Source organism: Gordonia sp. KTR9 (assembly GCF_000143885.2).
In the GTDB taxonomy this organism is placed as follows: domain Bacteria; phylum Actinomycetota; class Actinomycetes; order Mycobacteriales; family Mycobacteriaceae; genus Gordonia.
The window spans coordinates 1,666,356-1,781,698 of the sequence record NC_018581.1 but is presented as its reverse complement, the minus strand read 5'-3'; the positions used below and the strand labels follow the sequence as shown (position 1 = coordinate 1,781,698).

The 115,343-nt window shown below is 64.7% G+C and carries 102 protein-coding genes and 1 pseudogene (2 of these 103 cut by a window edge); 43 read left to right on the top strand and 60 right to left on the bottom strand.

Annotated elements, in window-relative coordinates; genetic code table 11:
* A protein-coding gene (locus KTR9_RS08910; protein ID WP_014926123.1) for an MFS transporter crosses the window boundary here: on the bottom strand, nucleotides 1–339 show its 5' portion. The gene continues 1,134 nt to the left of window position 1, outside the view; the window shows 339 of its 1,473 coding nt (coding positions 1–339); it begins with the start codon at nucleotides 337–339; its stop codon lies beyond the left edge, outside the window.
* Nucleotides 340–458: 119 nt separating this feature from the next.
* Between KTR9_RS08910 and KTR9_RS08905 the strand changes: the two genes are divergently transcribed.
* Nucleotides 459–1,472 (top strand): LacI family DNA-binding transcriptional regulator, encoded by a 1,014-nt coding sequence (locus KTR9_RS08905; RefSeq protein ID WP_014926122.1) that lies wholly within the window; start codon nucleotides 459–461, stop codon nucleotides 1,470–1,472.
* A gap of 797 nt (nucleotides 1,473–2,269) precedes the next feature.
* Nucleotides 2,270–3,133, top strand: a complete 864-nt coding sequence (locus KTR9_RS08900) for an alpha/beta fold hydrolase (RefSeq protein ID WP_014926121.1) — start codon at nucleotides 2,270–2,272, stop codon at nucleotides 3,131–3,133.
* 272 nt (nucleotides 3,134–3,405) lie between these two features.
* Here the strand turns inward: KTR9_RS08900 and KTR9_RS26880 are convergent, their stop codons facing one another.
* Nucleotides 3,406–4,044 carry a TetR/AcrR family transcriptional regulator gene (locus KTR9_RS26880; protein ID WP_014926120.1) on the bottom strand — a complete coding sequence of 213 codons (639 nt, stop codon included), beginning with the start codon at nucleotides 4,042–4,044 and terminating at the stop codon, nucleotides 3,406–3,408.
* Nucleotides 4,045–4,552: 508 nt separating this feature from the next.
* On the opposite strand from KTR9_RS26880, the gene KTR9_RS08890 reads away from it, so the two are divergent.
* The 5 genes and pseudogenes from KTR9_RS08890 (at nucleotide 4,553) to KTR9_RS08865 (ending at nucleotide 10,262) form a co-directional block, all read left to right on the top strand.
* Nucleotides 4,553–5,548, top strand: a complete 996-nt coding sequence (locus KTR9_RS08890; RefSeq protein WP_044506321.1) for an IS481 family transposase — start codon at nucleotides 4,553–4,555, stop codon at nucleotides 5,546–5,548.
* Nucleotides 5,549–5,673: 125 nt separating this feature from the next.
* On the top strand, nucleotides 5,674–6,825 hold the full coding sequence (locus KTR9_RS08885) for an LLM class flavin-dependent oxidoreductase (RefSeq protein ID WP_014926118.1): 1,152 nt from the start codon (nucleotides 5,674–5,676) through the stop codon (nucleotides 6,823–6,825).
* Between the two features lie 507 nt (nucleotides 6,826–7,332).
* A complete protein-coding gene (locus tag KTR9_RS08880) occupies nucleotides 7,333–7,728 on the top strand; it encodes a hypothetical protein (protein ID WP_044506319.1) in 396 nt (131 codons plus the stop codon).
* A 429-nt stretch (nucleotides 7,729–8,157) separates the two neighbouring features.
* A pseudogene (locus tag KTR9_RS08870) lies at nucleotides 8,158–9,547 on the top strand (IS256 family transposase).
* Between the two features lie 52 nt (nucleotides 9,548–9,599).
* The gene (locus KTR9_RS08865) at nucleotides 9,600–10,262 is read left to right on the top strand and encodes a DDE-type integrase/transposase/recombinase (RefSeq protein WP_014926113.1); all 663 of its coding nucleotides are present in this window, start codon (nucleotides 9,600–9,602) and stop codon (nucleotides 10,260–10,262) included.
* Nucleotides 10,263–10,725: 463 nt separating this feature from the next.
* Here KTR9_RS08865 and KTR9_RS08855 read toward each other — a convergent pair whose 3' ends face one another.
* From KTR9_RS08855 to KTR9_RS08845, 3 genes are all read right to left on the bottom strand, one after another.
* Nucleotides 10,726–11,436 (bottom strand): tyrosine-protein phosphatase, encoded by a 711-nt coding sequence (locus KTR9_RS08855; RefSeq protein ID WP_014926112.1) that lies wholly within the window; start codon nucleotides 11,434–11,436, stop codon nucleotides 10,726–10,728.
* Nucleotides 11,437–11,656: 220 nt separating this feature from the next.
* Nucleotides 11,657–12,541: a DUF7065 domain-containing protein gene (locus KTR9_RS08850; protein WP_014926110.1), complete on the bottom strand. Its 885-nt coding sequence runs from the start codon at nucleotides 12,539–12,541 to the stop codon at nucleotides 11,657–11,659.
* Nucleotides 12,542–12,603: 62 nt separating this feature from the next.
* The gene (locus KTR9_RS08845; protein WP_014926109.1) at nucleotides 12,604–15,243 is read right to left on the bottom strand and encodes a PEP/pyruvate-binding domain-containing protein; all 2,640 of its coding nucleotides are present in this window, start codon (nucleotides 15,241–15,243) and stop codon (nucleotides 12,604–12,606) included.
* A gap of 749 nt (nucleotides 15,244–15,992) precedes the next feature.
* Here KTR9_RS08845 and KTR9_RS08840 point away from each other — a divergent pair.
* The 4 genes from KTR9_RS08840 to KTR9_RS08825 all read left to right on the top strand — a co-directional run bounded on the left by KTR9_RS08840 (nucleotide 15,993) and on the right by KTR9_RS08825 (nucleotide 20,948).
* On the top strand, nucleotides 15,993–16,868 hold the full coding sequence (locus KTR9_RS08840; RefSeq protein WP_014926108.1) for an enoyl-CoA hydratase-related protein: 876 nt from the start codon (nucleotides 15,993–15,995) through the stop codon (nucleotides 16,866–16,868).
* Complete coding sequence (locus KTR9_RS08835) at nucleotides 16,865–18,505, top strand: class I adenylate-forming enzyme family protein (protein WP_014926107.1); 1,641 nt, start codon at nucleotides 16,865–16,867, stop codon at nucleotides 18,503–18,505. The genes KTR9_RS08840 and KTR9_RS08835 overlap by 4 nt, the downstream gene beginning before the upstream one ends.
* A gap of 28 nt (nucleotides 18,506–18,533) precedes the next feature.
* Complete coding sequence (locus KTR9_RS08830; RefSeq protein ID WP_044507809.1) at nucleotides 18,534–19,688, top strand: acyl-CoA dehydrogenase family protein; 1,155 nt, start codon at nucleotides 18,534–18,536, stop codon at nucleotides 19,686–19,688.
* Nucleotides 19,689–19,922: 234 nt separating this feature from the next.
* Entirely contained in the window at nucleotides 19,923–20,948 is a 1,026-nt protein-coding gene (locus tag KTR9_RS08825; protein ID WP_014926105.1) for an ABC transporter ATP-binding protein, read from the top strand.
* Nucleotides 20,949–21,451: 503 nt separating this feature from the next.
* Here KTR9_RS08825 and KTR9_RS08820 read toward each other — a convergent pair.
* From KTR9_RS08820 to KTR9_RS08810, 3 genes are read right to left on the bottom strand one after another with little or no spacing between them, the layout of a single operon-like run.
* Nucleotides 21,452–22,195: a PaaI family thioesterase gene (locus KTR9_RS08820; protein ID WP_014926103.1), complete on the bottom strand. Its 744-nt coding sequence runs from the start codon at nucleotides 22,193–22,195 to the stop codon at nucleotides 21,452–21,454.
* Nucleotides 22,182–23,045 carry an enoyl-CoA hydratase/isomerase family protein gene (locus KTR9_RS08815; protein ID WP_014926102.1) on the bottom strand — a complete coding sequence of 288 codons (864 nt, stop codon included), beginning with the start codon at nucleotides 23,043–23,045 and terminating at the stop codon, nucleotides 22,182–22,184. Before KTR9_RS08815 ends, KTR9_RS08820 begins: the two co-directional genes overlap by 14 nt.
* 11 nt (nucleotides 23,046–23,056) lie before the next feature.
* Complete coding sequence (locus tag KTR9_RS08810) at nucleotides 23,057–24,586, bottom strand: carotenoid oxygenase family protein (RefSeq protein WP_014926101.1); 1,530 nt, start codon at nucleotides 24,584–24,586, stop codon at nucleotides 23,057–23,059.
* Nucleotides 24,587–24,939: 353 nt separating this feature from the next.
* Between KTR9_RS08810 and KTR9_RS08805 the strand changes: the two genes are divergently transcribed.
* Entirely contained in the window at nucleotides 24,940–25,563 is a 624-nt protein-coding gene (locus KTR9_RS08805) for a TetR/AcrR family transcriptional regulator (protein ID WP_014926100.1), read from the top strand.
* Nucleotides 25,564–25,970: 407 nt separating this feature from the next.
* On the opposite strand, the gene KTR9_RS08800 is transcribed toward KTR9_RS08805, so the two are convergent.
* From KTR9_RS08800 to fabG, 5 genes are read right to left on the bottom strand one after another with little or no spacing between them, the layout of a single operon-like run.
* On the bottom strand, nucleotides 25,971–27,140 hold the full coding sequence (locus tag KTR9_RS08800; RefSeq protein ID WP_014926099.1) for an acyl-CoA dehydrogenase family protein: 1,170 nt from the start codon (nucleotides 27,138–27,140) through the stop codon (nucleotides 25,971–25,973).
* A gap of 54 nt (nucleotides 27,141–27,194) precedes the next feature.
* Nucleotides 27,195–27,953, bottom strand: a complete 759-nt coding sequence (locus KTR9_RS08795; protein WP_014926098.1) for an SDR family NAD(P)-dependent oxidoreductase — start codon at nucleotides 27,951–27,953, stop codon at nucleotides 27,195–27,197.
* Entirely contained in the window at nucleotides 27,950–29,113 is a 1,164-nt protein-coding gene (locus KTR9_RS08790) for a thiolase family protein (protein WP_014926097.1), read from the bottom strand. Before KTR9_RS08790 ends, KTR9_RS08795 begins: the two co-directional genes overlap by 4 nt.
* 46 nt (nucleotides 29,114–29,159) lie before the next feature.
* Nucleotides 29,160–30,329, bottom strand: coding sequence for an acyl-CoA dehydrogenase family protein (locus KTR9_RS08785; protein WP_014926096.1), 1,170 nt, complete (start codon nucleotides 30,327–30,329; stop codon nucleotides 29,160–29,162).
* 23 nt (nucleotides 30,330–30,352) lie between these two features.
* Entirely contained in the window at nucleotides 30,353–31,108 is a 756-nt protein-coding gene (gene fabG / locus KTR9_RS08780; RefSeq protein ID WP_014926095.1) for a 3-oxoacyl-ACP reductase FabG, read from the bottom strand.
* 492 nt (nucleotides 31,109–31,600) lie between these two features.
* Here fabG and KTR9_RS08775 point away from each other — a divergent pair, with 492 nt between their 5' ends.
* From KTR9_RS08775 to KTR9_RS08750, 6 genes are all read left to right on the top strand, one after another.
* Nucleotides 31,601–32,359, top strand: a complete 759-nt coding sequence (locus KTR9_RS08775; RefSeq protein ID WP_044506308.1) for an SDR family oxidoreductase — start codon at nucleotides 31,601–31,603, stop codon at nucleotides 32,357–32,359.
* Nucleotides 32,360–32,386: 27 nt separating this feature from the next.
* On the top strand, nucleotides 32,387–33,544 hold the full coding sequence (locus KTR9_RS08770; RefSeq protein WP_014926093.1) for an acyl-CoA dehydrogenase family protein: 1,158 nt from the start codon (nucleotides 32,387–32,389) through the stop codon (nucleotides 33,542–33,544).
* Nucleotides 33,541–34,326, top strand: coding sequence for a crotonase/enoyl-CoA hydratase family protein (locus tag KTR9_RS08765; RefSeq protein ID WP_044506307.1), 786 nt, complete (start codon nucleotides 33,541–33,543; stop codon nucleotides 34,324–34,326). Before KTR9_RS08770 ends, KTR9_RS08765 begins: the two co-directional genes overlap by 4 nt.
* 48 nt (nucleotides 34,327–34,374) lie before the next feature.
* The gene (locus KTR9_RS08760) at nucleotides 34,375–34,830 is read left to right on the top strand and encodes a MaoC family dehydratase (protein WP_014926091.1); all 456 of its coding nucleotides are present in this window, start codon (nucleotides 34,375–34,377) and stop codon (nucleotides 34,828–34,830) included.
* Between the two features lie 43 nt (nucleotides 34,831–34,873).
* A complete protein-coding gene (locus tag KTR9_RS08755) occupies nucleotides 34,874–36,079 on the top strand; it encodes an acetyl-CoA C-acetyltransferase (RefSeq protein ID WP_014926090.1) in 1,206 nt (401 codons plus the stop codon).
* A gap of 96 nt (nucleotides 36,080–36,175) precedes the next feature.
* A complete protein-coding gene (locus KTR9_RS08750) occupies nucleotides 36,176–37,369 on the top strand; it encodes an NAD(P)/FAD-dependent oxidoreductase (protein WP_044506304.1) in 1,194 nt (397 codons plus the stop codon).
* A 729-nt stretch (nucleotides 37,370–38,098) separates the two neighbouring features.
* On the opposite strand, the gene KTR9_RS26875 is transcribed toward KTR9_RS08750, so the two are convergent.
* The 16 genes from KTR9_RS26875 to KTR9_RS08675 form a co-directional block, all read right to left on the bottom strand.
* Nucleotides 38,099–38,593: a hypothetical protein gene (locus KTR9_RS26875; protein ID WP_238554076.1), complete on the bottom strand. Its 495-nt coding sequence runs from the start codon at nucleotides 38,591–38,593 to the stop codon at nucleotides 38,099–38,101.
* 393 nt (nucleotides 38,594–38,986) lie between these two features.
* Entirely contained in the window at nucleotides 38,987–39,952 is a 966-nt protein-coding gene (locus KTR9_RS08745; protein ID WP_014926087.1) for an MlaD family protein, read from the bottom strand.
* On the bottom strand, nucleotides 39,949–40,968 hold the full coding sequence (locus KTR9_RS08740) for an MlaD family protein (protein WP_014926086.1): 1,020 nt from the start codon (nucleotides 40,966–40,968) through the stop codon (nucleotides 39,949–39,951). Before KTR9_RS08740 ends, KTR9_RS08745 begins: the two co-directional genes overlap by 4 nt.
* Entirely contained in the window at nucleotides 40,968–41,921 is a 954-nt protein-coding gene (locus KTR9_RS08735; RefSeq protein WP_238554075.1) for an MlaD family protein, read from the bottom strand. The genes KTR9_RS08740 and KTR9_RS08735 overlap by 1 nt, the downstream gene beginning before the upstream one ends.
* Before the next feature lie 50 nt (nucleotides 41,922–41,971).
* Nucleotides 41,972–42,952: an MlaD family protein gene (locus KTR9_RS08730; protein WP_044506302.1), complete on the bottom strand. Its 981-nt coding sequence runs from the start codon at nucleotides 42,950–42,952 to the stop codon at nucleotides 41,972–41,974.
* Nucleotides 42,949–43,971 (bottom strand): MlaD family protein, encoded by a 1,023-nt coding sequence (locus KTR9_RS08725; RefSeq protein WP_014926083.1) that lies wholly within the window; start codon nucleotides 43,969–43,971, stop codon nucleotides 42,949–42,951. Before KTR9_RS08725 ends, KTR9_RS08730 begins: the two co-directional genes overlap by 4 nt.
* Nucleotides 43,968–44,990: an MlaD family protein gene (locus KTR9_RS08720; protein WP_148281171.1), complete on the bottom strand. Its 1,023-nt coding sequence runs from the start codon at nucleotides 44,988–44,990 to the stop codon at nucleotides 43,968–43,970. Before KTR9_RS08720 ends, KTR9_RS08725 begins: the two co-directional genes overlap by 4 nt.
* A 64-nt stretch (nucleotides 44,991–45,054) precedes the next feature.
* Nucleotides 45,055–45,930, bottom strand: coding sequence for an MlaE family ABC transporter permease (locus KTR9_RS08715; protein ID WP_014926081.1), 876 nt, complete (start codon nucleotides 45,928–45,930; stop codon nucleotides 45,055–45,057).
* A 5-nt stretch (nucleotides 45,931–45,935) separates the two neighbouring features.
* Nucleotides 45,936–46,835 (bottom strand): MlaE family ABC transporter permease, encoded by a 900-nt coding sequence (locus KTR9_RS08710; RefSeq protein WP_014926080.1) that lies wholly within the window; start codon nucleotides 46,833–46,835, stop codon nucleotides 45,936–45,938.
* Nucleotides 46,836–47,236: 401 nt separating this feature from the next.
* Entirely contained in the window at nucleotides 47,237–47,431 is a 195-nt protein-coding gene (locus KTR9_RS08705) for a ferredoxin (protein WP_044506299.1), read from the bottom strand.
* Between the two features lie 106 nt (nucleotides 47,432–47,537).
* A complete protein-coding gene (locus KTR9_RS08700; protein ID WP_014926077.1) occupies nucleotides 47,538–48,395 on the bottom strand; it encodes a mycofactocin-coupled SDR family oxidoreductase in 858 nt (285 codons plus the stop codon).
* 64 nt (nucleotides 48,396–48,459) lie between these two features.
* The gene (locus tag KTR9_RS08695) at nucleotides 48,460–48,867 is read right to left on the bottom strand and encodes a hypothetical protein (protein WP_014926076.1); all 408 of its coding nucleotides are present in this window, start codon (nucleotides 48,865–48,867) and stop codon (nucleotides 48,460–48,462) included.
* A 78-nt stretch (nucleotides 48,868–48,945) separates the two neighbouring features.
* The gene (locus KTR9_RS08690) at nucleotides 48,946–50,364 is read right to left on the bottom strand and encodes an aldehyde dehydrogenase family protein (protein WP_014926075.1); all 1,419 of its coding nucleotides are present in this window, start codon (nucleotides 50,362–50,364) and stop codon (nucleotides 48,946–48,948) included.
* Between the two features lie 64 nt (nucleotides 50,365–50,428).
* On the bottom strand, nucleotides 50,429–52,231 hold the full coding sequence (locus KTR9_RS08685; protein ID WP_148281170.1) for an AMP-binding protein: 1,803 nt from the start codon (nucleotides 52,229–52,231) through the stop codon (nucleotides 50,429–50,431).
* Nucleotides 52,113–53,315, bottom strand: a complete 1,203-nt coding sequence (locus KTR9_RS08680) for a cytochrome P450 (protein WP_238554072.1) — start codon at nucleotides 53,313–53,315, stop codon at nucleotides 52,113–52,115. The genes KTR9_RS08685 and KTR9_RS08680 overlap by 119 nt, the downstream gene beginning before the upstream one ends.
* 72 nt (nucleotides 53,316–53,387) lie before the next feature.
* Nucleotides 53,388–55,079: an FAD-dependent oxidoreductase gene (locus tag KTR9_RS08675; RefSeq protein ID WP_014926072.1), complete on the bottom strand. Its 1,692-nt coding sequence runs from the start codon at nucleotides 55,077–55,079 to the stop codon at nucleotides 53,388–53,390.
* A gap of 320 nt (nucleotides 55,080–55,399) precedes the next feature.
* Between KTR9_RS08675 and KTR9_RS08670 the strand changes: the two genes are divergently transcribed.
* Together KTR9_RS08670 and KTR9_RS08665 are read left to right on the top strand one after the other, a co-directional pair.
* Nucleotides 55,400–55,594 (top strand): hypothetical protein, encoded by a 195-nt coding sequence (locus KTR9_RS08670; RefSeq protein WP_044506297.1) that lies wholly within the window; start codon nucleotides 55,400–55,402, stop codon nucleotides 55,592–55,594.
* Between the two features lie 7 nt (nucleotides 55,595–55,601).
* On the top strand, nucleotides 55,602–56,273 hold the full coding sequence (locus KTR9_RS08665; protein WP_049942625.1) for a TetR/AcrR family transcriptional regulator: 672 nt from the start codon (nucleotides 55,602–55,604) through the stop codon (nucleotides 56,271–56,273).
* Between the two features lie 504 nt (nucleotides 56,274–56,777).
* Here the strand turns inward: KTR9_RS08665 and KTR9_RS08660 are convergent.
* Entirely contained in the window at nucleotides 56,778–57,410 is a 633-nt protein-coding gene (locus tag KTR9_RS08660) for a TetR family transcriptional regulator (protein ID WP_014926070.1), read from the bottom strand.
* A 93-nt stretch (nucleotides 57,411–57,503) separates the two neighbouring features.
* Between KTR9_RS08660 and KTR9_RS08655 the strand changes: the two genes are divergently transcribed.
* The 3 genes from KTR9_RS08655 (at nucleotide 57,504) to KTR9_RS08645 (ending at nucleotide 61,741) form a co-directional block, all read left to right on the top strand.
* Complete coding sequence (locus KTR9_RS08655; protein ID WP_014926069.1) at nucleotides 57,504–58,466, top strand: aldo/keto reductase; 963 nt, start codon at nucleotides 57,504–57,506, stop codon at nucleotides 58,464–58,466.
* Between the two features lie 238 nt (nucleotides 58,467–58,704).
* Nucleotides 58,705–59,373, top strand: a complete 669-nt coding sequence (locus tag KTR9_RS08650) for a TetR/AcrR family transcriptional regulator (protein WP_014926068.1) — start codon at nucleotides 58,705–58,707, stop codon at nucleotides 59,371–59,373.
* A 1-nt stretch (nucleotide 59,374) separates the two neighbouring features.
* Complete coding sequence (locus KTR9_RS08645; RefSeq protein ID WP_014926067.1) at nucleotides 59,375–61,741, top strand: MMPL family transporter; 2,367 nt, start codon at nucleotides 59,375–59,377, stop codon at nucleotides 61,739–61,741.
* A gap of 6 nt (nucleotides 61,742–61,747) precedes the next feature.
* Here KTR9_RS08645 and KTR9_RS08640 read toward each other — a convergent pair whose 3' ends face one another.
* On the bottom strand, nucleotides 61,748–62,068 hold the full coding sequence (locus KTR9_RS08640; RefSeq protein ID WP_014926066.1) for a putative quinol monooxygenase: 321 nt from the start codon (nucleotides 62,066–62,068) through the stop codon (nucleotides 61,748–61,750).
* 183 nt (nucleotides 62,069–62,251) lie between these two features.
* On the opposite strand from KTR9_RS08640, the gene KTR9_RS08635 reads away from it, so the two are divergent.
* The 5 genes from KTR9_RS08635 to KTR9_RS08615 all read left to right on the top strand — a co-directional run bounded on the left by KTR9_RS08635 (nucleotide 62,252) and on the right by KTR9_RS08615 (nucleotide 67,909).
* Nucleotides 62,252–63,676 (top strand): aldehyde dehydrogenase family protein, encoded by a 1,425-nt coding sequence (locus tag KTR9_RS08635; protein ID WP_014926065.1) that lies wholly within the window; start codon nucleotides 62,252–62,254, stop codon nucleotides 63,674–63,676.
* A gap of 254 nt (nucleotides 63,677–63,930) precedes the next feature.
* Nucleotides 63,931–64,920, top strand: coding sequence for an alpha/beta hydrolase (locus KTR9_RS08630; protein WP_014926064.1), 990 nt, complete (start codon nucleotides 63,931–63,933; stop codon nucleotides 64,918–64,920).
* Nucleotides 64,921–64,972: 52 nt separating this feature from the next.
* Complete coding sequence (locus KTR9_RS08625) at nucleotides 64,973–65,785, top strand: alpha/beta fold hydrolase (RefSeq protein ID WP_014926063.1); 813 nt, start codon at nucleotides 64,973–64,975, stop codon at nucleotides 65,783–65,785.
* 75 nt (nucleotides 65,786–65,860) lie between these two features.
* A complete protein-coding gene (locus tag KTR9_RS08620) occupies nucleotides 65,861–67,348 on the top strand; it encodes an alpha/beta hydrolase (protein WP_014926062.1) in 1,488 nt (495 codons plus the stop codon).
* A 111-nt stretch (nucleotides 67,349–67,459) separates the two neighbouring features.
* Nucleotides 67,460–67,909, top strand: a complete 450-nt coding sequence (locus tag KTR9_RS08615) for a hypothetical protein (RefSeq protein ID WP_010841763.1) — start codon at nucleotides 67,460–67,462, stop codon at nucleotides 67,907–67,909.
* Nucleotides 67,910–67,924: 15 nt separating this feature from the next.
* Here KTR9_RS08615 and KTR9_RS08610 read toward each other — a convergent pair whose 3' ends face one another.
* From KTR9_RS08610 to KTR9_RS08600, 3 genes are all read right to left on the bottom strand, one after another.
* Nucleotides 67,925–68,761, bottom strand: coding sequence for an alpha/beta hydrolase (locus KTR9_RS08610; RefSeq protein ID WP_014926061.1), 837 nt, complete (start codon nucleotides 68,759–68,761; stop codon nucleotides 67,925–67,927).
* Between the two features lie 21 nt (nucleotides 68,762–68,782).
* Nucleotides 68,783–69,172: a hypothetical protein gene (locus tag KTR9_RS08605; protein WP_010841761.1), complete on the bottom strand. Its 390-nt coding sequence runs from the start codon at nucleotides 69,170–69,172 to the stop codon at nucleotides 68,783–68,785.
* Between the two features lie 140 nt (nucleotides 69,173–69,312).
* Nucleotides 69,313–70,242 carry an LLM class F420-dependent oxidoreductase gene (locus KTR9_RS08600; RefSeq protein WP_014926059.1) on the bottom strand — a complete coding sequence of 310 codons (930 nt, stop codon included), beginning with the start codon at nucleotides 70,240–70,242 and terminating at the stop codon, nucleotides 69,313–69,315.
* A 128-nt stretch (nucleotides 70,243–70,370) separates the two neighbouring features.
* Between KTR9_RS08600 and KTR9_RS08595 the strand changes: the two genes are divergently transcribed.
* Nucleotides 70,371–70,784, top strand: a complete 414-nt coding sequence (locus KTR9_RS08595; RefSeq protein WP_010841759.1) for a hypothetical protein — start codon at nucleotides 70,371–70,373, stop codon at nucleotides 70,782–70,784.
* Between the two features lie 189 nt (nucleotides 70,785–70,973).
* Here KTR9_RS08595 and KTR9_RS08590 read toward each other — a convergent pair whose 3' ends face one another.
* Nucleotides 70,974–71,477 carry a mycothiol transferase gene (locus KTR9_RS08590; RefSeq protein ID WP_014926057.1) on the bottom strand — a complete coding sequence of 168 codons (504 nt, stop codon included), beginning with the start codon at nucleotides 71,475–71,477 and terminating at the stop codon, nucleotides 70,974–70,976.
* A gap of 69 nt (nucleotides 71,478–71,546) precedes the next feature.
* On the opposite strand from KTR9_RS08590, the gene KTR9_RS08585 reads away from it, so the two are divergent.
* The 5 genes from KTR9_RS08585 (at nucleotide 71,547) to KTR9_RS08565 (ending at nucleotide 77,324) form a co-directional block, all read left to right on the top strand.
* Entirely contained in the window at nucleotides 71,547–73,097 is a 1,551-nt protein-coding gene (locus tag KTR9_RS08585; protein ID WP_148281169.1) for an LLM class flavin-dependent oxidoreductase, read from the top strand.
* On the top strand, nucleotides 73,094–74,173 hold the full coding sequence (locus KTR9_RS08580) for a methionine ABC transporter ATP-binding protein (protein WP_014926055.1): 1,080 nt from the start codon (nucleotides 73,094–73,096) through the stop codon (nucleotides 74,171–74,173). The genes KTR9_RS08585 and KTR9_RS08580 overlap by 4 nt, the downstream gene beginning before the upstream one ends.
* Nucleotides 74,170–74,877, top strand: a complete 708-nt coding sequence (locus KTR9_RS08575; protein ID WP_010841755.1) for a methionine ABC transporter permease — start codon at nucleotides 74,170–74,172, stop codon at nucleotides 74,875–74,877. The genes KTR9_RS08580 and KTR9_RS08575 overlap by 4 nt, the downstream gene beginning before the upstream one ends.
* A 90-nt stretch (nucleotides 74,878–74,967) precedes the next feature.
* Nucleotides 74,968–75,903, top strand: coding sequence for a MetQ/NlpA family ABC transporter substrate-binding protein (locus KTR9_RS08570; protein WP_014926054.1), 936 nt, complete (start codon nucleotides 74,968–74,970; stop codon nucleotides 75,901–75,903).
* An 83-nt stretch (nucleotides 75,904–75,986) separates the two neighbouring features.
* A complete protein-coding gene (locus KTR9_RS08565) occupies nucleotides 75,987–77,324 on the top strand; it encodes a YibE/F family protein (RefSeq protein WP_044506293.1) in 1,338 nt (445 codons plus the stop codon).
* Nucleotides 77,325–77,327: 3 nt separating this feature from the next.
* Here the strand turns inward: KTR9_RS08565 and KTR9_RS08560 are convergent, their stop codons facing one another.
* Complete coding sequence (locus KTR9_RS08560; RefSeq protein ID WP_193363259.1) at nucleotides 77,328–78,173, bottom strand: hypothetical protein; 846 nt, start codon at nucleotides 78,171–78,173, stop codon at nucleotides 77,328–77,330.
* Nucleotides 78,174–78,619: 446 nt separating this feature from the next.
* Between KTR9_RS08560 and KTR9_RS08555 the strand changes: the two genes are divergently transcribed.
* On the top strand, nucleotides 78,620–79,846 hold the full coding sequence (locus tag KTR9_RS08555) for a TerD family protein (protein ID WP_014926051.1): 1,227 nt from the start codon (nucleotides 78,620–78,622) through the stop codon (nucleotides 79,844–79,846).
* Nucleotides 79,847–79,856: 10 nt separating this feature from the next.
* Here KTR9_RS08555 and KTR9_RS08550 read toward each other — a convergent pair whose 3' ends face one another.
* The 4 genes from KTR9_RS08550 to KTR9_RS08535 all read right to left on the bottom strand — a co-directional run bounded on the left by KTR9_RS08550 (nucleotide 79,857) and on the right by KTR9_RS08535 (nucleotide 84,337).
* Nucleotides 79,857–81,125 carry an SfnB family sulfur acquisition oxidoreductase gene (locus KTR9_RS08550; RefSeq protein ID WP_014926050.1) on the bottom strand — a complete coding sequence of 423 codons (1,269 nt, stop codon included), beginning with the start codon at nucleotides 81,123–81,125 and terminating at the stop codon, nucleotides 79,857–79,859.
* Nucleotides 81,122–82,249 carry a dimethylsulfone monooxygenase SfnG gene (sfnG, locus tag KTR9_RS08545; RefSeq protein WP_010841749.1) on the bottom strand — a complete coding sequence of 376 codons (1,128 nt, stop codon included), beginning with the start codon at nucleotides 82,247–82,249 and terminating at the stop codon, nucleotides 81,122–81,124. The genes KTR9_RS08550 and sfnG overlap by 4 nt, the downstream gene beginning before the upstream one ends.
* Nucleotides 82,250–82,302: 53 nt before the next feature.
* Nucleotides 82,303–83,481, bottom strand: coding sequence for an LLM class flavin-dependent oxidoreductase (locus tag KTR9_RS08540; RefSeq protein WP_014926049.1), 1,179 nt, complete (start codon nucleotides 83,479–83,481; stop codon nucleotides 82,303–82,305).
* A gap of 193 nt (nucleotides 83,482–83,674) precedes the next feature.
* Entirely contained in the window at nucleotides 83,675–84,337 is a 663-nt protein-coding gene (locus tag KTR9_RS08535; RefSeq protein ID WP_014926048.1) for a TetR family transcriptional regulator, read from the bottom strand.
* Between the two features lie 160 nt (nucleotides 84,338–84,497).
* Between KTR9_RS08535 and KTR9_RS08530 the strand changes: the two genes are divergently transcribed.
* From KTR9_RS08530 to KTR9_RS08515, 4 genes are all read left to right on the top strand, one after another.
* On the top strand, nucleotides 84,498–85,619 hold the full coding sequence (locus KTR9_RS08530) for a ferredoxin reductase (protein WP_014926047.1): 1,122 nt from the start codon (nucleotides 84,498–84,500) through the stop codon (nucleotides 85,617–85,619).
* Between the two features lie 67 nt (nucleotides 85,620–85,686).
* Nucleotides 85,687–86,898 carry a fatty acid desaturase family protein gene (locus tag KTR9_RS08525; RefSeq protein WP_014926046.1) on the top strand — a complete coding sequence of 404 codons (1,212 nt, stop codon included), beginning with the start codon at nucleotides 85,687–85,689 and terminating at the stop codon, nucleotides 86,896–86,898.
* A 104-nt stretch (nucleotides 86,899–87,002) separates the two neighbouring features.
* On the top strand, nucleotides 87,003–87,491 hold the full coding sequence (locus tag KTR9_RS08520; RefSeq protein WP_044507776.1) for a hypothetical protein: 489 nt from the start codon (nucleotides 87,003–87,005) through the stop codon (nucleotides 87,489–87,491).
* A 115-nt stretch (nucleotides 87,492–87,606) separates the two neighbouring features.
* Nucleotides 87,607–88,104, top strand: coding sequence for a DUF4395 domain-containing protein (locus KTR9_RS08515; RefSeq protein ID WP_014926044.1), 498 nt, complete (start codon nucleotides 87,607–87,609; stop codon nucleotides 88,102–88,104).
* Between the two features lie 81 nt (nucleotides 88,105–88,185).
* Here the strand turns inward: KTR9_RS08515 and KTR9_RS27715 are convergent, their stop codons facing one another.
* The 15 genes from KTR9_RS27715 to KTR9_RS08445 all read right to left on the bottom strand — a co-directional run bounded on the left by KTR9_RS27715 (nucleotide 88,186) and on the right by KTR9_RS08445 (nucleotide 102,981).
* Nucleotides 88,186–88,362 (bottom strand): hypothetical protein, encoded by a 177-nt coding sequence (locus tag KTR9_RS27715; protein ID WP_010841742.1) that lies wholly within the window; start codon nucleotides 88,360–88,362, stop codon nucleotides 88,186–88,188.
* Nucleotides 88,363–88,392: 30 nt separating this feature from the next.
* The gene (locus tag KTR9_RS08510; protein ID WP_014926042.1) at nucleotides 88,393–89,340 is read right to left on the bottom strand and encodes a Ppx/GppA phosphatase family protein; all 948 of its coding nucleotides are present in this window, start codon (nucleotides 89,338–89,340) and stop codon (nucleotides 88,393–88,395) included.
* On the bottom strand, nucleotides 89,337–89,882 hold the full coding sequence (locus tag KTR9_RS08505) for a DUF501 domain-containing protein (protein WP_014926041.1): 546 nt from the start codon (nucleotides 89,880–89,882) through the stop codon (nucleotides 89,337–89,339). Before KTR9_RS08505 ends, KTR9_RS08510 begins: the two co-directional genes overlap by 4 nt.
* Nucleotides 89,883–89,892: 10 nt before the next feature.
* Nucleotides 89,893–90,573, bottom strand: a complete 681-nt coding sequence (locus KTR9_RS08500; RefSeq protein ID WP_044506289.1) for a septum formation initiator family protein — start codon at nucleotides 90,571–90,573, stop codon at nucleotides 89,893–89,895.
* A 12-nt stretch (nucleotides 90,574–90,585) separates the two neighbouring features.
* Entirely contained in the window at nucleotides 90,586–91,869 is a 1,284-nt protein-coding gene (gene eno / locus KTR9_RS08495; protein WP_010841738.1) for a phosphopyruvate hydratase, read from the bottom strand.
* A gap of 185 nt (nucleotides 91,870–92,054) precedes the next feature.
* Entirely contained in the window at nucleotides 92,055–92,843 is a 789-nt protein-coding gene (locus tag KTR9_RS08490) for a lytic transglycosylase domain-containing protein (RefSeq protein ID WP_014926039.1), read from the bottom strand.
* A gap of 268 nt (nucleotides 92,844–93,111) precedes the next feature.
* Nucleotides 93,112–94,044 (bottom strand): SUMF1/EgtB/PvdO family nonheme iron enzyme, encoded by a 933-nt coding sequence (locus KTR9_RS08485; protein ID WP_083888945.1) that lies wholly within the window; start codon nucleotides 94,042–94,044, stop codon nucleotides 93,112–93,114.
* Nucleotides 94,041–95,978, bottom strand: a complete 1,938-nt coding sequence (gene cysC / locus KTR9_RS08480; protein ID WP_014926037.1) for an adenylyl-sulfate kinase — start codon at nucleotides 95,976–95,978, stop codon at nucleotides 94,041–94,043. The genes KTR9_RS08485 and cysC overlap by 4 nt, the downstream gene beginning before the upstream one ends.
* Nucleotides 95,978–96,964 (bottom strand): sulfate adenylyltransferase subunit CysD, encoded by a 987-nt coding sequence (gene cysD, locus KTR9_RS08475; RefSeq protein ID WP_014926036.1) that lies wholly within the window; start codon nucleotides 96,962–96,964, stop codon nucleotides 95,978–95,980. Before cysD ends, cysC begins: the two co-directional genes overlap by 1 nt.
* A complete protein-coding gene (gene stf0, locus KTR9_RS08470) occupies nucleotides 96,961–97,770 on the bottom strand; it encodes a trehalose 2-sulfotransferase (RefSeq protein ID WP_014926035.1) in 810 nt (269 codons plus the stop codon). Before stf0 ends, cysD begins: the two co-directional genes overlap by 4 nt.
* 142 nt (nucleotides 97,771–97,912) lie before the next feature.
* A complete protein-coding gene (locus KTR9_RS08465) occupies nucleotides 97,913–99,319 on the bottom strand; it encodes a sulfatase family protein (protein ID WP_014926034.1) in 1,407 nt (468 codons plus the stop codon).
* A 190-nt stretch (nucleotides 99,320–99,509) separates the two neighbouring features.
* On the bottom strand, nucleotides 99,510–100,160 hold the full coding sequence (locus KTR9_RS08460; RefSeq protein ID WP_010841731.1) for a GntR family transcriptional regulator: 651 nt from the start codon (nucleotides 100,158–100,160) through the stop codon (nucleotides 99,510–99,512).
* Between the two features lie 52 nt (nucleotides 100,161–100,212).
* Entirely contained in the window at nucleotides 100,213–101,244 is a 1,032-nt protein-coding gene (locus tag KTR9_RS08455) for an isopenicillin N synthase family dioxygenase (RefSeq protein ID WP_014926033.1), read from the bottom strand.
* A gap of 76 nt (nucleotides 101,245–101,320) precedes the next feature.
* Nucleotides 101,321–102,205, bottom strand: a complete 885-nt coding sequence (locus KTR9_RS08450) for an ABC transporter permease (RefSeq protein ID WP_014926032.1) — start codon at nucleotides 102,203–102,205, stop codon at nucleotides 101,321–101,323.
* Nucleotides 102,202–102,981 carry an ABC transporter ATP-binding protein gene (locus KTR9_RS08445; protein ID WP_010841728.1) on the bottom strand — a complete coding sequence of 260 codons (780 nt, stop codon included), beginning with the start codon at nucleotides 102,979–102,981 and terminating at the stop codon, nucleotides 102,202–102,204. The genes KTR9_RS08450 and KTR9_RS08445 overlap by 4 nt, the downstream gene beginning before the upstream one ends.
* Nucleotides 102,982–103,283: 302 nt before the next feature.
* On the opposite strand from KTR9_RS08445, the gene KTR9_RS08440 reads away from it, so the two are divergent.
* The 3 genes from KTR9_RS08440 to KTR9_RS08430 are packed head-to-tail and all read left to right on the top strand — an operon-like array spanning nucleotide 103,284 to nucleotide 106,860.
* A complete protein-coding gene (locus KTR9_RS08440; RefSeq protein WP_014926031.1) occupies nucleotides 103,284–104,465 on the top strand; it encodes a hypothetical protein in 1,182 nt (393 codons plus the stop codon).
* 41 nt (nucleotides 104,466–104,506) lie between these two features.
* Complete coding sequence (locus KTR9_RS08435) at nucleotides 104,507–105,529, top strand: isopenicillin N synthase family dioxygenase (protein ID WP_044507763.1); 1,023 nt, start codon at nucleotides 104,507–104,509, stop codon at nucleotides 105,527–105,529.
* Nucleotides 105,529–106,860, top strand: a complete 1,332-nt coding sequence (locus tag KTR9_RS08430) for an amidohydrolase family protein (protein ID WP_014926029.1) — start codon at nucleotides 105,529–105,531, stop codon at nucleotides 106,858–106,860. Before KTR9_RS08435 ends, KTR9_RS08430 begins: the two co-directional genes overlap by 1 nt.
* Before the next feature lie 6 nt (nucleotides 106,861–106,866).
* On the opposite strand, the gene KTR9_RS08425 is transcribed toward KTR9_RS08430, so the two are convergent.
* On the bottom strand, nucleotides 106,867–107,775 hold the full coding sequence (locus KTR9_RS08425) for a MazG family protein (RefSeq protein ID WP_014926028.1): 909 nt from the start codon (nucleotides 107,773–107,775) through the stop codon (nucleotides 106,867–106,869).
* 201 nt (nucleotides 107,776–107,976) lie between these two features.
* Nucleotides 107,977–111,567, bottom strand: coding sequence for a transcription-repair coupling factor (gene mfd, locus KTR9_RS08420; protein WP_014926027.1), 3,591 nt, complete (start codon nucleotides 111,565–111,567; stop codon nucleotides 107,977–107,979).
* Nucleotides 111,568–111,657: 90 nt separating this feature from the next.
* On the opposite strand from mfd, the gene KTR9_RS08415 reads away from it, so the two are divergent.
* Nucleotides 111,658–112,221 (top strand): GNAT family N-acetyltransferase, encoded by a 564-nt coding sequence (locus KTR9_RS08415; RefSeq protein WP_014926026.1) that lies wholly within the window; start codon nucleotides 111,658–111,660, stop codon nucleotides 112,219–112,221.
* Nucleotides 112,222–112,246: 25 nt separating this feature from the next.
* Here KTR9_RS08415 and KTR9_RS08410 read toward each other — a convergent pair whose 3' ends face one another.
* The 3 genes from KTR9_RS08410 to KTR9_RS08400 form a co-directional block, all read right to left on the bottom strand.
* A complete protein-coding gene (locus KTR9_RS08410) occupies nucleotides 112,247–113,830 on the bottom strand; it encodes a cation:proton antiporter family protein (protein ID WP_014926025.1) in 1,584 nt (527 codons plus the stop codon).
* A 181-nt stretch (nucleotides 113,831–114,011) separates the two neighbouring features.
* Entirely contained in the window at nucleotides 114,012–114,713 is a 702-nt protein-coding gene (locus tag KTR9_RS08405; protein WP_035718099.1) for a TetR/AcrR family transcriptional regulator, read from the bottom strand.
* 54 nt (nucleotides 114,714–114,767) lie between these two features.
* A protein-coding gene (locus KTR9_RS08400) for a vitamin K epoxide reductase family protein (RefSeq protein ID WP_014926023.1) crosses the window boundary here: on the bottom strand, nucleotides 114,768–115,343 show its 3' portion. 75 nt of this gene lie beyond the right edge of the window; only the last 576 of its 651 coding nucleotides appear in the window; the start codon falls outside the window, past its right edge — the gene reads right to left on this strand; its stop codon occupies nucleotides 114,768–114,770.

The following is a 115,343-nucleotide window of genomic DNA, read 5'->3' as shown; positions in this document are numbered from 1 at the left end:
CACGACGAGTTGCGTCGGCCCCTGGGCGATGCCGCACGCCGCGGAGGAGAGCACGAACAGGGTCAACCCCACGAGGAAGGTCACCTTGCGGCCCCGGGCATCACCGACCCGGCCCGCAGGCACCAGAACGAGGCCGAAGGCCAGGGCGTACCCGGAGACCACCCACGAGAGATCGGCGGAGTCGGCTCCGAGACCGGATTCGATGGAGGGCAGCGCGACATTGACGATCGAGACGTCGAGAAGCGTCATGAATCCCACGACCAGGCAGACCGCGAGTGCCTTCCACCGTCGTGGGTCTGGCTGGTAGTCCGCGGAGAACGGGCTGGCCGGAGTCGACATCGAGCCGCCTTTCATACAGGGGATACCGCGCTGTTCGTAGTCAATCAGCCCCCGAGATGGGCGACCCTCCCGACTCTGCGTACCGCGTGTGGCGGTGCGGCGTCTGGTGAGATGAACACATGGGTGTGAGCATGCGAGACGTCGCGGCAGCGGCCTCGGTGTCGGTCGGAACGGTCTCGAACGTGCTCAACTCGCCCGGGAAGGTCTCCCCCTCGACCGTCGCGCGGGTGCAGGCGGCCATCGACCAGTTGGGCTTCGTGCGCAACGACGCCGCGCGTCAGCTCCGGGCGGGCCGTTCGCGATGCGTCGGCATGGTGGTGCTCGACGTGGGCAACCCGTTCTTCACCGATATCGCCCGCGCCGCCGAACAGCGGGCCGGCGACCACGACCTCACGGTGTTGCTGGGGACGTCCGACGACGACGAGTCGCGCGAACAGGCCTACCTCGACACGTTCGACGAGCAGCGGGTCTTCGGCCTGCTCGTCTCCCCGATCGGCGACGATCTGCGCCGGTTCGACTCGCTGCGTCGCCACGGCACCCCGGTGATCCTCGTCGACCGGGACGCCGGCGGGTCTCCCTTCGACTCCGTCGCCGTGGACGACATCGCGGGCGGACGGCTCGCGGTCTCGCACCTGTGCGAGACCGGGCGTCGCCGGATCGTCTTCGTCGGCGGGCCACCCGGACTGCGGCAGGTCGCCGACCGCCTGCGGGGCGGGCAGGACGCGGTCGAGGACGTCGACGGTGCCGCACTCGAGGTGGTTCACACACCGAATCTGAGCGTGCTCGCCGGGCGCGAGGCGGGCACGGCCCTGCTGGCCAGGACCCCCCGCGAGCGGCCGGATGCGGTGTTCTGCGCCAACGACCTCCTCGCGATCGGTGTCCTGCAGGCGTTCACGATGCTGGGCAGGGACATCCGGGTTCCGGGGGACATCGCGATCATCGGTTACGACGACATCGACTTCGCCAGGTCGACCGTCGTCCCGTTGTCGTCGATCCGGCAGCCGACCTCCCGTATCGGCGTCACCGCGGTCGACCTGCTGATCAGCGCGGCGAACGATCCCGCGGAGCGCCATGTCCCGTCGAACCTGGTGTTCCAGCCGGAACTCGTCGCTCGGGCGTCGACCCTGGGGTAAGGGCTCGGTACCGGCAGCGCGGCAAGTCAAACTGGTGGTCGGGGTGACCGTGGTCCTGATCGTTGGGGACACGGCTTGGCTGGCGTGCGTCGAAGCCGAGGCTCAGGAAGCCTCGAGCCCGTCGCCGAACCCGGTGAACTCGCGGTGGTTTCATCCCGTCGGCCGTCCAGCTGCCTCTGTTCGTGGTGTTCGGACTCCTCACCGGCGCAATGGAAGTCGTCTACCACCGAGTGATTCTCGACGCACTCGGTGGTAGACGACTTCCGGCACGAATCCCCGATCGTCAGGGCTGCGCTCACGGCGCTGTTGTCGGGGCGCTGCTGGCGATCGACCCGCTGACCGCTGGCATGCGCGAGCCAACATTCTGTTAAAGGTCTAGCGGAGCACCGCCACGCCGATCGGGACGACGGCGTACGTTGCGTTCCTGCAGTGCGCCCGACCACGAGCAGCTACAGGCTCGTGGCCACCACGCACAGCCCGGGCCGAGGACCACCACCCACTACGAGGATGCCGATCAGGACGCGTCGACCATCGCGTCAGTTCGCAAGCTTGCTGAGCACCAGCGTACGTATCGCCGCCGCGAGCAGGTTGGTGGTCAGGACCCAGCCGATCCTTGCGGGTCCGACCCTCGTGCGCCGACATCATCGGGGTGACCGCGAAGCACAGGGCGGTGACCGACCAACCAGGTTGACGCCGCGGTGGCCATCTGGACGCTGCACCCCGGGGCCCGTCTCGCTGGCCCTCGGACCTGAATTTATAGTCAGAGTCAAAAGTGCATCATCGACGGAGGGACGTCCATGTCCGACACCACCAGCGCCATGCGCCTACGCGGGGACGGCGTGACACTGGCGGCCGACCGCTGGGATCCGGCGAAGCCGCCCGCGGCGGGGACCGCGCTCCTCCTGCACGGCGGAGGTCAGACACGACATTCGTGGCAGCGCACTGGACAACGGCTCGCCGAGCACGGCTGGACCGCGATGACGATCGACGCCCGAGGACACGGGGACAGCGACTGGGCCGCCGACGGCGACTATTCGATCGCCGCGCACGCCAGCGATCTGGCCACGGTCGTCGCGGACCTCGACACCCAGCCGGTGCTCATCGGCGCTTCGATGGGAGGGATGGCCTCGCTGATCGCCCAGGGAGCCGACCCTGCACTCGCATGTGGCCTGGTACTGGTCGACATCGCGCCGAGCGCCGAGCCGGCAGGTTTGGAAAAGATCGCAAGCTTCATGCGGGACGGCCTGGCAGGCTTCGATTCACTAGACGACGCCGCCGCGGCGGTTGCCGCCTACAACCCACACCGCCGCCGGCCCCCGCGGCCGGACGGGCTGCGCAAAAATCTGCGGTGGCGCGATGGTCGGTGGTACTGGCACTGGGACCCGCAGATGATCGCCGATCCGTCCAACAGTCCTGAGCAGGCCGGCGTGCGCGAAGAACAGGCCCGTGCGGCCGCGCGGTCGATCACCGTGCCCACGCTGCTGATCCGGGGAGAGCAATCCGACGTTGTCAGTCCCGAGAACGCCCGCGACCTGCTCCGGCTCATCCCGACCGCTCGTCAAATCGAGGTCGGCGGCGCCGGACACATGGTCAGCGGCGATGACAATGACGTCCTCAGCGAAGGACTCATCGAGTTTCTCGACCGGGACCTGCAGAATTGAGACCGAGTCGGCGCTCACGTCTCGGACACGCCGCGAGGAACGCCTCATCGCGACAGAGCAGGGACTGGTCCCGATGCATTGAACGATTAGCAACACCACGAGCCGCAATGCAAATGAAACAGCCGATCTGGCCGTGACTCGGCAACAGGCCACAATTACTGCGCCAACCGGATCTGACTGGATCGAGCAGTTCCGGTTCGGACTCGTCAGATCAACTGTGATCTGTCGTTACCCAGTCAGCCTGCTGGGCAGTAAATTGGTACTAGGCGGCCCTAGCGCCTACCTGTTGCCTGACTCTCAATTGCGTAAATTATCAGAGCAACTGCGCGGTCCAGCTCGTCGACCGACCCAACGAAGACAGAAAACAAGCCCAAGCCCCACAGCAGTGAGAAGAGCACATTCGCGAGATCATCGGGATCAGTGGAGGCGGGTAGGTCTCCACTGCTAGCAGCGTCGGCAAGGACAGTTCGGAAGAAGGCCGAGCTTCTGTCCTTCTCTGCCTCTGCAAGTCCGGCGAACTCTGGATGTCGCAAGGCGTCGACAAGTGACGTTGCGATAAAACTACCGTACGTGGGATCTTCCCGGTGAAGGCTGGCGACAGACTCAAAAAGGTACCGCAGCCGACCGCTCAAAGACGGCGCACGACTTAGGGCTTCCTCCAGCAGACGACCGAAAACCGTCTCGAATAGCGACGTGTACACGTCGCGGTACAGTTCAGCCTTACTGGGATAGTACTTGTAAAGCGCAGTTCGACTTATGTCAGCTGCTCGACTTATCGACTCGAACGAGGCTTTCTCGTAACCGAATTCAGCGAAGATTCCGCGCGCAACGCGGCGGATACGCTCCCGCGTTTGGACACCGTCGGAGCCGGGGGGACGTCCAGTACGTAGGGCTGGTCCTTTAGATGCCACGATCCGATTGTGGCACACGACGAACCTGCCGGAGCCTGCCGCTGGAGCCGTGCGACCGAAGCTACTCATGTCTGGCGTAGCGAGCACTACGTCGGCAGGTTTGGTCCACACGGAGGAAGGCATCGGTCCTTTCACCCCGGCTATGAACGCCCCGGAACGCGGTGACCAGGTCGGGAATCAGAATGAACGACTCTGAGGCGCAGGGTGTTTGTTGCAGACGGCGGCAACTCACGACGCTGCCCGTAGCGTCTTTTCTCTATCGGAGCATCACGCTGGGTCAGGCCAATGCTCTGGCACACCAACAGCCCTCGAAGATCGGACGCGATTCGCGGTCAGCGCCGCGCCATCGTCAAACGCAAGGCAACACTCCTATGCAGTGCAGCGGGGGCGCTAGATGTACTGACCACGGACGTTAGGTACGGCCTACGGCGTGGCGTGGTGACATGAAGAAGACCTCCGAGTGGAGTGCGAGCTGTCTAAGGAACGCTCCCCATCCTCGGAGGTCTTCGTGTCCCACCGTAATGCCCCATTGTCAGAAACCGGGCGTCTGCGTCTGGCCCGCTGCATCGTTGATGACGGTTGGTCGCTGCGCCGTGCCGCTGAACGATTCCAAGTCGCGGTGACCACCGCCCAGCGATGGGCTCGGCGTTACCGCGAGCAGGGACCGACGGGCATGGCCGACCGCAGCTCACGACCCCACCGCAGCCCCAATAAGACTCCGACGCGCACCGAGCGGCGCATCATCAAAGTCCGCGTGCTGCGTCGCTGGGGCCCAGCCCGTATCGCGTATCTGCTCGGGCTCAACGTCTCCACCGTGCACCGGGTGTTGAGCCGGTACAAGCTGGCCCGTCTGCGCTGGCTGGACCGTCCCACCGGGCGCGTCATCCGACGGATGGAGTCCGCCGCTCCCGGTGATCTGGTGCACGTTGATGTCAAGAAACTCGGCAAGATCCCCGCCGGCGGCGGATGGCGCATGCTCGGTCGAACCCAGGGCAACCACAACTCGCAAGCCGATAAAAGTTCTGGACGCCGTAGCACATGGGGCGATCCGCTGCGGGGACACCATTTCCTGCACACCGCCCTCGATGCCCACTCCCGACTGGTGTACTCCGAGATTCTGGCTGACGAACGCAAGCAAACCGCCGCCGACTTCTGGGAACGGGCCAACGCCTGGTTCCTGGAGTGCGGATTCACGGTCCGGAATGTACTGACTGACAATGGGTCCTGTTACCGATCCCATGTCTTCCGTGACGCGCTCGGTGAGGTCAAGCATCGCCGGACCCGCCCCTATCGGCCACAGACCAACGGCAAGGTGGAACGGTTTCACCGCACGCTGGCCGATGAGTGGGCCTACGCGCGGCTCTACACCAGCGACGCCGAACGCTGCGCTGAGTACTCAAGCTGGCTGCATCACTACAAGCACCACCGCGGCCACACCTCACTCAAAGGTCGATCACCCGCCGACCGCGTACCTAACCTCTCAGGTCAGTACAGCGACCGGTAGACCTTGTCGCCCGCGCAGAATGCTGGTAGAAAGTGACACCACTGACAACTTCAGTCAGATGTGCGTTACATCACACCCGCGCTTCGCAGGACGACGACGTCCTGTGGTTAGAAGGGAAGCTAAACATGAGCGACAAGCGTCAAGTCGAGACGATGGTGCCCTACTTGGGTGACCGCAACATCGACCCGCGAATGGCTGGAGCGTTCGCGCGGGCACTGGAAGCCTCTGGTGTAGTCGATTACATGCAGACCTGGGACCAGCTGACCAGCTGGTGGCCTCAATCGGTCTGGACTCCAGCAAACACGCCGCGGGCGGCGACGGGGATGGCCGATCCGGATTCTTTCGCCGATCCGTTCATCCTCGCCGGCATTGGCGCTGCCAGCACCGAGAGCCTCGGCGTGGGCGTGAGTACCGATGCCATCCGGCGCGGCCCGGCCGAGCTCATGCAGAGCATGCTTACTCTCGGACACGCTGCGCGTGGCCGCGCTGCGTTGATGATCGGCGCCGGCGAGCTCAAGCAGGCGAAGCCGTTCGGGTACAAGCGTTCTGAAGGATTGTCGCGTCTCGAGGATCACTTCCGGCTCTACCGCCAGCTGATCGAAGCCAAAGAACCATTTGACTTCGAAGGAAACCACTGGACCCTGAGCAAGGGGTGGATCGGTTCGGCGGCGCCGTTCCCACTCCGGATCTGGGGAATGGGCGGCGGCCCTCAATTCCTCAAAATGACCGCAAAGTACGCTGACGGCCTTTCGACGGCGATCCCGTGTGCGTTCTCTACCCCTGATCAGTTCGCTTCCATGGTCGCCAACCTCAAGGTGGATTTGGAGAAGGCCGGTCGCGATCCCGAGGACTTCGACTTCGCGGTCTGGGCCATGAGCCTCGTACACGAAGACCCTCACGTAATCGACCGAGCGTTCGATAACCCGCTGGTGCGATGGGTGTCCGCGGCATTCGGCCGACTGCACTCCGATGACTGGCACAAAGAGGGCATCGAGCCGGCATTCCCACCGGGGTTCCACTATGCACTCAAGATGCTGCCGGCTCAAGCCACGGTCGCCGACGTCGAGCACATTTCCTCCCGGGTCAGCGATGAGATGAACCGACGGAGCTGGTTCCACGGGAGCCCTAAGGAGGTAGCGGCCTCGCTACGCGAGTACGTTGACGCAGGCGCAACCTGCGTCACGGTCCTGGACTTCATGCCACTGCTTCTTGGACCTGAAGAAGACGAGAAGTACCTCATTCGACAACTCGAGTGCGCGCGCCTTTTGAAGGCGTAGGGCACGCGCGGTCACAACTGCGCCGAGATACAGCTCGGAAACGTTGCAGCTTGTCACACTGCAACGTTTCCGAGTCTCGAGGAAGCCCTTCACCTACCGTCGTGCAGGCGCCGGCATTGCACGCACGGGAGGAATGCTCGCTCAGATCGCACCATCCGCCACCACCAATCGCATGGACAACCGCGAACAAGGGCGGCGTCGCGAGGATTCTCGATGAACGCAAGCTCCTCCGCAAGTATCACATCGCCGCGTACCCGCTCCGAATTCCGATCACGTTGCCCGCACGAGTGGACGATGCGTGTCGGGATGACGGGCGCAGCCGAGACGGCATGTGCACCAACGTGGTTCGTGATCGCGAAGCTGGCTCCGGTGTGATGTGCAAGCAGCCTGGTTCGAGACGACCATCCCCCTGAACCGTCCAGGATCGGATGGAATCCTGGTTCTGGCGGTGGAGGCCAGACTTGGTGTGAGTCACTCCTTGAGGAGATATAGGGGCACACTGTGAGCATGTCACCGGGGTACACGGTTGAGGAGATTGCTGGTTTCGTTCGGGAGTATTTGGCGTTGCCGCATGGCCAGAAGAAGGTATGGCTGCGGTCGAAACCGTTCAGCCGAGATCAGATGGTTCGGTGGCGCAGAAAGTATTTGGCCGGGGATCTCGAGCGGGGGCTGTTGCCTCGCAACGAGGTGACTCGTGCCGACGCGATCCGGCGGGTGATGGCAGCTGAGGAGAAGTTGGCCGCGGCGCCGCGGTCGCATGCCGAGGAGCTGGCCGCGCTGCGCACACAGATCGCGACGCTGGAGTCAGGGAACGCCGCGTTGGGAAGAGCTATCGGGCTCTTGCGGACGCTGGAATCGCCGGGGCCCGGGGACGCGCAGAACGATCCGACATCCGCGACGTGAGGTTCGCGCTGGTCACTGACCTTACATCGGCCGGGTACTCCCAGCGGGCCGCCCTGCAGATCGCTGGGGTGTCGCGAAGTGCGTTGCACTACCGCACCTCGCCGCGTGTGGGTACAGCCAGTCCGGTGGGCCAGGCCCGACCGCGACTATCCCAACCGGATCAGCGCCGTCGATGTCGAGACCATCAGCGCGGCGATCTGCGCCGGGTGGGCTCGGGGACAGTCGGTGCTCGATACCTTCGCCCACCTGTGGGACGACGGGTGCTATCTGGGCTCGCTGCGCAGTTGGTACCGCATCGCCAACAGGATCACCGATCAATCGCAGCGGCCGGTGTTACCGCAGCGGAGGATGGCGGGCCGGCGTCGGGCACCGGTGGGGGGTGTCAGATGGTCTGTGTAAGTCCAGTGCTCATTAGTGAGAGGACAATCTATGAGCATGGCGTTAGACGACGAGCAGCAGGACAACGACGATCGGCGGTTGCCTGAGCTGGCCGAGCCGCGCTCGACTGCGGAGGTAGCTGAGGCGTTACAAGCCTCGGGCATGGTCGATGAGCTGCTCGCCCAGATCGATACCGGCCAGGTCCAGATCACCGGCGATGGCGGCCTGATCCCGGGCCTGATCAAGCTCGCCCTCGAACGCGGCCTGAAGGCCGAGCTGACCGATCACCTCGGCTATGAGAAGGGCGACCCGGCCGGGCGCGAGTTGCCCAACGCCCGGAACGGGTCGAGTCCGAAAACGGTGGCGTCGGAGGCCGGGCCGGTCGAGTTGAACATTCCTCGTGACCGTGACGGCACGTTTACCCCACGTCTGGTGCCCAAGGGATCCCGCCGGCTCGGTGGCCTCGATGACATGATCATCTCGCTCTACGCCGGAGGCATGACGTTACGCGACATCCAGCATCATCTGGCCTCGACGATCGGCACCGATCTGTCCCACGAGACGATCTCCAAGATCTGTGATGAGGTCCTCGACGCGGTCGATGAATGGCAGAACCGGCCCACTGGAAGCGTTGTATCCCGTCATCTACCTCGACGCCCTGGTCGTCAAGGTCAAAGACGGCGCTCATGCCCGAAACAAGCACGCCCACATCGCTATTGGCGTCGACATGGCCGGCGTCAAGCATGTGCTGGGGATTTGGATTCAGGCCGAGGAGGGCGCGAAGTTCTGGGCAGGGGTGTGTGCGAATCTGGCCAACCGCGGCGTGCGTGATGTGCTCATCGTGTGCTGCGACGGGCTGACCGGTTTCCCTGAGGCGATCGAGGCGACCTGGCCGCTGGCCACGGTGCAAACGTGTGTGGTGCATCTGATCCGTAACTCGATGCGGTTCGTGAACTACAAGGACCGCAAAGACGTCGCGCGGGCGATCAAACCGATCTACACCGCCCCCGACGCTGATACTGCCCGCCGCGAATGGGAGGCCTTCCGTGACTCGGAACTGGGAGCCAAATACCCGAGTGCGGCACTAGCTTTCGACCGAGCCTGGGACCGGTTCATTCCGTTTCTTGCGTTCCCGCCCGAGCTGCGCAAGGTCATCTACACCACCAACTCGATCGAGTCGCTGAACTACCAGTTACGCAAGGTCATCAAGAACCGTGGCCACTTCCCGAACGACGTCGCGGTCCGCAAACTGTTGTGGCTGGCGATCTGTGACATCGAGGACAAACGTGCCAGACAACGCGAGAAGGAACGCGGGAAGCCATCCGCTTCGCGCAGAGCCCCCGGACGGCTCGTCGAGGGGCAGGTTGTGACGAACTGGAAACAGGCCCTCGGCCAACTCGCACTGGCCTACCCCGACCGCATCGAACCCCACCTGACCTAGACCGCAACACCAAGCACACAAAAACCAGGAGACACGTTCTTACACAGACATCTTGACAAGCTCACCGGTGGTGGCCGCCACCGGCCCTGGGCAGGTGTGGATGGCGGACATCACTGACATCAAGGGCCCGTTCGTTCGGGTGGCCTACAAGGCGTACTCGATCCAGGACCTGTACTCCCGCAATATCATCGCGTTCTGTGTGGCGACCGCAGCCGATGAGGACATCGCCGCAGGGTTGTTCGCCGATGCATTCGACACCAGCGGCGGTCCCCGGATCATCCACTCCGACAACGGCGCCACGATGCGTTCGGACAAACTCGCGGCGCTGTGTTCGGCGATGGGTGTCACATTGTCGTTCAACCGTCCGAATGTGTCCAAAGACAACCCGTTCAAAGAATCCGAGTTCCGCACGATGAGGCACCGCCCGTCGTTCCCTGGTCACTTCACCGGCATCGAGGATGCTCGCGACTGGATCACCGACTACGTGGACTGGTTCAACACCGACCACCACCATTCCGGGAGGGCGTTGTTCACGCCCCAGTCGCTGCACGACGGCAGCTGGGAACACACCCATGCCACCCGCGCGAGGGCGCTTACGAGCTACTACGAGCAACACCCCGAACGGTTTGACCGACAACCTGAAACCGCCCGACCCAGCACACGAGTCGGCATCAACCTCCACCACGAACTCGAACACCAACTCAAAGTCGCGTAACCAACCAGTCAGAGACTCACCACAGTTGACACCCACCGTGGCACCTCACTCTTGCGCTGCGACAGTCTCACGGTAGCGCGTCTCGTACTCGGCGGGCGGGCAGTACCCGATCGCTGAGTGCAACCGTTCGGCTTCTGCGCAAGTGCGCCCCTGCGGCAATACATCCGAAGGTAACGGCAGGATCCGACTCGAAAGCAAATCGCCATCACACGCGAAGATGCTCGCAGAGGGCGAGCTTGCGACCGCCCCGTGCCCGGCGAGGTGGTTGTCGTTGAACTGTTCACAGCCCGCACGCGCGGTCTCCCGAACGAACCCCTCTTGGCGCACTTCGCCGGCATTCTCCGCGCGAGATCGAGGTCCCCGCCTGACCGTGACCAATTCTCGAGGCCGTGTGTACGCGCTACCACTTCGCCCTTACGGAGTGCACTATCCACGAACTGTCCTGCCAGTACAGCGAGTCCGTCTACTTGGCAGGGACGAAGTGGTCGACCCACTGGCTAAAGTGCTCAACGTCGCCACCGTGGGCTTCGAACCACCCCCACGCGCCCGCTGCGGCGCCGAGCACGTCGTCGATGACGACTTCGATCGCTTCGCGTGGGCTACGCAGGAAGGGGGCGTCCAAGGTGGTGCCCTCCGGGACGCGGCCTCGCTCAAGCGAGCGTGAATACACTCCGGCGATACCGTCCTCGGTCCGCTGATAGTCCCTGATGACGGACTCTTCATCTACGCCCGCGAGCAGCAGAGCAAGGGCAACAATGACACCCGTGCGGTCTTTACCAGCCGTGCAGTGAACCAGTGTTGCTCCACCGCAGTCGAATTCGTTCAATGCCGCGGTCAAGCAGTGCCCGCCTGCGCGCATCATCGACATGTAGATCTCAACGAGACCCGTTCTGGCGAGTCGATCGACACGGGCTCCGGCGGACACCCCACGGTGAACGACGCGAACGCCGGGGGGCCATGTGACCGCCAGGCTTCCCGGTTCGGTGGCTTCGCGCAGATCAACCACGGTGGCGGGCGGCCATGGAATGTCCACCGGGTCGTCGTCCCCGGGGTACGGTGCGTCACTACGGATGAGGACGTTGGGCGCGGTGACACCGCCTCCGGAGACGCTATAACCACCGAGGTCCCTGATATTGGCAAATGTCCTCAGCTCGGCGTCTGATGACTGTGTCATATGGTGCCCCATTGTAGTTGGGATGCGCAGACCTGCAGCCCGATTCCGACACCGCCAACGGCGAACGGGCATCTGTCAGGTGCCGACATGCCGGCAGCTCAGCTGCGTCCTCCGGCGACGCAGGCCGAACTGCCGGATCGGGTGACCCCCGGCGAATGCCCCGTCGCGCCGGTCGATGAATCCGAGTGATTGCCTCGGAGGCAACTCGACGCCACAGCACTCAGTGCATCTGGCGGACGACGCCCTGCTCGATCATTCCGAACCCTCGCACGCCGTCTTTTCGATCAAGCACTGAGAACTCGTCGTAGGCACTGTGCGTCGGTCCTGTCCGCTCGAAGCCCATAGGTGAGAAGTGTCCACCGCGCCTTTCAGCGCGCACGGAGATCTCGTCCCCATTCGATGTCTTGAGAGTGGTGCCTACGAAAAGCCCCATCGCGTCACGTGTGATACTGAACCCGGTGATGGGTTCCGCACTTTCCTGACGCAGAACGTAACCTTGCACCGCTTCGGTGCCGTTGTTCAAGAGGATACGGAACGCACTTATGGCGTAGTCGGGGAAAACCCAGAAGAAACCGATCGTCTCGCGAAGATTGATTGACTCATCACGGAATCCCCATGTTCGGTCTCGCACACCTTCGCCACGCACGGAATAGTCGACCCCGTTGATTGTAAGGCTGCCGGAGACCTGTGCAGCACGTTGGTAGTGCTGGAGTGGGGCCGAAGAATCGAACTCAAACCCTGCTGGCGTTCGATCGTCGGTGTAGTTGGCGAGCGCGAAGTGCGGCTCCCATATTAGTTCGCCGCTGAGATTCTCCGCGTCGACGCTGAACCGGTCACCGAAGTCAAACGAGATCGACTCACTCGAGACGGTGCCGGGCTCGAGATCCTCGACAACCTCTGCGATTTCGTTGCCAACATGAACGGTAAGCCGAGCCCGCCGCCCGCCTGCGTTCGGGGATGTGGAAACGTGCAACGCACCGTATAGGTCATTCTCGATGTCCCAGAAGCACAAGTATGCGTTGTCCCTCCACGGACGCTCATCTACGACATCTCGATGAACCCCTTCGCTCAGCGGACCCCATGAATTGTTTTCTGTTGTCAGCACGACTCACCCTTCCTGTAATATATCGAATGAATTCGAATTGTTCCGCTGATCGTGACCAGCGATTAATCAATACTGGCCGGTGAGATGATCTGCACTACTCCGGTCTTCCCATCCACCCGGACTCGGTCTCCAGTCCGGATCGCTTTCGTTCCGGTGCGTGTATTGACGACACACGGGACGCCGAGTTCGCGAGCGACCACAGCCGCATGACTCAACGCTCCACCGATGTCGACAACCAGGGCCGACGAAAGGAGCATCACAGACGACCAACTCGGGTCGGTTGTGGGGGTTACGAGCACTTCACCGGCTTGGACGGCCGAGAAATCGGGTGTATGTAGCACTCGCGCGATGCCCTCCACAACTCCAGCACTCACACCGATGCCATCCACGCGAGCCACACCGCTGCGTTCTGAATCGTCGGTCGCCGAGGCCACCTCGGGCACCGGTGATCCTTTCCACGAGTCGGGCATTGTGACCGTCTCATACAGCGAGTGGCGAGTGCGCCTTTGATCTATCAACGACTGCGCATCAGCAGGCAGACGCTCGATCTCAGACGCAGTAAGGAAGAACACGTCCGATGTGTTCCGCAACCGTCCTGCAGCGACTTCGAACTCGCCGTGCTTGCGCGCCGCCGCGCGTGCACCATCGAGCGCCTGCAGGAGAGCTCGCTTGGCAACTCCTCGAAGCGGTATGCGCTGCGCGGCCAATTTCAGAAGTCCGCGGACGAACGGCCGTTGGCGGATCGGGGTGGCGGCCAACAGTTCGGCAGCAGACTGTGTGGCCGCTCGGCGATGCTCGGCCTCCTTGAGTCGCGGATCAGCGGAGTCCTCTTCTCGCGCATAGCTGGCGATCAGATCGCGAAGTGGAGAAGAATCCTCTCTCCAGACCGTTCCGGACAACTCGCCTTCCATAGGGCCGTGGAAGCCGATGCGATCGAGAATTTCTTTCAATGAGACTTCGCCACGCGAGGCGCGCCACACATCTGTGACCAGACCGCTCACCTCGGCTCCTCCGAAGCCGCTCAGTTTCGCGATGTCGCCCTTCCCGCTGCGCTCGACCACCCTCTCCAACGCCGTGAAGATCGGGACAACGACAGCGACGTTCCCCACGACTTGGAGATTCACCGCAGCGTCGAACTTTTCGGCAGCCTCGGCAAACAGCTGTGCGGTTTCGGAGCTCGTCTTCGCTTCGTCGACTCGACGAAGGAACGGCAGATACCAGGAATCCACGGCAGCCGCGACACCTCTCATCCGACCCGGCCCCGTTACCGTGAGTCGGGCCATCTTCCATGCAATGATCGGGACGCGTCGATTCGTTGGCTTGCCCTGCCATCCATCAGGTACGCGGCCCAGGATCGAGGCAACGGCTTCCTCACCCGACGTCCCGGGCATCCTGTCACCCATCAGGGCCATGTACTCGACCTGCAGGGCAGGCCGACCGTAGAAGGAGCGGAAGTAGTGTCTGTTGACGTCGGATGTCATCTGCGCCTCGCGCTTGGACAGCACGCCCATTTCGAATCCCGCACAGCGAGCGCCCCGCTCGAGGGTCGGCCCCCAGAGACTCCAGCTCAACGGCGTCATCACACCAGGGATGGCCTCGGCGACATTCGAAGTGCTCCAGTGGAGGTCGGGCGACGACGGCGAGTGCAGTGGGTCCCAGGTTTCGCATTGAATGGGAAATTCTTCTTGGCCCATATTCGAAGCGGGCGACTTGGAGGACCACGCGGTCTCCGGCCTAGCCTGCAGTAAGGCGATGCCGTTGTCGTTCTCGTCGATTGCCCACTCGACGTCGACAACGTAGCCGAAGGCGGCTTCGACCCGACGCCCCAACTCCGCGATCTGCGTGACTTCTTCGTCGGACAACGATAACCGAGCTCGCTCGTCGAGATCGACCCCCGTACGGACGACCTCACCGACCGTGGAATCGTAGCGGTGTGCGAATTGCTTGTCGCCGACCACGCGGCTCTCGATCGCCAACGAGGTCTTTTCGACCATGAAGCCGTCCGGCGTCACTTCGCCGCTCACGACAGACTCCCCGAGCCCGTAGGACGACTCCAGGTAGATTTTCGACCGGTCACCGTTCACAGGATCGAGCGACATGAGAACCCCAGCAGCTCTAGCGGGCACCATTCGCTGGACGACAACCGCCATGGCGACATCATGGATCTCGATGCTCAGACGCTTTCGGTAGTTCAACACGCGGCTGCTGAACAGGCTCGCCCAGCACCTGATGACCGCGTCCTCTACCGATGCTTCGCCCTCTATCCACAGGTAGGTGTCCTGCTGACCAGCAAAGGAGGCATCCGCGCGATCTTCGGCGACCGCACTCGATCGGACCGCCACGGGACCGCCTCCCAGACGGCGATAACTCTCACGGATGTCAACCCGAAGTTCGTCGTCGATGACCTCGGCGGAAAACAGCCCCGACAGCGAATGCGAGACCTCCTGCTGTCCTGCCGGATCGTCCGGCACCTGTTCCAGTAGTGCAGCAATTTTAGGGCCGATTCCCGCCACATCGATCGCGCGACGGTAGGCCGCGGTCGTCACAACGAAGCCGTCAGGGACAGCAAAGCCCGCCGAAACCAACTCGCCGAGCCCGAGCGCTTTCCCACCGACCAGATGCACTCTGTCAGAACCACACTCACGCAATGGAAGTACCATTTGCGACTGCGCGACGGATTCAGGCCTGTAACTTGTGGACATAGAATTCTCCTTGTAAGACACGATTGTCCTGCCATCGCTCTGGGCTTGGAGGCGCCGCTTCCCAGTGACGCTCGCGGGCACATCGAGTCGCACAGAACATCTGGCGCCCGGGCCGGCAGGGTGACACCGATTACAGTACCCGACCGGAGTTCGCCTTGTCACCACTTTTTTTAAGTCGAAATAGATTTTTTGATCGCGACGGTCGGGCCTCCGACCGACTGGCCGACTGCCCTGTTTCAGTACGCCTAGGAGGACGCCTAGGAGGCCCTTCTCCACCTCAGGCGAAGCCGGCGTGCGGAAGGTTCATGGGCTCAGCACCCTTCGTCCGACACCCCCGGGGCGCCCGCGGTCGGCAACCCAAGGCCTGCGAGTGTGGTCCTCCACTTTTGAATTGTTGTTCGAAAATGGGTAACACGCAGGAAGGTGTGGCATCTAATGCCAGTTCAGGACGATGTCGGAACTCCCTTGACAGTTTACTCTTCGTTAGAATAATGTCGTGTCGTCTGTCAAGTCGAACCGCGGTTCGGCAATTCCGCGTCGGGCGCACGGCCGTCGCCGAACGCCCGGCGTGCCGGGCGCGGTCTGCTGGTGATGACCTCCCTGCGCCCCCATCGCATTGCGGCCTCATCGGGTCGACGACAACGACGATGTGGTGACCACCTGGGTCGCGAGGCCGGATGGTGGCGCCGCAGTCGTCGCGCTCTGCAAATTCGACCGCAAACCCAACGAAGACGTAGCGAGTAGCAATTGTGAAGCAAGTACTGTACGACGTTGCCGACGGAGTCGCCACGATCTCCCTCAACCGACCGGACCAGCTCAACGCCGTGACGACCGTGATGTGCGACGAGCTCATCGCCGCGTTCGACCTGGCCGACTCGGATGATTCTGTTCGGGCAATCATCGTGACCGGAGTTGGGCGAGCGTTCTGCGCAGGCGCCGATTTATCCTCCGGCGCAGATGCTTTCGAGCACGCCACCGATGGCGGGGATTCGTCCGCCGGCGTACGCCGTGACTCGGGCGGCCGAGTCACGTTGAGAATCTTTGCATCCCTCAAACCTGTCATAGCCGCAATCAACGGATCTGCAGTTGGCTTTGGTTTGTCGTTGACCCTGCCGATGGACATACGAGTGGTCGCGGACAGCGCAAAACTTGGTCTGCCCTTCACGGCACGCGGCATAGTTCCGGACGGCGCATCCAGCTGGTTCTTGCCGAAGGCAGTTGGCCTCAGCAGAGCCATCGACTGGTCGATCTCTGGTCGCATTTTTCGAGCCGACGAGGCACTGAGTTCGGGCCTTGTCCAGAGCGCGCACCCAGCCAATGAGGTGCTCGATGCCGCCCGACAGATCGCGAACAGCATCGCGAAGCAGACCGCTCCAGTATCTGTCGCCCTGACTCGGCAAATGTTATGGCAGATGAGCGGCGCTTCACACCCGATGACGGCGCACGAGATCGAGTCGGCCGCGCTTACCTACACCGGCGCCTCCCGCGATGCAGCCGAGGGAGTCACTGCATTCCTCGACAAGAGATCACCCAAGTGGTCGATGCGCCCGAGCGACGAATTGCCTGCATGGTTCCCGTGGGCTGACGAGCCGCCGTTCAACGACATTGCTCAGAGATCTCGATGACTTCCGCACGTCCGCCGCTTGCCAATTCCTATTGGCCGAAAGATCAGACGGTAGCCCTGGTCGAGAGTTACGCCGCTCGGCAGCTGGCGGACGTGGCTGGTGATCAGCCCAATCGAATTGCCCTGATCGGACTCGACCATCGAGGCTCGGAGGCCGAACTCACCTATTCCGAAGTCGAGCGTCGCGTCGCAGCAATCGCGGTTGAGATACTTCATCGAACGAAGCCGGGCGACCACATCGCGATACTTGCCCCCAACGTCGTCGAATGGCCCCTCATGTTCTATGCCATCTCGCTCACGGGGAGGGTGGTCGTCGCGCTCAACCCGAGGGCAGGCTACGACGAGATTCGCTACACCTTGTCAATTTCGGACTCCGTGATGCTGCTTCACGGGCGGCAGCAACGAGACAGCGATGTGACGGGGATGGTCCCCCACCTTGTCGCCGAATGTTCGACGGTTCTCGAGTCATATTCACTCGAGGAGGTCGCGGAATGGGCTCAAAGACCCTCGCCTCCATCTCTTTTGGAGCGACGAGCGTGGCCTGAAGTGAACGTCCGAGCCCCGGGCATGATGCAGTTCACCTCCGGAACCACCGGTCGACCGAAAGCGGTCATGCTCGCACACCGATCCATGGTGAACGTGTCTGCGATCACAATGCACGCAACCGGGGTGCCAAGAGGCAGCAAGCTGCTCTCGCCTTTTCCGCAGTTCCACACCGCAGGCTGCGTGACCTCGACACTCGGATCGCTGGCGCTCGGCGGCACGCTGATCATTGTTGATCGCTGGGACGCAGTCGAGGTGATGAAGACGATTTCGACTCGAAATGTGACAACCGCGCTTTTGGTTCCTACGATGTTGCAGGACCTGCTCAATGTCGAGACCGACGATCAAGTCCGTATTCCGACCATTCTCGTCGGAGCTGCCAATGTCCCCGGTTGGGTAATCGAAGAGACCAGTCGACGTTTTGGGGGCAATGTTCTCAATGTCTATGGCCAAACCGAATCATGCGCTCCGGTTATCGCTACCCGCCACGATGACTCCGTCGCAGATGTCACCAACACAATCGGACGCCCGCTGCCCCAAGTGGAATGTGCATTGCTGGAAATCAAGACTGGGAAGGTAGCAGACATCGGTGTGGCGGGAGAGATCTGCATCCGCGGGTTCCAGCAGATGCTTGGATACTATCGCGATCCCGAAGCAACCGCCCGAGCCGTCACGACTGACGGATGGCTGCGCACGGGTGATATCGGCACGATGGACCACCGCGGCGTCCTACGCCTCACTGGCCGCCTTAAGGAACTGATCATTCGCGGCGGCGAGAACATTTCACCGGACGAGGTGAGAGGCGTGCTGCTCAGACATCCAGAAGTTCGTGATGCCGCAGTTGTCGGTCTGCCCGACGAACGCCTCGGCGAGACGGTTGCGGCCGTGTTGGTGACCAGTCCGGGAAAAGGGTCAATCGACGCAATGGTTGCGAATGTGAAAAACCACTGTGCTGGATCGCTGGCACAGTACAAGGTACCGCAGAAGTGGTTCTTTGCGAGCGAGCTGCCCATGACTGCGTCAGGAAAAATCAAAACATTGACTGTCCGGAGTCAGATACTTGCTGGACAGCTGCCGAGCGCGCAACAGAAATAGACTAAAGATCAGACTCAAGGAGCAGGTAGTGTACCGAGATATCTATGACGAAGACCACGAAATTTATAGAGATACAGTTCGTGAATTCATCAGTCGGGAGGTGACTCCGTACTACGACGAGTGGGAATCGGCGGGTCAGATCGATCGCAAGGTATTTCGCGCCGCAACCGAATCAGGCATCTACGGGCTCGAGATTCCCGAGGAACACGGCGGTTCTGGTGTTTCTGATTACCGCTACCGCAGCGTAGTGTGCGAGGAATTGGCCCGTGCGCGCGCCACCTCCGTGAGCATAAGTTTTTCGAACCAGGACGACCTCGTCCTGTATTACCTTCTGGACCTAGGAACCGATGAACAAAAGACGAGGTGGATCCCGCGTTTCGGACAGGGCGACCTGATCGGCGCGCTGGCCATGACCGAACCTGGCGCAGGCAGTGATCTGCGTGGGATACGGACTGTCGCAAAACGGCAAGGTGATCGCTGGGTTTTGAACGGCCAAAAGACTTTCATCACGCATGCGATCTCTTCTGACATCGTGATCGTAGCGGCGCAGACCGAAAGTGACGGAACGTCGTTGGGACTGAGCCTTTTCGTCGTCGAAGCCGGCATGGACGGTTTCGCGCGCGGGCGCAAACTGGAGAAGGTCGGGCTCCGGTCCCAGGACACCGGGGAACTGTTCTTCGACAACGTTCAACTGACAGACTCGCACCTTCTCGGAGAAGCAGGTCAAGGGCTTCGCTACATGATGGCGCATCTCCCGCGTGAGCGACTGGGAACCGCTGTGGCCGCGGTCGCCGACGCTCGCTCGATTTTCGACCTCACAGTCGACTACTGCTTCGAACGGCGTGCATTCAGCCAGTTCATCGGTGATTTCCAGACGACACAATTCGCGCTGGCTGAAATCTCAACCGAACTCGACATCGCGCAAACCTACATCGACCGTCAAATACTCGATTACAATGCCTCACGCTTGACTGCTGTCGATGCCGCCAAGAGCAAGTGGTGGACAACCGAGCTGCAAAAGAAAGTGATTGATCAGTGCGTGCAGTTGCACGGCGGATACGGATACATGCTCGAATATGCCGTCGGACGTGCATATATCGATGCGCGGGTCCAAACCATCTACGGGGGCACAACGGAGATCATGAAAGGAATTATCGGTCGTGATCTGAGCCGGTCACGGTAAGTCAAACGTGGCGCAAACATCAAACTCGTCACGAGTTGCGCCGACACGGATCCTCGAATCTAGACCGACTGCTCGAGCCTCGCTCGCGGCACCTACTGAATGCGGAACGAACACATTCAGTCTCAGCGACGCTGAGAGTTGATGACCGAAACAGCGCAATGACTGCGTAAACGAGCCACAGACACCCGCTGCCGGCGGCTCGCCGGATTGTGAGTGTGAAGAAGGAGTAACATAATGGGTGTCCAAGTCAGTGTCGAGAATCTGACGAAGTCGTTTGGTTCGCAGAACATTTGGCGTGATGTCTCTCTGACCCTGCCGGAGGGGGAGGTGTCGGCGCTGCTGGGTCCGTCGGGTACGGGTAAGTCGGTGTTCCTGAAGACCTTGATCGGTCTGCTGCACCCGGAGCAGGGGTCGGTGATCATCGATGGCACCGATATCACGCAGTGTTCGGCCAAGGAGCTCTATGAGATCCGCAAGTTGTTCGGTGTGTTGTTCCAGGACGGTGCGTTGTTCGGGTCGATGAGTTTGTTCGACAACATCGCGTTCCCGCTTCGTGAGCACACGAAGAAGAAGGAGAACGAGGTCCGCGACATCGTGATGGAGAAGATCGACCTCGTCGGTCTGACCGGTGCCGAGGACAAACTCCCGGGTGAGATCTCCGGCGGTATGCGCAAGCGTGCCGGTCTGGCGCGTGCGCTGGTGCTGGATCCGCAGATCATTTTGTGTGATGAGCCGGACTCGGGTCTGGATCCGGTGCGTACGGCCTACATCAGCCAGTTGCTGATCGACATCAACGCCCAGATCGATGCGACGATCCTGATCGTGACGCACAACATCAACATCGCGCGGACGATCCCGGACAACATCGGGATGTTGTTCCGTAAGGAGTTGGTGATGTTCGGGCCGCGTGAGCAGTTGCTGACCTCGGAGCAGCCGGTGGTCAAGCAGTTCCTCTCCGGTGATCGGTTCGGTCCGATCGGGATGTCCGAGGAGAAGGACGAGGCACTGGTGGCCCAAGAGGCCGCGATGGCGGCCGCGGGTATCTCCGGTGGTGGTACCAAGGAGGACTTCACCGAGATCATCCCGCAGGTGCAGCCCAATCCCGGTATGCCCGAACGCAAGGCCATCGCCCGCCACCGCGAGCGCGTGCACCAGATGCTGCCCGATCTGCCGCCGAACGCTCAGGAAGCAATTCTCCGCAGCCAAGCCGAAGAGGACCGGATTTCCTCTGAGAATTGGGACCACGCGAACCGCATGTAGACGGTCTTATGGAGCCGGGCCTTAATCCCCGAGCATCGCGCCGAGTTGGCGTGCAGCGGCTGTGTCGGGTGCTCGGGGATTTCCCGCTCCGGTGACGACAGCACCTGGCCACCGAGCCGGCCCGAGTTGGGCGCCAGGTCGAGGACACCACGACGGCCGCTGGGACCGCGCCATCCATGTCAAGCACCGCAGCGCCTCAGTCGGCTCCGTCGGTGCCGGATCTGGTGATGCGGGACTTCACCGTATCGGCTCTGAAAGCCGACTGGTATCGGAACAACAACCACATTCCGGTGGGATTCTCGTAATTGGATTTGGACCACGGTGACCCCCATCTGTCCACGTCGGGTGGTGGGCTGCTCCATCGCCGACCATCGGCGTACCGAGGCTTGTCACTCACGGTTGCGATCGAGATTACGGTCCACATCCGCGGGTCCAGAGCATCCCACGGACACGGAGCGGATCAACTCGCCCGACATGACCGCCTGCCACCGCCCCTCTCAGGGCTACAGACCGGCCACTAGCCCCTGAGCTTGCGCGGCTTTCAGCACACGGAAAGAGCCTTCAGCGGTCACTAACCTCTTCGACGGCTCGTCTTCTGTTGCGATCCACCCCTGAGCCCAGATATCGCTCTCACCCTCGGCACGAACCACACCGCCGACGATGAGATCGACCTCGATCGGAACCGGCGCACGGTACTCAATGGTGAGACGACGGGTCAGGCCGGTCCGATCGACGGTCGATGCGACCGCGAAACCCAGAACGTGATCCATGAGCATCGCGCTCACACCACCATGCACGTGATACGGCGGCCCTTCAAACGCCGGCGAGAGACGTACTCGAGCGACATGTTCCGAGCCGACCCGTTCAAACTGCAGAGGCGCGAGGATCGGGCTGCCCTCCCCCGCCCCGAGAGAGTACATCCGTAGCCCGCGGAAGGGATCGTCGACCGAGGCCGTCTCTGTCGGTTCACGTTGCTTCTCACCCAGCAACTCCCGGGCCCGGGTCAGCATCTCGATTGCAGCAGTCACATCGTCGGTCGACGCCTCCGAAACCACCGCAGTGTCAGCGGTAGCTCGCAGTGCACGACCGAGGTCACGGATCGCAAGCCGTCGTGAGATTATTTCGTCGGTCAGCCTCGGTTCGGGTGGAGCCTCCACATCGGTGAGTAGCCGCGACCACGCGTATGCGTGGACAGGACCGATCCCCTCGTGTGACTCGACGGCCGTGACGTTGTCAACGTCCGACATAGGTTGCCTTGCTACCACTTCGCAACGCTTCGAATGCTGCCGCGGCGTCCTCTGTCGCGAATGTGGCTCGCTGATTGTCCCACTCTATGGCCAGCTGTTGCTCGAGCGTGTTCGACTCCGCGCCGCGAAGCGAGCGAACCATTGCCCGCATGCCCAAGGGCGGCTTCGCGGCCAGTTCGGCAGCCAACTCCATCGAACGGTTCAGGACTTCGGCGTCGGGCACGACCTCGTTGACCAAACCATGGTTCAACGCGGCGCTCGCTCGCATGGCCTTGTCCCGAACAAGGAACTCCGTTGCCGCGGCTTGTCCCATCAACTTGGTCAAAAAGTAGCTGACACCCATGTCAGTACCAAGGCCCAGTGTGGCGAAAGCCGCTTTGAAGCGCACACTTTCGCCGGCAATCCGGTAAGTGTGAACGCCGGCCCAGCCCAGGCCTCCTCCCGCCACCGCGCCATTGATGGCGGCAATAGAAGGTTTCTCAAAGTTCTCCAGCATCCGCAGAATCCAACGCCCCGGACCCAACGGATCAAAACGCCGCCCCTGTCGTGACACGTGAAGACAACTGTGATCGCCCCCCATCACGCCGTCATAGAACATCGCGTCACCATCGGCATCGGGGCCCAACTTGCCGTCGAGTTGTGCGAAGTCGACTCCTGGACTCCAAGCGGTAGCTCCGTCGACGACGTTGGCTGTCGTCACTATCACCCGGACAGAGTCGTCCTGGTTCAGCTCCTCACCGACGACCAGCAGTTCTCGTAGTAGCGACCCGCCAAGCGAGTTGTTGGCGCCTGGACGGTCGATTGTCAGTATCGCGACGCCGTCCGAAACGCTCACCTGCAGCTCTGCCATCTGTACCCCGATCAATCCGCTACCGAGACGGTCAAGTCACTCGGCGTGTCGACACCGCGGAAGTCCATCCAGTGCCCATGCGGAGTCCAACCCATATGGAATGGCAGTTCGATCCGGCAGATGGGTCCTGCGGCGATGTCGTCGGTGTCGAAGATCTGAAACTCGCCGAGATGCGCGGCGAACTTCGAAATCGGCACGATCAAGTACCCGTCTCCCTCCCCCGCATCGATTGCCCGAGGAATGAATGCAGGCTCGAACGGAGTCTCATGCTTGTCATTCGTGAGCCGCACCCTCCGGTCACTTCCGGTGCGCATGTTACGCCGGATCAGAGTGTCCATTCGCATCGCGCCCTTACGGCTATCGCTCGGCGAACCGCCGACGATGACACCCCAGTCATAGGGCTGCCCGAAGAACCTCTCATCAATCTTGGGTAGCTCGCACATGACGTCATCGAGCACTTCGCTCTTCACGGTTTTCGTGCGCAGATCAATCGTCCAGCGACCCAACTTGCTCGGGGCCACCTGGAAGAATGGAATAAACGGATCACCCGGCGCAGACATATCGTCCGTTTGGAAAGGCGGCCGGCCGAACAGCGGGCCGTCGAGCTGAATAGTGTCTCCGACTTCGTTCGCAGACAGCATGTGCATCATGTACTGCGGAGGAAGCTCAGCAGTGACCCAGATAATCTCCGCGTCGATGTTGAAGCGATCGACCAGCGCCAGCATGATCGGCTTCTCGACCTCCCACCCATAGCCACCCAATCCCTTGTTGGCCTTCTCGCTGGACAGCGTGAACGGTTGGAAGGGAAGGATGAAGTAGTTCTCGGAGAGCCAAGCATCATGTGCAACCGTATTGTAGGGAGCGTCCGTGATCGGCCGAGAGCGCATCGTGCCATCGGGGTACACCCAGTGGAGCGTCACGTACGGGGGTCGGTCACTGTAGCCCCATCCGTACAACAACCCGGTCTTCGCGTCCCATTTCGGATGGGGCGACATGTTGCCATCGAACGCATCCACTGGTTCGCGAATACCCCTCGACAGCCCGGCACCCCACTCAGGAAACCCTTTCGTCTCCAGTGTCAGAGGATCGAGACGAATTGGCGAGCCTACCTGTTCGCCGCAGGCATAGATCTCGCCGGCGAAAGGGAAAGCATTAACCATGGCGGTGTTGTTCGAAACACCCTCGGTCTGCTCATTGCGGATGATGTCTCCGAGCCCCATCGCGCGCCAGTCTTTACTGACCTCGCAGTCTTCCCAATCGAAAAGCGCCCGTCCCGCTGCTTCTTCCGCAAGAAACTTGGGCGTCCGAACCCACCGATTGCGGAAGCTGGCCTTCCCGTTCTCCAAGATAAGCCCTTGAACCATACCGTCGGTGGTAAAAACACTTTCGATACCCTGCCGGGCCGGGTAGTGGACTGTTGGGCCGTTGTGATAAAGCCCACCATAGATGTCTTTGGGTATCTCCCCTTCGACTACCCGAAGTTCCGGAACCGTTGCCTCAAAGGCCATCGGCCAGAAAACGCCTCGTTGCTCCATACCCATCGAAAACCTCCGTTACTACCTTCGCGGCACCATTTGCCGTCGCCTCAATGCCCTGAGGGGAACAGGCCCAACAGACCAATACGGGGACAAGACGACTTGGGGCGCCAGTAAAAGTCACAGGCTGATACATGAACCATGTTCTGTATCAGTGTAACATCGGCGTGGCGACACTCGCAATAGCAATCCGATCCGGCTTCGGCCACATCGCGGCGCTCTGCGCGGGCGGTAATGTTCTACCCAGCAGCGGCCGGTCGGGCGATCAGTTGCTGGTGGCCAAGCGGACGCGTCGTAGCGGTCCTGCTTGAGCACGGCAGCGGGTTGGGTCGGATGTAACAACAACAGAAGTGGGACTGATGGCAGAGGTACGAGTTGACTCGTCTGAGACGGGCGTGACGCCGTCTCCGCGCGACTCAATGCGCGAGGCGATACTGTCGGGAGCACGCTCGTGCATCCTGCGGTACGGGATCGCCAAGACCACGATGGACGACATCGCGAAGGAAGCAGGATACTCGCGTCCCACGGTCTACCGCTATTTCAATGACCGGACCGAGCTGGTCACAGCGCTTGTGGATGTTCGTGCACGCGAGGTCCTCGAGGAAACGCAGCAATTCCTGGCACGTGACGGGAATGATTGGACGTTCGCCGACAAGGTCACCGCCGGGCTCCTCCACGTGGTGATCAATGCGCGCCACGACCCGATCGTTGCCATCGCCCTCAATCCCGGCAACCAGGAAGATGCCAGCTGGCTGAAGACGCTCGAGCTCGCTGAATCACTTACCGCCGCGCTGTGGGACGGATTCTTCAAGGCGGCACAAGCGGCAGGCGAAATGCGGTCGGGATTGGACGACTCCGATCTCTATACCTGGCTGGCGATGACGCAACTCGACCTTTTCAATCTGATGAAGTTCAAAGACTCCGACGATCAGCGATACGAAACCTTCATCCGCCAGTTCATACTGCCGGCCTTGTTGCCCTGAATCTCCCTGACGTACGCCTCTTTCCGGCAGTTTTCGGCACGCGCTCTCCGGCAATGAACTTCTGAAAGCGGTTCGGCGGCAATGACAGTCGACACCGCGGATGGGGCCGGCACTGCACGTAGACAGCACCGAGGTCGCCACCGGCCGCTGGTCGGCGACCTTCTCTCGACAGGCCTGCCAGGATGACTTTCTCAGTGCAGCAAGAGCCGCGAACGCAGAAGCGCTCGGCTGGAGTTCCCCAGCCGAGCGCCTGCTTCGTCGACCACCGTCGTCAGCGTTGCGGCGATCCTGAGGGCCTGCGAAACTCACACCGCTCGGTGTCCGTCACCGCGCTTGGGACCAACTCGTCGGAGTCGACAGCTATGCACTCAACGGTCCGCCGCCACCGAACAGAAGGGGCAGCGTGGCTACCCTCGCTGACTGATGCGGGTGTCCGGCATCAGCGTCGCCGCGATGGAATTGCGGAGAACCGGCGGACTGCCGCCGGCCACGATCGTCGCAACGACATCGCGATGGAGCCGCTCGATCGGGTAACCGGTGGTGGCGCCGTAGCCGCCGTGCAGCTCAAGCGCCTTGAGGGTGATTCCCGACGCGACGCGGGCGCCATAGAGTTTCGCCGCGGTTGTTTCCAGCACCTTCGGATGGCTGCCGTCGCCCGCGGTACATGCGGCGCGCTGCGCCATCAGCCGAAGGGCCTCGATGTCTGTCCACATGTCCACAAGGGTGTGGTAGACGGACTGGAATTCAGCAATCGGACGACCGAAGGCCTTGCGCTCGCTCACATACTTCTGCGCTTCATCGTATGCGGCAGAGGCCATCCCGAGGTTGAAGCCGCAGTTGTGAAGACGCTCCATGTTGAACGCAGACATCAACTTTGCGAACTTTCCGGGCCCGACTATCACGTTCTCGGCCGGGACCCGAACGTCCTCGATCCGAAGGTCGCCATGCGGGACGCCACGGCATCCGAGGAACTCGGGCCCGTCATCGATGTGGAATCCCTCGGTACCCTTCTCGATCACGACGGCGCCGATGCCACGGTGACCGGGAATGTCGTCGAAGCGTGCGAACACGGCGTAGAGGTCGTTGACCTGGGCCCCGGTAACGAAGTTTTTGTCTCCCGAGATGATGTAGCTGTCACCGTCTTTGACCGCCGTCGTCTCCAGCGAAGTCAGATCCGATCCGTAGCCGGGTTCAGTGAGGGCGATTGCGCACTGCTGTTCGCCCTTGACCAGCCCCGGCAGGAACTTCTCCCGCGTGGCCGGGTTCTCCGCCAGGAGCATCATCGACGGGCCGGGCCCTGCTGTGGCGAACACGGGTTCGCCGACGATCCAGAACTGCGAGCTTCTGAAGAGCGCCTCGACGACGACGAGGTAGTCCAGCGCGCTCAGGCCCTTCCCGCCGTACTCGACGGGAACTGTGAGGGCGAGAAGGTCATGATTCCGTACGTGGTCGACGACTTCCTGGTAGGGCACGTGATTTTCACGGTCCCACCGTGCGGCTCGATGTCGGATGGCCTCGCCGGCGACACGCGCGCGTTCTTGGAGTTCCAGCTGAGCCGGAGAGAGAGTGAAGTCCATTGGAGGTCCTTCGCTAGTCGGTGTGGGTCTACTTGTAGGTGACTGGATCAGTGATCAGACGCTGTAACCACCGTCGACGTTCAATGTCTGTCCGGTGATCCAGGACGCCGCCGGGGACATGAGGAAGCGCACCGCGCCGGCGACATCCTCGGGAGTGCCGAACCGCTTAAGCGGCACCGCGCTGAGAGCCTGGGACAGGCCCTTCTCTGTGAAGGCGCCGTTTTCGTTGAGAGCTCCCCACAATCCCTCTCCCTCGATGACCCCGACCCCGACGGCATTGACGGTCACACCGAAGCGGCCTTCCTCGACAGCGAGACCCCGGACGATCGCCTGGATGGCCGCCTTGGGCGCGCTCGAGAGGATGTCGGCCCGGGTGTATCGCTCGATCACGGGGGTCACCACGGCAGTGATCGCGCCGCGCGTATCACGCAGCATGGGTACGAATGCATGAACAGCGTTGTAGAACGCCTTCGTATCCTGATCAAGCTGATTTCCGAAGACGTCCGGGGGCGTATTGGCGATGAAGTCCATCGGGATATAGGGCCCCGCTGCATACACGAGACCCGAAATCGGAACGTTGAGCTGACTGCGCATGCGCAGGACGTCGGCCGGGTCGCTGAGATCTGATGCCACCGCGACGGACTCACCGCCGTTGTCGCTGACCAGTGCGGCAGTCCGATCAGCACCGTCCTTGTTGGAACGGTAGTGCAGGACGATGTCCCACCCGTCGGCGGCCAGGGCAGCGGCGCAAGCCCGCCCCAGTCCTCCGGAGGCACCAAGGACGACTGCCCAGGGCCTCGTTCCGGTGGTCACAACGCCTCGATCACGGTCGCGTTGGCAGTTCCGCCGCCCTCGCACATGGCCTGCAGCCCCATGCGCTTGCCGGTGCTGCGCAGCGTGTGGATCAATGTGGTCATGAGTCGGCCGCCGGAGCCGCCCAGCGGATGACCGAGTGCGATCGCACCGCCCCGCTGGTTGAGTTTCGCGGGGTCTGCGCCCAACTCTTTCTGCCAAGCCAGCGAGACGCTCGCGAACGCCTCGTTGATCTCGTATGCGTCGATGTCGTCGATGGCTATGCCGAGCTGCTTGAGCACCTTCTCCGTGGCGGGGATGGGGCCGGTCAGCATCGTCACCGGGTCTACACCGGCAAGTGCGAATCCGGTGAGCCGTGCCAAGGGCGTCCACCCACGTGCGCTGGCAATGTCACTGGTCGTGATCAAAAGAGCTGAGGCGCCGTCGGAGATCTGCGACGAATTCCCTGCGGTGATGACTCCGTTCTCGGCGAAGACGGTCTTGAGGGCGGCCATCGACTCCAGCGAACCGCCGCGACGCACACCCTCGTCGACCTGAACGAGTCCCTCGTTTCCGTCCGCATCGAGGGTGCGAATGGGAACGATCTCGTCGCTGAACAGGCCGGCGTCGATGGCGGCGGCCGCCTTGGCGTGCGAGTCGAGGGCGTGCTGGTCGAGATCAGTGCGCGACAACTGCCAGCGCTCGGCAAGCAACTCAGCGCTCACTCCCTGGTTGAACACGACCCCGTCGTAGCGTCCGACGGCGAGTTCTCCGTATGGCTTCCCCGGACCGTTGACACGATTGCTGCCCATCGGGACACGTGACATCGATTCGACGCCACCTGCGATAGCGACGTCGTACTGGCCCGACACCACACCTGCTGCCGCGAAGTGAACCGCCTGCTGAGACGATCCGCACTGACGATCGATCGTGGTCGCCGGCACTGTCTCCGGCCAGCCCGCGCCGAGGACGGCGAATCGCCCTATGTTGCCCGACTGCTCACCGACCTGGGATACACATCCCCAGATGACATCGTCGACGAGTGCCGGATCCAGGTCGATCCGGCTTGCCAACCCGGCGAGGACCTGAGCGGACAGATCCGCCGGATGAAGCTCTGAGAGCGCACCATTACGCCTTCCAACCGGCGAACGAACCGCCGCAACCACTACCGCGTCTCTCATGAGACACTCCTCCCGGGTATTACTCGCTTGTGCTGCCCCGTGACTTTCACAGGCCGAGCGACTTACTGATGATTGTCTTCATGACTTCGGTTGTGCCACCATAGATCCGGGTGACACGCGCATCTGCGTACATACGTGCGATGGGGTATTCCAGAATGTACCCGTATCCGCCGAAGAGCTGCAGACAGCGGTCCACGATTCGGCCCTGTAGTTCGGAGGTGAACAGCTTCACCTTCGCCGCGTCCACGGCTGTCAGCTCGTCGGCGTCATGCGCGTCGAGCGCACGGTCGACGAGCGCCTGCCCTGCCTCGATTTCTGTCGAACATTCGGCGAGAACGAATTTGGTGTTCTGAAAAGACGACAGATTCCGCCCGAACACCTTGCGGTCACGCACGTAGTCTGTGGTCATCCGTACCGCGCCGGAGGCCGCCGCGATGGAACCCACCGCGATGGAGAGCCTCTCCTGCGGGAGGTTGCTGCCGAGATAGCGGAATGCCTCGCCCTCCTCGCCGAGAAGGTTCGCCGCCGGCACGCGGACATCGGTGAATGACAACTCCGCCGTGTCCTGGGCCTTCAGACCGAGCTTTTCGAGGTTCTGACCGATACTGAAACCGACCCGATCACGCTCGACCACCATGAGGCTCAGCCCTGTCCTGCGGTCGTCCCCGGCCGGTGAGGTCCGCACAACGACGAGAAATAGATCAGCGTTCACCGCGCCCGTAATGAAGGTCTTCGCGCCGTTGATCACGAACTCTTCGCCATCGCGCGCAGCAGTGGTCGTCACACCCGCGAGATCGGATCCCGTTGCGGGCTCGGTCATTGCGATGGCCGTCATGAGGTCACCGCTGCCGATCCCCGGCAACCACCGCGCCTTCTGCTCGTCGTTGCACAGCTGCAGGAAGTAGGGCAGAACTATGTCCATATGGACCCGCAGCGCACCGAGGCCAACCGCTCGTGACATCGTTTCTTCGGTGAGGACGGCGCTGAACTTGTAGCTGCTCTGACCACTGCCCCCATATTCTTCGGGCACGTAGATGCCCAAGATTCCGAGTTCACCGAGTCGGGTGTACAGCTCGCGCGGCGCAACGCCGGCGCGCTCCCAGGCCGAGAAGTTCGGCACCACCTCTTTGTCGACGAAAGCCCTTATGGTCGAACGGAAGTCGTCGTGTTCGGTGGAGAAGATCGTGCGCTTAATCTCTTCGCTCCTTCGCTGCATTCGGTCCGTGCACGCCGGCACCCTCACATGAGGCGGCCACCGGCGACCTCCAACACAGCACCGGTCATGTAACCCGCCAGTCCGGAGGACAGGAACAGCACGACGTTTGCGACGTCGACCGGCTGTCCCGCCCGTCGCATCGGGATGCTCGCCTCCATGGCAGCAAAGGACTCGGCCGGCATCGCGCGGGTCATGGCTGTCTCGATCAGGCCGGGTTGCACAGCGTTCACGCGAACACCATGGTGGGCCAACTCTTTCGCGGCGGCCTTCGTCATCCCGACGATTCCGGCCTTTGCGGCTGAGTAGTTGGTCTGACCCGGATTTCCCGCCTTCCCCGACATCGAGGAGATGTTGACGATCGCGCCACCACCGTTCTCGCGCATCCTCGCCGAGGCGGCCCGCACACCCAGCCACGTTCCGGTCAGGTGAACGTCGGTGACCAGGCGAAAATCGGCGAGGGACATCTTCTTCAGCGAGGCGTCCCGTGTGATCCCGGCGTTGTTGACCCAGACGTCGAGGCCGCCGAACTCGGTTACTGCGTGGTCGACGACATTGCGAACCTCGTCCTCATCGGTGACGTCGCATTGCACGCCGATCGACTGGATGCCCTGCCCGCGCAGACCGGCCGCGGCTTCGAGTACCGCATCATCTCGGAGGTCGGCCAGCACCACCTTGGCGCCGTGGACGCCTAGTACGCGAGCGATCTCGAGTCCGATTCCCTGCGCGGCCCCTGTGACGACGGCGGTGCGCCCTTCGAGCAGGGTGGTGACTGTACTCATGAATTTCCCTTACTGATTAACGGCGGTGGGCCCGCGTCCTTGCTAGTCGCAAGGCTTGCACTCGGAGATGTTTTTTAACGTATAGTAAAAGAGTGCGATTGGCCAGACCCGGTCTGCACGCCGGCCACCGACCGCAGGAGGTTTGATGTCCGCGGTCAGACACACCGAAGACATGCGGGCGCAGCAGACTTCGGCAAAGCACACCGTTCAAGCGGCTCTGACCGAACAACTGCAGTAACAGAATTGGAGTCGGTCATGCTTTGCGCGGTCTGAGCCGAGTCACCTGACATCACCCACACCGAGACGCCAGGCATGGTGTCACCTCCGTGCGCAAAAATGCCCGAAGCCGCAGAGAGTCAGCCGTCGCGACGACTCTCGCGTGCCGACGCCAGGGACGGAACTACCCCATGGTCGTTGCCCGACCAGCACCAACCGCGTACCCGTCCAGGACCCGGGCGGATCACACCAGTAGTCGCATTCAGAAAGGTAGGCATGCACATCACATCGCAGTCGGCGCTCGTCACCGGCGGAGCCTCGGGGCTCGGACTGGCAACCGCCAGGAGGCTGGCCGCCGCGGGCGCCAGGGTCGTCATCGCGGACCTGCCAACCTCAGACGGCGAGAGCCGGGCCCGGGATCTGGGCGCGACCTTTGTACCCACCGACGTCACCGACGCTGAGCAGGTCGCCGCCGCGGTTGCCACGGGCAACGTCAATAACGACATGCGCGCGGTTGTACACACCGCCGGCCGCGGCGGTCCGGTGCGGTTCGTGGACAAAGACGGCACACCAGGCGACGCCGAGCGGTTTGCAGCCATCGTGTCGACCAACCTGGTCGGCAGCTACCTGGTGGCAAGTCACGCTGCCGCGGCGATGTCGCAGAACCCCGACGTTGACGGCGAACGGGGAGTCATCGTGATGACTGCCTCGATCGCGGCATACGAGGGCCAGGTCGGGCAAGCGGGATACGCGGCCTCAAAGTCTGGAGTCGTCGGTATGACCCTTGTCGGGGCCCGCGACATGGCCTCGCGCGGCGTTCGGCTCTGCACAATCGCGCCCGGACTCATGGACACGCCGATGTTGGCGGGCCTGCGGGACGATGTTCGGCAATCGCTGGCGACGTCGGTTCCCAATCCGTCGCGACTCGGCCAGCCCGAAGAGTTTGCCGAACTCGCCTTCCATATCGTCTCCAACCCGTATCTGAACGGCGAGACCATCCGACTCGACGGTGCCCTCCGGATGGCACCGCGCTGAGCGCCGATTCACTGAAAGCAGGAAAGCATGGATACCGATACCTTCAGGGACATCCGCACCGCTGTGCGCGAGTTCATTCGTGAATCGGTCGTCCCCCGCGAGGACGAGATCGAGAAGACGGACCGCATTCCCGAGGATATTCACGCGCAGGCTCGCGAGATGGGCCTCTTTGGATACGCGTTGCCGGAGGAGTACGGGGGCCTCGGCTTACGCATGGTCGAAGATGTCCAACTGGCAATGGAATTCGGCTACACCGCACCCGCTTTCCGGTCCCTCTTCGGAACCAACAACGGAATAGCCGGGCAGGTGCTCGCCCGGTTCGGGACCGAGGAACAGCGCACGAGGTGGCTTCCGTCGCTCGCTTCGGGCGAGACCATCGCCTCCTTTGCGCTGACTGAGGCAGAAGCAGGCAGCGACCCGTCCGGCATGCGCGCGACCGCGAAGCGAGACGGCGACGACTATGTGATCGATGGTTCGAAGCGCTTCATCACCAACGCCGCACTGTCGTCGGTTCTGGTTGTCTTCGCCCGGACCGACCCCGGTGCGGCCGGTGGCCGCGGCATTTCGAGCTTCCTCGTGCCGACCGCGACCGAGGGCGTCACGATCGCACCCAAAGATGCGAAGATGGGCCAGGCGGGCGCCTGGACCTCCGAGGTGTTCTTCGACAAGGTGCGGGTACCCGCCGACAGCCTGATCGGCGGGGAGGAGGGCCGTGGCTACCAGAACGCGCTGACGGTCCTTTCCCGCGGCCGACTGCACATCGCCGCGCTGTGTGTCGGTCTCGCGCAGCGGGTCCTCGACGAGTCCGTGCAGTATGCGGCGCAGGCCAGGCAGGGAAATAAACCCATCGGACGATTTCAGCTCGTCCAAGCGATGCTGGCCGACTCACACGCCGAGATCCAGGCAGCGCGAGCGATGGTGCATGCTGCGGCAGAGCGGTACGACGACGGTTCGGATACATCCGTCGGTCCGTCGGCAGCCAAGCTGTTCTGCAGCGAAATGGTCGGACGCGTGGCCGATCGAGGTGTCCAGGTGCATGGCGGCACCGGATATATGCGGACCACCCCGGTCGAGCGCTTCTTCCGCGACGCACGGCTCTACCGTATCTACGAAGGCACCAGTGAAGTGCAGAAAGTCATCATCGGACGGGCGCTACTCGCCGACGCCGGAATGAGCTCGGCATGACTCACAAAGAAGACTCGCTGAGCGAGTTCGTGCGCGTTGAGGTCGCCAATAATGTAGCCGTAGTGACGATGACCCGCCCCCAAGCGCGAAATGCGTTGAACTACGCCATGTCCAGCGACATGGCGGCGGCGTTCGACGACCTTGTCGCCCGCTCGGATGTCTCGGCAATCGTACTCGCTGCGGAGGGCCCGGTCTTCTCTGCCGGCATGGATCTCAAAGCGTTCGCGCGTGGCGAGAAACCTTCGATCCCGGGTCGCGGTCTCGCCGGTTACACCGAGTGCGGACTGGAGAAACCGCTCATCGCCGCTATCGACGGTCCCGCGCTGGCCGGGGGCTTTGAACTGGCATTGGCAGCGGACATGATCGTCGCGTCGGAGTCGTCGAGCTTCGGCCTGCCCGAGGTGAGTCGCGGACTCATCGCAGCCGGCGGCGGACTGCTGAGGTTGTCGCGGTCGGTGCCATACGGCGCAGTGATGGAAATCGCCCTCACCGGCGAGCGAATCGATGCTCAGCGCGCGCATGATCTAGGGATTGTCACGCGTCTGTGTCCGTCTGGTGAGGCCGCACAGGCTGCGACGGAACTGGCTGCGTCGATTGCGCGCAACGCGCCACTTGCCCTTCGCTTGACCAAGAAGATCGTCAACGAAACTGTCGGGTGGGTCGATTCCGACACGTATGCAAAGCATCGCGACATGGCCACAGCGGTTTTCGCTTCCGAGGACGCGAAAGAGGGTGCGGCGGCTTTCGCTGAGCGGCGCACACCGGTCTGGCGCGGTGTATGAGGCCGATGCGCTGTCGGTCGATCCGAACTCCTTATGAAAGGTGCAATGATGCGACACTTCTCGAGTCTTGACGAAATGGCGTCGGCCACCGGCACGACGCTCGGCCCCGGCTCGTGGACGGATATCGGCCAGTCCCGGATCGACACGTTTGCGCAGGCGACGGGCGACCACCAGTGGATTCACACGGACCCCGAACGGGCAGCAACCGGGCCGTTCAAAGGAACCGTCGCGCATGGCTTTTTGACCCTCTCACTATTGCCGGTGCTTCTGAAGGAGCTCTACACCGTCGACGGTGTCGCGATGGCGGTCAACTACGGTCTCGACAAGGTCCGATTCGTGACCCCAGTCCAGTCGTCGGCTCGTGTCCGGGCATCCACCGTGATCGCCGAGGTACAACACGTCGGCGACGCCGTTCAGGTCTTCTTCGACACGACCATCGAAGTCTCGTCCTCGGACAAGCCTGCAGCGGTCGCACGGTCCATCATCCGCTACTTCCGCGCTTGACATCAGGCGTGCCAACCGTCAACTAGCGATCTAGGAGCCAAACATGCGGCGCGCAGCGATAGTACGGCCCCTCCGGACGCCCATAGGGGCATTCGGTGGCGCACTCCGACCCCTTCGAGCCGAGGACCTCGCGTCGGTAATCATCCGTGAAGTCGTGTCCCTGAGTGGGATCGACCCTCTCCGCATCGAAGACGTGGTGTTTGCCCAGTCGTACGCGAACTCAGAGGCACCATGCATCGGACGATGGGCCGCACTGAACGCGGGCCTACCCGTCGAGGTACCTGGTCTGCAGGTCGACCGGCGATGCGGCGGGGGCCTGCAAGCGGTCATAAACGCAGCGATGACAGTACAGACCGGTGCGGCCGACGTCGTACTGGCCGGCGGCGTGGAGTCGATGAGCAACATCGAGCACTACACGACCACTGCACGCTGGGGGTCGCGATCGGGCAGCCAAGTGCTCTACGACCGTCTCGACCGCGGCCGCGAACGGTCGCAACCAGAATGGCGCTTCGGACACCTCAGCGGAATGATCGAAACGGCCGAGAATCTCGCTGCAGATTTCAATCTGACCCGCGACGCCGCAGACCAGTTCGCAGCACGGAGCCATCAGAGGGCGGATGCGGCTTGGCGCGCAAGTCGATTCGATGACGAAGTGGTGCCCGTCGAGGTACCGCAGCGCAAAGCCCACTCACTCATCTTCACTCGCGACGAGGGTATCCGACCGGAGAGCACCGTGGACAAACTCGCGCGCCTTCGAACCGTGGTCGACGGAGGGACCGTCACCGCCGGCAACGCTAGCCAGCAGAACGACGCAGCGGCCGCATGCCTCGTGGTCGCAGAGAACAAGCTCGACGAACTCGGTCTCGAGCCGATAGCGTATTTCGAGGGCTGGGCTGCCACCGGCTGCGAACCCTCACGCATGGGCATCGGCCCGGTGAGCGCGACGAAGCGCCTGCTCGAGCGTTGCAACGCAACCCTCGACGATCTCGCCCTGATCGAGATCAACGAGGCGTTCGCGGTGCAGGTCCTGGCGGTGCTCGAGGGGTGGGGTGTATCCCTCGCCGACGTCGACGATCGGCTCAACGTCAACGGTTCCGGGATCTCGCTCGGACACCCGATCGGGGCTACGGGTGTACGAATCATGACCACCATGCTTCACGAGTTGCGTCGCCGCGGAGGCGGGCTGGCACTGGAAACGATGTGCATCGGTGGCGGTCAGGGAATCGCGGCGCTCTTCCGGGCTGCCTGAAGGTCGGATCAGCGCCCGTATGTACTGAATAGACGCGAAACTCCCAGACGGGCGCAGTTGGGTGTCCACGGGACAGACGACAAAAGGGGACGAGAGATGAGTGGATCGAGCGCGGGCGTGGTCGTCGTCGGTGCCGGACTCGGGGCAATCAAAGTTGCGGAGAACCTGCGGAACAACGGGTTCACGGACCCGATCACGCTCGTCGGGGCCGAAGCCCACCCGCCGTACGATCGTCCACCCTTGTCGAAGTCGGTGCTGCTGGGCAAGGACGACCGCGTCGATCTCAAGCCCGCGGAATTTTATAGCGAGTCCGACATCACGCTGCGGCTCGATGAGAGGGTGACCGCGGTGTCGGCCGCGGACCGGACGATCGCGCTGGCCTCGGGCACCATCGTCGCCTACGACGCGCTGGTACTGGCGACCGGTCTCGATCCGCGCCCGTTTCCAGGTCTGACCGAGAACGTCCGGGGGGTGCACGTGTTGCGCACCTACGACGACGCGGTGGCCCTGCGTGGCGAGATCGATTCCGCGAGCACCGCGGTCGTCATCGGCGCGGGTTTCGTCGGGTGTGAGGTGGCGGCCGGTCTCGCCACACGTGGTCTGACAGTCAGCCTTGTCGAACCGGCTCCGACGCCGCTCGCCGAGGCCCTGGGGGAGCAGATCGGCGCACTGGTCTCCCGACTGCACATTGCCAACGGTATTGACCTCAGAACCGGTGTCGGCGTCGTGGAGATCGTGGTGTCAGACGGCCGGGTGGATGCCGTCGAACTCACCGACGGCACCACGCTTCCCGCCGACATCGTCGTGGTCGGCATCGGCTCCACCCCGGTGACCGATTACCTGGATGGTTCGGGAATCGACCTGGCCCCGCGCGAGGCCGGTGGTGGGATCGCCTGCGATGCAACCGGTCACACCAGTGCCGAGAATGTCTACGCTCTCGGTGACGTAGCGAACTGGCTCGACGAAGACGGGGCTCCGCGACGCATGGAGCACTGGAATCACACTGTCGAGCAGGCCTCCGTCGTCGCCCAGCAGATCACCGGTGGTGACGCGGTGACCGCGTCCGTCGCCTACTTCTGGAGCGACCAGTTCGACCTCAAGATCCAGGTGCTCGGTGCCCCGCGCGCCGATGACGACGTCCATCTGGTCGACGACGACGGCAAGAAGTTCGTCGCGTATTACAGCCGGAACGGTGTCCTGACCGGGGTGGTGGGCGCGGGCAAGGCGGGTGCGGTGATGAAGACCCGGCCGAAGCTCCAGACGCCCACTCCGGTGGCGGATCTGCTATAGCCGGCGGATGTCGGACGGGCCCACCGCCGCGCGGGTGCGCGACGCGGCAGCCGAGGTGGCCGACTCACAGCCGCCGCTCGGACAGGTCGCCTTCTTCCAGGCACGACCGCGGCGGAAACGGGGACGGCGACGAACTCCTCGGAATCCGTGTGCCCGCACAGGAGAAGCCTGGCGAAGAGATGTCGGGCGATCGCGCCGGAGCAGGTTGTCAAACTGCTCGTCGGCGACAACATCATCCTTTCCGGCTGCCTCGACGACAACGCGCCCGGATGGGCCGTACCGCAGTGTCATAAGCGCTTGGACATCGGACTCCAGACGAACGCACTCACTATCGCGCAATGCCCTGAACCGGCTCGCCGGGTCTTCGGCGCGAGAAGCGCTGCGCCCAGGACCTCTCTCTGCGATTCCAGAGGCGTAGGTCAGGGTCCGAGGCGTAGGTCAGGGTCCGGGGTCGCCCGGGATTTCGTCGGGAATGATCTCGCCAACGGCTTGGGTGCCACTGAAGTCAGCACGCATACGCCGATCAGCATGGCGGCGAGGTGTACGTGCGTGGTGGACGGGACCGAACCGGGAACCGCGGATGGTGCTTACGTCGTCGTACCCTTTCAGCAGACCTGCAACTGCACTGACACGACCCACTTCTGGCGAACTACGATCCGCTCGAATCACATATATCTCGGCGCGAACCCGACGGTAGTCAACGCATGGCGCATTTGTCGCTCAGACGAATCAGGGTGGCGGTAGCTGGTCTTGCGGACCTGCTTGCTTGGGCAGAGACGAGTCAACGCCCCCGATGTCGGTGATTATCCAATTATCACGACTGTCGATGGTCAATTCATAAGTCGCAGTCGATTCGATTCCATCAGGTGACTGGCTGTTTTTCGTATTCACTGCAACAAAACAGTTCACCTTGTATATCCCATCGGACTCCGAACTCGTCTTCGCAGCTATCGGCTCTGCAGTCGAGACCCACTGGAGCGGTTTGACGATCTGCTCCATTGAATCTGCAGCGGCATTGAGCCGTTTCGTGAGATCGGAATTTGTGTTCTTCGTCAATCGCTCACGCCATGAATCCAAGTCATCAAACTTCATTTTCGCAGCACCGACTGCGTAGTCGAGCGACACTTGTTCTGCACGTGCTTGACCCGCAGCTTGCGCACGCAAGTCATCCCGTTCGTCACGGGTCGATACCAGTTGCCAACCCAGTACAGCTACCGCTGCCACGAGACTCACAATGACCAGTGCCGCAACCAGGGCCTTCCCACTCACACCAGGCGCAGGAAGGTGAATCGTCCAACCACGCGCGGGTGTACGCGAGCGCACCTCACCCGCATCCGCATCAGCGGCAGAGTCACCCTGGTTTCCGGCTGCGCTCGTGTCTTGATGCTGCTTCCCCCGCTTCCCGCCGTCACCGATCGCTTGCGATTCGGTTTCCGCGGGTTTGCCGACGGAACTGCCAGCGCCAGCCGGCCTCCCGCCTCCGTTGTCCTCCGTGACGCCGTTGTCATCGGTCCCGTTGTTACTCATAGTGCCTCTTTGATTGGTGGTGCCGTTGTCAGTTGTTCCGTCCCGGGAGCGTTACAGCAGAACCGGACGGAACACACTTACCTTTCCTGATCAGTTTGGCGGTTTCGCCAGGCGAATAGCAATCGCACCATCCTCCACACCGCTCGCGTTCATTGCAGTTCGCAGCAGCTGGGGCACTGGCACAGCGCGCATCGACGCGGCAGCGGCCTGCACACCAGGAAGCAGGTTCGTCCCAATGACTTCCAGGTCGCTCGCATTCACATCCAGGAACTTCTGCAACTCGATCAATAGCGGCGTCGCATCGACCATTCCCTGCGGCAGCTCGGCTCGGAGCACTGCACCGTGGTAAGCATCCGCCGTACCGGCGAGACCAGCACCGTTTGCCACCAGGTCCGGCGCCGACTGCCCGAGGGCAGTGGCCACCGGGGCGGATCGCATCAATACCGGTTGAAGAGCAGCCAGCAGGCGCCCGAAACTGCCCCGCTGCGCGGTAGCCTCCGACGCGAGCACCTCACCGGCATAGTTCAGATTCCCCAAAACGTCGTGTTCGTCGGGCAGGGCGATGTCCAGAGACTCGAACACATCACGGACCTTGGCCGGCTCGATCTGCCCGAGCAACAAGGTAAGTCGCCGCGACAGTTCTTGGAAGGAGGTCGGCTCTTCTATCTGCTCCGCGTTCACCACCGCGTTGTCAGCCAAATACGGGCCATCGGTTGCTGCGGGGAGCACCGAAACGTAGGGCTCACCCAGTGCCGAGAGATTATCTATCCGGAACACACTGTCAACAGGAATCTGATACTCGTCTGAGTACTCCCATTCAACGGTCACACCGTCTGCAGACGGACTGATGTTTTTTACGTAGCCAATCGGCACGCCACGCAGTAGCACGCGCGCACCAACGATGACACCGTTGGTGTCATCCACTTGAATAAGCGCAGTCCGGTTGTCCTCCAGAGCAGTCGTACGAAGGCCAAGCGATTCTAGATAGAAGAACGACAGAACAGCCATCACAACCATCACAACCACACTGATACGCGTCTTCGTCACCCGGATCATCGGACAGCTCCCAGAATTCGAAGAGCGTTCTCGACGTCCTTGGTTACGTCAGCCCCACCCTCCACAGTTACCGAACGAATATCGACGCGTGGATTCTCCGCGAATGGTAGTACTTTTTCGCGCAAAAAGTCTGCCAATACGATGGAGGTCGGAGCGGCTTGGTCCCACGTGTTTCGTACGGCTTGGCCGGAGTCAGCCAATATATTCAACATAGGGACCAACCAAAGCCCGCCTTCAAAGACGCTTCCGACGTTCGGCAGCACAATACTCAAGTGACCGGTGAAGTCGCGACTGAACCGTTCCCAGTAGTAGACGCCGGCGTGAGACTCACGCGGCTGGAATACCTCCGCCAGGGTGCCAGTATGCCCGGCTATACTCTTTGAGGTCGAGGCCAGGCCTTCAATAGTCCGATCCACCTGATCGACGTTGTCGGACAGATCGTCTAGGTCGGTTGCGACTACCGACGCCAGATTTCGGACGTCTTGGGCGGCTGGCATGACACGGTTCACTCGTCGCATGGTGTCCTGTATTCGCTGAATGGTCCCACCGTTCACGAAGTATGCCAAAACAGCCATCGTGTCCTCGAGTTGAGGTGGTGCAACAGTCTGGCTAACCGGGATCGTCTCCTCCGGTCCGAAGAAGCCACCGGTTCCCGGTCCGGTGCCCGACTGCAGCGCGATATAGGTGTCACCGAGGAGCGTGTCCTGCCGGATTATTCCCTGAACATCACGTGGAATCCTGCTCTCGGACTCGACTGCGGCCGTTACATTCACGACGTCGCCATCGACCTCAACCGACGACACCTCGCCGATCCGTACACCATCCAGAACAAGATGCGCTCCATCGGGCAGATTCAACGCGCTCGGAAACTCCAGGTTGATCTGATAGCCACCACTTACCCCACCGCCCAGAGAGGGCAGATCCGATGGGCCCAGCGAACACGCTGTTGTCATCAGAAGTCCCACACACATGAAGATCGACGAGGCCAATCGAAGACGTTTACGACGCAGATTCATCAGTTCTTCTTCCCGAGCAGGAGATCCAGAAGTCCGACCTTGCCGTCAGGGGTTCCGGGTCGCGACACGGCTATCTCGAGCTGGCCAGGACTCGCCGCCATCCGGCGCATCATCTGAGCGACTGGTGGGATTGTCTCGATCAGTCCGGCGATATCCTGGGATTCCGTTGCGGCCAGTTTGACGAGCTGGGTGACCGGACCGTGCATCAACGGCCAGATGAGCTCGCCATAGTTCACCTGCACGGTGGTGAGCACCTTGATCAGGTCGCCCGTCCCATGCACCAGTGACTTTGCACCAGGCCACAGGCCACGTGCATGATCAGTCACTCCAGGAAGCTCTTTCATCAGCAGATCGATGCTTGCCCACTGGTCTAATGCCGTCTCTGTCAGTGGCGCCATGTTCTCGATGCTCGACCCGATATCCGAGACGAGCTTGTCCGGACTCTCCGCCGCACGTGCTGCGTGCCGCATCATCGAGCGAGCAGACGGTCCTTGACCGGACAGAGACACCGAGAGCGCCGATACCGCGTCCTGAAGGTTCCGCTCGCCGTCACTAGGAGCCAAGGTCTCGATGAAGTCGGCGGCGGAGCCGGCGATCTCGGAGATGCTCTTCGGCGTGAAAGTCTGCTCCCGCGGAATGCACGACCCCGCCCGCAACGTCTCGCCCCCTGAATAGTTGCCCACCAACTCCAGGCTTCTGTCTGCAAGCAAGGACTTGGATCGCGTGACCACCCGGACGTCGGACGGTAGGGTGCGGTCGGCGTCAACGCTGAATCGAACCACGACCTGACCGCCAGTCGGTTCGATCGAGTCGATCCTGCCGAGCTCATAACCCATCTGGGTCACGGCGTTGCCCTCGTAGAGCCCGATACTGTCCGACAACACCGCGCAGAATGCCTGCGGCCCTTCGTCTACCGATTCGGCTGAGCAGCTGACACAGGCGATGGGTAGCACTGCGGCAGCGACCAGGGCTGCTAGTCGCCCACCGAATCGTTCTGTCCGAATCAACACGTGACACCCCGCACAGGAATGCAGATGTCAGAAGCCATGAGCTTACCGTCACTCATCGCCAGCATCCCTTGAGGTGTCACCCACGCCGCCAACCGATCACGGAGGAGCTGAAGCGTGTCAATCGCTGGTTTCATATTTCTCTGCGCTTCTTTTACAGCATCACTCAGCCCCAGAATCACGGGTCGAAACTGCGGCTCGTGATTGAGGAAGAACTTTTCCAACGGAACCAGGCGGCTCAGGGTGTCGCCAAGCAACCTATACGCCTCATTGAACCCCGAGTACGTATTGTTGTAAGTGACCAGCACAGAGTCCAGATCAACAATCATATCGAAGATCATTTCTTTGCTGGCATCGAAGGTGTCGAAGTACTTTGATGTCATGTCGAAAATTTGACCCACCTGGGAACGTTGTTTGTCCATCACTGTGGCCAACGAGCCCATCCCATCGATAATCGCGTCAACTGAATCGGGGTTCCGCTCAAGGGCCCTGCTGACTTGTCCGATATTTGCATCAATTGTCGAACCCTCGACTTGATCGGTAACGGTCGGTGCAGCTTGTAGAACATCTCCGATCGAATAGGGAACGCTCACTCTGTCGACCGGGATCACCGATGATCCCAGTGGACGATCGCCGAGCGGAATCAGAGTCACCGCGTACCCACCGACAGGTGTCAACATGCGGACGTCAACCCTGGTCTTGTCGCCGATGAACGTCTCCGAGTCAAGTTCGAGTTGTACCTCGACCGCATTCTCTTTGATCCGCAATTTGGTGACTTGCCCGACACCGATGCCGGCGACGCGTACGTCGGTTCCGACATCGATTGACGACGCGTCGTCTGTCTCGAACACCAATGTCGAGCGCCCTGGTGGATTCGTATAGAAGTACGCAGTCAGTGTCAACGCGAGAACTGCGATCACTACCATCGACAGACCAACCTTGATCTGTTTTGAAATGCCATTCAGCTTTCGTCTCATCGGGGGTTGCACACCGTCACCTCACTGCCGTTGAGAAGAACTGTCACCGCACTGGGCAACTTGGCAACACCGTTTGCGCATGGACCACTCCGACCTCGCTGAGCTCGCGGAGAAAGGGGGGCCACCTGCATCGCTGCCAGGGTATTGGGCAACAGACTTATTGCTTCGATCGCTTCTTCGAAGTTGGGAAATACGTCAGCGACCATCGCATCGATGTCCATGTCAGACTCAAGGCCCAGTTGAGTCACCAGTCGGTGCAGCGGAGTCACAAATTTGGGCCCGAAATCCGCTGTTTTGTAGAAGTTTACGAGAGCGGACTTCGCCTCTAGAACGGTATGGTGCACAGCTTGAATGAACTGGATTACCTGCGGAGATCGATTGCCCATCGTCTCAGCGATCCTGGACATGTTGGCGGTGAGAGTCGAAATCACCTGCTGACGATCGCTCGCCAGGCTCGCTAGCTTCTCTGCGCTTCGCATCATCGGACTCAGACCTCCGCCGTCACCCTGCAGAACCATAATGGCGTTCTGCGTGAAGGCGTTGACCTCATCGGTGCTCATCGTTGCCAAGACCGGCTGCAATCCGTTGAACAACTCTGTGATGTCGAAGGCACCGGCGGTGTTGTCCAGCGAGAGGTGAGTTGCCGAGACTCCGCCGTCGGGTCCCTCGGTGAAGTCGAGGTATCGCACACCCGTCAGACTCTGATATTTCACAGCCAGCCTGCTGTCCTCGGTGAGCTCGTAGCCCTCTTCCAACGAGAAGTGGACCCGGGCGACAGTAGCACCGCCCACACGCACCATCTCGATGGATTTGACCTTACCAACCTGCAGTCCCTTTACACGTACGTCGCCGTTTTCGTGCAGGCCGGAGACATCGGTGAAATCCGCGGAGTAGTCTTTTGTTTCGCCCTCTACTGGAGCCTTGATGGCGTTGACGATAATTACTGTCAGTATCGTGCAAATCGCCGCGGCAACTAGCAGCTTTCCGAACGTGAGACCGACGTGGCGCGCCTGGTTCATCGCGGTCCCTCATTACCGTTCGGAAGCTCGGTCAAAGACAGTGGTGTCGTGACTGCCGGGAGGCTGTCGAGTACCACTCGAAGATTAAGGGTCACGTTTCCTTCTCGGTTCTTCGTCATCGCGCGATCGTAACGTTGCGCAATCGTCGAGATCTGACCCAGCGCCGTGCCGTTCACAAGGAAATGCGGCAGCACTCCTACGATCGCACCGATTGCTTGTGTACCCGGTAGCAGTTCATTTTTATGCGAGGCGAGGAGCCGACCGGCACGGCCGTACAGGTCCTCTGACGCGATCTTCAGACCGAGCCCGGAACGCTCCATCATGACGTCGTCGACCCTGAAGCCGTCCGGGCCTTGATTGAACTTCGTGTTGTACAGGACTTTCAGGGTGTCAATTGCGTTCCCACTGAATGACGGCATGACGACGAGAATGTCGTTCATCTTCGCCAGGAGGTCGGCCGGCAGCTCAACCTGTTCCCGTGCGACGATGTCCGCGAACTCCACCGCAGTGTCGATCAACGGGGTAAGTCCGTCCGTGTAGTTGACGACTTTGTCCAGAGACTTGACCATCTGATTGGTCAACGAGCCGTTAATTGATTCGGAGCCTTTTTCGAGCATCGTTGACATTGTGTAATCGGCAACATCAGACGTGCGATTCAGCACCGATCCGTTGGTCAGACGCGCGCCCCCGTGCTTCGTCTCGAGGTTGACTGCGGCGATACCAAAGTAGTTCTGGGGACGAAAGTCAACCCCCACACTGTCGGTGATCTCGACGCTCGGATCGTTCAAACGAACCATCATTCTCAGAGTGTGATCGTCCTTCTCTTCTACGGCTTCTACCTCACCTACCCTGGCGCCTCGCAGCATGACCTGCGTCCCGGCGGCGACCCCGGGTCCTACCGAGCTCACATCAATCGCGACCTCGATGCCGTCGTCGCCGACGACCATGGGCCGAACCACCGTGTATCCAGCCACAACGAGTGCGATAGTGACTATGGCAACAAGGCCGGTGATGGTCACCAAAATGGACTGACGTCCATCGCTACCGCGAAGAAAGTCCTGGTGCCGTGTCCTGCTCATCGGTTCATCCCTTGAAGGTCAAGTCTGGGCTCAGACCCCAGATCATCACGGTCATAACGAAGTTCATGACGACAATTGCGACCAAGCTCGCACGAATTGCCCGGCCTGACGCCAACCCAACACCCGCGGGGCCTCCGCTCGCGAAGTAGCCGTAGTAGCAGTGGATGAGAGTCACCACCAGGCAGAAGACCGCGGTCTTCAACAATGACGCTCCGAGGTCAGGCCAGTTCAAGAACTGGGTGAAGTAGTGGTCGTATGTACCTCGGGGTTGTCTCTCGAAGACTTTGATGATGATGCCCCCGACGACGAAACTGACAACAAGGCCCATGAGATACCCGGGCAAAATAATCAAAAGCCCCGCGATCACGCGCGTTCCGACCACGAACGGAATCGACTGCAGACCCATGGACTCCGTAGCATCGATTTCTTCCGAGATACGCATTGCGCCGATCTCGGCAGTCATCCGACAGCCGGCCTGGGCGGCGAAGCCTATCCCCGTGATGATCGGGGCGATCACCCGAATGTTGCCGAATGACTCGATTATTCCCGTCAAGGCACCGAACCCGAGTAGATCGAGCGCCATGAACGCCTGGGTGGCGACGACGGCACCCACCGCTATGCCCAAGAAGAACATCAAGCTCAGCACGCCACCATCAACAACCAGGGATCCATTTCCCCAGGCCATGTCGTTCATGGTCTTCCAGGTGGCTTGACGGTAGTTGCGTATTGTCTTGGGCAGAAGCCAGATAGTCTTGCCGACAAACAACACTATTTGTCCGATTTCGTCGACAATCGAACTGACGATTCGTCGAACGAATCGCAAGGGACTTCTGGACTTAGACGGATGGTCGGCGGCAGCTGTTACAAGAGGTGCATTCATCTTCGTCATGCCAATCTCGTTGGGAAGAACATGAGCTGAATCTGGCTGACGAGTAGATTAGTAATGAAGATGCAGAAGACACTGAGTACCACTGAAGCGTTGACCGCATTGGCCACTCCCTTGGGCCCACCCTTCGCCTCTAAGCCTCGAAGACCGGCAATTACAACGACGATCATCGCGAATAGCAACGCTTTGACGATCGAGAACGTGAGATCGGTTGTGGATGTGAAAGCACTGAACGACTGCCAGAAGCTGCCTGGAACCACATTGGTCACCCTCGCCGAAATGACCAATCCCGCAGCGACGCCCGCCGCGATGATGATCACACACAGCATCGGCGCGATCAGCATCATCGCGATAAAGCGGGGCATGACAAGGCGTTCGACAGGGTCGACCCCCATCACTCGCATCGCCTCGATCTCCTCACGAATAGACCGGGCCCCCAAGTCTGAGGCAATTGCCGATGCGGCCGCGCCGCTCATCAGGAGGCCCGCGGCCATCGGAGCACCCTGCCCGACAACCCCTAGCCCGCTTGCTGCTCCCGCAAGCGAGCTCGCGCCCACCTGATCCATGAGTCCACCGACCTCCACCGATACCTCTGCTCCGATCGGCACCGCCATCAGAAGTGCCGGCAGCGCCGTGACTTTCAGGAGCAGCCACATCTGGTCGAGGATCTCTTGCACCGGCACGCGTCGGCGCACGACGCTCATCGCCGCGGTGCGGAGGATTGAAACAAACAAGTCAGCGGAGCGCCCCAAGGTGGCCAGACTCCGAGTCGGCACCTCGGCTATATGAGAGGTGGTGCGTTTCACAATAACCCCGCCGCGACGAGCGCTATGCTGTTGAGGAGCACCAGTTGCAAATTGGTTGATCTTGTCCGCTTCGACTGTTTCACCCGTATTCATTGAACGACACCCCCACAGCGCCTCGCTCGACAACTGCCAGTGGGCGATGGCCCTCGTTGTTCGACGACTACCACCGTAATGCTCCTTGCTCCGAGTTCTTTACATAGCACTGTCTGGACGTCGGCGATCACCGTCAGCTGCCATCGGTAACGAGCTTGGCTCGGACCGCTTATGAATGATGTTGGAGGTTGGACCTCCACATGCATGTCACACATTTTAGCCCACGCCGGCTGAAAATCGTTGCGATCTGCAGATTCCAGTTTGTTCCTCTTTGGGCAGCTCGACTGGTATCCCGTCTCGCTCGTAGCTGCGGGTTCGCCGTCTCACGGAGACGACGAACCCGCAGAACACATTTAGAATCGAGATCGCGCCTGGTCAGTCTTCTTGCGACCTTGCCAGAATTACTGGCCAGAAACCTTGACCGCGCCTTCGGGACAGTTCGCTTCGGCCTTTCGAACGGCATCGAAATACTCGGTCCCGGGCTCGGTCTGCGTGACCACCGCAAGACCTTCGTCGTCCATGTCGAAAACCTCGGGCGCAAGCATGTAGCACCGGCCGTGTCCCTGGCACATCGAATTGTCGACATCGACTCGCATCACGACGCTCCGACCTGGTTAAGATCTTCGTTGGACTCGAATCCCACAGTGGCCCCTGAGAATCCCGGAATCTGGACCCCGGTCTGTTTCGTCGGTGTCACAGTTGTCACGGTTTGACGGTGTTGCCGGCGTCGACGGCCAGCGAAACTCCGGTCACGTAACGCGCCTCCTCGCTAGCCAACCAGAGAACCGCATTGCTGATCTCGGCCGGCATCAGCATCGGCACCGGTGCGTAGTCCGCGTCCGGGTCAGCATCAAGATCGGGTAGCACATTGGTACCACCCGAGATCCCCGCAGCTGTTGCGGTGATGACGCCGATCGTCCGCTCACTGAAGGTGCCAAGGCCTTCAGTGAGGACGCCTGTCGGATGAACCGTGTTCACTCGAATACGGTAAGGCGCAAACTCATTCGCAAACGCCTTCATCAGGCCGACCACACCGTGCTTGCTGCCGGTGTAGCTCGCATACGGGCTCTGCCCCCTCAGACCTGCAGTCGATGAGATCAGGATGATCGACCCGCCGCGCCTTCCCTCGGCCATTCGTTTCGCCGAGCACACTGCTGTGTTCCAGGCGCCTTTGAGGTTCGTGTCGATGACGGCGTCCACTTCCTCGACGGTCGCGTCCCAGCTGTGCTCCAAAACCGTCATGATTCCGGCGTTGGCGCAGACGATGTCGAGGTGGCCGAACTCTGCGATACCCGCATCGAGTGCCGATTCAATGGCGCTGCGATCGCGAACGTCTGCGATAGCGCTGACGCACCGCTGGCCCGTCTTTTCAACGAGCTTCTTTGTAGTTTCGAGATCTTCCTCGGTTGCGGCCTTGTAATCGACCGCAGGGCTGATAGGCGCGCACGCATCCGTGATGATGATGTCAGCGCCCTCCTCGGCCAGTCGCACCGCGTGCGATCGGCCCTGGCCGATTCCGGCCCCGGTGATGAACGCTACTTTCCCTGCGACTCTTGCCATTGTCTTCTCCTTACGTCACTTATGTCTTGGCGATCACGCAGGCTCGCGTCATCGCCGTTGCGGTTCAGGCGCTGAAGTTCCTGTCACGCAGGTAGTCGTTGTACTTTCCAAACGCCGGCTGCATCGCCGGAAGAAGCTTGAGCAGAGAACCCACCGGGCCCTGAACCTTGATCTTCCTGCGCGCGAGAGCCATCGGAACGTTCAATTCGCCACGCCAGAACTCGTGGCCGTTGTCAGCGGTCATGAAGAGATCGATCGCCACATCCGAATCGGCCGCATCCTTGCCTTGCCGGACTTGCGGAGGATCCTGGGTGGCGTCCAGCACGATGATCAACTCGGGATCGGAGTAATTCATGCGGAACGCCACTCCGCTCGACACCCACTTGTCTTTGAGTTCCGTGTCAACTGCAACCTGCTCGATGAAGCGGCCTAGTACTTCTGCGGCCTCTTCTGATGTCGCGAACACTGTCATATCACTTCTCTTCCTCTAAAAGGTTTTAACGATTCGCAGTTTGTGAGGGGCGTGGGCAATGCCAGCCGGCATCGCCGATCAGAGCGCGCCCGGCCTGGACACGCCCTTGTTGCGGTGCACCACCTGAATCGCGGAGAAGTCGTCGAGCCCCCAGTGCCCGTGTTCAATTCCGAGACCACTCCATTTGACGCCGCCGAACGGCGCGTCGGTGGACAAGACCGCGTGTGAGTTCACCCACGCCGTTCCAACCTCAAGCGTCGTCGCAATTGCCTCAGCGCGTTCGGGATCAGCCGACCAGACCGATCCGCCCAGCCCGTACATGCCCCGATTCACCGTAGACACGACGTCCTCGAGGTTCTGATACGGAATCACTGGAAGCACTGGGCCGAACTGCTCCTCATCGACAATCGGCATGCCGTCCCAGGCGTTGGTCATAATCGTCGGCTCGTAGAATGCTCCCGCGCCTTCCACCGGCTTGCCCCCGGTCACAGCGGTGGCTCCTTCGGAGAGGCTGCGATCAACGAGATCGGTCACACGTCGCAGTTGAGGATCGTTCGCCAGCGAGCCCAGTTGCGTCTCTTCTGCAGTCGGATCGCCCACCACCACGTTCTTGGCGATCTCGGCGAGCGCTTCGACCGTCTCAGCGTGGAGTGATTCCGGTACGTACAAGCGTTTGATCAGGATGCAACCCTGTCCGTTATTGAAGAACGCACCCCAGAATAGTGCTTCCGCGATTTCAGCAGGGTTCGCATCGTCGAGCAGTATCGCGGCGTCATTGCCACCGAGTTCGAGCGTGACCCGCTTCAAATCGGCAGCAGCTGACTGGTAGACGAGCTTGCCCGCGGCAACCGAACCCGTGAAGGACACCTTGCGCGGCACCGGGTGCTTGGTCATCATCGCCCCGAGCTCGTCCCCGCCGGTCACGACGTTGAGAACGCCGGGAGGTAGGATCTCGTTGGCGATCTCACCGACTCTCAACGAGGACATGGGCGTGAACGGTGAAGGCTTGAGAACTATCGTGTTTCCCGCTCGCAGTGCGGGCGCGATCTTGAAGAAGGCCATCGCCACCGGAACATTCCAAGGCGTGATCGCGGATACCACCCCGAGTGGTCGTCGCACTACCTCGGTATGCGCATCATCGTCGTCTCGGACGACCACGGTTTCACGCTCGAAGTTGGCGAAGTAGTCCAGCCAAGCCGCCCCCGTCAGCGCCTCGACCCCGCCGAGGTCGAGGGTCTTACCATTCTCCTCTGCGAGAATCTCGGCGATCTCGGGTGCGGCATCCATCATCGCCCCGGAGAATTCTTGCAACTTCTCGCGCCGCAAGGTCTCGTCGGCCGCCCATGTCTTCTGAGCGTCCGACGCAGCGGACATCGCCAAGTCCAGTTGCTCGGCTGTGCACTCCGGGGCGTGGGCATATACCTCGCCGGTTGCTGGATTCAGCACCTCGAAAGTAGCTGCGCTCTTGACGGTTTCGCCGCCGAGGATCATCTGCATGGGAACTCCTGATAATTGGTCTGGGCGCGGCTTCGGCGCCCGGGTACGTTCTCGGTCGGGGCCGTCACCGACGTCGGTCCTTGCCCGCCGTGCGACGATCACCCGTGAGGTCGATGGTGTCCGCGCCGATCCCGACTTCACGAAGCTGGTGCTTGAGTACGCGACCGACGCTGTTCACCGGTAGGGAGTCGATGAACTCGACATACCGCGGAACTCCGAAGTACGGAAGATTCTGCTCGAAGAATTCGAGTAGTTCGCTCGGCTCTGGCTTCTCGCCCTTGGCGACGATGCACGCCTTGATGTCGTCCTCCGCCATCGCCGACGGCACTCCGTGGACTGCGACCTCGTCGATGAGAGGGTGGCGACGAATCGAGGCTTCGAGCTCGATCGATGACACATTCTCGCCTCGGCGGCGGAGCGCATCCCGCTTGCGGTCGACGAATTCGAAAGCGCCGTCGTTCCGCTTCCGTCCGTAATCTCCGGTGTGATACCACATGTTGGTGGTTGCTTCCACTGTGGCCGCGTCGTTCTGCCAGTAACCGGAGAAGATCGCTCCGGGGGCCAATGGACGAATCGCGAACTCCCCGACTTCGCCGGCAGCAAGCTCGTTGTCCATGCCATCCACGATCCGCACGTCGATCAGGCTCGCCGGGAATCCGAGCGAACCAATCTGCCTCGGCGCACTGACCGGGTTCAGGGTGATGGCGGTAGCCTCTGTCTGGCCGTAGCCGTCACAGACAACCCTCGTACCGAAACGGCGCTCGAAGTTCTCCTGCCGGTCTTTGTCCAACGGAATCCATACTGCTACCCGCAACTGGCCATGCATGTCAGGGTCCTCAGCCTCTGGTTGCGCGAGCACCGCTGCAGCCATTGCCGCAACACCCCAGATGGACGTAGCGCCTTCTTCGTGTGCTTGTCGCATGAAGTTGGAAGCGCTGAAGGTCGGAACCAATGTGACCGACGACCGTGAGAACAGTGCTGACATCAACACTGCGATCTGTCCGCCGGCGTGGTAGAGCGGTAGCGCTGTCATGATGCGATCGCCTGAGGCAACCCACTCCGCGGCGATATACATCCGAGCGACCTGGAAGTAGTATGCATGCGAGAGCTTGCACGCCTTCGACAACCCGGTTGTTCCCGATGTGAACATCAGGCTCATCAGATCGTTCGGCGCGACATCAACCGCTGGGACATCCGAACCGTGTTCGGCCAGCGATTCGTAAGCCACCAGCCCACCCTGGGTGGCTTCATCTTCCGGCTCACCTACGAGCACTCGAACAGCCGATGGTCGCTCGCGGCCGGCCCACTCGATGTTGTTGACCGACCGCATCGCGGCGGCATCTCCGACGATGACCGTGGCCCCGCTCGTCACCAGCTGATGCGCCAGAAACTCGCCCTTGAGGTAGATGTTGAGCGGTACGAAGATCACTCCGAGCTTGGCACAGGCGAAAATGAGCTCGATGTATTCGACGCACGTCGGCAGAACAATCGCGAGTCGGTCACCCTTCGACAACCCCAAGGAGGTCAGGCCTGTCGCGATCGCGTCGGATCGCTCGTCCAGGCTGCCGAAGGTATGGCTTTTCCCGGCTCCCGAACGGATGAACTCGAAGTCCGGGTCCAGAACCGCGCGCGATCGCAATTCCGTTGCCGGTGAGACCACGTCAGGGCGCTCGGTGCCGACGACGATCTCCGGCGAGTTCTCTCTAACCAACGCGTCAGTGGTTGACGAAGTCATTTTTCTCTCTCTTTTATTCCGCGGACCGAATCGAACATTTGACGAGGACGCTCTCGACGGAGCTGTAACTGATCCCGACCTGTCGAGAGACTGACTCGCCCGGCGTAACCAGCTCAAACTTCTCGAACGCATCGAGAAGGACGTCGAAGGCGATATCGAGTTGCAGTCGCGCGAAGTGGGATCCGAGGCAGCGGTGGATGCCGACGCCGAAGGCCACGTGCGGGCTGCTCAGTCGGTCGAAGACGAGTTCATCCGCATCATCGAAGTGACTCTGGTCGCGGTTTGCCGACAGGTAGTGGAGCACAACCCGGTCACCCTTGGCGAACTCCTGTCCGTTGACAGTGACATCTTCCGTGACGGTTCGTGCCATAAAGGACACTGTGGGTTCGAGTCGCAGGAACTCGTCGAGATCGGACTTCCACCAATCCGGATCACGCAGGCGGTCTTCGACATTCGGATTGGCTGCGAGGTGGTAGCCGATGTTCGACATCGCGCTACGGGTGGTATCGAGGCCACCTGCCAGCAAAGCTGATACCACACCGAGGCGTTCACCATCGGTCAGTGGTCGTCCGTCCTCGACGGTGGCCGTGACCAGTGCCCCGAGCACATCGTCGCGCTCCTCCGGGTTACCGGCTTCTACCTCCGCGAGAAGTTCGCCGGCGATCATCGCAATCTCGAAGAATGCTTCCGGCGTGGCCTCGGTTGCAGCCTTCTCTACGGCCTCGACGGCTCGCGCTGTGACATTGGCGTCGTCGGTCGCAAAGACGACGCGTGCAAGCGCCGCAGATGTGAACGGAATCGCGAAATCACGCACGAATTCGAATTGGCCGTCGGTTGCAAGCTTTTCTTTGATCTTCTCGACCAAGTCGACACCGATTCGTCGGAGATCGGGCTCGTAGCGAAGGAGATAATTCCGAGAAAAATACTTGTTCAGGAATTTGCGGAAGTCACGGTGAAGAGGGGGATCGAGATCGAGCGGCGCGAGACTGACTGGTAGACCGCGCACCGCGGGATCCGCACTACTGAAAACGTTGGGCTGTTCAGCAATCGCTTTGACGTCGTCGTAACGTGTCGCCACGTAATAGCCTCCGTCAACCTCGGCATGAGGGAACGGACACCCACCTTCGCGAGCCTTGTGTAGCGCCTCGAACATGTTTGGAAGCTGTTCAGGATCGTGCAGATCAATCGACTTCAGGATGTCGTCAGCTGATTTCACAGCCACTCCTTCTGAGTTTGGTTACATTAAATGGGACTAGAACTGTCTTGATCACGGCATGCGGCGGAGGGCTCATCTGCGGGTAAGCACTGCTGTGGCACTTTGTGCCACCTCGACCATCTCATCGACATCGACGATTTTGATTCGCGGACATCCTTGCGAACGCCCGGCCGCCCGCTCATGACCGTCGATCCGGTCTGCATCGGACATGCGCAGCCAGTTCGGCTGTCGCTCTGAAACTAGATCCACGAGGTCTGCTTGTGAACCAATCGGATCCGTATGCAGTCCATTCTTGTGGTTGTCGATCAGTCGTTCAACGGTGTTTTGCGAGCACTTTTTATTGGTCCCGATCACGCCCTTTGGGCCCCGCTTTATCCATCCGACCGCGTACACGCCCTCTGATACCCCATCCTCAGTGGCGTCTACAACACCACCGGTGTTCTTCAGAACTTTGGTGACGGGATCGGCCGGCAGGTTTTTAATCGATTCGCCTTGGTATCCGATTGAGCGGAGCACCAAACAGCACGAAACATTCTGCTCTTGAGAGTCACTCGCCTGCATGGAGTGGTTAGTCGTGAGCCGAACTCCCTCAACGCTGGTCTCGCCATATATCTCGACCGGCCGGGTGTTGAACCGGAGCAAGATTCGCTTTCGTCCTGGTTCTTCGTCACGCGCCGCCAACTCGCGCAACAACGCGAGCTTGGCGAGAGTTGCGTGGTCGGCCTCTGCTGACTCGGCCCGAGTGAAATACTCGTCGATTTCCTCGACCGACAGGTCCACCAACGTGTCAAAGTCCCGGCGCTGACTCAGCGCCAGCAGTTCCGAGTATGTGAAGGCTGCTACATCTGGCCCTCGTCGAGCGATGACCTGAACCTCGGTGATTTCGCTGTCTGATATCGCTCGGACGGCGTGGCGAGCCATGTCTGTGCGCTCGAGTATTTCTGGTTCAGAGAGAAGCAGGCGCGCAACATCGATCGCTACATTCCCATTGCCGATTATCACCGCGCGCTCGCCCGATAGATCGAACTGCTTGGAAGCGGCATACGGGTGCCCGTTGTACCAGGCGACGAAGTCAGACGCTCCGTGGCTTCCCGGCAGTTGCTCGCCCTCGATTCCAAGAGATCGAGAGGACCCCGCCCCAACCGCGTAAATGACTGCGTCATGATGATCAAGAAGTTCGCTATGACTGATGTGTTCGCCGATCTCAACATTGAGAAACATCGTGACCGAGGCGCGAGCAGCGGTGCGCGCGAACGTCGTGGTAACCGCCTTGGTGTCCTGATGATCTGGGGCCACCCCGTAGCGCACAAGCCCCCAAGGCATCGGCAACCGCTCGAACACGTTCACTTCTGCTCGCACGTCGCGGCGGAGCACCAGATCCTCGGCGGCGTACATACCCGCTGGCCCCGAGCCGACGATCGCAACGCGCAAAGGCAGAGGCTGGCCGCTCGATGCGGCCTGCATCGTCCTACCTCCTGGCGACGGAGCGGTGTCGGTCGCCGCGATACCCGGGCCGCCGTAGTACGCGGCATTGATCCGCTCGTAAGGCTCGGTGACCTCAGTGAGATCGAAATCGGCCACGATCGCCGTCACCGGGCACACATCGACACAAGCGCCACAGTCAATACAAGCGTCGGGATCGATATACAGCATTTCCGCGGTCTCGTACCCCGGTTCCTCCGGCGTCGGATGGATGCAGTTGACCGGGCAAACCGGCACGCACGAAGCATCACTGCAGCACGAGCGCGTGATGACGTGAGCCACTACCCCTCCTGGTATGGATCGGAGCGCCCGCTTGGCGCCTGTCGTTACTCCAATACAAATCTTGTATCGTGTATCAGGATGTTAGCTGGTTCACGTTTTCGCGTCAACGAGTCCTGAGGCATCGCCACGTCGGCGAGATGCCAGAGCCACTGCGACATGGTCAGGTCGCGCCGCCACACCCCGGTGCGCTCCCGAATTGGGTGACGTCGGCGCGCATGGGAGTCGGACGGCGGTCCTGACTGATGAGAAGGAGGATCCGCTACCGCGCTCATGGCCCGGGCATTGACCCACTTTGCATCTTCGGTGTCACGCTTCGGGTGATGATGACCTACAACGAATCGTGCTACCGGTCCGGGATGTTCCGGGAGTTGTTGGATGACAACATGATCGAGCACAACTGGACCGCACAGGCCGAAAACGACAGCAAGGTCGAACGTGTCAACCGCACCCCAGAGAGGAATGGGCGGGTGATCCGAGGGCTCTGGGTTCATGCTCCCGGTCACGGCCCACTATGATCAGCGGATGGCGTCGATCAAGTCTGGGCTGGTCAATAGCGTTAGTTTGCGCGATCGCAGCGAAGGCGAGTCGAAGTCCGAACAGACCCGACTCCGCATTCTCGATGCGGCCGCTCATGTACTTAGTGTTCGAGGCTATGCGCGAACTCGCCTCACCGAAATCGCCGACATCGCAGGCCTGCAGGCCCCCGCCATCTATTACTATTTCCCGTCGCGAGATGCCCTAGTGGGCGAGGTCATGCACCTCGGTATCAGCCTCACGCGCGAACACGTTGCGGACATGCTGGCAGCTTTGCCCGCGACTGCGAGCGCGACAGAGCGTATCGGTGCCGCAGTCGAATCCCACATGCGTCTCGTGCTGGATCTGTCCGTGTATGCGACTGCTTCTATCAGGAACGCGGGCCAAGTACCTGATGACATTCGGGCCCGCCGCGAGGTGGAGGAAAAGCTCTACGGTGAGCTTTGGAACCAATTACTGAAAGATGCGCGCGAAGAGGGCAGTCTACGCCCCGAGCTCGATCTGCGTGCTTCTCGCATGCTTGTACTCGGCGCGATGAACTGGGCGGCTGAATGGTGGAACCCCAAGCTGGGTTCCTTGGACTCTGTCGTAATGACCGCGCGTGCACTCGTGCTGCACGGGCTGAGTTGCGAAGGTGATGAAGAGTCGAATGACGGCTGATCAGCCGAACTCAGAACGGCCTGACCCCTTTCGCAATTAACTACCCTTCGCGATTGACTACCGATAACCGCAACACTCACCGCCAGTCATCGTCCTAGGGTGGCGGTTTGAAGGACAACTGACGCGTGCACCAACTGCGCACTATCGTCACCGGAGCCAGGCAGGTGCGTATGTCGCAGAACGCCTCGGGATGTGGGTCCGCAGCAAGTGCGCACCTAAGGGTACAGAAAGGCGCGTTGGTCGACATCGCACCGCGCCGATCTCAGAGGCCTTCTGGGCGCTTCTTGGCGGTGGTACCGGCCTTCTTTGCGCCGCCAGTGGCGTGATAGCGGTTCGAGACAGCGAGAAGGTTGGCTTGTACCCCCAGACGTGACGACCGCGACGTCCTTGAAGTCACGACCCTTCCACACGCCCCCCAAGGCCAGGCCTATCCTCGAGGTCCGATGACACTCGGGCAGCGCAAGCAGCTCAGCTCCAGAGGGGTGGATCTTGACAATCGGGCCCTCAGGCATCCCCGTCTCGCCCATGGGCCGAATGCACGGTGGCGAAGGCGTCGTCGAGGAGAGTGTGCAACGGAACCGCCCCCTCACAGAGGGTCCATTCTGCCAGCGCGGCGTCCAAGCAGGACAGCGCAGAGAGAATCAGTGCTCGGGCTCTGAACAGTCGAGAGTCCCTGACACCCTCCATCCGATCCAGAATTACGGGCTCGAGCATCGCCGCCCAACTGAGGTGTTTTTCGTAGTTGCGAGCGCGCAACGAAGCAGTGCTCATCGTGACCCGTATGGACCTCAGCCCACGCGCCTGATAAGCCGGCCTCTCGGTGAGTTCGACGATCGGGTCGAAGCTCCGGCGCAACACAGTCCACACCGACTCGTCGGCCGGGCGTTGGGCCGCGGCGCTGCGAACGATCTCGCCGAAGGGCTCGGGGTCGCCGATCACTACATCCTCTTTAGACGGGAAGTAGCGGAAGAAGCTGCGCGGTGAAATCCCGATTGCGTCAGCAAGCTGGTGAACCGTCACCGAGTCGAACCCGCGCTCGTCAAACAACGTCAACGCACGGTCGGCAACCTGCTCTCGGACAGAGGCACGGGCCGCTTCACGCAGCCACGCTCTCGTGCCTGTGGTCGCCTCGTCCATCCCGCCATCGTACCGGGCCACGCACCATCCGTCTGGCGTGGCATCGACTGCCAATCGAGGCGTAGGTTGAAGAGGTCTACGAAAGGACATATCTTGCACAAGCGAACACTCGGATCACAGGGCCTTGAGACGTCGGCACTCGGGTACGGGGCGATGGGAATATCGATCGCCTACGGTTCAGGAGACGCAGACGAGGGCATTGCGGCGATCCGCAAAGCACATGAACTCGGAGTGACCCTCTTCGACACCGCCGAAATGTATGGCTGGGGTGAGAACGAGAGGATCGTGGGTCGCGCAGTCAAAGGCTTTCGCGATGACATCACGCTCGCAACAAAGTTCGGCTTCACGCGCGACTATGGATTCGACAGTCGCCCTGAGCACATTCGCGAGGTGGCCGAGAGCAGTCTGCGATACCTGCAAGTCGATCATATAGACGTGCTCTACCAGCACCGAGTCGATCCAAACGTTCCCATCGAGGACGTCGCCGGCACCGTCAAAGAACTCATCGAAGTCGGAAAAGTGAAGTACTTCGGGCTCAGCGAGGCCGGATCCGAAACAATCCGACGAGCCCACGCCGTGCAGCCGGTGTCGGTGCTACAGACCGAATACTCGCTATTCGAACGCGACGTCGAGATCCTGTTCCCCACCCTGACGGAACTCGGGATCGGATTCGTCCCCTACTCACCCCTGGGACGTGGATTTCTCACCGGCACAGCGGTGCCCGCAGACCAATACGACGAGACCGACATGCGACGAACAGATCCGCGCTGGCAGCCAGGAAACTTCGAGAAGAACGTCGAAGCGACACGCAAACTCACCGAATTCGCCGCCACGAAGGGAAGCACTGTTGCTCAGTTGGCCCTCGCGTGGCTGCTCGCCCAAGGCGACCACATAGTGCCGATCCCTGGCACCCGCAAGTCACACCGAGTCGCCGAGAACGCCGTCGCTGCTGACCTGCACCTCACCGCCGCCGACCTTAGCCGCATCGACGACATCCTCCCGGCAGGCGGATTTGGGGCCCGATACGCCGCAGGAAGCATGCCCAGCTGGAACTGACAGCCAGGGCCTGCGGTCGTACTACCGGCTCACCCCGGGCCGAGCCAATGATGACGTGGGGTTTGACGATCTACGAATCGCCTTTTGAGCTGGGACGATTGACGATAGGAGCCAAACGTCCCAGCTCCGGAGGACGGTCGACCTGTTTGTGACGTTCGACATTCCACTAGCACAGTGTGAGCATCTCCTTGAAATTGCATAGTCCTGCAAGTTTGCAGCTTCCTGCACGGTCCGTACCGTGGACGATGTGCACTCCACCGGCCTCCGCGAAGCGAAGAAGGCGGCAACCCGCTCGGCGCTCGCCCGCGCCGTGCTGCGGCTGTCCACCCGCGCCGGCATCGACCATGTGACGATCGACGCCGTCGCGGCCGAGGCGAACGTCTCCGTACGCACCTTCCACAATTACTTCAGCGGCAAAGAGGACGCGCTGCTGTACTTCGTGTCCTCCCTCGTCGACACGATCGTCGAGCGGATCGAAGCCCGGCCGAGCGAGGAGACGTTCTTCTGTTCGGTCCGCACGGCCCTCACCGAGGCCGCCGCCTCACCTGACGTCGGCGAACCGGATGAGATCGTCGCGCTCCTTCGTCTTCTCGACACGGACCCCGGATTGACGGCCAGGTCCCGTGACATGGAATTGGGCGACACCGTCGACGCCCGGCTCACCGAGCTCTACACCCGGCGCGGACAGCCGGCACACACGCTCTATCCACGACTCGTCCTGCACAACGCGATCACCACCATCCGTGTCGCCCTCGAATTCTGGGTGACCCGGCACAGCGACGCCCCAAAGACCAACACGGAACTGGCCACCGTCCTGGAGTGCGCCTTCGACCAGCTGGCCGCCGGGCTGTCGCTACCCATCCGACCCATGAACGATCTCGCCGACCCATTCCCCGAGGAGCACTGACGTGGCAACACACCTGTACCGACTAGGGCGATGGGCGTTCGAGAACCGCCTCAAGACGATCGCGATCTGGGTGCTGGTCCTCATCGGGCTGGGCATCGGCGCGAGCCTGCTGGCCAAGCCGACGTCGGAGTCGTTCTCCATCCCCGGCATCCCCTCGGAGCGGGCGCAGGACCTGATGGTCGAGCGCTTCCCCGGCGAGGCCACGTTCGGTTCCGACATCGGCGTCACGTATGTCGTTCGCGCACCGGAGGGTTCGACGCTCACCGAACCCCGGTACCAGGAGGCCATCGACTCGATGGTCGCCGGCCTCAGGTCCGTCGAGGACGTGAAGAGCCCGGACTCGATCACCAATCCGTTCGTCTCCTACGGCACCGAGCAGTCACCGGGTCAGCTCCGTGAACTGTCGGCCACTTTCCAGGAGAAGACCTTCGGCAAGAACGCCGAGGAGGCGGCCGCCGATGCGCAGGCCACCTCGCCGATCAACGCGGCGGGCACCGTCGCGCAACTCGGCGCGTCCTTCGACGTCGAGGCGTCGTCGGATGTGACCGAGACGATGCGCGAGCAGATGGACGCGATCGCCGACGACGCGCGGGCCGCGGGACTGACCGTCGAGATGAAGGGTTCCGCCACACAGCAATTCGAGCTCGGGATCACCTCCGAACTGATCGGTATCGGCGTGGGCGCGCTGATCCTCATCCTCACGTTCGCCTCCCTCGTCGCATGGGGCATGCCGATCATCACCGCGATCGTCGGAGTGGCGATCGGGATGCTCGGCGTCCAGATGGGCACCCACTTCTTCGATCTCAGCAACGAGACCCCGATCCTCGCGACGATGATCGGCCTCGCGGTCGGCATCGACTACGCGCTGTTCATCGTCTCCCGCTACCGCCACGAGATCCATCGCTCGGCGAACCGGGCCGATGCGGCCGGCCGGGCCGTCGGCACCGCCGGTTCGGCCGTCGTCTTCGCCGGCAGCACCGTCGTCATCGCACTGGCCGCGCTGGCGATCGTGAACATCCCGTTCCTCACCGCCATGGGTATCGCCGCGGCGGGCACCGTGGTCGCGGCCGTGCTGGTCGCTCTCACGCTCCTGCCGGCGATCCTCGGACTCTTCGGCGGCAAGGCGTTCGCCGGACGCGTGCCACGTCTCAACGCTCCCGACGTCGGGCCGCACGACACCGACCGCGTCCACAACGGCCAGCGCTGGGTCCAGCGCATCGTGGCGCGTCCGCGCACCGTGACCGTCGCGATCGTCGGACTCCTCGTGGTCCTCGCGATCCCGATGGCCGGCCTCAAGCTCGCACTGCCCAACGACGGGACCGCCGAACCGTCGGAGACCCAGCGCAAGGCCTACGACATGGTCGCCGACGGCTACGGCCCCGGCTTCAACGGACCGCTCGTCGTCGTCGCGGACGGTCGAGCCATCGAGGACACCGGCGAACGCCTGCGCGCCTTCGACACCCTCGTCGACGACCTCGGTCGTGTCGACAACGTCGAGGTCGCCCAGATCGGCGCCGGTGGACTCAACGAGGCCCGCGACACCGCCAAGATCACGATCATCCCGTCGACCGCCCCGGCCGACGAGGCGACTCCCGCACTGGTGGAGAGCCTGCGCGAGATGGAACCCCAGGTGCAGAGCACGATGGGCATCTCCTACGGCGTGACCGGCCAGACCGCGATCGAACTCGACATCTCCGACCGCCTGTCGAGTTCGCTGATCCCCTACCTCCTGGTCGTGGTGGGTCTCGCGTTCATCCTGCTGATCATCGTGTTCCGCTCGATCCTGGTGCCGCTCACCGCGGCCCTCGGCTTCCTGCTGAGTGTCGCCGCGACCTTCGGCGTGACAGTGGCGCTGTTCACCGACGGCGCGCTGGGCATCGTCGACAACCCGCAACCGCTGGTGTCGTTCCTGCCGATCATGTTGGTGGGCATCGTGTTCGGGCTCGCGATGGATTACCAGGTGTTCCTGGTGACGCGAATGCGGGAGGCCTACGTACACGGGGCCGACGCCAAGACCGCGGTCGTCGAGGGATACCGCCACAGCGCCCGCGTGGTGGCCGCCGCGGCGGCGATCATGATCTCGGTGTTCGCCGCGTTCATGCTGCAGGACATGGCCTTCATCATGGTCATGGGCTTCGCACTGGCGGCCGCGGTGTTCTTCGACGCCTTCGTGGTCCGGATGACGCTGATGCCGGCGGTGCTGACCGTTCTGGGCGACAAGGCCTGGTGGCTGCCGCGCTGGCTCGACCGGATTCTCCCCGACGTCGACATCGAGGGCGAGAAGCTGGGGCTCGGCGACGATGCCGCCCGCCCGGCGGATGCTGCGGGAGAAGCCGACGCGGCGTCCGGGGTCCGCGCCGGCCGCTGAGCCGGGTCAGTCGACCCGGAACTCCCCGAGCTCCGACCAGCTGTCACCGTCGACCGTCGTGTTGATGACGTCGGGTGTGCGCTGGAGGTACTTGGGGAGTTCCTGCTGGGCCTGCTTGAAGTGCGGAGCCGTGACGTGCGCCTCCGCGGCGTCGTCGTCGAAGGCCTCCACCAGCACATAGGTGTTCGGATCCTCGATCGACCGCGACCAGTCGAACCACTTGTTGCCGGGCTCGGCGCGCGTCGCCTCGGTGAATTCGCGTGACAACTCGGGCCACTCGTCGGCGTATTCGGGTTTGATCGGGAACTTCACGACGATGAGGATCATGACTCGACCCTAGCTCCACAGCGGCGGGCCGACCGTCGTAGATTGCGACTGGGACGGCTGTCCCAGAATCGGTCACAAAGTGTCACGACCGGAGGCTGGGATTCACGAGACCCCGGTCGCAGCAGCGCCTAGAGTGTGAAACAGACAACAATTGTCCTCACTTCAGGCTGCAACGGAGGCACCATGCCGGACATCACCAAGTTCTACATCGACGGCCAGTGGGTCGAGCCCGCAGAGCTCAACCTCATCGACGTCATCAACCCGGCCACCGAGAAGTCGGCCGGTCAGGTCGCCATCGGTGGTGCCGCCGACGTCGACGCCGCGGTCGCCGCCGCCCGCCGGGCTTTCGTCACCTGGGGGCAGACCACCGTCTCCGAGCGCCTCGAGGTGCTCAACCGGATCATCGCCGAATACCAGAACCGCATGGGCGACCTCGCCGCCGCGGTCACCGAGGAGATGGGCTCGCCGGTCGGCCTGACCAATGCCGCGCAGGTGCCCATCGGTCTCGGCCACCTGATGACCGCCGCCGCCCAGCTCCCGGAGTACAAGTTCGTCGAGGATCGCGGCAGCTCGCGCATCGCCAAGGAGCCGATCGGCGTCTGCGGTTTCATCACCCCGTGGAACTGGCCGCTCAACCAGGTCATGTGCAAGGTCGCCCCGGCCCTGGCCACGGGCTGCACCATGGTCCTCAAGCCGTCGGAGGTCGCGCCGTTCAGCGCGGCGATCGTCGCCGAGATCTTCGACGCCGCGGGCGTGCCCGCGGGCGTGTTCAATCTCGTCAACGGTGACGGCCCCGGCGTGGGCGCCGCTCTGGCGAGCCACGAGGGCATCGACATGATCTCGTTCACCGGTTCCACCCGTGCCGGTATCGAGGTCGCCAAGACCGCTGCGCCGACCGTCAAGCGCGTGGCCCAGGAGCTCGGCGGCAAGAGCCCGAACATCATCCTCGACGACGACGACTTCGCGAAGAACGTCGCCGGCGGCATCGCGACGATGATGATGAACTCGGGACAGTCCTGCAACGCTCCGAGCCGGATGCTGGTCCCCGCGAGTCGCGTCGACGAGGTCGCCGAGATCGCCAAGGGCGTCGCCGCCGAGCTCACCGTCGGCGATCCCACCACCGACGTGAAGCTGGGGCCGGTCGTCTCCGAGGCGCAGTTCGACAAGATCCAGGGCCTCATCGAGCGCGCCATCGCCGACGGTGCCACCGCGGTCGTCGGTGGTGCCGGCCGTCCCGAGGGCCTCGAAACCGGTTACTACGTGAAGCCGACCGTCTTCACCAACGTCACCAACGACATGGAGATCGCCCGCACCGAGGTGTTCGGCCCCGTCCTCGTGGTCATCGCCTACGACTCGATCGACGAGGCGGTCAAGGTCGCCAACGACACCGAATACGGCCTCGCCGGCTACGTGTCGGGCAAGGACGTCGACGAGGTCCGCCGCATCGGATCGCAGATCCGCGCAGGCTCGATCTCGCTCAACGGCGCCCAGCTCGACCCGAGCGCACCGTTCGGCGGTTACAAGAAGAGCGGCAACGGACGCGAGTGGAGCGACTACGCCTTCGACGAGTTCCTCGAGGTGAAGTCGCTGCTCGGCTTCGGCGCCTGAGGGCGTAGACCCCTCGTACACCCGGTGACGCCGCCGGGCATTCCTGATCGGAGGGCCCGGCGGCGTCGTCGAGAGGTCCAACGCGGGGGTCGCGGCACCTCGCGGTGGCCGCGTCGATATCTCGCAAGTCCGGACAGAGCTTCGCGAACGTCTTACGCTGGCCGAACGACGTCGACCGCGGCGGCTCGACGCCCCGCGGTCGATTCCACATCTTTCGGGGGGAAGAGCGTCCACGTGACGCAAACGGGGGGACAGTGTTTCGAGTTCTTCGCGCGGCCGCTGCCGCGTGTCTGGTCGTTGCGTGCCCGGTGGTTCTGTGTCTGGCCGCCGCGCCTGCGGTCGCGACGCCCGCCGAGTCGCGCATCGTGTCGGTGGCGCAGGAGTCACCCACCCGCGCATCGGTCTGGGTCTACTCGGCGGCGATGAACAAGAAGATCAAGCTGTTCGTCCTGACGCCACGAGTCAAGACCGGGCCCCGGCCGACGCTCTACCTCCTCGACGGGGCGGGTTCGCGCGGCAACGACAGCGGCTGGCGCGGAGCCGGCAACGTCGATGAGTTCTTCGGCGACAAGGACGTGAACGTCGTGCTCCCGACAGGTGCGTACGGGAGCCAGTACGCCGACTGGGAGCGCCGGGACCCACGGGTGGGCCGACCCATGTGGGAGACGTTCTTGACCAAGGAACTTCCGCCGCTCATCGACGCGCGCTTCGAATCCGATGGTTCCCGGGGTATCGCCGGCGTCTCGATGGGTGGACAGGCGGCGTTCACGATCGCCTCCCGCACCCCGGCGCTGTACCGCGCGGTGGCCTCGATCAGTGGCTGTCCACCGGTGTCCTCCCCGCAGGGCGAGACCTACGTCCGGGCGACACTCGCCCGCGGCGGGGCGAACGCGGACAATCTGTGGGGAACGGCCGGCTCCCGGGGCTGGCGTGACCACGATCCCGCGCTCCGTCTGGACAACCTCCGCGGGAAGGCCCTCTACCTGTACTCCGGCGCGGGCCGGCTCGGACCCGCCGACATCAAGCGCGACGTGACGCCCGAAGAAGGCCTGTACCAGGTGGTGCTTGCCGCGTCATCGGCCTTCGAGATCGCGACCAGCGACTGTTCGCGCCGGTTCGCCGGGCAGTTGCGGCGCGCGGGCCTGCCCTTCACCGACGCCTTGCAGGACGTCGGAACCCACCATTGGTACTACTGGGAGAAGGAACTCCCCAACATGTGGAAGGCCATCGCGCCGGCCCTGTGAGGGGAATCCCGGTACATACGTATCCCCTTGTCCGCGTGGCTACGATCGGCGCATGCAGATCCCCGTCGCGTCCGACGCCGGCCCCGTCCTCGACGCCGAGGTGTTCGGCGAGGGCGAACCGCTCCTGCTCATCGGCGGCATGTCTGCACACCGCGGGATGTGGACCGACGAGCTCCTCGACGAGTTGACGCCGCGCTTCTCGGTTGCCGTCTACGACCACCGGGGCATCGGGGCGAGCAGTCGCGCCGAGGGGCCGTTCACCATCGCCGACCTGGCCGACGACGCCCGCGGAATCCTCGACGGACTCGACTGGGACAGCGCCCACGTCCTCGGTACCTCCATGGGCGGCATGATCGCGCAGGAACTCGCCCTCGCCGCCCCGGATCGCGTGCGCAGTCTCGTCCTCGGGTGCACCACCGCGGGCGGCCCCGGGGCCATCGGCGCACCCGGGGCGATCCGCCTCGTCGAGGCGATCTCCTCCCGCGACGCCGCGCGCGTCGCCCGCACCGCGTTCGAGGTCAATCTGTCGCCCGGGTACACCGCCCACACCGGGGCGTTCGACCGTTTCGTGTCGATGTCGACGCAGCGCCGCGTGCCGTCGGCCGTCGTCGCGTGGCAGGCGGGCGCATGCGCGGGACACGACACCCGCGACCGGATCGGATCACTCACCATGCCGACCGCGGTCATCCACGGGGACGTCGACGAGGTGATCTCGGTCGCCGAGGGCGAGCGTCTGGCCGATCTCATCCAGCAGGCGACCCTGACCCGGTGGGCCGGCGTCGGGCACATGTTCTGGTGGGAACGTCCGGGCGACACCGCCGAGGTCGTCCGGAAAATTGCCCGAGAAAATCCGTCGGGCCGGTAACACCGGTCCCCTCTCCGAACGACATCCCTGACATCGGCACCGTGTGATCGGACGGCCGCGTATGTCAGGAGCTCCATGTCGCACTCGCACAGCGAACCGCCCGTCCCCTCCACCCCTGCGGGCCAGACGCCCGAGTCGCCGCGCAGATTCTCACCTCGACGCCGAGTCCTCACCGGTATCTCGGTGGTCGTGATCCTCACCCTCGGCCTGTTCGGGGCGAGCACGCTGCTCAACTCGTCGAACACCGCAAGCGCCTTGCGCGGGCATCCCGAAGTCCTGCGACCGGGGTGTACCTGGGACAAGTCGGGCAATTACGTCCAGAACTGCAAGGTGTGGTCGGAGTCGCAGAAGCGCGAGGTGATCGTCCAGATCCGCGCCTCGAGCGGCAGCGACAGCGGCGTCTACCTGCTCGACGGCATGCGGGCCAGCGAGACCCGCTCGGCGTGGACCACCGACGTCCAGGCCGCCAAGGTCTACGACGCCAAGGCCGACACCACCCTGGTGATGCCGGTGGGCGGCGCGTCGTCGTTCTACACCGACTGGGACGGCGGCGCCGGTGACAAGAACACGATCATCAAGCAGGAGACGTTCCTGACCTCGGAGCTGCCGGGCTACCTCGAACGCGAGTTCGGCGTGGCACGCAACAACAACGCGATCATCGGACTGTCGATGTCCGGCGGACCGGCGGTGACCCTTGCCGAGCGCCACCCGGAACAGTTCAAGGTGGTCCAGGCGATGTCGGGTTACTACCAGACCGACAACCCGGTCGGCGCCCTCGGCGTCATGGCCACTCAGACGATGGTCTCGAACTACGTCAACGGCGTCGTGAACATGTGGGGCGCGCCGGGAAGTACCCGCTGGACCGACAACGACCCGTCGAAGAACCTCACCCAGCTGGCCGACAACGGCCAGGTCCTCATCATCTCCTCGGGCAACGGATTCCTCTCCCCGTCGGAGATGGCCAAGCTGTCGCCGCAGGATCAGCTCAGCGCGATGGCACTCGAGATCCTGTCCGCGGTGTCGACCGTGCTCATGCAGCTGCAGGCGAAGCAGGCCGGCGTATCGGTGATCTCGTTGCCGAACTACGGCGGCCACACCTGGGAGAACTGGGGACGCGCCCTCGGCGACGGTAAGGACCACGTGCTCACCACGCTGCGCAACAACCCGCCGGTGACCGCGAAGACGACGGTCGTGTCCGCCTCGGGCGAACCCGATCCCGAAGCACCCGCGAAGGTGACCCTCGCGGCGAAGAAGGCAGCCGAGGAATCGCCGGCCCTCGACCTCTTCGGCCTGTCCGCCACGGACTCCTCCGCATCCGAATCCGCTTCGGAGTCGGCGTCCTCTGCCGCCGAGTCCTCGTCGGCCGAGTCGTCCGCATCGGAGTCCTCGTCGGCCGGACTCGCGCCGTCCGCGGTGTCGGGGTCGGAGTCGGTGGACGCGACCGCCCCGGAGTCGGCCACCAGCACCGAGACCAGCGCGCCGAATGCACCGCGGCTCGCCCCCAGGGGTCCGGGCTCGTCGACCCCCAGTAGCTCGAGCACCACCCCGGTTCCGTCTCGCTGAACCTATTCCACGCTCGCCGTTTCCCTACCCGCTCACCGAAATCGGGTGAGCGGGTACGGGACAGGTGAGCGGCCGGTCCTCGACGGCCCGATCTGCTGCTAGCGTTCAGCCATGACCGCCGCCGACCACGATCTCGCCGATCTCGTCGGCGTCGACACGACCGTCGTGGTCCTGGCCTCCGGAGCGATCCTCGTCTGGGCGCTCGCGCTGGGTGTGTGGAAATACCACGGCATCCGCACCTCGCCGGAGCGGACGGCGCACGTGTACGTCGACATCGCGCACCGGGCGGCACTGATGTACTCGTTCGCCACCCTCGTGCTCGCGGCACTGGTCGAGCTCAGCGCCTTTCCGACGGCCGTCAACGTGATCGCGGCCGCGGTCCCGATCGTCTTCTTCGTCGGCGCGATCGCCGCGTACTGCGTCCACGGGGCCCTGCGGGACACCACGAATCAGTTCGTCGATCCGACGCGCGGCACCTACCTGTTCATGCTCGCGCTCATCGTCGGCGAGATCGGCGGCGTACTGGTCCTGGTGGCCGGTGTGCTGGTGCGAGTCGCGTGAGGAGCGCTCCGCGGCTCACCGGTCCGCGGTGTGTCCGCGCAACCACGTCGTGACCGCGTCGAGCACCACCTGCTGCTCGGGCTCGTTGAAGATCTCGTGGAACAGGTCGTCGTAGATGACGAGCGTCTTGTCCGCCGACCCGGCGAGTCGCTCGACGAGTTCGCTACCGCGCGGATCGGTGAGCGCGTCCTCGCTGCCGTGCATCACCAGGACGGGCAACTGCAACGACGGCAGGCGCTCGGGAAACGACCGCATGGTGCCGATCATCGCGCCACCGAGCCCGGCCGGGATCTTGCCGCGAGTCACAAGCGGATCGGCGTCGTAGGCGGCGACGACGGCCGGGTCCCGGGAGATGCTCGACGAGCTCAGCTCGGTGGTGGGCAATCCCGGTGCGATCCGTCCGATCAGCGGCGCGAATCGCACGGCCAGGTCGGGCAGATCGTCGCCGGGCAGAACGGCGGCGCCCGACAGGATCAGACCGTCGAGCTTGTCCTGGTGATCGAGCGCGTAATCGAGGGCGATGCACCCGCCCATGCTGTGCCCGATCAGAAACGTCGGGACGCTTCCGTCGGCGACGTGGGCGAGGACGGTGTCGAGGTCGTCGGTGAAGTCGGCGAACCGGCGGAGCCGAAGGCGCTTGCCACCCGACCGTCCGTGACCGACATGGTCCGGGATGGCCACCAGGTAACCCTCGTCGACGAGCCGCTCGGCCACATGCAGATATCGCCGACCGTGCTCGGCGAGACCGTGCACCACGACGACGACGCCGCGCGGACTCTCCTGGGGCCGATGGATGTCATAGACGATGGTGTGCCCGTGCCGACCGCGAAAACTGTGTTCTTCCGGTGTCATTCCCTGATCTCGTTTCGATGTTCAGCGCCAGCCGAGCCGGGCGACCACGGACTTGCCCGCCGACTCCAGGGCGCCCAGCGGCTTGAGGGCGGTTTCGCCGATACCGACAAGCGCCTCGACCCGTCCGACGACGCGCTCGAGCCGGCCGACGATGTCGGACATGCGGTCGACGGTGGCGTCGACCTGGTCCAGGGTCCCCGAGAGGCGCACGAGCGTCGAGTCGAGTTTCGCGATGGTCGAGTTCAGTCCGTCCAGCGTCGGTCCGAGTCCGTCGAGGGTCTCGCCCATGTCGGCGAGGATGCCCTCGAGTTGTTCGACGGTCACATCGGCATTGAGTGCGGCCTGCGCCAGCTTCTTGATGCGCTGACGTTCCGGCGGTCTCGGTGATGCGTGCTCGCCCCTGTCGGCCATGGGGTGGATTATGGCCCATCCGGGCCGCGCCGGGTGCCGGGTCGGGCGAACCCTTCGAGGCTCGTCGCCATCGCTCCTCGCACCACAGGAGCAGCGGGGCGGCGGTCGTGACCTGACAAGCTCTCGTGACCGACAGACCCTCACGCGAGCTGCGGGGCGACCTCCGAGGCGACCAGCTCGAGGTGGTCGAGGTCCGACAGATCCAGGGTCTGCAGATACATGCGGGTGACGCCGAGCTCGCGGTACGTCGCGATCGTGGCGGCGACCTCGCCCGGCGTTCCCGCAGCCCCGTTCTCGCGCAGCTCCTCCGGCTCCCGGCCGATGGCCTCGGCCCGGCGCCGGAACTCGGCTTCGTCGCGGCCGCAGCACAATACGAGCGCCGCGGAGTAGGTGAGGGACGCGGGGTCGCGACCCGCGTCCAGACACGCCGTGCGGACGCGTCCGATGAGATCACCGGCGACGTCGAGGGGTTGGAACACGACATTGAACTCGTCGGCGAAACGCGCCGCCAGCGCGGGTGTCCGCTTCTTGCCGCTGCCTCCGATGATGATCGGCGGGCGCGGACTCTGCACGGGTTTGGGCAGGGCCGGTGACCGCGAGAGGTGAAAGTGCTTGCCCTCGTAGTCGAACTCGTCACCCAGCGGGGTCTGCCAGAGGCCGGTGATGATCTCGAGGTTCTCCTCGAGGCGGTCGAACCGCTCCTTCAACGGCGGGAACGGAATCCCGTACGCCTCGTGCTCGCGCTCGTGCCAACCCGTCCCGATCCCCAATTCGACACGGCCACCGCTCATCTGGTCGACCTGGGCGACCGCGATCGACAACGGTCCGGGCAGGCGGAAAGTGGCCGACGACACGAGGGTCCCCAGCCGGATCCGTGAGGTCTCGCGGGCCAGGCCGGCCAATGTGATCCACGCGTCGGTGGGTCCGGGTAGGCCGTCGCCACCCATGCCGGTGAAGTGGTCGGAACGGAAGAATGCGTCGTAACCCAGTTCCTCGGTCGCCTTGGCGACGGTGAGCAGGTCGTCGTAGGTCGCACCCTGCTGGGGTTCGGTGAAGATTCTCAGCTGCACGTTTTCAACCTACGCCGGATGGGCACACCTCCGATGGCGAGGCGGCGTGCGATCGGACCCCATCCGGCCCGACGGCCATTCCGAATCGCTCCACGCACGACACCGTTCCTCGACAAAGGAGTTCCATCATGAAGACGGTCACTCGCACAGCACTTGGATTCGTCGTCGCAGCCGCAGGTGCGACCGCGGTATCGCTCGCAGCCGCACCGTCCGCGAGCGCAGCACCCACCATCTGTCCGGCGCTGCCCGGACAGTCCGCGTCGGCGGACTCCTGCAGTGCGGAATCCGGCCCGTCCGGACTCGCACTGGCCATCACCGACAACGGCGGCATCGCCTCCTCCACCGCCGACAACTTCGCCGGACCCGCGGCGATTGCCCTCGGCCCCGGAGCGACGGTCACCATGGACGGCATACGCCCCGGACTCGCCATCGGTATCGCTGGGCCCGGCGGTGAAGTCGTCGTCGACGGCAAGAACGGGCCGACCTGCAAGGGACCGGCATTCGCGGGCGACTTCCAGACCTTCAAGGGCTGCCTGTCCTGACGCCGCTCCCCTTCCGCTACAGGGATTTTCAGCGCAGCCGCCCTGCCCCCTGACGTGCGAGGAGCGTGAGCGACGAGCTCGAAGGGTCTGGCGAGGCAACTCACCAGACCCTTCGTGGCTCGTCGCTTGCGCTCCTCGCACCTCAGGGACCAGTGGGTGTGCGATTCTTTCGGATCAGGGCTTTGCGCGTCAGGACAGCAGCCCGCGCACGTATGCGGCCTGACCGATGTGCTGGGTGTCGTCGTCGATCACGCTGAGGAGTCGTACGCCCAGCGTGACCGGCGGGTCCCAGTTCCGGTCGACGATGCGATCGAGATCCGAATCGGTCAGCGCGTCGATGTAGTCGACGCTCACCGCGTGGGTTGCGTCGTAGTAGTCACGGAGCAGGCCTGCGTCGTCGACGATCACCCGTGCCGCCTCGTCGGCGGATTGCCCGTACCCGATCTCTGCCGGCGAGAACGGGAGACCGAAGCGGTCGGCCCATCCACCGGTCGTCCAGACCTCGTCGGACCCGGCCACGTCGGCGACGTGGGAGTCCTGCACGCGGGTCAGATGCCACACGAGCCAGGCGATCGTATTGGCACCGGGTGCCGGTGCGGTGTTCAACAGCTCAGACGTGGCCCCGTCGAGAACGGCGTGAACGTTCTCGGCAACTCGTCCGAGACCGTCGAGCAAGACCTCTGAAGATCGCATGGAGCAAGTTTAGGTTCGCCGTGGGCACAACGATGGCTACTCCCTCGATCCGGCAGCATCATTCCTCCGGTGTCAGAACCGAACACCCCCCGCAAGATCCGTTTCAACGCCTTCGACATGAATTGCGTTGCGCACCAGTCGCCCGGACTGTGGCGTCACCCCGACGACCGGTCGTGGAACTACAACACCATCGACTACTGGGTTGACCTCGCCCGACTGCTGGAGACCGGCGGATTCGACGGCCTGTTCATCGCCGATGTCCTCGGCACCTACGACGTGTACGCCGGCAACGACGAAGCCGCGATCCGCCAAGGTGCGCAGATCCCCGTGAACGACCCGCTGCTGCTGGTCTCGGCGATGGCGCACGCCACCGAGCACCTCGGCTTCGGCGTCACCACCGGTACCGGTTTCGAGCATCCCTACCCGTTCGCCCGCCGTCTCTCGACGCTGGATCACCTCACCCGCGGCCGGATCGGCTGGAACGTCGTCACGGGTTATCTCCCTGCCGCGGCCCGCAACATGGGCGCCGACGACCAGCTCGAGCACGACGAGCGCTACAACCAGGCCGACGAGTACCTGACCGTGCTGTACAAGCTGTGGGAGGGTTCGTGGGAGCGCGATGCGGTGCTCCGGGATCGTGAGGCGGGCATCTTCGCCGACCCGGCACGGGTCCATCACATCGGTCATCGCGGCACGCATTTCACCGTGCCGGGAATCCATCTCGCGGAGCCCTCGCCACAGGGTTCGCCGGTCATCTACCAGGCCGGCGCCTCGCCGCGCGGTCGCCGCTTCGCCGCGGAGAACGCGGAGGCGATCTTCGTCGCCGCACCGACCAAGGCCATCCTGCGCGACGTCGTGACCAAGGTACGCGACGAGCTGGTCCTCGCCGGGCGCGACCCGTACGACGCGAAGATCTACACGCTGCTGACGATCATCACCGATTCGACACCGGAGGCCGCCCGCGCCAAGGCCGCGGAATACCAGTCCTACGCCAGCGCGGAGGGTGCACTGGTCTTCATGTCGGGATGGATGGGCATCGACCTGGCCGGTTACGAGATCGACGAACCGATCGGCAACGTGCACAGCAATGCCATCCAGTCGGCGGTGGCCGCGTTCCAGCAGGCCAGCGACACCGGCGAGGAATGGCGCGTGCGCGACATCGCGGCGTGGGGCGGCATCGGCGGGATGGGGCCCGTCCTGGTCGGCTCCGGGGACGAGGTGGCCGAAGCCCTGCAGGACTGGGTGACCGAGACCGACGTCGACGGCTTCAACGTCGCCTACGCGGTCACACCCGGATCGTTCGAGGACATCATCACCCACGTGGTACCAGCCCTCGAGCGACGCGGGCTCTACGACCGGTCCTATGTCCCGGGAACCCTGCGCCACAAGCTCTTCGGGCGCGGAGATCAATTGCCCGAGAACCATCGCGGGTCGACCTACCGGGTCGGCGGGGTCAACTCGTCCATCGACGATTCGATTCGGGTCACCGGCGCCGGGAGCGGAGCGAGCGGGCCGAATGTCACCGGCGCCGGGAGCGGAGCGAGCGGGCCGAACGTCACCGGCACCGGCACCGGGAGCGGGGCGGAACTGATCGGCGCGGCAGAGGGGAAACTCCGGTGATCGAGGTAGTGGGGCTGACCAAGGTGTTCGGGGGCTCACCCGATCCGACGACGGTTCTCGACGAGGTCGACTTCACCGTCGATGCCGGTGAGATCTTCGCGGTCGTCGGCCCGTCGGGCGCGGGCAAGAGCACCCTGGCCCGGTGCCTGAACCTGCTTGAACGCCCGACGTCGGGAAGGGTTTTCGTGAACGGTGAGGATCTCACCGCGCTGGGCACCTCAGGTCTGCGCGATGCCCGGCGCCGGATCGGAACGGTGTTCCAGTCGGCGAGTCTGCTGACCCGCCGCACGGCGGCGCAGAATGTCGCACTGCCTCTCGAATATCTCGGGGCGACAAAACGATCGACCGCGTCGAGAGTCGGTGAGCTGCTCGACCTGGTCGGCCTCGCCGACAAGGCCGACCGGTACCCGCATCAGCTCTCCGGCGGTCAGCGACAGCGCGTCGGCATCGCGCGGGCGCTGGCGCTCAAGCCATCGGTCCTCCTGTCCGACGAGGCGACGTCGGGCCTGGATCCCGCGGCCACGGACACATTTCTGCGACTCCTCACCGACGTGCGGGACGAACTGGGCCTCGCGGTGGTGTTCATCACCCATGAGATGGACACGGTCGTGCGCGTCGCCGACACTGTCGGCCGACTCGACCGGGGCCGCATCGTCGAACACGGCCGCCTTGAGCAACTCGTCCTGGACCCAGATTCCGTTCTGGGGCAGGCACTTCGACCGCGCGGCCCGAGCGCCGAGCCGGCGTCGGCCGAGACCCCGGTCTCGGTTGTCTACAACTCCTCGACGGTTCCCGCGGACTGGCTGACGCGCCTGGGCAAGCGACTCGATCTCTCGATCTCGGTTCTGGGCGCCAACGTCCAGACCATCGACGGGACCGTCTTCGGCGACCTCACCGTGTCGGTGCCGACCGGGCACGCGGCGGCGTTCATCGGCGCCGCGGGCGAGTTGGGCCTGGCTGCAAGGCTTCTCACCGAGGCCACCGTCCAGGGCGGCGTCGGCGAGGAGACACCGGGCGCCTCCGGCACCAAGACAGAGAGCGCCTCCGGCACCAAGGGCGCGGAGGTGGCCGCGTGAGCACCACATACTCGGCGAACATCACGGTGCCGCTCGACGAGATCCCCGACCTGCTCATCCCGGCGGCGATCGACACGGTCCTGATGGTGAGCATCGTGATGGTCGTCGTCCTGGTGGTGGGCGTGCCACTGGGCGCGCTCATCCACAATCTCGCTCCCGGTGGCCTTTTCGCGAGGCGGTCGCTGCACACTCCCCTGTCGTGGGTCATCAGCATCGGGCGTTCGTTGCCCTTCCTGGTGCTGATGACGGCGATCATCCCGTTCACCCGCCTCATCACCGGCACCAACATCGGTATCGCCGCGGCGGTGGTCCCGATGTCGATCGCCGGAATCGCCTTCTTCACACGCATTGTCGAGAATTCGCTCCGGTCGGTCCCGGCGTCGACCATCGACGTCGCACGCGCCTCCGGCGGTTCCAATGCGCAGGTCATCTGGAAGGCACAGGTTCCCGAGGCACTGCCGAGCATCGTGGGCGGTCTGACGATCAACACGATCGCGATGATCGAGTACTCCACCATCGCCGGCACGATCGGCGCGGGCGGACTCGGCTACGTCGCGGTCACCTACGGATACCAGAGATTCGACCAGGGGGTCATGGTCGCCACCATCATCGTGCTCATCGTGACGGTGGCGATCATCCAGGTCGCGGGCGACGCGCTCGCCCGCAGCCTCAACCCGGTCACATCCCGGCGGGTCAATCACTGACCCGGACAACCCCATTCGCACACCGCACCTTGCTCACTCCCTGAGGTGCGTCACACGCGCGACCCATCCACACCTGAAAGGCCACCACCCATGACACAGGACACCGGAGCCACCGGCACCTCGCCGGCTTCTCCCGGAACACCCTCTCCCCCCGGCGATTCCGGGATCGAGATCTCGACCCGACGGCGCTGGCCGCTGATCGTCGGCGCACTGGTCGTGGTCGCCGTCATCGCCGCGGTGATCGGCTGGCGCTTCCTCGGTTCGGACTCGACGTCCCCGAACGAGACCGCCGGTGCGACACTGACCGTCGTCACCGCCGAGGGCAACGCCTCTGAGCAGGCGCTGGTCGAGTTCATCGCCGACGAGGTCGCACCCCGGTACGACATCAAGGTCGCGTTCAAGGGCCTGTCCGACTCCACGACGCTCAACCGCGCGGTCAGCGACGGGGAGGTCGCCGGCACCGTCTATCAGCACAAGCTGTGGCTGTCGCAGGTCCTCGAGGCCAATCCGGACTTCCAGGAGGAAGCCGCGACCCCGGTCTTCCGCTGGGGATTCGGGATCTGGTCGGACAAGTACCGGAATGTTGCCGACCTGCCGCAGAACGCCCGGGTGTCCCTGTACTCCGATCCCGCCAACGAGGCCCAGGGACTGTGGCTGCTCGAGCGCGCCGGACTGATCACGCTCAAGCCCGGTGTGGACAAGTGGAAGGCTACCCAGAAGGACATCGCGACGAACCCGCGCAACCTGCAGTTCGTCCTGCTCGATTTCGCCGCCCAGTCGCGCTCGCTCGCCGACCTCGATGCGACCGTCGGCTACACCGAGTACTACCTCGCCGCGAACATCGACATCGCCAAGCAGATCTATGCTCCGCCCGCTCCGGACGAGTTCGCCGGGCAGCTGACCATCGGGACGCAGTGGAAGGACACCGAGAACATCAAGAACCTGGTCGCCGCTTTCAAAGACCCTGCCGTACAGGAGTTCCTGCGCACCGATCCGCGGGTGAAGGGCATCCTGCTGCCCTTGTGAGCAGCAGCAGCGCCGGAGCACACGCCGTCGCCGCACCCGGGTCGCCCATCGCGACCCGGGTGCGGTACGCATAGGCTCACCGCGTGAGCCGCACACATCACGGGCACGGTCACGCGCATTCGCTGTCCGACATCAGCCACACGCTCTCGCCGTTCGCCCGATGGTTCGTCATCGGAACGCTCGCGGTGACCGCGATCGCGGTCGCCGTCGGGATGGTCGTCCTGTGGCCGTCGGACTCCGAGCACCCGATCCCCACCCAGTTCCGGTCCGCCGACGGCGGGCCGATCACGACGGTCGACGGCGAGATCGTGGACCAGTTCCATGCGAACTGCCTCAACTCGGTGGCCGGGTCGGTGCTCGAGACCGCCGACATCCCGGTGAACCCGGTCCCGGGCGGACCGTGCATCCTCAACGCGGTCCGGTTCTCCTCCGGCGAGGCATCCGGTCAGTACACGGTGTTGGAGATCCCGACGAACCGGGCGCAGGCCGGGTCGGGGCCCGACACCGTGGCACCCGCGGCCGGAACCCTCGACGACCCGCAGGCCGGGCAGCCGACGCTGAACGTCGGGGACGGCATCCGGCTCTCCACCGTCCCCGGACCCGACGGCAACAGGTACACCTTCTTCGACTTCCAGCGTGGCTCGGCGATCATCTTCTGGGCCGTGCTGTTCATCGCCGCGATCGTGCTGGTTGCGGCGTGGCGCGGCTTCCGCTCGATCATCGGCCTGGCGATCGCCTTCGGAATCCTCACGGTGTTCACCCTGCCGGCCATCCTCGACGGGGCGTCGCCGGTCGCGGTGGCGATGGTCTCGTCGGCGGCGATCCTGTTCGTGGTCCTCTACCTTGCGCACGGGGTGAGCCTGCGGACGAGTTCGGCTCTCCTCGGGACGCTGACTTCCCTTCTCCTCGCCGGCTTTCTGAGTTGGCTCGCCATCCGGACGATGAACCTCACCGGCCTGTCCGGCGATCAGACCACCAATCTGCAGGTGTACCAAGGCAACATCTCGGTCAGCGGCCTCCTGCTCGCCGGGTTCATCATCGGCACCCTCGGCGTGCTCAACGACGTCACGATCACCCAGGCCTCCGCGGCGTTCGAACTGGCCGCGGCCGGCGAACCCTCTCGCTTGGCGACCTTCCGCGCCGCGATGCGCGTGGGTCGCGACCACATCGCCAGCACGGTGTACACCCTCGTCTTCGCCTACGCGGGCAGTGCCCTACCGCTGATGCTGTTGTTCTCGGTGGCCCAGCAACCGCTGGGCGGACTGCTCACGACCGACGTCGTCGCGGTGGAGCTGGCACGGTCGTTCGTCGGCGGTATCGCGATCGCGCTGTCGGTTCCGTTGACGACGGCCATCGCCGCCGCGCTCACCACTCCGGCGGGCGCGGCACGGACGACCGCCGCGCACGCCGCGGCCGGATGACGGTCAGCACCTGCCCTTCGGCAGGTCGGCCAGATTCTTGCCGAGCCAGTTGCCCAGGCGCGTCAGCATCTTGGTGCCATCGGTGAACGACCCGCTACGCGGTATCGCGGCCATCGACACCGCCACCTGACCGCCGGTCGTGCTGATGATGCCCAGCTGGCGGACGAGGTGCGCCGACGATTTCGACGTCGCCGGACCCCACCCGCCCTTGACCGCGGTCACCGCACCCTGATTGCGTCCCACCTTCGCGATGCCCCATTGCTGATTCGGGGCGACCCCGCTCATCAGCCGGACGATGTGCTCGCTGCCGGGGAGGCACGGCAGGTGGGCACCGAAGATCGCCTGGTCGCGCAATGCCCACGACGTGTGTCCGGGGTACGACGGCGGGTTGTCGACCTCGGAGGACACATGTGTGCGGACATCGTGACCTTCGCGCAGGACCGCGCTGACGGCATCGACGGAAGCCTGTCCGCCGCCGAGCACCCCCCACAGCTCGCCGGCGGCGTCGTTGTCGGAGAACGTGATCGCCTTGTCCTCCATCGCGGCGACCGCCGGCCCGCGCTCGCGTTGCGCGGCCAGCGAGACCGGGACCTTCATCGTCGACCACGCGCGCCCCGATTTGAGCGTTCCGAGGGAGATGACCTCATCGCCGCCAACCGGCACGATCGCGATTCCGAGCTGTCCGGGCAACGACTTCCGCATCGACTTCATCAGGGCGGCGTAACTCTTCGCCAGCTTCTTGTCGAGCGGCTCGGGCGGTTTGAACCACGTCGCGAAGGGCTCCGGCAGCGGCGGCAGCACGGGGAGCGGTATCGCCGTCGCCGAGCCCGCACCGATCACGACCGACATCGCAACCACGCAGAACACCACGCCGATCCTTGTCACAACTTTCACAATTGTCTCCTGAGTCACTCCAGACACATGAGCCTAGGGTGGTTCGGAAGCATGGAACAGGCTGTATACCCAATCGGAACCTTGCTGCGACCGGTGTCACATCTGACCACCAAGGCGAACCGCCCCTGAAACCCACCCTGCAGCGAAGGAGCAACGACCATATGACGTTCAGGCTCCCCTGACGGGCGGTTTCCGGACAGACCTTGACGGCAGCCCCCCGCCGGACATCTCGCGCGCCCTCGCATGATCCCCGCGCATGACTACGCTGTGCGTCGTGGCGCCGTGAACTCGGCGGGACCACTTCGGCCCGCCCGCTTCGCTCCCGGCGCCAGGACCACTTCGGCCCGCCCGCTTCGCTCCCGGCGCCAGGCGCCCCGACCCATGTGAGGAATCACCCGGACATGTCTGCTCTGACCAAAGGCCAGAACGGCCCGTTGTCGACCCCCGATGTCGTCGTCTCCGTGGAGCTCGCGACGGCCGCCGACCTGTCGGCCCTCCTGGTGACCGACCGCGGCGTGGTCCGCACCGACGACGACTTCGTCTTCTACAACCAGCCCTCGGGACCGGGCGTCCGGCTGCAGCAGCTTCCCGGAGGTACGGCGCAACTGCACATCTCGACCGGTGCCATCCCAGCGGACATCGACGCGGTACGCGCGGTGATCACCCTCGACGATGCGTCGACGACCTTCGGGCGGTTCGCGCCGCCGGTCGCGCGGGTCGCCGACTCCGCCGGGCGCCCGCTGTACGACTTCACCGTCACCGGTCTCACCACCGAGTCCGTCGTCGTCGCGCTGGAGGTGTACCGGCGCAACGACGACTGGAAGGTCCGGGCGGTCGGTCAGGGGTACGCGGGTGGTTTCGCAGATCTCGTCCGTGACCACGGGGTCAGCGTCGACGACGAACCACAGGCGGCACCCGCCGCGCCCGCGCCGGTCAGCTACTCGCGTCCGTCCGCGCCCACGCCGCCCCCGGCCCCGCCACAGCCCACCGCCCCGCCGCAGCCCGCGACTGCACCACCCTCCCCGGCCCCGACCGCCTCCCCGGAGATCAGTCTCCGCAAGGGTGCGCCGGTCAGCCTGGCCAAGGGACAGCGGGTCACTCTGCGCAAGGAGGGCGGAGTGGCGCTCACCGACATCCAGATGGGGTTGGGGTGGGACCCGGTGCGCGGGGGATTCGGTCGCGGGGGCTCGATCGACCTCGACGCCTCGGTCCTCATGTTCTCGGGTGAGAAATGCGTCGAGACCGTCTACTACGGTCATCTCAACAGCAAGAGCCGCTCGATCCTGCACTCCGGGGACAACCTCACCGGCGAGGGCGAGGGCGACGACGAGGTCATCCGCGTTGCGCTGCAGTCGGTTCCACCCGAGGTCGACGCGCTGGTGTTCATCGTGACGTCCTACCGGGGCCACACATTCGAAAAGATCGAGAACGCATACTGCCGGCTCGTCGACGAGACGACGTCCGCCGAGCTGGCCCGCTACACACTCAAGGGCGGTATGCCGTTCACCGCGGTCGCGATGGCCGTCATCTCCCGCGACGGCGGCGAATGGAAGCTGCGCGCGATCGGCGAGGGATTCAACGCGAAGACACCGAAGAAGGCCGTGTCACACGTCGGCCGCTTCCTCTGACGCCGATCAGTCAGATCACGCCGTGCAGTGGCGGTTCCTCGCCGCGCAACACCCAGCGACCGATGTGCTGGTACTTCCACCGGACGGGATCGTGCAACGTGTGTGTCCGGGCGTCACGCCAGTAGCGATCGAGACCGCTTCCGGCTGCGGCGCTGCGGGTCCCACTCACCTCGAACAGCGCCGACGCCACCGGGGTGGCAACACGATCGGCCACCGCCTTGGCCGTCGCGACAGCGATCGAGGCCTCCGCGACAGCGGTCGACGAGACGGCGACGTCGGTACGGCCCGACCGGCCCGACGCTGCGCCGACGGCCGTGTCGACCCGGCGCCCGGCGGCGGCGAGAGTCGCCTCCGCGGTCGCCACGTCGACCTCCAGCTCGCCGAAACGCTGCACCACGAGCGGATCGTCGACGGCGCGGTCCACACCGGCCTCGAACCACGGACGGGACTTGGTGCGCACGAACTCCGATGCCTCCCGCAGCGCGCCGCGGGCGATACCGACGTCGATCGCCACGTGCAGGAGTTGGGCGAACGCGCCATACCCGGTGGGTGCGGACGTGGCCGGTGCCCGCGCCACCAGGCCCTCGACACCGACGCCCACTCCGGTGAACCGCACGGTGCCCGATCCGGTCGTGCGCTGCCCGACCGCATCCCAGTCGTCGACGATCTCCACGCCGTCGGCGTCGGCCGGGACGAATGCCACGTACTCGCCGGGCGCGAGGTCGCCGGCGGCGACGTCCAGCCTGGCGAGCACGGCGAGCGTGTCCGCGAACAGCGAACCCGTGCAATAGAACTTCTCACCGTCGAGGACGAAACGCCCATCCTCGCCGTCGATCGGGGTCAGCCGCGTCGAGATGTCGGCGACGGTCTTGCCGCCCCGCTCGGACTGGGCATTGGCCACCCGGCCACCGGCGAGAACGTCGGTGAAGATCCGCTCCTGCAACGCATGTCCGGCCGACAGCCGGACGAGGTTGAGATACACGAAGTGGCTGTGCGGGATCTGCGCGATGCTCGCGTCCGCGGCCGCAAGGATCGCCACCACCTCGGCGAGCACGCTGGGCCGCACGTCGAGACCGCCGAATCGCGCGGGGACGGTGAGCGCCAGCAGACCCGACTCCGAGAGCCTGTCGATCTCGGCACGGGGCAACCGCCGTTCGCGGTCCCGTTCGGCGGCCCCCACCGCGAATTCGGCGGCCAGTTCCCGCGCGACGGACAACGCCTCGGCGTCGGTCCCGATTCGCGTGGCGGACCGGGACCGTGCCTGGCTCACTGCGGTCACGCCACTCCCGCAGGGGCCTGGGCAGTGTCGCTCTGGGCACCCTCGATCTCACGGACCAGGGGAAGGACTTTCTCGCCGAAGTACTCGATCTCCTCCTGGAAGTGCAGGAAGCCGCCCAGGATGAGGTCGACGCCCAGACGTTTGTAGGCGACGATGCGCTCGGCCACCTGTTCCGGGGTACCGATCAGCTGGGTGCGGAAGCCGTCGTTGTACTGCACGAGGTCCTCGAACGACGAGTCTGCCCACATGCCCTTCTTGTCGCCGGTGGAGTTGCCCGCCTGCTGTACAGCGTCCCGGAAACCCTCGACCGCCGGACGATTCGCCTTCTCGACGATCTCGCGCAGGGTGTCGCGGGCCTCCTTCTCGGTGTCACGCGCGATGATGAAGCCGTTGAGCCCGAACTTCACCTCGCGCTCGTGAGCGCGTGCGACAGCGCGGAGGTCGTCGAGTTGTTCGGTGACGCCGTCGAAGTCCTTGCCGTTGGAGAAGTACCAGTCCGCATAGCGTCCGCCGTTGTTACGGGCGGCAGAGGAGTTGCCGCCCTGGAACAGCTCCGGGTTCGGACGCTCAGGTGTGTTGAGCGGCTTGGGCTTCAGCGTGAAGTCGTGGATCCGGTAGAAGTCTCCGCGGTAGTCGACCTCGTCCTCGGTCCAGATCTTGCGGATGACCTCGAGGAACTCACCGCTGCGCCGGTACCGTTCGTCGTGCTCGAGCCACGGCTCGCCGAGGTGGGTGAACTCGTCCTTGAACCAACCGCTGACGACGTTGATCGCGAAGCGGCCCTTGGACAGATGGTCGGCGGTCGCGCCGAGCTTGGCCAGGACGGCCGGATGCCAGAGACCCGGGTGCACCGCGGCGATCACCTTCAGCCGCTGCGTGGCGAGCAGGAGCGCAAGGCTGAAACTCGTGGACTCGTGCTGGTACTCGGCTCCGTAGCTCGCCTCGTACCGCACCTGCGACAGCGCGTACTCGAAACCGTTGTTCTCGGCGGTCTGTGCGAGTTTGACGTTGTAGTCGTAGTCCCAGCCGGTGCGCTGCTCGATGGTGCTGGTGACCAGACCGCCGCTGACGTTGGGCACCCAGTAGGCGAACTTGATCTGGTCCGCGATGGACTCGGTGGACATAACTACCTCCGCGAGGTGTCGGTGACGTGACTAGGGACGAAAAGGTTTGTCGTTCAGGACGATGCGGCCTGCAGGCGCGGCAGGAACGCGGTGCGCACGGCCTCGGACGGGCCGGCCGAGGCCGGGTCGAGCAGCCCGAGCCGGGCGAGAGCGGGCCGGACACCTTCGCCGAAGTGGTAGGCCTCCTCGAGATGCGGGTAGCCCGACAGGATGAAGTGATCGAGCCCGAGCGCGGCGTACTCGCCGATGAGTGCGGCCACCTCGTCGTACGAACCGACCAGAGCGGTACCGGCGCCGCCTCGGACCAGTCCGACCCCGGCCCACACGCCGGGGTGGATCTCCAGCGAGCGCGGATCGTCGTCGTCGGCGAAACCGGCTCCCCGGCCGTGCAGTTCGGACATGCGTCGCTGCCCCTCGGACTCCGAACGCGCCAGATTCTGTTGGGCGGCGGCGACCTGTGCGGGGTCGAGCGCGCCGAGCAGACGAGCCGCCTCGGCCCAGGCCTGTTCGGACGTCTCGCGTGCGATCACGTGGAATCGGATGCCGTGCGAGAGTTCCCGCCCCTGCGCGGCGGCGAGGCCGTTGACCCAGGCGATCTTCTCGGCGACCGCCTCCGGACGCTCACCCCAGGTGAGGTAGGTGTCGGCGTGCTTGGCAGCGACATCACCGGCGGCCGGCGACGATCCCCCGAAGAAGATCTCGGGAGTCGGGTCGGGGCGTCGTCCGAGCTGCGCGCCTTCGACGCGCAGATACTTGCCCACGACGTCGACGGGTTCTTCCTCGGTCCAGAGCCGGCGGATGATCTCGAGGTATTCGTCGCAGCGCTCGTACCGCGCGTTCTTCGCCAGGAAGTCACCGAAGGCGCGCTGCTCACTCGACTCGCCGCCGGTCACCACGTTGACCAGCAGGCGGCCCTGCGAATGCCATTGGAACGTGGCGGCCATCTGCGCCGCCAGCGTCGGCGAGATGAGTCCGGGACGGAACGCCACCAGGAACTTGAGGCTCTCGGTGGCGTCGATCAACGCCGCCGTGGTCAGCCACGCGTCCTCACACCAGAGACCGGCCGGCGTCAGGACGGCCTCGAAGCCGTTGGCCTCGGCGGCGCCGGCGAGCTGCTTGAGGTACCTCAGATCGGCCGGGCGGTCCCCTGTCATCTGGCTGCCGTGTCCGCCGGCGATCAGGTTGCGCGAGTCGCCGTAGGTGGGCAGGAACCAGTGGAAATGCAGAGACACCGCGAGGGCACCTTTCGGTCGGGGCAGCATGACGCGAGCACGACACCGCCACCAGGACTGCCGGCGGTGTCTCGGCCCAGTGTCGGGCACCATCACGACGACGGACCACAGTTGAAATCGCCCTGAGGGCAACTCGACAACCGCCGGTCCCGAGAGCTACGAGGCCGGTGCGCCGCTGGTCAGACCCCGCAGCTCACTCCGACGACGGGCGCCACTGGCCCATACCGAGGAACACCATCACCAGCTGGCGCTCGGTCCGCTCGACGATCTCCTGTTCGGCGCCACGACCGCGGTACTCACCGTCGAGCAGATCGGCCACCGCGGTGAGCATGATGGTCACGATCAGTTCGGCCGCGAGTTCGAGGTCGTCGGGCTGCCACCGCGCCAGGTCGGGCAGGCGGGCGAGATCGATCGCGAGTTCTTTGGAGAACAACCGGAGTTCGGTGTCGATGGCACGACGGATCTCGGCGATACCGCCGTGCTGTTCACGCACCAGGAACCGGAACTGCGATTCGTTCTCGCGAACGTGTCGCAGCAAGATGGCCAGCGAGTTCTGCGCGGTCGGGAGGGCCTCGCGCGCCGCCAGGTCGCGTCGCCCGTCGCGCAGCGCCCTGCGCAGGACGCGCATCGAGTCCTCGACGACGGTGACCCCGAGATCCTCCATCGACGCGAAGTGGCGATAGAAGGCGGTCGGCACGATTCCGGCACCGCGGGCGACCTCGCGGAGGCTGATGCTGCCGAAGCTGCGCTCACCGACAAGTGACCGCGTGGTGTCCAGCAGCGCCTGGCGCGTCTGGTTCTTGCGGTCCGCACGCGTCTGCGCGTCGCGCCGTCCCGACTCTCGCGTGCGTGTCACGCACCCGAGTCTATGCGTCGCGTCGATCGCCGACCCGAACCGGCCGAGAGGTGTCGTGATGGCAGTCACATGACCGAGCACTTGACGACCACCCGTGGCCCCGTGACACACTTATCGGTGTACACATGTACACCGAAATACATCGAACGGAGCCCAGCCCATGAGCATCCGCACACCCCAGGAGCTGACCCGCTCCGACTCCGGCGCCGCACCTGGCCGATGGAGCCGTCTGGTCGGTTCGATCGTCGAGGCAGCGCTGTCGCCGCATCCGGTCGACCGCTACCTCGAACTGCTCGACCCGATGATCACCTGGCGCGACCTGCGGGGCGAGATCACCCGTGTCGAGCGTCCGACGTCGCGCACCGTACGTCTCACCATCCGCCCGACACGGCAGTGGCAAGGCCACGAAGCCGGCCAGTTCGTGCAGCTCAAGGTCGTCATCGACGGCGTCCGACATACCCGCTGTTTCTCGCCGGCCAATGCGGCCGCGGGTCCGGACGGCGAGATCGAACTGACGATCACCGCCCACGACGACGGTTTCGTGTCCACCCACCTGCGCGAGCACGCCCGCGCCGGGGACGTCGTCGGCCTGTCCGCCGCGAGCGGCGACTTCCTGCTCCCGGAGACCGATCCGACATCGGCGGTCTTCGTCAGCGGCGGCAGTGGGATTACACCTGTACTCTCGATGGCCAGAACACTCGTCTCCCGACAGTACGCCGGACCGATCACGTTCGTGCACTACGCGCGCACCCCGTCCGACGTCGCCTACCGGGACGCACTGCAGGAGCTGGCAGCAGCCCATCCCCGGTTCGACCTCCGCCTGCACCACACCCGTGACGAGGCCGACGGACACTTCACCGCGGGGCACCTCGACGGGATCCCCGGACTGTCCGACGCGGACGTGTTCGTCTGCGGCCCGGCCGCACTGATGGACGAGGTCGCACGAGCTCACGCCGACCTCGCCATCACGCAACCGCTGCACAGTGAGGCGTTCGCCCCGGTCGTTCCGAAGGTCGACCCGGACTCCGTCGAGGGCGAGATCACGTTCTCCTCGTCGGGGGCGGCGGCGACCAACGACGGCCGTCCCATCCTCGACCAGGCCGAGGCCGCCGGACTCACGCCCGACTCCGGGTGCCGGATGGGCATCTGCTTCTCCTGCACCGCGACGAAGAAGTCGGGTTGCACCCGCAACGTACTGACCGGCGAGATCGACGACGAGTCCGACACCCAGATCCAGTTGTGCATCAACGCCCCGGTCGGTTCCGTCGACATCGACATCTGACGTCCGCGAGCCGGCATCGACATCCACTTTTCCCAGCCACATCTCCTCTCCGACAGGAGGCACTGCAATGACCATCGACATCAGCCGTGACATCGAGACCACGATCCCCGACGAGCTGCCCGCGCTGCGGGAGGCCACCGTCCACGACGCCGCGCAGGACCCCAACACCGTCATCCTGTCCTACGAGCAGGTCGAGTCGCTGGGACGCGACCTCGACGAACTCCGTGCCCGCGTCGTCGCCGACCTCGGCCAGAAGGACCGCGATTACCTCTACTCGGTGATCCGTGCCCAGCGCGGCTTCGAGATCGGCGGTCGCGCGCTCATGTATCTCGGGTTCTTTCCGCCGGCGTGGATCGCCGCCGTGGGCGCCCTCTCGGTGTCGAAGATCCTCGACAACATGGAGATCGGCCACAACGTCATGCACGGCCAGTACGACTGGATGCGCGAGGACACCTACAACTCCCGCGAATTCGAGTGGGACACCGTGTGTCCGGCCGACCAGTGGAAGCACAGCCACAACTACCTGCACCACACGTTCACGAACATCCTCGGCGAGGACCGCGACATCGGCTACGGCATCCTCCGGATGGCTCGCGACCAGAAGTGGAATCCCTACTACCTGGGCAACCTCGGCTATGCGACGGCCCTCATGCTGCTGTTCGAGTGGGGCGTCATGCTCCATGACCTCGAGGCCGAGAACGTCATCCAGGGCAAGCGCAAGTGGAGCGACATCAAGGGACTCGTGAAGGGGATGTGGCGCAAGGCCGGTCGCCAGGTCCTGAAGGACTACGTCGTGTTCCCGGCGCTCACCGGGCCGCTGTTCGTCCCCACGCTGATCGGCAACGCCACCGCCAACCTGGTGCGCAACGTCTGGACGTACTCGATCATCTTCTGCGGCCACTTCCCCACCGGCGCTCAGACTTTCACGTCCGAGGAATGCCAGAACGAGACCCGCGGCCAGTGGTACCTGCGGCAGATGCTCGGGTCGGCGAACATCACCGGAAGTCCGTTGTTCCACATCATGAGCGGCAATCTGTCTCATCAGATCGAACACCACCTCTACCCGGACATCCCGGCGAGCCGCTACCCGGAGATGTCGGCCGAGGTACGCGAGATCTGTGAACGCTACGGCCTGCCGTACAACACCGGGTCGTTCAGTCATCAGCTCGCGTCCACGTGGAAGAAGATCGCCAAGCTCTCACTGCCCAACTGGATGACACGCGACGACGACGATCTGACCGTGATCGTCGAGCGCGAGAAGCCCGGTGCCGTCGCCTGACGAACAGTTCTGAGACGGTTTGATCGGTGTGCCCCGGGGTAGTCTCGGGGCACACCGATCCAGTCGTAAGTCCACAACCGACTCAAAAGGGGATGCCCGAGACGATGGTCGACAGCATCGAACGCAACAAGGATCTGTTCCAGGAATTGATCGAATCCACGGCCACTCACGTCGGCCGGATCGCGACGATCATCACCGGCGCCGTCGCGGGCGTGACCCGGGAGATCGGTGAGATCGTGACCGACGGGTTCGAGATGCGTGAGGCCGCCCGCAAGGCCAAGGCCGACGCGGGGTCGGCGGAGACCTTCGGCATCATCGATGCCGAGTTCGCGGACGCATCCACCGAGGTCGACGAAACAGATCCATTTGCCGAATCCGAACAGGCGAGAGAGGTGACCGGAGTGGACATGGACGAACTCCCCGACCGCATTGACGTCGGCGAACAGGCCGGGATCGACCAGGAGGGCGAGGTCTCCCGCGAGGCCGAACTCGCCTCCGACGGCGGCGAGACCGACAAGGACGTGCCGGACGCCGATGATCCGCGCACCATCGCGGCCTCGGAACCGCGAATGGACCCGACCGCAGGGTCCTGACGCCAGGGCCCTGACCGGCCCCATCGGATCACGCTGGGCACAATCGTTGCCTACGACGACAACCGCACGTAGGTTGGTCGCGGTTGTCCCTGCTCTCTCGGAGGTTGTCTGCCCGATGTCGGTGCGCTCTGTTCTCACGTTCCCGAACCCGGTCAACGACTACGCCGCGCGCGCCACCGCGGGACTCGTCGTCGCCCTCGCGATCGTCGCGGTCTCGGTGGACACCCCCGTGCTCTACGGGATCCTGGCCCTCGGCTTCGTCCTGCGTGTGGCATCGGGACCCACGCTGTCCCCGTTCGGGCAGCTCTCGGTGCGTTTCCTCGTGCCGAAGATCATCCGGAAAGAGAAGCTGGTACCCGGCCCGCCCAAGCGGTTCGCGCAGACCATCGGACTCGTTGTGAGCGGGACCGCGTTCGTACTCAGCCTGCTCGGCTTCGGGCTGGCCGCGCAGATCACCACAGGCGTGCTGATCGCGGCCGCGACCCTGGAGTCCGTCTTCGGTTTCTGCCTGGGGTGCACGATCTTCGGATTCCTGCAGCGCCGGGGCGTCATCCCGGAGTCGGTGTGCGAGGCGTGCAACAACATCTCGCTGCGCACCCCGGCCGCCGTCTAGCGCCGCCCATTCACGACCAACGGCCGTGCCCACCACCGCACGAGGTGGTGGGCACGGCCGTCAGTCGTGAAAGTGGTCGATTCAGCCGTCGGACTTCACCGAGCGGTCCGGAACCGTCATCGCCATCATCATGATCTCTGTCTCGCTGTAGTCGCGCCCGGGGTGTTCGGCCGCAAGGTGGGCCTGGACAGCCGGCACGAAGTCGGCCTCGAGGGCCGTGATGGACTCGCCGCAGGGGCACCGCAGGTTATATGCCATGTGTCGCATGGTAACCGGATCACCGGACCCTCAGTCGAGGATTCCCAACGCGATCCCGTCGAGAATGTCGTGTTCGCTCACGACCAGCCCGGTGATACCGGCCCGCTCGGACAGGACTCTCGCGAGTTCGAGGGTGACCACGGCTCCCCCGCCGATCACGTCGACGCGGCCGGGGTGCATCGGCCCCAGGGCCGCGCGGTCGGCACGTGTCATGCCGATCACGTTTCGACAGACCCGGTCGAGTTCGGGTAGCGAGATCGTCGACAGGTGAATCTTCTCGGAGTCGTATTCGGGCAGACCGGCACCGAGCGCGGCGAGGGTCGTCATCGTCCCGGCGACGCCGACCCAGGTGCGGGCCGACTCCACCGGCACCGCGGCGAACGCCTCGGCAAGGCGTGCGCGTGCGAACTCGGTCGCGGCGGCCAGTTCCGCCGGGGTCGGCGGGTCCGAGGGCAACGCCCGCTCGGTCAGACGGACACATCCGATGTCGGCCGAATACGCGGCGGTCACGCCGTCGGAATCTCCGAGGACCACCTCCGTCGATCCGCCGCCGAGGTCGGTGACCACGAAGGGCCCGTCCGCCGAATCCAATTCACCGACGGCGCCGCGGAACGACAGCCGCGCCTCCTCGTCGCCGGTGATGACCTCGGCGATCGCACCCTCGGACACGCAGCCGAGCAGATCGGCGGTCATGGCGAAGAACTCGTCGCGGTTGGACGCGTCGCGGGTGGCCGACGTCGCGACCATCCGAACCTTCTCGACGCCGAGCGACTCCATCGTGTCGACGTAGTCGCTCAGCGCGATCCGCGTCCGCTCGATGGATTCCGCGGCGAATCGTCCCGTCGCATCCACCCCGTAACCCAGTCGGACGACCCGCATCTCACGATGGAGGTCGATCAGACGCCCGTCGGGACCCGGCTTCGCCACGAGCAGCCGTATCGAGTTGGTGCCGCAGTCCACGGCTCCGACGACGGTCATCCGTCGTCCCCCGTGGGCTCGGCGGGCTCGGCCGGCTCGGGCCAATCCTGCGGAATCGCGCTGCCACGCAATCCGTTCGCGGCCGCGAGCGCCACCGCCTCGTCACCGAGCGGATTGAGTCCGGGCCCCTTCGCCAGCGAGTGCGCGATCAAGACGTGGAGGCACTTCACCCGGTCCGGCATTCCCCCGCCGGTGAAATCGGTGCCGAGCGGCTCGATCGCGTCGCGTTCGGCGAGATAGTCCTCGTGCGCGCGCCGGTAGGCGGCGGCGAGTTGTGCGTCGTCGTGCAGGCGCGCGGTCATCCCCTTCATCACGCCGGCCGACTCCTGACGACTGGCCTCGGCGGTCAGACGCGGATCGGTCAGGTAGTACAGGGTCGGGAACGGCGTGCCGTCGGGCAGCCGGGGCGCGGTCTTGACCACGGCGGGCTTGCCGTCGGGCGTGCGGTAGCTGATCTCGAGGACCCCGCGCGGTTCGCGCCCGAGCTGGGCGGCGACCGTGGCGAGATCCTCCGCGGAGACGTTGCTGTCGGCGGTGTTCACTCGACGGAACTCACTGCACGCCGGGTGGGGTCGACAAGGTGTCCCAGAGGTTTCCGTACCAGGGCGCGCGGGCACGCTCCTCGGCGCGTTCGGCGGCCTCACGCCGCGCCTCGTCGGCGGGGAACAACATCACGAGCGGGATCTCTCCTGGTTTGACGAATTGCAGACGCGTCCGCGCCTGGGCCTCGATGTAGGCGGGATCGTTCTGCTCGTTGACCTTCTGCTGATAGTCCGCGACCTCGCGCTGTAGCTGCTCGTTCGACGCGGTCAGCTGACGGAATTCCGACCGCTGACTGAAATACGTCCGCAGCGGCATCGCGAGGGTCAGCGCCACGACGCACACCACGACGACGGTGATGACGAGCGTCGCGAGACTTGCGGGAGTCATCTCGATTCCGCGTAACCGGGCACCGAGTCCGCCGCGGGCGGGGCGGCGGCGCCGGTTCCGCGGCGCGCGGTCGCGTCCGACCCGACCGGCATCGACATCGGTATCCGGTGCGTCGGCGGCAGCCGGGCCGGTCGCGTCGGTCGGCGGCTGCCCACCCACCTCGACCATGTCCTCGGGCGTCACCGGCTGGGCCGGACGAGCGTGCCGCCGCGTGCGACGGGCGCGTTCGCGTGAGCGCGCGTCTACCCGACGATCGCGCCCACGCTGACGCCCGTCACCGCGGTGACGTCGCTGCGAAGCCATGCAGACAGCTAATCACGAACCAAACGAGAATCGCGGGAAGGCGAGGTCGCCCGCGTACCGTGCCGCGTCGCCGAGTCCTTCCTCGATGCGCAGCAGCTGGTTGTACTTCGCGACGCGCTCCGAGCGGGCCGGGGCACCGGTCTTGATCTGCCCGCAGCTGCAGGCGACCGCGAGGTCGGCGATGGTGGTGTCCTCGGTCTCTCCCGACCGGTGGCTCATCATCGTCTTGTAGCCGTTGTTGTGCGCCAGCGCGACGGCGTCGAGGGTCTCGGTCAGGGTGCCGATCTGGTTCACCTTCACCAGCAGCGCGTTCGCGATGCCCTTGGAGATCCCCTCCTCGAGGCGCTCGGGGTTGGTCACGAACAGGTCGTCGCCGACGAGCTGCACCCGATCGCCGATCGACTCGGTCAGCTTGGCCCAGCCGTCCCAGTCGTCCTCGGCGAGTCCGTCCTCGATCGAGACGATCGGGAAATCGGTGATGAGCTTCTCGTAGAACGACACCATCTCGTCGGCGCCGAGCTCCTTGCCCTCGAGCTTGTACACACCGTTGGAGAAGAACTCGGTCGACGCGGCGTCGAGCGCGATGACGACGTCACGGCCGAAGTTGTAGCCGGCCTTGCCGACCGCCTCGCCGATGATCGCGATCGCGGCTTCGGTGTTGGGCAGGTCCGGGGCGAAACCACCCTCGTCGCCCAGCGCGGTGTTGAGGCCCTGCTTGTGCAGGACGGACTTCAGCGCGTGGTAGACCTCGGCGCCGCAGCGCAGTGCTTCCTTGAAGGTCGGCGCACCGACCGGGGCGATCATGAATTCCTGGAAGTCGATGCCGTTGTCGGCGTGCTCGCCACCGTTGATGATGTTCATCATCGGCACCGGCAGGATGTGGGCGTTGGGTCCGCCGATGTAGCGGAACAGCGGCAGCCCGGCCGATTCGGCGGCGCCCTTGGCGACCGCGAGGGAGACACCGAGCAGCGCGTTGGCGCCGATCCGGCTCTTGTCGGGGGTGCCGTCGCAGTCGAGCAGCGCCTGGTCGACGAGGCGCTGTTCCTCGGCCTCGATACCGATCACGGCCGGGGCCAGGTCCCCGAGGACACCTTCGACGGCCTTGGTGACGCCCTTGCCCAGGTACCGTTCGCCACCGTCGCGCAGCTCCACGGCTTCGTGCTCGCCGGTGGACGCACCGGACGGCACTGCGGCACGGGTGAAGGTGCCGTCGTCCAGGACGACCTCGACCTCGACCGTCGGGTTGCCCCGCGAATCGAGAATCTCACGCGCACCTACCTGCTCGATGATTGCCACGGTTGCACCCCAATCTCGGTGGACTACTTCGTCGGCGATATCCCAGGAGGCGAGTCCTCCGACGGGGCCGCCTGCGCCGACGACGGCCGGTTCTGGTGCCGGCCGATACGCAAGAGCCTAGTGGCTGCGCCGAAGCCGCACGTGACAAGGTCGGCGCAACCGGCACAGCTGTTCACCCGCGACGGTCAGAAGCGGACGTTGATCGAGTAGGCGTTGGCGTGGTCCCGCACGTCGAGGACGTAGGCCATCGAGTTGTTGTAGGTCCGGACGGCCTTCTCCCACCCCTCCGGATTCGTCATGTCGTTGCCGGAGGAGACACAGAGGTAGCGAGCCGCCGAGAGGGCGGCGTCGTCGATGTTGTCGGGGTCGGGCACGCCGTCGCCGCTGGCGTCGACTCCGTAGCGCTTCCACGTCTCGGGGATGAACTGGAACGGCCCCATCGCGCGGTCGTGGGTGGCATCACCGTCGAGGGCGCCGCCGTCGGTGTCGCGGATCTCCATGTTCCCGCGGGTGCCGTCGAGTTTGGCGCCGCGGATGGGTGGGCTGACGTCTCCGTTGTCGGCCACCTCCGATCCGCGGTACTGGCCGTGTTTGCTCTCGACGCCGGCGATCCCGGCCAGTGTCGTCCAGGCGATGCCGCACTCGGGATGTTGCTGGCGCTGGATCTCGGCGGCGTTGCCGTAGGCCTGCAGGGAGACGATCGGGATGCCGGTGGACTCCGAGATCGGCACCGCCCAGTCGTGCATCTTGTTCGCGGTACGTCCGGGCGCGTTGATGTCGATGTAGGGCTGCGGCACTCCCGCTCCCGGCGGGATGCCCTCCGGGATGTCCGGCCTGCTCAGCGACGGCAGGTCGATGCAGCCGGCGAGCAGGACCGACGACGCGATCGCCACGGTCGAGGCCACGAGGCCGTTCTTCCACGACTTCGGCCGCCTCGCTCGTCGACGCACCGCATCCCGGCCCTCCACACGCATGCCTGCCCTACTCCTGTCCCGGTCGGGGTGATTTCGCGGGCGGAACCGCCCGAGGGGACCACGATCGCACAACCGATCGGCTCTCGGCGAAAACCACACACAGTCTGCTGACTCAACTGACCGCGGTGGAGTTCGGTTCCCGGGCGCCGGGAGCGAAGCGAGCGGGCCCGATGTGTGCGGCGCCGGGAGCGAAGCGAGCGGGCCCGATGTGTGCGGCGCCGGGAGCGAAGCGAGCGGGCCTGTTGGTGCCGGGCGCCGGACCCCGCCGTCAGCCGACCGGTGGCCCCACGGTTCGGAACCCGATGTTGCTCGCGGTCGACTCCGGCGTGTTGTGTGATCGCGCGGCCACCCGGTAGCGATGGCAGTACGAGTCGTGGCAGAGGTGGCTGCCGCCGCGGAGGACGCGGGCGCTCCCCCGACCCGGCCCCGTCGGATCGGTGCGGTCGGACACGCGGTAGTACCGCGCGCTGAACGTGTCGGCGCACCATTCCCACACGTTGCCCGCGCATTGGTACAGACCGTGACCGTTGGGCTCGAACATCCGCACGGGCGTGGTGCCGACCCGGTCGGTCGGCTCGTTCGGGAAGTCGCCTCGGAAGATGTTGCACCGCGGATCGTCGGCGGTCGGCGGCTCGTCGCCCCACGGGAACCGCGCCCCGTGCAGTCCTCCCCGGGCCGCGTACTCCCACTGGGCCTCGGTCGGCAGGGCGCGTCCGGCCCACGCGCAGTAGGCCTGCGCGTCGCGGTGACTGACGTGGACGACGGGATGGTCCGCCAGGCCGTCGACGACGCTGCCCGGACCCGCGGGGCGACGCCACGACGCACCGTCGACGGCCAGCCACCACGGGGTGCCCGGTACGGGTTCGCCGGGCGCGGTCGCGTAGGTGTGGAAGACCGCGGAGCCGCCGAAGATCTCGGCGTCGGTCCGGTGACCGGTTGCCGCGACGAAGGATGCGAACGCGGCGTTGGTCACCGTGGTCGCATCGATCGAGAACGCGCTGAGCTCGACCTCGTGCACCGGCGTCTCACCGTCGGTGCGATACCCCTCGTCGAATGCATCGCCCATCGCGAAGACCCCGGCCGGGATGTCCACCGTCTCGACGAGGTGCGGCCCGGATCCGCCGCCGGCCGGCTCGCCCGCCGGCGGAGGCGACCCACCCGCGTCGTGGTGGGCGGGTCGGTGGGGATGACAACAACTCACCCCGCCATGATGCCGCGATCCATCAGGGCACCGAGGATGAGCGACGCCAGCCGGTCGATGTCCGCGCCGGTGGTGTCGAATCGCAGGTCGGGGTTCTCAGGACTCTCGTAGGGCGCGTCGATGCCGGTGAGCCCGCGCAGTTCGCCGCGGCGGGCGCGTTCGTAGAGTCCCTTGGGGTCGCGGCGCTCGCATTCGGTGACGGGCGTCGACACGTGGACCTCGATGAAGTCGAGGTCGGCGGCGCGATGGAGTTCGCGGGCGATCTCTCGGTCGGAGCGCAGTGGCGAGACCATCGACGCGATCGCGATGACCCCTGCGTCGGCGAAGAGCCGGGCGACGTGTCCGACACGGCGGATGTTCTCCGCACGGTCGCCGGCCGAGAAGCCGAGGTCGTCGGAGATCCCGTGCCGGATGTTGTCGCCGTCGAGGAGATAGGCGACGCGGCCACGGCTGACGATGGCTCGTTCGAGGGCGACGGCGACCGTGGACTTGCCCGACGCCGGCAGACCGGTGAGCCACACCGTCGCGCCGCGCTGTTCGGTGTGCGCCCAGCGCTCGGCTCGTGCCAGCGAACTCGGATGCCACTTGATGTCGTTGCGGGTTGCCTTGCCGGGGACGACTTCTCGCGGCTCGAGGATCGTCCCCGCGCCCACCGTGTCGTTGGACGCCTCGTCGATGAGGATGAACGCCCCGGTGTCCCGGTTGCTCGCGTAGGGATCCGCCGGCACCACCGACGACGTCCGCAGCGTGACGGTGCCGATGTCGTTGAGCGCGAGTTCGCCCGGCGCGACGTGCTCGATCAGGGTGTCCGGGTCGAGACGCCGCTCCAGGGACTGGACGGTGGCACGCACCGTGGCGGGGCCGTGTTTAAGCGCGACGCGGTCCCCGGCCCGCAGCGGAGAGTTCGACAGCCAGCACACGTGCGCGTCGATCTCCCGGGCGAGGACCGGCAGGTGCGCGCCCTGCGCACCGCTGACGATGATGTCGCCGCGTCCGATGTCGATGTCGTCGGTGATCTGGATTCCCACCGAGAGGGGGGCCACCGCAACGTCTCTCGACGGGTCGAGGGTGTCCAGCGCGGAAACGGTCGATCGACTGCCCGAGGGCAGCACGACGATCTCGTCACCGACGCGCAGGGTTCCGGAGGCGAGTCGGCCGGTGTACGTACGCCGGTCCGACCCGGCCCGATTCGACTCCCCAGGACGCGACACCCACTGGATCGGGAGGCGCAGTTCCTCGGTCACCGGCGCGGGCGCGTGCAGTTCGACGTCCTCGAGGTACTCCAGCAGGGTCGTGCCGGAGTACCACGGTGTGTTCGACGAGCGGTGCACGACGTTGTCACCGTGCTTGGCGGCCACCGGGATCGCCGGGATCTCCCCGATCCCGAGTTGCACGGCGAGTTCGGCGAGATCGGCGCGGATCTCGTCGAAACGATGCTCGGAGTAGTCGACGAGGTCGATCTTGTTGACTGCCGCGATCACGTGCGGCACGCCGACGAGTGTGGCGATCCGCGCGTGCCGCCGGGTCTGCCGCAGCAGACCGTGCCGGGCGTCGACGAGCAGGATGGCGACGTGCGCATTGGACGCCCCGGTGAACATGTTGCGGGTGTACCGCTCGTGGCCGGGAGTGTCGGCGAGGACGTAACTACGTGTGGGCGTGGAGAAGAAGCGGTAGGCCACGTCGATCGTGATGCCCTGTTCGCGTTCGGCGCGCAGGCCGTCGGAGAGGGCCGCGAGGTCGACGTCACCGTCACCGTCGGTGACCGCGGCGAGGTGATCGGTCGGCAGGCTGCCGGTGTCGTGCAGAATCCGGCCGATCAGCGTGGACTTCCCGTCGTCGACGCTGCCCGCGGTGGCGATGCGCAGGAATTGCCGTGCGGCCGTGCTGGTCTTGTCGTCACCGGGGACAACCGGCTGCGGAGAGGTGAGAGTCATCAGAAATACCCTTCGCGCTTGCGGTCTTCCATGGCGGCACTGGACGTGCGGTCGTCGGCACGGGTCTCGCCGCGCTCGGAGACGGTGGATTCGCTGATCTCCGCGATGATCTCGGAGATCGTGGTCGCCCTGGACCGGACGGCGCCGGTGATCGTCAGGTCGCCGACGGTGCGGTAGCGCACCCACTCGGTCCGCACCTCGTCGTCCTCGCGGGGCCGGGAATGCTCTGAGACCGAGAGCAGGATGCCGTCCCGGTCGAACACCTCCCGTTCGGCGGCGAAATAGATCGACGGGAGCTCGAGGTCCTCGAGCTCGATGTAGCGCCAGATGTCGGTCTCGGTCCAGTTCGAGAGCGGGAAGACGCGCACCGACTCCCCGCGACGGATCCGCCCGTTGTACAGCGACCACGGCTCGGGCCGCTGTGCGCGGGGATCCCACTGGCCGAACTCGTCGCGAAAGCTGAAGATGCGCTCTTTGGCGCGGGCACGCTCCTCGTCGCGGCGGGCACCGCCGAACGCGGCGTCGAACCCGCCCGCCTCGAGTGCGTCGAGCAGGGTGCGCGTCTGCAGCCGGTTCCGCGACCCCGACGGGTCGGTCGACTCGGCGATGCGTCCGGAATCGATGGACTCCTGGACCGAGGCGACGATGAGTTCGATGCCCTCGGGGTTCTCGGCGGTCGGCGCGACCCGACGGTCACGGAACTCGATCACCTCGTCGAAATTGTGTCCGGTGTCGACGTGCATGATCGGGAACGGCAGCGGTGCGGGCCGAAAAGCCTTCTCGGCCAGCCGGAGCAGGACGATGGAGTCCTTGCCGCCGGAGAACAGCAGCACCGGACGTTCCAGTTCGGCGACCACCTCGCGGATGATGTGCACCGCTTCGGCTTCCAGCACACGGATGGCGGTCACATGGTCGAAGCCACCGGGGTTGCCGGGCCCGTCCCGGCCGGTTGTCTGATCGAGCGAACTCTCGTCTACAGCGGTCACAGTGGATATCCGTTTCGTTCGGCGTCGTCTCGATAACGTCGGGCCCACTCCTTGGACCGCGAATTGGACTGAGGTTTCAGTGGCGGCGGGGGTGCCAGTTCCGGGTCCTGCCCGATCTTCTCCAGCACCCGCGCCGTCGCCTTCGCGGGATCGTGGACCAGGTCCCGGAACTCGATGTCGAGCGGTTCGATCCCCTCGGTGGCAAACCAGTTGCGCCACTGCCGTTCCTGGTCGATCAGGATGCCGGCGAGGTGCGCGATGCCACCTGCGTTATACACCGCGTCGTCGTGCTCGTCGGCGTCGGAGCCGTCATGACGCCACACGCGGGTCTGCACCGCGCGCCACATCGACACCGCCTGCGGCACAACGTCATCGCGATAGACGTGCACGTAGAGCGGGTCGGCTCCGTCGAACAGCCAGCGGACGGAATCGCGGAGCGCACCCGAGGCGATTCGGCTGCGCGAGACGAGCAGCGGCGTCTGGTTCCACATGAGCTTGCCACCCCACACACCGTTCGGGGTGCGTCCCGCGGCCCGGACGTCAGACCGCCAGGTCGACGAATCACGGGTGTCGACGACGCCCGGATCGACTGGATCGAGCAGATCGAGGATCGTGGGATCGGTGACGCCGGCGAACCACTCACGCGGCTGCGGCGCCTGGGAGGAGGCGGGAAAGTACTGGAAGAACTCCTCCGGACGACCCGCGACGCCGGTGGCGGCGAGCGATTCCACCAGCAGCGTGCTGCCACTGCGCTGGCTCGCGCACACCAGATAGTTTGCCGGTCCCGATGAGGACGTCACTGACATGAACGATGAGTCTAGCGAGCCGAAAAACCTCCGCAAGCTGGCCTTTTACGCGCACGGAGGTCGAAACCATTGACACTGCGACCGCGCTGTGCAGCACGCAGGCGCGCGGTGTCCGAGATGACGGTTTCGCGCCCCGCGCCCCTCAGCGCTCGCCCGACGTGATGTCGCCGGCCAGCTCTCGCCGAGCGCCCAGCGGACGCCGCGACGGCAACGCCTCTTCCTCCGCCGCGACCTGCGCCGCCTTGGTGTGGAATGCGTCCATGAAGGCCTGTGCGATGGCCGTTCCGGCCTCGTCGTCGGGCAGTTCGTCGCCGGTGCGGACCCGCCAGTCGGCCAGCGCTCGCGCAAGCTCGGAACGGACCTGGGCGTAGGACGGGTCGTCGGCGACATTGTTGCGTTCATGGGGATCGGAACGCAGGTCGTAGAGTTCGACCCGAGACCGATCCCGTTGTATTTCTTGCTGATCCAGCGATCGCGCGGACAAGCTGTCGGCTATGTCGAGCGGCAGCAGCAACGCCGGCCGGGCCGCGTAGTTCTCGATGTAGCTGAACTCCTTGGTGCGCACGGCCCGCATCGGGTCGAAGGCATCGTGGTAGGTCTTCTCGGTGAACACCTCGGTCCGGACGGCCGAGTCTGCCGCGCCCGCGAGGGCCGCGGCGTGCGAGTCACCGTCCACGGCGTCCGGGATGTCCAGACCCACCAACTCCAGCAGCGTCGGCGTGAGGTCCACCCCGGAGAACAGGTCGTCGTAGACCGCCGGGGCGATGCCGCGCCGCGTGGGCGGCCGCATGATCAGCGCGACCCCGGTGCCCTCGGCGTACAGCGTCGACTTCGCGCGCGGGAAGGCCAGGCCGTGGTCGGTGACGAACACGATCCAGGTGGAGTCGTCGAGGCCGAGTTCGGCCACGGTGTCGAGCAGCCGGCCGACGGCGGCGTCGGCCTTGGTGATCGATCCGTGCAGGCCCGCCAGATCGTCGCGTACGTCGTCGGTGTCCGGCAGGAAGCCGGGTACGGCGATCGTGCTGGTGTCGGCGGGTTTGTACTCGTCGGCCGGGTAGGGCCGATGCGTCTCGAAGAAGCCCGCGGTGAGGAAGAACGGGCGTCCGTCGTGGGCGTGACGCCGCAACCATTCCTGGGACTGGTCCACCACGTAGTCGCACCGCGAGTCCGACACGTCCACCGAGTCGAAGCCGAGCCGGCCGGGATCGGCGCTCTCGTGCTGCATGCCGAAGAGCGCCGAACGGTATCCCGCGCCGGCGAGGAGCTCCGGGAGGGTCTGCACGTCCGGGAAGTACTCGAACCCGTGGTGGGCGAGACCGACGAGCCCGTTGCCGTGGGGATAGCGTCCGGTGAACAGCGAGCCGCGGGCGGGCGAGCACAGGGGTGCCGTCGCGTGCGCGTCGGCGAATCGGATACCGGACGCCGCCAGGTCGTCGAGAACAGGGCTCTCGACGCCGTCCGCGCCATAACACCGCAGATGGCGACCGAGATCGTGCCAGTGCACCAGGATCACGTTGTCGCGGCGCGCGGCATCGGGGGAAGTGACCATGCACCCATGATGACGCAGACGACTCGCGTCCCGGTCCCCACCCGTCGGGGCTGCATCCGACAATCCGCCCACCGCACGGCCGGACGACATCGGATCAGCGTGCGCAAAAGTCACGCCGACGACCTCCCGTGACGTATGAGCCGCTCGCGCGCGGGCCGCCCACGCTCCACCTGACGCGGCGACCGCGGCCTCACGTCCGGAGCAGGCGGACGAGCACGCCGGCGGCGTGGGCTCGCGCGGCCCGGTCCGCCTCGTCGGCATCGCCGGCCTCCAGCGCCGCGACGATCCTGCGGTGTTCGGTCACGGCGTGCCGGCGGTTGTCCTCGTTCGACCACATGTCGGATCGGTACAGATGTGACTGGGTGTCGAGTTTGAGCAGGGCATCGCACAGCGGCGCATTGCCCGACAGCGACCGGACCGCGGTGTGGAAGTCGAGATCGAGTTGGGCGTCGCGGCGATGATCGGGACCGGTGTGGAGCAACCGCTCCTGCTCGCCGAAGCGCTCCCACAGGTCCGCCAGCTCGGCGCGGGTCACCCGGACCGTCGCCTGACGGGCGGCGAGTCCGTCGAGAACCTCACGGACCTCGAAGACGTGCCGCAACATCGTGTCGTCGAGCACCGCGACCTTCGCCCCGACGCGCGGGGTGTAGACGGCCAGTCCGTCCATGACGAGTTGCTGGACCGCCTCCCGGACCGGGCTGCGGGACACGTCCAGTCGGGCGGCCAGCCCCGGAACCGAGAGCGACGCACCCGGTTCGAGGGTGCCGTCGAAGATCTCGTCGCGTATGCGGCGCAGGACCGACTGCATCAGCAGGGCGCCGTCGTCTCCGTTTCCAGTCATGACCGTCTCAGCGTAGAAGGCCGGGGCCCAGAAGGCATGATCCCCGACGACCTCATCCCGCGGCCATCACGCGCTGCGCCTCACGCTCCGCGCCGGCGGGTGCGACGCCGCTCTTCATCCCGGCCAGCTTCGCGTTGATGTTCTCGGCGACGGTGATCGGCGGGTATCCGGGGTGATCGGTACGGGCGCACCCGGGCAGCGTCTCGATGACGGCATCGGCGTTGCCGTCGAAGAAGAAGGCCGCCGACCGACGACGGACGATCCGGCCGTCGACGACCGGCGGATCGACGCGGTGCACCGTCGAGCGCCAGCGGTCATTCGTCCACCGCGCCATGGCATCCCCGAGATTGACCAGCAACGCGCCGTCGGCGGGTGCCACGTCGTGCCACTGCCCGTCGTGATCGAGCACCTGGAGCCCGGGAACCCGATCGGCCCACAGCACGGTGAGGATCCCGAAGTCGGTGTGCGCGCCCATGCCGGTCAGTTCCCCGGCGAGCTCGATCTCCCCTTCGGGCAGGGTGTAGTTGTTGAGCTTGAGAGCGTCGATGGAGTGATCGGTCATCGTGTCGAAGTACCCGAGCGGCAGGCCGAGAGCATCGGTGAACGCGGTGAGCAGAACTCGGGAGAGCCCGCGCGCGGCCTCGAACCAGGTTTCCACGGCGGGGCGGAATCCCGGCGCCGCGTCCGGCCACGTGTTCGTCGGGTAGCTGGACTCCGGCAGGTCCAGGCCCGGGAAGCACGAACCCTCCGATCCGACGGTGAACGCCTCGTAGAAGTCGTTCATCTGGTTGGCCGCGGCCACCCCGAGGCTCATGCTCAGCGATTCGCTCTTCGGGGGACTGTAGCCACGGTTCTGACCGGGCCGGGCGTATCGCTTCTTCACCTCGAGCGGGAGCGCGTAGAACTCGTCGAGGGCAGCGGTCAGCGCGTCGATGACACCGGGAGCGATACCGTGGCCGACCACTTGGACGAAACCGACTCCGCTGCAGGCGTCGTCGAGGGCCCGCGCCACCGGGGCGCGTTCCGCAGGCGAGCCGAGTGGGTCGAGGTAGGGCGAGATGTCGATCGTGGGAACGGTGAACATGGGTCCTCCGGGTGGGTTCGGGACGACGGTGGAGTGGTGGGAGATGCCGGATGACTGTGGGACGTGCGGGGTGTCGTCAGCGGCGACGATTGACGGCGGCGTTCAGGATGCTAAACACACCGAAGACGAGGATGCCGAACACCGATGCCAGGACGATCGCCGCGATCAGGTCGTCGGACTGCAGACGAGCGCGATAGATGTCGAGCAGTGTGCCGATTCCCGGCTCGCCCTTGGCGAAGAACATGTCGCCGATGATGGCGCCGACCACGACGAGCCCGGAGGCGGTCCGGAAACCGGTCATCATCGACGGCAGCGCCGACGGGAACTCGAGCATCAGCAGGCGCTGCACCGGTGTCGCCTTGGACAACGTGAACAGTTCCTGCGAGGACTTGTCGACCGAGACCAGACCGAAGTGCGTGTTGGCGATGATCGGGAAGATGGCGATGATCACGCACACGATGGTGCGGGCGACCATCCCGTACCCGAACCACAGACCGATCAACGGGACGATCGCGAGCACCGGGATCACCTGTAGCACAACGGCCCAGGGGTAGATCGCGCGTTCGAGAAAGGACCCGCGGCTCATCAGGACCCCGATGGACACCCCGATGAGCGCGGCGAACACGAACCCGACCACACAGACCTTGGCCGTGACCCACAGCGCATCCAGCATGGGCCCCACGTGATCCGGGTCCAGCAGCGACTCGAACAGCACGGTGTGCGGGGGCGGGAGCAGGAAACGCCGTGCGGGACTGAGGATCAGATAGGTGACCGCGTACCAGGCGCCGATGCCGACGGCGAGCGACAGCACGGGAGGGGCCCCGTACCGCAGCACGGCCGCGATCCGGCGACGCGCGGCACCCTGCCGCGACGGTGTGGGCGGCTCTGCAGCGGGCTCCGACGGCGAGGCGGGTCCGTGTTCCGCGCCGGTGGCGGGACGGGATCGGGCAGCGGTGGTCATCGTGCACCTCGGAGCGTCTCGGAGATCTCGGCGACGCGATCGGTGAAGCGGGCGTCGTAGCGCAGGTCGGGATGTCGGGGGTGGGCGAAGTCGATGCCGATGTCGGCGACGATCCGCCCGGGGCGCGCCGACATGACGACCACCCGGTTGGCGAGGAAGACCGCCTCCGACACCGAGTGCGTGATGAACATCGCGGTGAACCGTCGCTCGGCGTAGAGCCGCTGCAACTCCGATTGCATGTCGAGCCGGGTCATCTCGTCGAGCGCACCGAAAGGTTCGTCGAGAAGCAGCAATTCGGGTTCGGATGTCAGCGAGCGGGCAAGCGACGCGCGCATCTTCATGCCACCGGACAGCATGCGGGGCAACTGGGACTCGAATCCGGTCAGACCGACCGCGTCGATCGCCGCCTGCGCCCGGCGCCGGCGTTCACCACGCGGCAACCGGGCGATCTCGGCACAGAGCTCGACGTTGCCCCGCACGCTGCGCCAGGCCAGGAGGGTGGGTTCCTGGAAGATGAACCCGACCGATTCCGTGGCGAGCGCCACGCTCCCCTCCGTGGGCTGCTCGAGCCCCGCAACCATCCGGAGCAGGGTCGACTTGCCGCATCCCGACGGTCCGACGACGGCCACGAAGTCGCCGGCGCGCACGTCGAGGTCGACTCGGTCCAGCGCACGAGTCCCGGAGTCGAATCGCTTCGTCACCCCGGAGACGGAGGCGACGACATTCTTGGTGAGATGACGCGCATCCACGTCGTTCACCGTGTCGTAGAGTTTCATCCGGCCTTCCCGTTCCCCACTTGTCTACATGTAATCAGAGGCTGTTGTCTGCTCTATCATGATTGGTTACATGTATTGCGGAATGATGACCACGTGTAAACACTGGGTCACCAGGACCCCGGTTTCGACCTCGATGCAACGCTCTGTTGTGACCATAATTCCAGTTCATATAGGTTTTTGGTCGAAGTTGGGTTGCTGCGGCCGGCATCCGAGACCGGCTGGCGCAATTCGGATCAGACATTTAGCTTTCACATGTAGATCGCGAAAGTGTCGCGAATACCGGCATCAGTCCAGGAGATCCCATGACCCCTCACCCACCGTCCCGTATCCGCCACTCGCGTCTGGCCGCGGCCGCTGCGGCGGCGACGGTCTGCGCGGCCGTTCTCGCCGGATGCTCGAGCTCCGGGTCCGACGACACCGCGGCGTCGACCCTGCCGTCGGCGCCGGCCGAAACCACCCTCGCCGGGACCTGCCCCGACAACATCGTGATCCAGCTCCAGTGGCAACCGCAGTCCGACATGGCCGGGGTCATCGGACTTCTCGGCCCCGGGTACACCGTCGACACCGACAACAAGTCGGTCTCCGGGCCCCTCGCCTACGACGGCATGGACACCGGAGTGGACATCACGTTGCGCGCGGGCGGACCCGCGATCGGATTCCAGTCGGTCCCGTCGGCGATGTACTCCGACGACTCCATCCACCTCGGTCTCGTTCACGGAGATCAGATGATCTCGGCGGCCAAGGACCAACGCGTCGTCGGCGTGACGCCATTGCTGCAGTACAACCCCTCGATCATCATGTGGGACCCCGCATCTCACCCGGAGGTGAAGACGATCGCCGACATCGGCCGGTCCGACGCCAGCGTCGTGGTGTCGAAGGATCAGATCTTCCCGCAGTGGCTGGTGGCGAAAGGCCTGCTCAAGCAGAGCCAGCTCGACACCAGTTACGACGGCGCACCGGCGCGTTTCGTCGGCGACCCGTCCATCACCCAGCAGGGGTTCGCGAACTCCGAGCCCTACACCTACGAGAACGAGACCCCGTCGTGGAACAAGCCGGTGGGCTACGCCATGGTGAAGGACGCCGGATACGACGTGTACGCGTCGAACGTCTCGGTGCGCGCCGATGACGTCGCGGAGATGTCGCCATGCCTGGAGAAACTGGTCCCGATGATCCAGCAGACCGGCAAGAACTACGTGGCCGCGCCCGACGCCGTCAACGCCACCATCGTCGACTGGGTCTCCCAGGACGTCTCGTTCACGCCGTACACCGCCGGTGAGGCCGCGTACTCGGCCGGCCTGCTCAAGGACCGCGCGGTCATCGCCCCGGGCGCCGACGGCGTGTACGGCAGCTACGACATGGCCAAGGCGCAGAACGTGATCAACGACCTCGTGCCGATCCTGAACGCCGGCGGCGCCGACCTCCCGCCGTCGCTTCCCGCCGACCAGCTGTTCACGACCGAGTTCATCAGCGAGCAGATCCGCTGACCGACGTGACAGCATCATCCCTGACCACAGTGAGGACCACGATGACCGAGACCACCCCCATGCACGCACCATCCGACCTGGAGAACATGGCCGACATGGCCGAGCTCGATCGCGAACGCCGGATGGGCGGGCTGGGAACCGAGACCACCGCCCGCGAGATCCGACGCATCAGCCTCGCCGACCTGGACAGCCGCCGGGACGAGATCGCCGACCAACTCTGGTCGGCCGCAACCGACATCGGATTCTTCCAGGTCGTCGACCACGGCATCGACCTGGCCGCGGTGGACCACGCGTTCGACATGTCCGCCCGGTTCTTCGCACTCCCCCGCGAGGTCAAGGCGCAGTATCCGCTCAAGAAGGGACAGAACGCCGGCTGGGAGTATCGCACCCAGGTCCGCCCGTCGATCGGGACCCCGGACCAGAAAGAGTCCTATCAGTTCACCCGCCCCCGCATGGAGGGCCTGTGGCCGAGTGAGGACGAGCTGGCCGGGTTCCGCGCCACCATCGAAGATTTCGAGCACCGGTGCTGGTCGCTGGCGATGACACTGCTCAGCTGCTTCGCCGAGCGCCTCGGTCTCGAGCGGGACTTCTTCACCCGGGCGCACGACCCCTCGTCGGACACCTACCAGAGCACCCTGCGGCTGCTGCACTACTACGCCTTCCCCGACGAGCTGATCGACACCGAGAACAGCTGGCGCGCAGGCGCACACACCGATTTCGATGCCCTCACCCTGCTGTTCCAGCGGTCCGGCCAGGGAGGTCTCCAGGTGTTGCCGGGGGCGGAGGCCGAGGGCCAGGCCTGGACGTCGGTCGAACCGTCCGACGACGCCATCACCTGCAACATCGGCGACATGCTGATGCGCTGGTCCGACGACCGGCTGCCGTCGAACTTCCATCGGGTCCGGGCTCCGCGGCGGGGCGAGTACACGGGTCCGCGCTACACGCTCGCGTACTTCGCACAGGCGAACTCCGACGTGCTGATCGAGAGCGCCGGTGGCACCTATCCCCCGATCACCGCTGCCGACTATCTCGCCCAGCGCATCGCCGCGAACTTCGCGAAGTGATGGACGCACACTCCGCCGGGGCCGCCGATCCGTCGGCGGCCCCGGCCTTCTGCGACGTCACGGTGTACACCGCGGGTCGATGGCGGCCACACTGCGACATCCACGTCGCCGGCGGAATCGTCACATCGATCGACCCGACCACCCGTCCCGGCGGGGAGACCGGCGGATTCGTGATCCCCGGGTTCGTCAACACCCACACCCATCTCCAGCAGACCCTCATGCGCGGTGTCGCCGAATGCACGCCGCTGCTCGAATGGTTGCTGGCCGTCGGCGAGGAGTCGGTGGCGATCACACCCGAGCGTGCCTACCTCGCCGCGGTGTCGGCGTGCCTCGAGCTGCTGCGGTCGGGCACGACCACCGTCGTCGAACACATGTGGCCCCACCCGTCCGGCGAGGTCCATGACGCCGTCGTCCGGGCGTTGCGCGACACCGGAATCCGCGCAGTACTCGGTCGTGGGGTCGCGGACCGGGCCGACCCGACCCGCAAGTGGGGGTTCGAGCCCCGGCTCATGCAGCCGCTCGGCGACGTACTCGAGCACATCGATCACCTCCGGAACGAGGTGGCCGGGTCGCGGATCTCGATGGCCCTGGCGGTACCCAATCCGCGCTCGGTCACCGACGCCGGGATGCGGACGATCCGCGAGTTCGCCCAGGACCGCGGAATGCCGGTGTCCATCCACCTCCTCGAGACCGGCACCGACGAGCAGATGTGCCTGCAACACACCGGGTTCGGCGCCGTCGACCATCTCGACCGCAACGGCTTCCTGTGGAACCGGGTCCTCGCCGTCCACTGTGTCGAGCTCGACGACGCCGGCCAGCGCACCCTGGCCGCCCGGGACGTGGCCGTGTCGCACAACCCGTTGTCGAACATGCGTCTCGGTAGCGGGGTGGCCCCGGTACCGGCGATGCTGGACCGCGGGCTAGCCGTCGGCCTGGGTGTGGACGGTGCCGCCAGCAATGACACCCAGGACATGCTGGCGACGTTGCGCACCGCCGCGTATCTCCAACGCGCCGTCCATCGGCGCGCCGACCTGCTCGGCTTCGCCGAGATGCTCGACATCGCCTGCGGTGGAGCGAACTCCGCGCTCGGTCTGCCTGCGGTCGTCGGCGGGGTCACGGTCGGGGCACCCGCGGACCTCACGCTGGTGCGCTTCGACCGCGATTACGCCACCCTCCCCGTCCGCGACCCCGGCGCATCGCTGCTCACCACCGGGTCGCGGTCCATCGTCGACACGGTGATGGTCGGCGGCGAGGTCCTCGTCGAGGACGGCCGGAACACCCGGGTCGACGAGGCGGAGTTCACCAAACAGCTCGCCGCGCTGGACGTCTGAGGTAGGTCAGGCCGAGTTGTCGTCGAGGACAGCCGCCCACGCTTCGGGCGAGTCGAGACTCACGCCTTGCTCGACCGCGCGCTTCTCGGCCGCCCGGACGTCGGACATCAACGCAAGCGCCCGCTCCCGTGCCTGCGCCTCGACACTGTCGTCGCCCGCCGTGACCGTCACGGTGAGGATGTCCGCCGGGATCGTCTCGACGGGATACTGTGCGGCGGTGAGACGTTCGAGCACTTTCTGCAGGAGGGCCAGGGCGGGCTGAGTGGTCGCCACACCGTCGAGCACCGAGCCGCGTCGCTTCTCGGCCGCCTTGCGTTCCTCCCACTCCCGGATCTGCGTCTGCAGATCCGAGTGAGCCCCGGACAGCACCCCGGGGGTACGGCCGGAGACCTTCGCGGTGAAACTGCGAGCGACGTCGTCGATGTCGAACGGTGCGTCGGGATCGTCGGCGGCGATCCGCGCGTGGAACAGCACCTGCAACAGGAGGTCTCCGAGCTCTTCGCGGAGCTCGACCGGATCACCGGCCTCGATGGCGTCGAGGACCTCGTACACCTCTTCGAGCAGGTAACGGCGCAGCGAGTGGTGCGTCTGGGTGCTCTCCCACGGCCCGTTCCGGCGCAACGTGTCCATGAGCGCCACGGACTCCAGGAGCGCGGTTCCCGCGACGGCCTGCGCGGCGATCACCTCCTCACCGCGGTCCACACGCGCGCGCACGAGTGGATGGTCGGGATCGGTGCTGACGAGCACCGACTCGGATTCCTCGACCGTGTCGTCGAAGACGGGCTCGACCTGATCGAATTCCCAGAGCATCGCCGCGGGAACGTCCTCGGTGACTTTGACCGGCCCGGCGAGCACGCCGCGTGCGCGGATGGGGATCAGGTCGGGCCGTGCCGGGTCCAGCAGCACCACCGTCATTCGTCGTACGTCCTTTCGCTGCCCCCGCGCCTGTCTTTCGTTTCGATCAACCTATCCCGTGGGCTCGCCGACCGGCGGGAGCCCACCCGTAATCCGGCCATCCTGTTCCTGACAGCGCCCCGCCGAAACCACCCGTGGAAACCACCCTCAGGAGCGACATCGCCGACCTATCGTCATCCGCCCGGCCCTGTTGGGTGCTTCTCAGACGCTCTCACCGACCGGCTCCGGCCTGAGTTGGGTGAGGAACGTCGTGACGAACTCGATCAGCTCGTCGTCGCGCAGACGCGCCGACCCGACGCCCCCGGTGCGCGGGATCGGCAGCGTGACCACCGATGTGGTGGCCCGGTAGGTTGCCGAGGAGTACAGCCGGCGCAGACGGACCTGCTCGCTGTCGAGGAGTGACAGCGGCGAGATCTTCAGACCCTGACCGGCCAGGCCGATCTCGCTGATCCCACGCTCCCGGCACCGCAACCGCAACCGGGCGATGGACGCGAGGCGCGTGGTCTCCACCGGTGGCGGACCGTACCGGTCGTTGAGTTCGACGAGGACCGAATCGACCGCGGCGTCGTCGGTCGCCGACGCGAGCTTGCGGTACGCCTCGAGGCGCAGGCGATCGGAGTCGACGTACTCGACCGGGATGTGTGCGTCGACGGGAAGATCGATGCGTACCTCACCCGTCTCCCGCGATTCGACCGGTTTCCCGTCCGCGGCAGCGCGATACGCCTCCACCGCCTCGCCGACCAGACGGACGTAGAGATCGAACCCCACGCCCGCGACATGCCCGGACTGTTCGGCGCCCAGCACGTTTCCGGCGCCGCGCAGCTCGAGATCCTTCAGCGCCACCGCCATTCCCGCGCCGAGCTCGTTGTTCTGCGCGATCGTCGCGAGCCGGTCGTAGGCGGTCTCGGTCAGCGGTCGGTCGGGGCTGTAGAGCAGATAGGCGTATCCGCGCTCGCGACTGCGGCCGACGCGTCCACGCAGCTGGTGCAGTTGCGAGAGGCCGAGGTTCTCGGCGCGGTCCACGATCAGGGTGTTGGCGTTCGAGATGTCCAGGCCCGTCTCGATGATCGTCGTACAGACCAGCACGTCGTATTCGCGATTCCAGAACCCCGACACCGTGCGCTCGAGCTGGTCCTCGTTCATCTGACCGTGCGCGACCACGACTCTCGCCTCCGGGACCATTGCGGCGATGTCCCTGGCCGTCTTGTCGATGGTCGAGACCCGGTTGTGCACATAGAACACCTGACCGTCGCGCAGCAGTTCGCGGCGGATGGCGGCCGCGACCTGTTTCGGCGCATAGGCGCCGACGTAGGTCAGGACCGGATGCCGTTCCTCGGGCGGGGTGAGGATCGTCGACATCTCCCGGATGCCGGCCATCGACATCTCGAGTGTGCGCGGGATCGGGGTCGCCGACATCGTGAGCACGTCGACGTGGGTGCGCAGCGACTTGATGTGTTCCTTGTGCTCGACACCGAACCGCTGCTCCTCGTCGACGATGACCAGTCCGAGGTCCTTCCAGACGATCCCGGTCTGCAGCAGACGGTGGGTGCCGATGACGACGTCGACCTCGCCCTTCGACATCGCCTGGGTGATCTCGCGGGATTCCTTGGGGTCGGTGAACCGCGACAGGCCGCGCACCCGCACCGGGAAACCACTCATCCGCTCGGTGAAGGTCTGCAGATGTTGTTGCGCGAGAATCGTCGTCGGGACGAGGACGGCGACCTGCTTGCCGTCCTGCACGGCCTTGAACGCGGCGCGGACCGCGATCTCGGTCTTGCCGTAGCCGACGTCGCCGACGACGACGCGGTCCATCGGAACGGGACGCTCCATGTCGGCCTTGACCTCGGCGATCACCGTGAGCTGGTCGACGGTCTCGGTGAAGTCGAAGGCGTCCTCCATCTCCTGCTGCCACGGCGTGTCGGGCCCGAAGGCGTGTCCCGGCGCGGCGTGACGGGCGGCATAGAGTTGGACGAGTTCGCCGGCGATCTCGCGAACGGCCTTGCGCGCCTTGCGCTTGGTGTTCTGCCAGTCCGAGCCGCCGAGTTTCGACAGCGACGGCTGCTCGCCGCCGACATAGCGCGAGAGCTGGTCGAGTGCGTCCATCGGGACGTACAACCGATCGGCCGGCTGACCGCGCTTGCTCGAGGCGTACTCCAGCACGAGGTACTCGCGCCGGGCACCGGAGACGGTCCGTTCGATCATCTCGACGAACTTCCCGATGCCGTGCTGGTCGTGCACGACCAGGTCACCCGCGGTCAGCGCCAGCGGATCGACCTGGTTGCGCCGCTTGGCCGGCAGTCGGCGACCGTCCCGGACGTTGGCGACCCGGGAGCCGGTGAGGTCGGCCTCGGCCACGACCACGAGTCCTGCATCGGGACAGACGATCCCGGCGCGCAGCGGCGCGCAGAACACGGTGACCTCGCCGGCCTGCGGACGGTGCCCGGGTTCGGCGATCACATGCGGCACCTCGGCGTCGGACAGGCGCTCACCGACGCGTTGCGCGGTACCCTTGCCCGCCACCACGATCGCCGCCGGCTTGCCGTCGGCGACGTGCGCGCGCAACTGCGCGAACATCGCGGCGATCTCACGGTCGTCGCCCCGAGGCGCGGGACCGGGAGCCAGATCGAGTTCGAGTTCGTCACCGCTGCCGGTCGAGAGTGGACTCAGCGTCCACCAGGGACACCCGGCGTCGAGCGTCGTCGTCAGCACCTCGTCCAACGGCCTGTACGCGCTGGCCTGCAGATCGATGCCGAGGCTCGCCGAGGACCGTCCGTCGATCGGCGCTCCCGCACCCATGGCGGCGGCGGTCCACGATGCCTCGAGGAACTCCGCACCCGTCTTCGACAGGTCCGACGCCCGTGTCCGCACCTTCTCCGGGTCGAGGACGAGGACCCGGGTGCCGTCCGGGATCACCTCGGTCAGCAACTGCATGTCGCCGTCGACGAGCGCGGGGATCAGCGCCTCCATCCCCTCGACCGGGATGCCCTCGGCCAGTTTGCCGAGCATCTCGGCGAGGGTCGGGTCGTCGGCGTTGCTCGCCGCCAGGTCGCCGGCGCGTGCACGGACCTTGTCGGTCAGCAGGAGTTCGCGGCCCGGGTGGATCCGCACCTCAGTGGTCTCGACCTCGGGCTGGCTGCGCTGGTCGGCGACCGAGAAGGCACGCATCTCGGTGATCTCGTCGCCCCAGAACTCCACTCGCACAGGATGGTCGGCGGTGGTCGGGAACACGTCGAGAATGCCGCCGCGCACCGCGAACTCGCCGCGGCGGCCGACCATGTCGACGCGCTCATAGGCCATCTCGACGAGTTGGGACAGCAGAGCGTCGAAGTCGACCTCGATGCCTTCGCGCAGGGTCACGGTCGCGACGTCGCCGAGTCCGGGGGCCATCGGCTGGACGAGCGAGCGAACGGTGGTCACGACGACCCGCAACGGAGTGTCACCGGGGTTGGCGAGCCGGTGCAGTACGGCGAGTCGCTGGCCCACGGTGTCCGCGCTCGGCGAGAGCCGCTCATGCGGCAGCGTCTCCCACGACGGGAACTGAGCGACGGCGTCGGCGTCGTCGAGGAGCTCGGCGAGTTCGGCGGTCAGATCGTCGGCCTCCCGGCCGTTGGCCGACACGACGAGGAGCGGGGCATCGGCGCCGGCCACCAGGCACGAGACGAGGAAGGGCCGCGCTGCATCGGGCGCGGTGATGTCCAGCCGGCGCTCGTTCCGGTGCGCGTGCACCTCGCGGAAGGACTTGTCCGCACACGCGAGCGCGGCCAGACCGGACAGAGCAGACGGCGTCGACACTCCGTCGATTCTATGGGGCGACGATCCGCCCGTCCCCGCCCGGGCAGCGCGAGTTCCCGCCGCCGGGGCAGCTGTCCTAACCTCGTCGGCATGAGCGAGCGCGCATCCGAGGCACCGTCGACCCCGATCCGGGTGACCGACGCGACGATCGACGACTGCGCGGCCGTCGCGGACATCTACGCCCACTACGTGCAGAACACCGTCGCGACCTTCGACTATCTGGTCCCGTCCCTGTCGCAATGGCACGCCAAGCACGCCGCGATCACGGCCGCGGGCCGGCCGTTCGTGGTGGCCCGCGCCGTCGACGACGGTGTCGAGCGGGTCGTCGGCTACGCCTACCTCGGGACGTTCCGGACGATGCCGGCCTACGACCTGTCGACCGAGGACTCGATCTACGTCCGGCCCGGTCAGGCCGGGCGCGGGATCGGTACGGCTCTGATGTCGGCGCTGCTCGATCGCGCGAATCCGGACAACGTCCGCCACATCGTCGCGGTGATCGCCGCGACGGGCGGTGAGGGATCGATCGCATTGCACCGTCGGTTCGGGTTCGACGAGGTGGGTCGCCTGCGCGCCATCGGACACAAGGCCGACCAGTGGATCGATTGTGTCTACATGCAGAAGGATCTCTGGACGCGCGACGACGCTCCCTGCTGACGCCCCGCTTGCGGAGGCGTCGGCGTCACCGTTCCAGCCCCGCGGCCTCGGCGGCCGCGTCGGCAAGACCGACACCGGTGCCCTCGTAGATGTGGAACGCCACGTCCGCGCCGCGCTGGAGCAGTTCGTCGCGCTCGTCGTCGTACTGCGCGACGACCGCCACGGTCCCGGTGACGCCGAGCTCCTCGATCCGTTCGAGCGCCACCAGGTTGGAGCCGTGGAAGGGCATCGCCAGGACGAGCAGTTCGAGCTCGTGGACGCCGACCGCGCGGTCCCAGAAGTCGGCCTCGGTGGCGTCGGCGTCGAGGATCCGGACGCCGCGTGCGGCCAGTTCGCCCGCCTTGAGCGGATCGTTCTCCACGCCGATCACCGGAAGGCCGTATTCGTCGACCAACCGCTCGTACACCGAGTGCCCGACGCGGCCCATGCCGAGGACCAGTACGCGCGCCGGCGCCAGCACGATCGGGGCGTCGTCGGGGTGGGCCCGGGCCGCGGCCGTGGTCGGGACGAACGCCGACAACCGGGTCACCAGGCCGGTGCCGCGGCGATTGACCAGGGTGGAGAACACGAAGCTCCCCGCCACCGCCACCGACGTCACCACGAGCCAGTCCTCGCCGATCATCCCCACTCCCACACCGGTCGCGATCACGATCAGCCCGAACTCCGAGAAGTTGGCCAGCGCGAGTCCGGTCAGGATCGACGTCCGGCGACGCAGGCCGAACAGGGACAGGACCAGCGTGTACACCGCACCCTCGAACGGCAGGAGGACGATCAGCAGCAGACCGAGCAGAACCGTTTCGGTCGTGGGGGTGACGTGCAGCCCGATCGACACGAAGAAGCCGACGAGGAGCAGCTCACGCAGACCGAACAACGTGCGCGACAACTCCCCCGCGCGCGGATGGGAAGCGAGCAGGACGCCGATGACCATCGCGCCGAAATCGCCCTTCATGCCGACGGATTCGAAGAGCCAGTACCCGGGTACGAGGGCCATCACGATTCCGAACAGCGTCTGCAACTCGCCGTGGCCGAGGGTGTTCCACAGGCGGCGGACGAGCCACGCGCCGGGGATCAGCAACACGAGGGCAAGCGCCCACGGGCTCGGCGGTTCGCCCTGCATCGCGGTCAGGTAGGCGACGGCGACGATGTCCTGGAGGACGAGGACGCCGATCGCTATGCGGCCGTAGAGCGAGTGGGATTCCGAACGCTCGTCGAGGACCTGGACCACGAACACGGTGCTGGAGAACGACAGCGCAAAGCCCAACAGCGCCAATGTCTCCCAGCCCTCGCCGGTGAGCATCGGCACGCCGAGGGCGGCCAGGAGGCCGAGGAATCCGGTGGTCAGCCCGAGGATGACCAGGAGGTTCACCGCCGTGGTGACGACAACCTCGCGCCGGAGCAGCATCCGTACGTCGAGTTTGAGGCCGATGGTGAACAACAGGATCGTCACGCCCAGCTCGGCGATCGTGTCGATGATCGGCAGCTCGTCGATTCCCGGTGCGTGCAAGATGAATCCGGCGGCGAGGTAGCCGACGAGGGTCGGCAGGCGCGCCGCGCGAGCGAGGTACCCGCATCCGAAGATGACGACCAGGTAGATGCCGACGGTCTCCATGTCCGAGGCGCCTCAGCCGAAAACTGTGTTCGGCCGGTCAGCGCCGCTCGGGGTCGACATCGGTGGATCCTTCCGGCCGGGGACGCAGAGTGAATCAACCATAGACGCGGACCCGTTGCCCCGCCGTGCAGGTCGGGGCGGGTCGACACCGCTACCGCGGACCCGCGAGACGAGACCCGGGTCAGGCGTCGTCGGCGCTCGTCCGCCTCCGGGACTCCACATAGTCGGGTCCGACGAGCGCGGGGTCGGGGTCGAGCCGGGTGAGCCCGTTCCAGCAGAGGTTGACGAGGTGAGCCGCCACGACCTCTTTCGACGGCTCGCGCACGTCGAGCCACCACTGCGCGGTGACCGACACCATCCCGACGAGCGCCTGCGCATACAGCGGGGCGAGCGTGGGATCGAAACCCCGTCGTTCGAAATCGCCGGCGAGGATGTGCTCGACCTGACTGATGGCGTCGTTGAGGAGACTCGAGTAGGTGGCCGTCTCGCCCGTGGCGGCGGTGCTGTCCCCGCGTACGAGGATGCGGAATCCGTCCGTGCGCTCCTCCATGTACGTCAGCAGCGCGAGGGCGACCTGCTGGATGCGGTAGAGCGACCGGTTCTTCGACAGCGACGAGGTCACCATCTCCAGGAGGGTCTCCATCTCGCGGTCGACGACGACCGCGTACAAACCTTCCTTGCCACCGAAATGCTCATAGACGATCGGCTTCGAGACGCCTGCGCGCTGGGCGATCTCCTCGATCGACGTGCCCTCGAAACCGCGCTCGGCGAACAGCCCGCGCGCGACCTCGATGAGCTGCAACCGGCGCTGGGCACCGGTCATCCGTGCTCGAGGTGCGCGCTGCACCTCGGCCGAACCTTCCGACGGACGCCCGATAGCCATGGCCCCAGCGTAGGGCGCGACGCCGCGGATTCCGAACGGTCCGGCTTAGTGGTGTCAGTACAGGCTCGACCAGTACGACCAGAACCGCACCGCGATCAGCACGATCACGAGGCCGACGGCCGCGACGAGAATCGGGGCGTGGTTGCGCGCGAGGACCAACGCGACGCGTGAACGCGAGGTGAGACCACTCGCGTGCGCGTTGCGCACCGTGACGAAGACGAAGATCGGCAGCGTCACCGCCCATACGACCATGCAGTACGGGCAGAGCGCCCCGATCGAGTACAGGCTCGAGTAGATCAGCCAGGAGATGAACACCATCGCCGCGGTCACCCCGACCTGGAGTCCGGCCCAGTACCACCCGGCGAGGCGGGCCCCGGCGAGCAGGGCCACACCGGTGGTGACGGCGATCGCGAAGCCCGCGATACCGAGCAGCGGGTTGGGGAAACCGAAGAGTGCGGCCTGGGGCTCGGCCATCACCGACCCGCAGCTCAGCACGGGATTGAAGTTGCAGGACGGCACGTAGTCGGGGTCTGCGGCCAGTTCGAACCGTTCGACGGTCAGCACGAAAGACGCGACGAAACCGATCGATCCGCCGACGCTCAGCAACCAGGCGACGATCCGCGTCCAGGA

Coding starts and splice junctions, on each gene's coding strand:
- KTR9_RS08905 (WP_014926122.1), top strand. CDS start 459: ATGGGTGTGAGCATGCGAGACGTCGCGGCAGCGGCCTCGGTGTCGGTC.
- KTR9_RS08775 (WP_044506308.1), top strand. CDS start 31,601: ATGCACATCACATCGCAGTCGGCGCTCGTCACCGGCGGAGCCTCGGGG.
- KTR9_RS27715 (WP_010841742.1), bottom strand. CDS start 88,362: ATGGCATATAACCTGCGGTGCCCCTGCGGCGAGTCCATCACGGCCCTC.
- KTR9_RS08855 (WP_014926112.1), bottom strand. CDS start 11,436: ATGACACAGTCATCAGACGCCGAGCTGAGGACATTTGCCAATATCAGG.
- KTR9_RS08820 (WP_014926103.1), bottom strand. CDS start 22,195: ATGTCGGACGTTGACAACGTCACGGCCGTCGAGTCACACGAGGGGATC.
- KTR9_RS08445 (WP_010841728.1), bottom strand. CDS start 102,981: ATGAAACTCTACGACACGGTGAACGACGTGGATGCGCGTCATCTCACC.
- KTR9_RS08465 (WP_014926034.1), bottom strand. CDS start 99,319: ATGGTCACTTCCCCCGATGCCGCGCGCCGCGACAACGTGATCCTGGTG.
- KTR9_RS08745 (WP_014926087.1), bottom strand. CDS start 39,952: ATGATCCGGGTGACGAAGACGCGTATCAGTGTGGTTGTGATGGTTGTG.
- KTR9_RS08590 (WP_014926057.1), bottom strand. CDS start 71,477: ATGCGATCTTCAGAGGTCTTGCTCGACGGTCTCGGACGAGTTGCCGAG.
- KTR9_RS08760 (WP_014926091.1), top strand. CDS start 34,375: ATGCGACACTTCTCGAGTCTTGACGAAATGGCGTCGGCCACCGGCACG.
- KTR9_RS08415 (WP_014926026.1), top strand. CDS start 111,658: ATGAGCGAGCGCGCATCCGAGGCACCGTCGACCCCGATCCGGGTGACC.
- stf0 (WP_014926035.1), bottom strand. CDS start 97,770: ATGTCAGTGACGTCCTCATCGGGACCGGCAAACTATCTGGTGTGCGCG.
- KTR9_RS08530 (WP_014926047.1), top strand. CDS start 84,498: ATGAGCATCCGCACACCCCAGGAGCTGACCCGCTCCGACTCCGGCGCC.
- KTR9_RS08835 (WP_014926107.1), top strand. CDS start 16,865: ATGACTTCCGCACGTCCGCCGCTTGCCAATTCCTATTGGCCGAAAGAT.
- cysC (WP_014926037.1), bottom strand. CDS start 95,978: ATGACTCTCACCTCTCCGCAGCCGGTTGTCCCCGGTGACGACAAGACC.
- KTR9_RS08490 (WP_014926039.1), bottom strand. CDS start 92,843: ATGCGTGTGGAGGGCCGGGATGCGGTGCGTCGACGAGCGAGGCGGCCG.
- sfnG (WP_010841749.1), bottom strand. CDS start 82,249: ATGTCCACCGAGTCCATCGCGGACCAGATCAAGTTCGCCTACTGGGTG.
- KTR9_RS08815 (WP_014926102.1), bottom strand. CDS start 23,045: ATGGCAGAGCTGCAGGTGAGCGTTTCGGACGGCGTCGCGATACTGACA.
- KTR9_RS08670 (WP_044506297.1), top strand. CDS start 55,400: ATGATGACCTACAACGAATCGTGCTACCGGTCCGGGATGTTCCGGGAG.
- KTR9_RS08660 (WP_014926070.1), bottom strand. CDS start 57,410: ATGGACGAGGCGACCACAGGCACGAGAGCGTGGCTGCGTGAAGCGGCC.
- KTR9_RS08510 (WP_014926042.1), bottom strand. CDS start 89,340: ATGACCGTCGTCGGAGCCGTGGACTGCGGCACCAACTCGATACGGCTG.
- KTR9_RS08525 (WP_014926046.1), top strand. CDS start 85,687: ATGACCATCGACATCAGCCGTGACATCGAGACCACGATCCCCGACGAG.
- KTR9_RS08880 (WP_044506319.1), top strand. CDS start 7,333: ATGTCACCGGGGTACACGGTTGAGGAGATTGCTGGTTTCGTTCGGGAG.
- KTR9_RS08740 (WP_014926086.1), bottom strand. CDS start 40,968: ATGAATCTGCGTCGTAAACGTCTTCGATTGGCCTCGTCGATCTTCATG.
- KTR9_RS08555 (WP_014926051.1), top strand. CDS start 78,620: ATGTCTGCTCTGACCAAAGGCCAGAACGGCCCGTTGTCGACCCCCGAT.
- KTR9_RS08810 (WP_014926101.1), bottom strand. CDS start 24,586: ATGGGTATGGAGCAACGAGGCGTTTTCTGGCCGATGGCCTTTGAGGCA.
- KTR9_RS08520 (WP_044507776.1), top strand. CDS start 87,003: ATGGTCGACAGCATCGAACGCAACAAGGATCTGTTCCAGGAATTGATC.
- KTR9_RS08500 (WP_044506289.1), bottom strand. CDS start 90,573: ATGGCTTCGCAGCGACGTCACCGCGGTGACGGGCGTCAGCGTGGGCGC.
- KTR9_RS08700 (WP_014926077.1), bottom strand. CDS start 48,395: ATGGCAAGAGTCGCAGGGAAAGTAGCGTTCATCACCGGGGCCGGAATC.
- KTR9_RS08695 (WP_014926076.1), bottom strand. CDS start 48,867: ATGACAGTGTTCGCGACATCAGAAGAGGCCGCAGAAGTACTAGGCCGC.
- KTR9_RS08750 (WP_044506304.1), top strand. CDS start 36,176: ATGAGTGGATCGAGCGCGGGCGTGGTCGTCGTCGGTGCCGGACTCGGG.
- KTR9_RS08640 (WP_014926066.1), bottom strand. CDS start 62,068: ATGATCCTCATCGTCGTGAAGTTCCCGATCAAACCCGAATACGCCGAC.
- fabG (WP_014926095.1), bottom strand. CDS start 31,108: ATGAGTACAGTCACCACCCTGCTCGAAGGGCGCACCGCCGTCGTCACA.
- KTR9_RS08805 (WP_014926100.1), top strand. CDS start 24,940: ATGGCAGAGGTACGAGTTGACTCGTCTGAGACGGGCGTGACGCCGTCT.
- KTR9_RS08560 (WP_193363259.1), bottom strand. CDS start 78,173: ATGTCGGTCGTGATCGGTGCGGGCTCGGCGACGGCGATACCGCTCCCC.
- KTR9_RS08460 (WP_010841731.1), bottom strand. CDS start 100,160: ATGACTGGAAACGGAGACGACGGCGCCCTGCTGATGCAGTCGGTCCTG.
- KTR9_RS08800 (WP_014926099.1), bottom strand. CDS start 27,140: ATGGACTTCACTCTCTCTCCGGCTCAGCTGGAACTCCAAGAACGCGCG.
- KTR9_RS08885 (WP_014926118.1), top strand. CDS start 5,674: ATGAGCGACAAGCGTCAAGTCGAGACGATGGTGCCCTACTTGGGTGAC.
- KTR9_RS08405 (WP_035718099.1), bottom strand. CDS start 114,713: ATGGCTATCGGGCGTCCGTCGGAAGGTTCGGCCGAGGTGCAGCGCGCA.
- KTR9_RS08685 (WP_148281170.1), bottom strand. CDS start 52,231: ATGCGTTCGAGAAGTTTGAGCTGGTTACGCCGGGCGAGTCAGTCTCTC.
- KTR9_RS08730 (WP_044506302.1), bottom strand. CDS start 42,952: ATGAGACGAAAGCTGAATGGCATTTCAAAACAGATCAAGGTTGGTCTG.
- KTR9_RS08440 (WP_014926031.1), top strand. CDS start 103,284: ATGACCCCTCACCCACCGTCCCGTATCCGCCACTCGCGTCTGGCCGCG.
- KTR9_RS08455 (WP_014926033.1), bottom strand. CDS start 101,244: ATGTTCACCGTTCCCACGATCGACATCTCGCCCTACCTCGACCCACTC.
- KTR9_RS08620 (WP_014926062.1), top strand. CDS start 65,861: ATGTCGCACTCGCACAGCGAACCGCCCGTCCCCTCCACCCCTGCGGGC.
- KTR9_RS08845 (WP_014926109.1), bottom strand. CDS start 15,243: ATGTCCACAAGTTACAGGCCTGAATCCGTCGCGCAGTCGCAAATGGTA.
- KTR9_RS08425 (WP_014926028.1), bottom strand. CDS start 107,775: ATGACGGTGGTGCTGCTGGACCCGGCACGGCCCGACCTGATCCCCATC.
- KTR9_RS08430 (WP_014926029.1), top strand. CDS start 105,529: ATGGACGCACACTCCGCCGGGGCCGCCGATCCGTCGGCGGCCCCGGCC.
- KTR9_RS08790 (WP_014926097.1), bottom strand. CDS start 29,113: ATGAGAGACGCGGTAGTGGTTGCGGCGGTTCGTTCGCCGGTTGGAAGG.
- KTR9_RS08515 (WP_014926044.1), top strand. CDS start 87,607: ATGTCGGTGCGCTCTGTTCTCACGTTCCCGAACCCGGTCAACGACTAC.
- KTR9_RS08765 (WP_044506307.1), top strand. CDS start 33,541: ATGACTCACAAAGAAGACTCGCTGAGCGAGTTCGTGCGCGTTGAGGTC.
- KTR9_RS08625 (WP_014926063.1), top strand. CDS start 64,973: ATGCAGATCCCCGTCGCGTCCGACGCCGGCCCCGTCCTCGACGCCGAG.
- KTR9_RS08450 (WP_014926032.1), bottom strand. CDS start 102,205: ATGACCACCGCTGCCCGATCCCGTCCCGCCACCGGCGCGGAACACGGA.
- KTR9_RS08615 (WP_010841763.1), top strand. CDS start 67,460: ATGACCGCCGCCGACCACGATCTCGCCGATCTCGTCGGCGTCGACACG.
- KTR9_RS08595 (WP_010841759.1), top strand. CDS start 70,371: ATGAAGACGGTCACTCGCACAGCACTTGGATTCGTCGTCGCAGCCGCA.
- KTR9_RS08435 (WP_044507763.1), top strand. CDS start 104,507: ATGACCGAGACCACCCCCATGCACGCACCATCCGACCTGGAGAACATG.
- KTR9_RS08825 (WP_014926105.1), top strand. CDS start 19,923: ATGGGTGTCCAAGTCAGTGTCGAGAATCTGACGAAGTCGTTTGGTTCG.
- KTR9_RS08635 (WP_014926065.1), top strand. CDS start 62,252: ATGCCGGACATCACCAAGTTCTACATCGACGGCCAGTGGGTCGAGCCC.
- KTR9_RS08785 (WP_014926096.1), bottom strand. CDS start 30,329: ATGCAGCGAAGGAGCGAAGAGATTAAGCGCACGATCTTCTCCACCGAA.
- KTR9_RS08690 (WP_014926075.1), bottom strand. CDS start 50,364: ATGCAGATGATCCTCGGCGGCGAAACCGTCAAGAGCGCAGCTACTTTC.
- KTR9_RS08570 (WP_014926054.1), top strand. CDS start 74,968: ATGACACAGGACACCGGAGCCACCGGCACCTCGCCGGCTTCTCCCGGA.
- KTR9_RS08900 (WP_014926121.1), top strand. CDS start 2,270: ATGTCCGACACCACCAGCGCCATGCGCCTACGCGGGGACGGCGTGACA.
- KTR9_RS08725 (WP_014926083.1), bottom strand. CDS start 43,971: ATGAACCAGGCGCGCCACGTCGGTCTCACGTTCGGAAAGCTGCTAGTT.
- KTR9_RS08610 (WP_014926061.1), bottom strand. CDS start 68,761: ATGACACCGGAAGAACACAGTTTTCGCGGTCGGCACGGGCACACCATC.
- KTR9_RS08410 (WP_014926025.1), bottom strand. CDS start 113,830: ATGGAGACCGTCGGCATCTACCTGGTCGTCATCTTCGGATGCGGGTAC.
- KTR9_RS08715 (WP_014926081.1), bottom strand. CDS start 45,930: ATGAATGCACCTCTTGTAACAGCTGCCGCCGACCATCCGTCTAAGTCC.
- KTR9_RS08755 (WP_014926090.1), top strand. CDS start 34,874: ATGCGGCGCGCAGCGATAGTACGGCCCCTCCGGACGCCCATAGGGGCA.
- KTR9_RS08705 (WP_044506299.1), bottom strand. CDS start 47,431: ATGCGAGTCGATGTCGACAATTCGATGTGCCAGGGACACGGCCGGTGC.
- KTR9_RS08770 (WP_014926093.1), top strand. CDS start 32,387: ATGGATACCGATACCTTCAGGGACATCCGCACCGCTGTGCGCGAGTTC.
- KTR9_RS08710 (WP_014926080.1), bottom strand. CDS start 46,835: ATGAATACGGGTGAAACAGTCGAAGCGGACAAGATCAACCAATTTGCA.
- KTR9_RS08665 (WP_049942625.1), top strand. CDS start 55,602: ATGGCGTCGATCAAGTCTGGGCTGGTCAATAGCGTTAGTTTGCGCGAT.
- KTR9_RS08605 (WP_010841761.1), bottom strand. CDS start 69,172: ATGGCCGACAGGGGCGAGCACGCATCACCGAGACCGCCGGAACGTCAG.